The following is a 107,946-nucleotide window of genomic DNA, read 5'->3' on the forward strand; positions in this document are numbered from 1 at the left end:
GCACCGTACGCGTGCAGCAGCACACCGAGCTGGAGCTGGTTTTCAACGATCCGGCCACCGGCCACCTGCACCCGGGCGTGCGCGAAACCATCCGTAACGGCAGCAACACCTATGTGCTGTATCCGGGCTATTCCGACTACCGTCACATTCCGGTGGTTGGCCGCGGCGTGACGTTCCAGCTGCCGGGCAGCGACGACACATGGGGCATGATGTGCGAGGCCGATCTGGAGGAGGTGTACCGCAGCCGGCCGCTGAGCTACCGGCTGACCAAGCTGTATCTGCTTACCGCCATTCCCGCCGGCATGGCCGGCTGGGCACTGGACCGGACGCTGAGCGTACCGCCGGCACTCTCGCTGTTCCTGTTCTGGCTGTTGCAGGGGCTGGGCGTGCTGGCGTTTTTCTACCTTGGCGCCCGTCAGGTTACCGGCCGCGTCAGCTCGCTGATCCGCGCGGTGCGCAGCATCGCCGAAGGCGGTGGCGATCTGCGCCAGCGGCTGAACCGCAATGACACCCGCCCGGACGAGCTGACCACACTGGCCAGCTGGTTCAACAGTTTCATCGACCAGCTGGAGTGCACCCTGCGCCTGGTGCAACACTCCTCGCGCGATATCTCGGTCGCCAACCTGCAGTTGCAGCAAAGCCAGCAGGACACCACCGGCAGCGTGATGAGCGTGGTCAGCGAAATGGACAATATGATGGCGTTGCTGGCCAGCCAGCAGCACCAGATCGACCACGCCAGCCACAGCGCCAGCGACATCCGCACCCAGCTGGATCTGCTGGCAGAAGGCTCTGGCAAGCAGGTGGCGCTGATCCGCGAGCGCTCGCAAGGCATCCGCCAGTCGGTCAGCAGCTCGTCGCAAACCCTGCGCCAGCTGCAGGACAGCGCCCGCGAGATCGGCCAGATCGTGGCGGTGATCCATGACATCGCCGACCAGACCAACCTGCTGGCGCTGAATGCCGCCATCGAAGCCGCGCGCGCCGGCGAAGCCGGTCGCGGCTTTGCCGTGGTGGCCGACGAAGTGCGCAAGCTGGCCGACCGCACCGCCAGCGCCACGTTGCAGATCGGCGACATGATCGCCAGCATCCAGCAGCAGGCTACCGGTGCGGTCAACAGCATGGACAGCGGCATGCGCGAGATGGAGGACGGCTTGCAGCTGGCGGAACACACCGCCAGCGACAACGGCGACACCCAGCAGCTGATCGGCACGCTGATCGCCTCGATTGACGACATTGCCGTCGCCAGCCGCACCTATGGCGAGAAAGTGCAGCAGGTCAACACCGCCACCAGCAGCATCAGCGACGTACTGGCCCACAGCCAGTACAGTACCGAGCAGACGGCCGCTGCCAGCCAGCGCCTGGCGGCCCTGATGACGCAATTCAAGGTGGACTGATGTCCGCATCTGCGGCCAACGTGCAAGGTTGGCCGCAGTCTTGCCGACATAACCCCACCCGCCGAACAGTTGCCATTCCCCTGCTTCGCGGCTATCTTCCAGTCGCCTGTCTACTACAAACCCGAGGCGCAGCGACCCGCCCGCCCAGGAGATGAACCGCGTGAGCAAAGAAAGCCCGAAGCAACATTCAAGCGATTACCGGCTTCCGGTATCCGCCCGCATCCGCGAGCGACTGAAAGGCGCACAACGCCGTTTTCACGCCAATGACAATATTGCCGACTTCATCGAGCCGGGCGAGCTGGACGAGCTGCTGAATGAAGTCGAAGCCAAGATGCGCGACGTGCTGCAAAGCCTGGTGATCGACACCGAAAGCGATCACAACACCCAGGACACCGCCCGCCGCGTGGCCAAGATGTACCTGAACGAAGTGTTCCGTGGCCGCTATGTGCAGCAGCCACCCGTCACCGAGTTTCCCAATGCCGAACGCCTGAACGAGCTGATGATCGTCGGCCCGATCACCGTGCGCAGCGCCTGCTCCCACCACCTGTGCCCGATTCTGGGCCGCGTGTGGATCGGCGTGATGCCGAACGAGCATTCCAACCTGATCGGGCTGTCCAAGTACGCGCGCATCGCGGAATGGATCATGAACCGTCCGCAAATCCAGGAAGAAGCCGTGATCCAGCTGGCCAACACCCTGCAGGACAAGATGAGTCCGGATGGATTGGCTATCGTGATGGAAGCAGACCATTTCTGCATGCACTGGCGCGGCGTCAAAGACAATGACTCGCAAATGGTGAACAGTGTGATGCGGGGTGTGTTCCTGACCAACCCGGATCTGCGCCGCGAATTCCTGTCCCTGCTGCCGAAAAAATAAGCCAGAGAGAAATCATCATGCTCGTTCGCCTGCTCTATGCCAGCCGTAGCACCCAGCCGCACACCCAGGAACTGCTGGACGCCATTCTCACCCGCTCGCAACAGCACAACCCCGGTCACGGCATCACCGGCGTGCTGTGCTTTAGCGGCAATATTTTCATGCAGGTACTGGAAGGCGGCCGCAGCGAGGTTTCCGCCCTGTACAACCACATTGCCAGCGACCCGCGCCATCAGGGCGTGGAGCTGCTGAGCTTCGAGGAAATCGGCGAGCGCCGCTTTGCCAGCTGGACCATGGGCCAGGTCAATCTGGCCAAGGTCAACCCGTCGCTGTTGCTGCGCTACTCGGAAAAATCGCAGCTCGACCCGTTCAGCATGAGCGGTGGCAGTGCACTGGCCCTGCTGGAAGAGCTGATCGCCACTGCCTCCATCGTTGGCCGCTGTAGCCACTAAGCGCCGCAGCCTCCATCCATGTACGGCCCGACAGCCACAAGCTGTCGGGCCGTAACCATTTACGGACCCAGCATGTTGTAGTTTGCGGCATTGCTACCACACCGGGATACCAAAATGGCAACTGCATCAATGGCGGGGTGCCAGATATCAAACGACTGTAATAAAGTAGCAAAGAGTCAGGCATAGGGTGTGCTTGGTAACACCTGCATTGTCTTACCCCTACTTCTGGTCGTTGAATGGAGAAGCCTCATGCGTCGCTTTAATCCCAGCCCCGAATACCTGCAAGTACGCGCCGAAGTGCGAAGCAATGAACTGGCCGGCAAACCGATGCCGCGCACCACTCCCAAGGATGTACGCAACGCCAATGCCCGCCGCGAGATCGAGCGGCGACGGATGGAGCGCGACGCCCGCGAATAGCGGCCACAACGACCAAGGCACCCCGCGGGGTGCCTTCTGTTTTTCCGGATCACAGCAGACTACGGCGCCAGCCGCTGCGCCAGCACGACATCCAGCCCGCCCATGAACCGCTCCACGGCGCGGGTATATGCCTCGTCGGCGCCAAGCTGCTGATTGATGTCGCGATGCGACTTGGCCTGCGGCAACAGCTCTGCCCGCCCGCCCAGCTGCCGTGCCTGCGCCACAAAGTTGGCCGCATCATCGCAGGGCTTGTCAGGCCGCTGCTGCGAGCACACCGCCAGTAACGGCGGCATGGCCTGCTGCAGTTGCGCTTGCGGCGATACCAGCGCCCACGCCGCCGGATCGGTACCGAATGCCTGGTCATAGAAGCGATAGTGCGCGCGGCGCATTACCGCCGCCACATCGTAAGCAGCGCTATCCAGCGCCACCGTGCCCAGCCACGGCTGCACCCCGGCCTGCCGTTGCAACTCGCGCGACGCAGCCAGCAACGCCACCAGATGCGCGCCGGCAGAATGCCCGATCAACACCAGCTTGCGGCCATCGCCACCCCAGCGTGCCGCCTGCTGCTGTACCCAGGCCACCGCCGCCGCCACGTCCTGCACCTGCTGCAGCGGCGCGGCTTGCGGCAGCAGCCGGTAATCGACCGATACCAGCACCATGCCGCGCGGCACCCAGCGGCCTACCTTGTTCTCCACCACCGCCGCTGACTGCCGGCTGCCGGTGCGCCAGGCACCGCCATGCACCATCAGCAGCACCGGCATGCCCTGCCCGCCGTGCTGCGGCCAGTACACATCCAGCCGTTGCCGGGCGTCCGGTCCGTAAGCCAGCCCGGCGGCACTGGCAACGCCGGCCACCCGCAAGCGCCACGGCACCGCATGCTGTTCCAGCATCTGCGCCTCCAGCCGTACGGCCAACCTGTCCGCCAGCAAGCCGGCATGCGCCGTTGGCAGCACCAGCAACAATAAACAGCACAGCAAGCGAGTCGGCATCTTGTCGCTCCATGAAAAATGCCCCGTCGGCAACGGGGCATCAGTTCGGGCAATGGCGCATCAGCCTTTCAGCACTTCGGCCATCGCATCCGCTACGTATTCCACGTTGCGGCTGTTGAGACCGGCCACGCACATACGGCCGGAACGCACCAGATACACCGCGAACTCCTCGCGCAGGCGATCCACCTGCGCCGGCGTCAGACCGGTGTAGCTGAACATGCCGCGCTGCTTGATGAAGTAGCTGAAGTCGCGGCCCGGCACCTTGGCGGAAATCACCTCGTACAGTTTCTGGCGCATGGCCTTGATGCGTTCGCGCATCTCGGTCACTTCGCCCTCCCACTCGGCACGCAGCGTCGGCTCGGTCATCACCAGCACGGTGACCTGGCCGCCGTGGGTCGGCGGGCTGGAGTAGTTGCGGCGCACGGTGGCCTTCATCTGGCCCAGCACGCGCTCGGCTTCCTCGGCATCCCGGCATACCACCGACAAACCACCACAACGCTCGCCGTAGAACGACAGGTTCTTGGAGAACGAGTTGCTGACAAAGAAGCTGATGCCGGCAGCGGTCATAGCGCGGATGGCAAACGCATCGGCGTCCAGGCTGTCGCCAAAGCCCTGGTAGGCGATATCGAGGAACGGCAGCAGATCGCGCTGTTTCACTACCTCGATCACTTGCTCCCACTGCGCATTGGAGAGGTCCACACCGGTCGGGTTGTGGCAGCACGGGTGCAGCAGCACCACCGTCTTGGCCGGCAGCTGCTGGAAGCAGGCCAGCATCTCGTCGAACTTCACGCCGCCGGTGGCTGCGTCGTAGTACGGGTAGTCGTGCACCACAAAACCGGCGCCTTCGAACATCGCGCGGTGGTTGTCCCAGGTCGGGTTGCTGACCCACACTTCGCTGGCCGGGAAGTAACGCTTGAGCAGATCGGCGCCGATCTTCAGCGCGCCGGAGCCGCCGATAGTCTGGATGGTGGCGATACGGCCGGCCTTGACCGCCTCATGCCCGGCACCCCACAGCAGCGCCTGCACCGCGGCACGATAGTTGGCCGCACCTTCCATCGGCTGGTAGGAACGGGTACCGGCTACCGCTACGCGCTGCGCTTCGGCTTTCTGCACCGACGGCAGCAACGGGATGCGGCCTTCCTCGTCGTAATACAGGCCAATGCCCAGATTCACTTTCGGGCTGCGGATATCCTTGTTGAAGGTTTCAACCAGGGTCAGGATCGGGTCGCCGGCGTAGGCTTCGACATGTGCAAACATGATCTTGTGGTTTCTCTCTCGTGGAACAGTGGCCGCAGTCTGACTCAAGCTGCGACATGACGTAACAGCAGCAAACCTACCACAAAGCCCAACGCACGGCAGCCAAAACGCTCAACCCGCAGAGATTGCGCACTTAAAATTCAAGCCAATGAGAATTTACGAAAGGTAATATCAAAAAAATGTCCAAAACAACAAAGACGCCATCATTGCCAACCTACCAGGCATCATATTATTTTGCTTTAGGCATTTAATTTTAACCAAAACAAAACACCCAAACAGGGGGCACACTATTTCGTTTCTGATTTCATACCCTATTTTTGACAACACGCAATAGCCATCTCGACACCACAATAATTATCCTTCTGCCAAATAAAAAAATGCCAGCGCAAAAGCGCTGGCAACAATGTGACTGAAAGGAAAAGTAACTTAGAAAGTCACTTTCATGCCGACACCCATCCCGGTCGGGTTAGAACCGGCACCAACACCACTCAGACCAGCATTACCGAAAGTGCGGGTAGCACTGTCTTCGTTATGAATACGGGTGTAGTAAGCGTAAGTCTGGGTACGCTTGGACAGACTGTAGGTTGCACCCAAGGTCCACTGATCGGCACCATCCTTGGCACCAGAAGCAGATTCATCCAGCTTGGCATAGGCCAGATTCACACCCAGATTGCCGAATTTCTGCTCGGCACCAATAGTCCAGGCGTTCTGCTTTACGTCGCCAGAGGATTTTTCGTTCTTCTCGTGCTCGTAACCCACACCGACTTTGGTATCGCCGAAGGAGTAACCGGCAGACAGCTTCAGGAACGACTGGTCACGATCCAGACCACCTACAGCGGCGTTAGCCTGTTTGCGCAGATCGTAGCCGAGGCCGGCGACAAAATCGCCGTAGTTGTAAGTAGCGCCCAGGCTCAAGCGAGCCTTGTCGGTACGTACACCACCCACTTCGGTACGGGTTTCGTCAAAGCCGTAGGACATGCCGCCCTGCAGACCGTTATATACCGGGGAGTAGTAGCTAACCGAGTTCTGCAGACGGGAGTCCCCGCGGCAGATTACGCCTTTGTCAACACAGATGTCGCCAATAGTGTCAGCCATCGGGTTAACGATACCGGCCTTGCCCATCGACTTGTATACAGAGTCGTTATTACCCAGCAGAACCTTACCGAACTTGCCATCCAGACCAACAAAGCTGTTGCGGGTAGCAAAAGTGCCCTTGCGGGTGCCACCATCATCCATCGAGATTTCTTGCTCGATCTGCCATACGGCCTTCATGCCGTCACCCAGATCGTCCACCCCCTTGAAGCCCAGCTTGGAGGTGTTGGAGCTAACACGACCGATGGTATTGATATCGTTGGCAGCGTTGGTAGCACCAGTTGCCTTCACGCTCTCAATGGACTCGTTGATTGTGCCGTAGATGGTGACATCGGCCATGGCAAACGGGGCAATCAGCGCAGCAGAAACGGCAACAGCAAGCAGCTTTTTATTCAGCATGATACTTTCTCAACAGTGGTAGAAGATCTATCGTTTTCTTTTGAAACGATGCTGGGAATATACCCAGCCAATATGTAAAACCCGTTACACACTGATTAAATCCAGGATTATTATTGACCTGAAATGCAATAACCCCCGACCAAAAATTGGCCGGGGGTTATTAATAAGACCCTGATATTGCGGAAACTATTTTCAAATCACGGTTAAGCCGCCGCTATGCCATTCAATCCGGCGTGCCGATTTGCCACACACGCATGCGCCACTACCTCGCCCAGCACGATCACCGCCGGGCTGGCCAGACCGCTACGGGCCACGTCGGCGGCCAACGTTTGCAGGCTGGAGACGATATGGCGCTGGTCCGTACAGCCGGCGCGATGCACCACCGCTACCGGCAGGCTGGTGGCAAAGCCGGCCGTCATCAATTCATCGGCCAGGGCATCGACATTGCTCATGCCCATGTAGCACACCACGGTCAGGTTGGCTGCGGCCAGCCCCTGCCAGTCCGGACGCGTACCGTCCATGGTGTGGGCGGTCACCAGCGCCACGCCGCGCGCTACGCCACGGTGGGTCAGCGGCAGGCCCAGATCGGTGCCGGCGGCAAACGCCGCGGTGATGCCACCCACCGCCTCGACCTCGATGCCGCGTTCCGCCAGCCATGCCCATTCCTCGCCGCCACGGCCGAAGATGAACGGGTCGCCACCTTTCAGCCGCGCCACTTGCCGCCCCTGGCGGGCATAGCGCGCCATCAGCCGCAGGATAAAGTCCTGCGGCGTGGATTTGCAGCCGCCACGCTTGCCGACTTCCACGATGCGGGTACCGGGACGGGCGAACTCCAGAATATCGCGGCCAACCAAGTCATCCACCAGCCACACGTCACAGGACTGGATCACGCGCAGCGCCTTGAGCGTCAACAGTTCCGCATCACCGGGACCGGCGCCTACCAACCATACCTTGCCATTCATGCTGCTTCCTTTACGTGTGCGGGCGGCTGAGCCGACCGGCCAGGCTGCCACAATACCGAATGCAAAAAGTTCTGCCAGACCGATTTTTTATAACCAAATAGCCATATCAGCCTTATGCCATGCACAGCCGCTTCAGCTCCGGCACACAGGAGCCGCAGCCGGTGCCGCAGCGCAGCTCGCGCTTGAGGCCATCCACATCCAGCCCGCGCTGGATGCCGGCGCAGATGGCATCCTCGCGCACCCCTTCGCAGGCACACACCACCCGTGCCCGTACCGCGCCCGGTGCGCGCCCCAGCAGCAGAGCGGCCAGGCTTGCCGGCGCCTCGCCGCCATCCAGCCAGGCCGTCAGCGCCTCGTCGGCACGCACATCGCCGGCCAGCACGAAACCCAGCGGCGTCTTGCCGGCCAGCCACACCCGGCGCAGCACGCCGCGCGCCGGATCGTCGAACGCCGCCTGCATCGCCTCTGCCGGCAGCAGGCGGGCAGCCAGCTCGGCCAGTTGCTCGCCGGATGGCGCACTGGCGGCCGCCAGCCGCAGCCGCAGATGCTCGGCACCATTCAGGCTCACCGGCACCGCCACCGCATAGGCAAACTCGGCGCGCAGGGCGTCCAGCTGCGGGCGCAGCGTCGGCACGTCGCCGCGCAACAGCAGCGTCGCGCGCCACGGCAGCCTGGCCGGCTCCACGCTGACGGCGGCCAACTTCAGTTCCGGCTGTTTCGATTGCGGGTCCAGCGCGCGACTGGTCAGCGCGTTGATGCCCTGCCCGCCCAGCGCCACCGCACCCCAGTGCATGGGGATGAACGCCACGCCGGCGCGCAGGCTGTCATCGGCCTGCACCGGCAGATAAATGGCGCCACGCTTGTTGCGCACCTTCACCAGCTCGCCGGCCTGCAGCTTGTGGCGCTGCATGTCGCGCGGATGCATGGATAGCGCTGGCTCTTCCACATGCCGGGTCAGCGTCGGCACCAGCGCGGTGCGGCTCATGGTGTGCCAGTGGTCGCGCAAACGGCCGGTGGTGAGGCGGATCGGAAAATGCGCCGACACCTTGTCGGATGCCGTGCGCCAGCCCACGTCGAGGAACTGCGCGCGGCCGGAGGCGGTGGCGAACACGCCGTCTTGATACAGTCGGCTGCGGCCAACCTTGCCGTCGAACGGCCATTGCTGCGGGCCAGCGGCATCGAGAATGGCGTAGCTTAGGCGGCTGTAATCCAGATCGCGGCCGGCGGTGGTGGCGGCATGCTCGGCAAACACCGCAGCGCCATCGGCAAACACGAATTTGCTGACGTGCTGCGGTGCGATGCTGGCGGCCAACCTTTGCGCCACCGCGGCGACGATGCGCCAGTCCTCGCGCGCCTCGCCCGGCGGCGGCAGCGCGGCGCGCACGCGGCTGATGCGGCGCTCGCTATTGGTGACCGTGCCCTCTTTCTCCGGCCAGGTGGCGGCCGGCAACACGATGTCGGCGAACGCCAGCGTCTCACCGCCGGCAAAAGCTTCCTGCACGATCACGCACTCCACCTGCTGCAGCGCCTTGCGCACCAGCGCCTGGTCCGGCAACGAGTGCGCCGGGTTGGTACAGGCGATCCACAACACCTTGATCTTGCCGGCGGCGGCCGCCTCGAACATCTCGATCGCCGGCAGTCCCGGTTGCGCCGGCAGCGCCGGCACGTCCCACAGCGCCGCCACTTCTGCGCGGTGCGCGGCATTGCCCGGTTCACGATGCCCCGGCAGCACGGTGGCCAGGCCGCCCACCTCGCGCCCGCCCATGGCATTGGGCTGGCCGGTGAGCGAAAACGGGCCGGCGCCCGGCTTGCCGATGTGGCCGGTAGCCAGATGCAAATGGATCAGCGCCGCGTTCTTGTCGCTGCCGTTGCTGTACTGGTTCAGGCCCATGGTGTAACAGGACAGCGTGGCCGGACTCTGCGCGAACCAGCGTGCTGCGGTGACGATGTCGTCTTCGTGCACGCCGCACAGCTCGCTGGCGGCGCGCGGGGTGAATTCGCGCAGCCGCTGGCGCAGCGCGGCAAAGCCCTCGGTGTGCTGCGCGATGTAATCGCGGTCGATCAGCTCTTCCCAGATCATCACGTTAAGCATGGCGTGGAACAGCGCCACGTCGCTGCCCGGCAGCACCGGCAGGTACAGGTCGGCGATGCTGGCGGTGTCAGTGCAGCGCGGGTCGGCGACGATGATTTTCATCTGCGGGTTGGCCGCCTTGGCTTCTTCCAGCCGGCGGAACAGTACCGGATGGGCATGCGCCATATTGGAGCCGGCAATGAACACGCAGCCGGCGTGATCGAAGTCCTCGTAACAGGCCGGCGGCGCATCGGCGCCCAGCGTCAGCTTGTAGCCGGTTACCGCACTGGACATGCACAGCCGCGAGTTGGTGTCGATGTTGTTGCTGCCCACCAGGCCACGCGCCAGCTTGTTGAACAGGTAGTAGTCCTCGGTCAGCAGCTGGCCGGAGAGATAGAACGCTACCGAATCCGGACCGTGCTCGCGGATCGCCGCCGCCAGCTTGTCGCTGACCGCGTCCAGCGCAACATCCCAGCTCACGGCGTGCGCCGACTCGCCCTTGCCCAGCCGCAAGGTTGGCCGCAACAGCCGCGCCGACAGCCGGCCGGTGGTGGCGCCCAGGGTGCGGCCCTTGCTGCACAGGCGGCCGAAGTTGGCCGGATGCTGCTCGTCACCGGCCACCGTGACGCTGCCGTCAGCCTGCGGCGTGACGCGCACGCCGCAGCCGGTGCCGCAGTAGCAGCAGATGGAGGAGACAGTGTTGTATTGTCCCGTTGTTGCTGTCATGTCGAGTCTCCTTGCGGCCAACCTTGCCTGCCGGTTGCGAATGTCAGTCCAGCGCCAGATACACGGTGCCGGCTTCCTGCTTTAGTGCGATGTGGCCGGTGCAGCCTTCGTCCGGCGCACAGGCCTGGCCGGTGGCCAGGTCGATGTGCCAGTTGTGCAGCGGGCAGGCCACGCTGCGGCCGGAGACGATGCCCTGCGACAGCGGGCCGCCCTTGTGCGGGCAGCGGTCGTGCAGCGCGAACAGCTGGTCATCGATGGTGCGGAAGATGGCGATATCCACCTTGCCCTCGCGCTTCAGCACGCGGGCGCCCTGCGACGGGATGTCGGCCAGTTGGCAGACGGCTTTCCATTCGGACATGGTTGTTTCCTTTGCGGGATTGCGGCCTCCGGCAGTGGCCGGAGGCACGGCATTACACGGTAAGCGGCGCGAATTCGTGGCTGGCCACGCCCTTGGCGTAGCGCTCGGCCCACGGGTCCTGCTCGAAGGACAGCGCGAACTTCAGCCGCGCATACAGTTCGCTGCGGCCAACCTCGTCCTGCAGCACGCGCTGCTTGATGAAGTCCATGCCGACGCGCTGCAGGAAGTGCACGGTGCGCTCCAGGTAGAACGCCTCCTCGCGGTACAGCTGCAGGAAGGCGCCGCTGTACTCCATCACCTCCTCGCGGGTTTTCACCTTGCAGAAGAACTCGGCCACCTCGGTCTTGATGCCGCCGTTGCCGCCGATGTACAGCTCCCAACCGGAATCGACACCAATGATGCCCACGTCCTTGATGCCGGATTCGGCGCAGTTGCGCGGGCAGCCGGACACTGCCAGCTTGACCTTGGCCGGGCTCCACATGCCGAACAGGTCTTTTTCCAGGTCGATACCCATCTGGGTGGAATCCTGGGTGCCGAAGCGGCAAAACTCGCTGCCGACGCAGGTTTTCACCGTGCGCAAGGATTTGCCGTAGGCGTGGCCGGACGGCATGTCCAGCTCCTGCCATACCTTGGGCAGGTCTTCCTTCTTCACCCCCAGCAAGTCGATACGTTGGCCGCCGGTGACCTTCACCATCGGGATGTCGTACTTGTCGGCCACGTCGGCGATGCGGCGCAGCTCCGACGGGTTGGTGACGCCGCCCCACATCCGCGGCACCACCGAGTAGGTACCGTCCTTCTGGATGTTGGCGTGCACGCGCTCGTTGATGAAACGCGACTGCGGGTCGTCCTTGGCCTCGCCCGGCCAGGTGGAGATCAGGTAGTAGTTCACCGCCGGGCGGCAGCTGGCACAGCCGTCCGGGCTGCGCCACGCCAGCTCGCGGAAGGTGTCGGCCAGGCTGGTGAGGTGCTTGTCACGGATGGCCTGGCGCAGTTGGCCGTGGGTCATGTCGGAGCAGCCGCAGATGGCTTTTTCCGATTTCGGCTTCACATCGGCGGCGCCGCCGACGCAGTTGATCAAAATCTGCTCCACCAGCCCGCTGCAGGAGCCGCAGGAGCTGGCCGCCTTGGTGTGCTTCTTCACGTCGTCGACGGTAAACAGCCCTTTCTCCTGGATCGCCTTGACGATGCTGCCCTTGCACACGCCGTTGCAGCCGCACACTTCGGCCTCATCCGGCATGCCCATGGCGCGGTTCTGCCCCTGGTGGCCGGTGTCGCCGATGGCGCCCTCGCCCAGCATCAGCTGGTCACGGATTTCATGCACCGCGTGGCCTTCGCGGATCAGGCGGAAATACCAGCCGCCGTCGGCGGTATCGCCATACAGGCAGGCGCCGACCAGCTTGTCGTCTTTCACCACCAGTTTCTTGTACACGCCGCCCATCGGGTCGGACAGGGTGATCTGCTCGCAGCCGTCAGTGCCGGTGAAATCGCCGGCGGAGAACACATCGATACCGGTGACCTTGAGCTTGGTGGAGGTGGCCGCCGGCACATAGCGGGCGATGCCGAAGTTGGCCAGATGGTTGGCCGCCACCTTGGCCATGTCGAACAGCGGCGCCACCAGCCCATAGCTGACGCCACGGTGGCTGACGCACTCGCCTACCGCGTACACCCGCGGGTCGAAGGTCTGCAGCGAATCGTTGACCACCACGCCTCGGTCACAGTGCAGGCCGGACTGCTCGGCCAGCGTGTAGTTGGGGCGGATGCCCACCGCCATCACCACCAGGTCGGCCGGTACCGCGTCGCCATCCTTGAAGCGCACCGCACACACGCGGCCGCTCTCGCCCTGCACCAGCTCGGCAGTCTGCTTCTGCAGCAGGAATTTCAGCCCCTTGGCTTCCAGGCTCTGTTGCAGCAGTTGCGCCGCGGTCTTGTCCAGCTGGCGATCCAGCAGCCATTCGCCCAGGTGCACCACGGTCACGTCCATGCCGCGTGCCAGCAGGCCGTTGGCCGCTTCCAGCCCCAGCAGGCCGCCACCGATCACCACCGCGTGGCGATGACAGCCAGCAGCGTCGATCATCTGGTTGACGTCGGCGATGTCGCGGAAGGTCACCACCCCCGGCAGGTCCTTGCCCGGCACCGGCAGGATGAACGGATTGGAGCCGGTGGCCAGCAGCAGGCGGTCATACGGCACCGCGGTGCCATCGGCAGCGCGCACCACGCGGCGGCCGCGGTCGATTTCCACCACCGGCTTGCCCAGATGCAGGGTGATGCCGTTGTCGGCATACCAGTCGACATCGTTGAGCATGATTTCCGGCAGCGTCTGCTCGCCGGTCAGTACCGGCGACAGCATGATGCGGTTGTAGTTGGCGTGCGGCTCGGCGCCGAACACGGTGATGTCGTAGGCATCGGGCGCCAGCTTCAGCAGCTCTTCCAGTGTGCGCACCCCGGCCATGCCATTGCCCACCATGACCAATTTCTGTTTGTCCATCGCGTTGCATCCTTTCTTGCCGGCTGCACCACCGCGGCCTTGCTGCGGTACAGACCAAAAAAAAAGCCCGCCACCGTGGGTTACCCCACGGCAGCGGACCTCTTTGTCCCGCTCCTGTACCGCCATTGGCACAAGAGACCTTTACGTAACACTGTATTAGCAACCGCCGTGCCAGCTTGCCGCCCCTGCCGGATGGCGTTTGCGGCCACGCTTTGGCTTGCTTTGGTGCAATGCGGCACGAAAACGGTGAAAACGCACCACACCGGCACCGGCCGGCGCAAAAAACCCCGGCATGCCGGGGAAAGGGGAAACGGTTAACTAGTGCAGCAGCAGCGCGTACAGCAGCAGCAGGTTGAGCAGCAACGACACCAGCGCCACCCGCCGCCACAGCCGCATCGACAGCCGTTCGGCCCACGGCACATGCTGGCGTGCAGCCACCGGCTGGCTGTCGCCGCGCTCCAGCGCCAGACGGAACTCCTCGGCGGTCTCGAAGCGCCGCGCCGCATCCGGGTCCACTGCCTTGGCCAGCAGCCGCTCCAGCCACAGCGGCACATCCGGCCGGTAACGGCTCACCGGCTGCGGGGTACCGAAATGCGGCCGCTGGAAGGCCTCGATCTCGCCGTACGGATAGCGGCCGCACAGCAGCCAGTACAGGGTGACGCCCAGCGCGTACAGGTCACTGCCGGCATCGGCGGCGATGCCGTCAAACAATTGCGGCGCCATGAACGACGGCGTGCCGACCCGCTCGCCCTGCGCCTCGCCGCTGATGCCGGCGCACCAGGCCACGCCCAGGTCCAGCAGCCGCAGCTGGCCATCGCGGCCAAGGTGCACGTTGTCGGGTTTCACGTCGCGATGCACGATGCCCAGCCGGTGCAGCGTGGCCAGCGCGCGCGACAGCGCCAGCCCGGTCAGCACCACTTCGGCGACGCTGCTCTGGCCAGCCGCCGCGCGCTGCGTCAGGGTCTGGCCGTCGTACCAGCGCAGCAGGTAATACAGGTGGCTGCGCGCCGGCAGCGGCGCCACCTCGGCAAAATACGGCGAGCTGACGCGGCGTTGCAGCCATTCTTCCACCAGCAGCGCCTGCGCCGCCTCGCGGTCGCCCGCCAGCGTGGCCGGCAGCGTCTTCAGCACCCAGTGCCGGCCGGCGACATCGCTGACGCGGTAAGCGAGGCCGGATGGCGAGGCATGCAGCTTGTCTTCTACTTTCAAGCCTTCGAACTGCTGGCCGGCACGCAAGGGCGGCGGCGGTAGCAGCGCCTCGCCGCGCGAGAATTCGTCGCCAAGGTTGGCCGCCGGCAGTTCGTCCACCCGCACCACCAGCGCCGACAGGTTGTCCTGGCTGCCAGCCGCCAGCGCCGCCTCCACCAATACGTTGGCCGCACGCTGCGGATCGGCATGCAACCGCAGCAACTCGTCGATGCGCAGATCGCCCAGCTCGTTCCAGATGCCGTCGCACAGCAGCGCGAACACCTCGCCCGGCTGCAGGTCACCATCGCTGAAATCCGCCACCACGTGGGCATCCAGCCCCATGCCGCGCTTGAGCACATGCCGCAGCGACGGTTCTTCCCACACGTGATCGACCGTCAGGCAGCGCAGGCCATCCCTGCCGAGTCGGTAGACACGGCAGTCACCGACGTGCGCCACGGTAAAACGCCGCCCGCGCAGCACCAGCACCGACAGCGTGGCCACCAGCGAGCGACCCTGGCTGCGCAGCCAGCGGTTGTGTGCGTCCAGCAGCCGGTCCAGCGCGGCCGAGACTTCCCAGGTTTCCGGCGTGGCGTAGTAGTCGGCGCACACCGCGCGCACGCTGGAACTGGCGGCCAACTTGCCGTCGGCGCAACCGGAGACACCATCGGCCAGCGCGAACAAGGCCCCCTTGCCGGTCAACACCTCAGCGTCCGGCAGGCACCAGCCCAGCGCGTCTTCGTTGCGCTCGCGCCGGCCTGCCTCGCTACAGTGGCCGACTTGCAGTTGCAAGGCCATCGTCCCTCCTTGCATGCCCGATGGCATGCTCCGCTCAAATGCAGCGAGGGCAGCGGCGCCTTGCCGTGCCCACTGCTGCACTCCGGATTAGCGGGCGGCAGGCGCCGCCCGTTTCCTGCATTACACCCGGGCTGCCGTGACGCTGGACGAGCCCCAGGTAGTGCGCCAGCGCAGTTTCACTGCGAACAGCCCGACCCAGGCCACCAGTCCCAGCGCGGCGAACAGCCACAGCCCAACCTGGTAGTTGCCGGTGTGCTGCTTGGCCATGCCGAGGCCAGCGGCCAGCAGGAAGCCGCCGATACCGCCGGCCATGCCGATCAGGCCGGTCATCACGCCGATTTCCTTGCGGAAGCGTTGCGGCACCAGCTGGAATACCGCGCCGTTACCACAACCCAGCGCCAGCATGGCACCGACAAACAACGCCAGCGCCACGGTGGCCTGCGGCAGATTGAAGCCGACTACGGCGATCAGCGCGGCGGCCACGGTATACACCACCAGCAGGGTGCGGATGCCACCGATGCGATCGGCCAGCGCGCCCCCCAGCGGACGCATCATCGAGCCGGCGAACACGCAGGCCGCGGTGTAGTAGCCAGCGCTGACCGCGCTGAGACCATACTGGTCATGAAAGTAGCCGGGCAGCGCGCTGGCAAGGCCGGAGAAACCGCCGAAGGTCATGCAGTAGAAAAACATGAACCACCAGCTGTCCTTGTCACCCAGCACGCGCAAGTAATCGGCCATCGCCTTGGGGGCCGGACGTTGCGGTGCGTTCTTGGCAAACAGGCAGAACAGCACGAAGACGATGGATACCGGCAGCAACGCCATCAGGAATACCGACTCCCAGCCGAATGCTGCGGCCAACCCCGGCGCCAGCAAGGCGGCAAACACCGTGCCGGAGTTACCGGCACCGGCGATCCCCATCGCCGTACCCTGGTGCTCCTGCGGATACCACTGCGATGCCAGCGGCAGCGCAACGGCAAAAGAAGCGCCGGCAACACCGAGGAACAAGCCCAGTATCAAGGCCTGCTCCAGACTGTGAATGCCCAGCAGCCAGGCGCCACCCAGTGCCAGCATCACCACCACCTGCCCCAGAATGCCGGCCGTCTTGGCCGAGAAGTGATCCACCAGCAGCCCCATGCCGAAGCGCAGCACCGCGCCGGCAAGAATGGGGGTCGCCACCATCAGACCGCGTTGTTGCGCGGTCAGATGCAGGGTATCGGCGATCTGGATCGCCAATGGCCCCAGGATGTACCACACCATGAATGAGAGATCGAAATACAGAAACGCCATCAGCAGCGTCGGGGTATGCCCCGCCTTCCAGAATGCCTTGTTCATTGCATTGCTCCCTACCAGTCGTCGCCACAAAACGAAAAAAGGCCCGCGACACAGCATGGATTGCTGCGCAGCGGACCTCGTTGTCCGGTCCTGGCGCCGCCATTGGCAACCAGGTCAGTGCCGGTTACTTAGCAAGCAGCGTGCCTGCTGCAAGGCAGCATTTTTTGCGGTTTTGGGGTTATCCCTGCCAGAAACTGGTGCAGCGGCGCACCGCGGCAAGGCTTTTTGCGCGGAGATGGCGCATTTGTAACAAATCGATAGCAAGATTTATTCTCGTTGATATTTGCACTACAATTGCCGCCACAACCAACCGTACCTGACCGGAGTAAACCATGCGCAAAGTTGCCGCTGCCCTCGTTCTTGCTTCCATCGCCCTGTCTGCTGCCGCTGCCGACAATCTGGTAAAGATCACCGCCAACGAAAACGGCTTCACGCCGGCCCAGCTGGAAGTGACCGCCGGTCAGGCATTCGTGATCGAAGTGCAGAACACCGGCAAGAAGGCCGTGGAATTCGAAAGCAAGCAGCTGCACGTGGAAAAAGTGATCGCCGCCGGTAAAACCGCGCAGGTCAAGGTTCGCGCCCTGAAGGCCGGCAGCTACAAGTTCTTCGACGAATTCAACGAAGACAAAGCCAAAGGCACTGTTGTCGCCAAATAATCAGCAGGTGAATCATGGGTAACGCGCTCTTCATCGTCTGGCGGGAAACCGTCGAAGCCATGCTGGTCGTGGGCATTCTGCATAGCTGGCTGAAACAGCATGGTCACGGCACCGGCATGCGCTACCTGTGGGGTGGCGTGGCGGCGGGTGTGGCGCTGGCCATCATGCTGGCCTTCGCCATTGTCGGCATTGCCAATGTGCTGTCCGATACCGGACTGGAATACTTCCAGCTGGGCATGGTCAGCGTTGCCGCGGTGCTGATCGTGCAGATGGTGTTCTGGATGCGTGCCCATGGTCGCAAGCTCAAGCGCGAGCTGGAAAGCAGCCTGGCACAGGCGCAACAGCAAGCCAACTGGTGGGGCATGCTGGTCGTGGTGGCACTGGCGGTGGCACGCGAAAGCTCTGAAGCGGTGGTCTTCCTCTACGGGCTGGGCACCGGCGAAGGCGGCAACCCGCTGTTCTGGCTGATGCTGCCGTTGGGCGTGGCGCTGGCCTGGGCAACGTTCTGGCTGTTGCAGCAAAGCAGCCGCATCCTGACCTGGCAGCGTTTTTTCCGCATCAGCGAAGTTTTGCTGCTGTTGCTGGCCGCATCGCTGCTGGTCAACGCCTGCGAGCGCGCCATCAATCTGGACCTGCTGCCGGCGCTGCTGGACCCGGTGTGGGATAGCAGCTCGCTGCTGAACGACAACGGTAGCTTCGGCGGCTTCCTCGCCACCTTTACCGGCTACCGCGCGCAGCCGGCACTAAGCGTGGTGATGGCTTACGCCCTGTTCTGGAGCAGCGTGCTGTTCGGTCTGCGTCGCCAGTCACGCTGATACTGCTTGCCGCAATAAAAAAACCGGGCCGATGCCCGGTTTTTTTATTGCCACAGCGCTGGACTGCGACTGCCCTCCCACTCCGCCATGGTCGCCCCGCGCACCGTAAACGAAGCCGCGTAGCCCGCCGGATCGCGGCCATCCCACATCGCGCCATCGACCAGCGTGCTGCTGCGCATGCTGCTGGAAGGCATCGCCACCCCCGCCAGCGCCGCCGCCTGCTGGTACAGCGCCAGCTGGTTGATCTGGCGGGCAACGGCGAGGTAATCCGGCTCCTCGCGCAGCAAGCCCCAGCGCCGGTACTGGGTGAGGAACCACATGCCATCTGACAGATAGGGGTAATTCACCCGCCCCTCGTCGAAGCACTTCAGCCCGCCGGCCACACAGTTGCCGGACAAGCCGGCCTGCAACACCGCGGCAGAGAATGGCAAACCGGCATGCTCGGCCAGCAAGGCAACCACGGTATCGCGATTGCGCACATCGTCGACAAAGCGCGAGGCATCCAGCAAGGCGGCAGTCAGCGCCACGGCGGTGGCAGGGTTGGCCGCCACCCATTCGGCAGTGGCTCCCAGTACTTTTTCCGGATGATCCGGCCAGATGGCACCGCTGCTGGTCACGGTAAAGCCGACCCCCTCGGCCGCGGCCACGCTATGCCACGGCTCGCCGGCGCAATAGCCGTCGATTTGCCCGCCGCGCAGCGCCGCCACCATCAGCGGCGGAGGCACCACGGTGGTTTTTACCTGCGCCAGCGGATGGATGCCATGCGCCGCCAGCCAGTAGTACAGCCACATGGCATGGGTGCCGGTCGGAAAGGTCTGGGCAAAGGTGAACTGCCGTGGCTGGCGCTCGATCAGCCGCGCCAGTTCGGCGCCATCGCGCACACCCTCTGCGGCCAACTGCCCGGCCAGGGTGATGCCCTGGCCGTTCTGATTGAGCGTCATCAGTACCGCCATATCCTTCTGCAGCCCGCCCAGCCCCAGATGTACGCCATAGATCAGGCCATACAAGGCCTGCGAGGCATCCAGCTCCCCGGTCACCAGCTTGTCGCGCACCGCGGCCCAGCTCGCCTCGCGACACGGCTCGATGGTGATGCCATAGCGTTTGTCGAACCCCAGCGCGGCCGCCACGATCACTGCGACACAGTCGGTCAGCGGCAGGTAACCCACCTTGACCACGGTTTTCTCCGGTTTACCTACCGGCATGCTGTTAGCGGCAATCAATGCGTGTACTCCTTGTCTGTGCCCATGCCTATACGGCGTGGGCAAGCGGTGGCGCGCGCCAGCATGGTGCATGGCAGCACCATGACGCAGCAGGCCGCCATTGTCAGTTCTGCAGCCACTCGGCCAGGCTGATGATTTCCTGCGCCACTTCCGCCAGTTTTTTCTGCTGTTTCATGGCGCGCTCACGCAGCTGCTTGTAGGCGGTCTGCTCGTCCAGACCCTTCATCTGCATCAGCAGACCCTTGGCTTTTTCGATGACTTTGCGGTCGGCCAGCTGGCGCTGGGCATCGGCCAGTTCGGCCCGCCGCGATTGTTCTATCTGGTGACGCGCAATCGCCACCTCCAGCAGTGCCTGGATGCGGCTGGATTCCACTTCGCCCACCACATAGGCCGCCACACCGGCCTGCAGCGCGGCGCGGATGGTGTCGCGGTTATCGTTGCCGGTAAACATCACCACCGGCTGGCCATGCTGGTCACCCATCACGCAGACCTGCTCCAGCATGTCGCGCGACGGAGCATCGCTGTCGATCAGCACCACATCCGGACGTGCCGCCGCCAGCACATCGGCCAGGTGCAGGTTGGCCTCGACCTCGGCCACCACGCGCACGCCGGCTGCGGCCAACGCCTGTTTCAGCGCCGCCGCCTTGCCCGAGCCATCGTTAACCAGCATTACCGTCAGCACCGCCTGGATCCTTGTCTGCGTCTTTTGCATAGCCAGATACAGCAAGCGGCATGCCACCCTGGGTGACATGCCGCTGCAGACAGCCGGAAACCGTGCGTCAGCTCGCCAGCACTACCTGGTTACGCCCCTGATGCTTGGCGCGATACAGCGCCGAATCGGCACGCCGCAACCAGTGATCGACATCGGCATCGTCATGCCGGGCCATGGCAACTCCGATACTGATGGTCAATTGCAGCTTGCTCTCGCCCTCGCTGATCAGCGCGGCGGCAACCCGCTGGCGCACCCGCTCGGCCACTTCCAGCGCGGTTTCGCAATCACAGCCGCGCAGCAGCAGCACAAACTCCTCGCCGCCGAAGCGCCCCGCCAGATCGCTATTGCGCACCTCGCGCCGCAGCAACGCCGCCACGGCAAGAATGGCCTTGTCGCCGGCCATATGGCCATGCTGGTCGTTGATGTGCTTGAACAGATCGATATCCAGCATCAGCAAGGCGGCTTCCTCGTCACTGCGCCGGCGGCTGAGCCAGCACTCGGTCAGCGCACGATTGGTACTCTGCCGGTTGGCCAACCCCGTCAGCCCGTCGGTGCGGGCCTGCTCCGCCAACTCGGCGTTGGCCTCGCCCAGCTGTGCCAGCAGCTGGTTATTGGTGCGGTGCCAGTGCAGGAACATCTGGTAGCCGAACATGCCCATGAACACCGAGACAAAGGCAATCACCCAGAAAAACGCCCAGATCATTGCCGCCAGCCGCTCTGCGGCGAAACTCAGCTTGGCCACCGAGTTGCTGTGCATCTCGCTTTGCACGCTCTCGGTACCCAGCCAGATGGTGGCCAGCGCGTAGATCAGCACGCCGGCAATCAGGGCGCCCATCAGTTGCAGCACCAGCTTGCGCGACTCGGTAGGCTGTATCGACAGCAGCGGCCGGTGCCGGCGCAGCCACTGCTCGACCCGCGGCCAGGTTAGCGCCAGCAGCGGCAGCACGATAAACACGTTCTGCAGGAAATTGCCCAGCCACCAGCCCTGCCAGATGGCGAACAGCGCTACCGTATCGAGCTGGTTGGTATAAGACCACACCAAAGCGGCCGCCGAGCTGAACATGCAGCCCACAAAGGCCATCTGCAGGAAAAACACCAGCGAGCGCCAGGAGTACAGGGAACAGGGCATGGCAATGGCACGGTAGCCCAGCACCATCACGCCCAGTCCGATGGGGTTGCCACAGGCAAACAGCAGCGCCCAGTACCAGGGCATGCCGGCATACAGCGCCAGCGTCAGCGTGGAAAGGTAGGCCGGCACCGCACCCCAGCCCCAGCCGAAGCACAACGCCCACCAGGTACAGATCAGCAGCGGCGGATAGATGGTGACATAGAGCGGCACGCCGCCGAAGCCCACCGCCAGCCCGGACCAGGCATAGAGCACCGAGGCCATCCCCAACGCAATGCTAAGCAAAATGGATAGCAGCCAGACGGAGAAGAAAGTAAGCTTTTGCTCGCCTGTGCCATTACGCCACAAACGCCGGAAGCTGACGCTATGGTACGCGTCAGCCATATCGGCAATATCGGACAGCGGTGTTTCGGCGCTCAACGTCATGACACGATTTCTGGTGGCGGTTTGCAACAGACTGACAGCCCAGCATGCAAATTGCAATTCAAAAGCGCTGGCAAATCCAGTTTCTTTATTAAGTTAAAACACGGCCGACACAAAAACACCCCCAAAACCCGTTGCCGGAGGTAAACCAGCCGGCAACACGCTACGCCGGCGGCAAGCAATGCCTATATCATGCCGCCACCGGATCACAAGGAAAACACTGCATGACTACCCTGCAACGCTGCGGCTGGTGCGGCGACGACGCGCAATACATTGCCTATCACGACGAGGAGTGGGGACGCCCGGTGCACGACGAGCACAAGCTGTTCGAGATGCTGATACTGGAAGGCGCCCAGGCCGGACTGTCATGGATCACCATCCTGCGAAAGCGCGACAACTACCGCCGCGTATTCCACGACTTCGACCCGGTCAAGGTCGCCGCCATGACCGCTGGCGACGTGGAGCGCCTGCTGCTGGATCCGGGCATCGTACGTAACCGGCTGAAAGTGAACAGCGCCATCCGCAATGCCCGCGTATTTCTTGCCATGCAGCAGCAATACGGCAGTTTTGCCGGCTGGCTGTGGCAACACGTTGACGGCCAGCCGGTCGTCAATCACTGGGGCAGCCTGAGCGAGTGCCCGGCCAGCACACCACTGTCGGACCGCATCAGCAAGGCATTGAAAAAGCACGGCATGAATTTTGTCGGCAGCACGGTGATTTACGCTTTCCTGCAGGCCACCGGCGTGGTGAACGACCACCTTACCGGCTGCCCCTGCCATCCGCGACATCACGCGCCACAGTAACAAGGTTGGCCGCACGCCCGCAGGCTGCGGCCAACCTTCAGCCTGCCTGTTGGCGGCTTACGCCAGCTCCAGCAAGTGGACGTCCAGCGCGCCGTTGTCGTCGGCCACTTCCTGGCCGAATTCCATGATGGTGTCGTCATCCGGATCGCTGTGCCAGTTGACGGTCACATAGTTGCCCGCCACCGCGGCGGCATTCAAGCGCTCGAAGATGGCCAGGATCGCCTTGGTACTGGCGCTGTTGAAGTAGGCCAGCTGCACGTCCACGGTGATGTGGCTGCGCTGCTGCTGCGCCAGATAGTTATGCAGTGCGTTCATGATCGGCTCGAAAAACACCGCGGCGTTTTCCGGATAGCACTCGCCCTTCAGCGCCAGGCGGTGGGCGGCAAAATCGAAGTTCACTTCCGGACTGAAGCTGGTGGCAGCGAGATAAATGTTTTGCATGATCAGATAGTGGCTTTCAGATAGAACATGGTGGTCGGGCTGTGCGGGCCGTGCTCGTCGGCAAAGTCGAACTCCACCGGGCCGCTGGCGTCGCGCGCCACGGTGAGGAAGCCCAGCCCGGCGCCCTTGCTTTCGGCATCGTTGTCGGCGCGCAGCTTCTGCTTGTACAGCTGCTTGATGTCGTCGTTGCTCATGCCCAGCAGCGGTGCCAGCTTGTCGCGGATGCGGTGCGTCTGGTTGCGGTCCACCGGATTGGCACACACCACGTAGAACTGGCCGCCACGCTCCCCCACCCACAGCGCGCCGCGGCGGATTTCGTGATCGTCGCTATCGGAAGCGGTCAGGTGCTCGGCGGAGTAATGCACCACGTTCTGCGCCATCTCGATGAACACCGAGAACAGCTTGCGGCGTTGCACATTGCTGGCATCGGTCTGGTTCAGGCGCAGCCGCAAGGCATCGGCCATGGCGGTAACGATGGCCTGCGAGAAATAGCCGGTGTAGAAAAAGACCACGCTTTCATCGCGGGCCAGGTTCTGGAAACGGTAAAAGGCGTCCAGGCTCATGCGTGCTGCTCCGTGAAATGCATGCCGAACAGACTGACGTCGTCGCGGCGGCTGTTTTCGCCCTGCCAGTGGTGGAAGGCATCCAGTAGCGCCTGGCGCTGTGCCGCCATCGGCTTGTGGGCGTGTTTGAGAATCTGTTCCTTGAAGCGCTTCTTGCCAAAGCAGATGCGCTTGGGGCCGCCGATCTGGTCGATAATGCCGTCGGTGCTGATATACAGCCGGCTACCCGGCTTCAGCTTCACGCGATGGTTGTCCCACTCGTAGTCCAGCGGCGTGGACACATAGCCCACCCCCTTCTTGTTGCCATCCACCACCGTCACCTCGTCCGCGCCGCGCGGCAGCACGAAGATCGGCGTCTTGGCACCGGCAAAGGTCAGCGTATGGCTGGCGTTGTCGTACCAGCAGAAGGCGCAGTCCATGCCGTCGTCGGAGCGCACCTCGATGTTCTCGCCCGGTTTGCGCTCGTCGGCCGACAGCTGGCCCAGCGATTCCTTTACCTGGCGGTTGATGTGCGACAGCAGCGCCGCCGGGTTGTGCAGATCGTAGGTGCCCAGCACCTGTTTCAGCGCCGACGCCATGATCAGCGTCATGAACGCCCCCGGCACGCCGTGGCCGGTACAGTCGATCACCGCCACAAAGAAGCCGTCGTCGCGTTTCACGAAGTAGTAGTAGTCGCCACCGACCACATCGCGCGGCTCCCATGCCATGAAGTAGTCGCTCAGGCAGGCCGCCATGTCGCGGCGCGAGCTTTGCAAGAACGACTGCTGGATCACCGAGGCATAGTTGATGCTGTCCATCATCTGCTGGTGCTTCTGCGCCTGCTGGTCGGCCAGCGCCTGCACCAGCGACACCCCCAGCCCGACACCGGCATAGCCGCCGTCGACGGTGATCAGAAAGCCATCGGACAGCACCTTGTCGCCACGCGACAGCGCCAGATAGGACAGCTCGGTGAGCGGCAGGTGGTAGTCCACCACCAGCGGGTTGGCATCCATGAACGCGGTACACGGCTTGCGGCCGAAAATCTCGCGGTGGAACGGCCGTGCCAGCATGCTCATGAAATGGTTGCGGTTGATGATGCCCAGCGGCGCGCCATCACGCACCACCGGCAAATTGGACAACTCTGGCTGGCTGGTGAACAGCTCCAGCACCTGGTAATTGCTGCTCTCCGGTGTCACTACCGGCGGGCTTTGCAAAAGATGACCGGCTACCTGGGTTACGGCAGACAGCGCGGCACGATCGCTATGCATGGTGTGTTCCTGCGTCAACAAACAATGACGGCAGTGTAGGCAGACAGCATTACTGTCAGGTGACGGCAATTTGAAATCACTGTTAAACAGAATCCAACGAATCCACTACCATTAATAAGCTGTACCGCGGGTATTGCAGATAATCCAGTGACAAACCGGTACGCTGCCTTATAGTCGGCCCCTTACCATTCACTCGTCATCACGCCATGCGTCACTACGCCCTGCTGCCCTTGTTGCTCGCGCCCTTGTCCAGCGCCCATGCGGCCAACTGTGACGGGTTGCCCGCGCTGGCAGCCCCCGCCGCGCGCGGACTGTGCGCCGGCATTGTCGCCGACGGCCTGGTGCAGCCGCGCGGCATCGCCCTGCTGGCCGATGGCAGTGTGCTGGTCAGCGAAATGGTGCGCTGGGATGCCGCCGCCGGCCGCCTGTTGCGCTTCAGCCTGCAGGACGGTCACTGGCAGCGGCAGACACTGCTGCGCAAACTGGATCGCCCGCACAGCGTGGCGCAACTGGCTGACGGCAGCATCGTACTGGGCGAGGTTGGCCGCATCAGCCGCTTTACCCTGAACAACCCGGCCCAACGCCAGACACTGGCTACCCTGCCAGATCGCCAGCGCCACCCGCTAACCAGCTTCACCCTCGCCGGCAATACGCTGTACGTGAACATCGGCAGCAGCAGCAACAACTGCGAACAGGCCAACCCGGCCGAGCGCCGGGCCGGACAATGCCGGGAAGCGGAAGGCGACCAGGCGGCCGGCGTGGTGCGCCGCTACCGCTGGGACGGCAGCCGGCTGCAGTATCAGGGCATTTTCGCGCGAGGCCTGCGCAACAGCATGGCAATCGCGGTACACCCGTCCGGCAGCGTGCTGCAGGTAGAAAACAGCCGTGACGGCATCCAGCTGCCGCTGGGGCTGCCCGACGACAACGAACTGCCGCATGACGAACTCAACCTGCTGCGATCCGGCCGGCATTACGGCTGGCCCTACTGCTACGACAACGCCGTGGCGGCACCGGAGTTCGGCGGCTACGCTTGCCGCCAGACAGAAAAACCGCTCCGCCTGCTGCCGGCACATGCCGCGCCGCTGGGTCTGGCCTGGTGGCAAGGCAGCATGGCACCGGCGGCGTGGCGCGACTGGCTGGTGATCGGCTATCACGGTTATCGCCAGCACGGGCAGCGCGTGGTCGCCCTGCCTGCCGACGCGCAAGGGCTGCCGCGCGGTCCGGCTGTCACCCTGCTGGGGCCGTGGCGCGGCAAGCATGGCCCGGCCGGACCGGTGGAAATCAAGGCCGCCGCCGATGGCAGCCTGTGGTTTACCGACGACCGCAACGGCCAGTTGCTGCGACTGGTTGCCGCCCGCCACTAGCACATTGCCGTCGGCATATCCGGAGCAGATAATGCTCCCTCGCCCTTTCTGGAGCCCCGCATGATTGATCACACCGGCATCATCGTCAGCGACCTGACCGTCAGCAAAGCTTTCTACCGGGCGGCACTGGCCGCCATCGACTACCAGCTGCTACTGGAATTCAGTGCCGCCATCACCGGCCACAGCGATGTCGCCGGCTTCGGCGAACCACCCAAGCCGGATTTCTGGCTCAGTCATGGCACGCCGAACCAGCCACCGCTGCACGTGGCATTCCGTGCGGCCAACCGCCAGCAAGTCGATGCCTTTTACGCCGCCGCACTGGCCGCCGGCGGCCGTGACAATGGCGCCCCCGGCCTGCGTCCGCACTACCATCCGGATTACTATGCGGCCTTCGTGCTGGACCCGGACGGCCATAATATTGAAGTGGTCTGCCACACCCCGCCCGCCGCCTGACAGGAGCCGCACCATGTCCGTTACCACTGCCTGGCTGGTCGCCAGTGCCCTGCTGCTGGGCGCCGAGATGCTTACCGGCACCTTCTACCTGCTGGCCATTGCCTGCGGAACCGCACTGGGTGCCTTGCTGGCCTGGCTGGATGCCGGCTCCAGCCTGCAACTGCTGGCTGCTGCTGCCGGCGCCGCACTGGCGGTATTGCTGCTGCAGCGCTGGAAAGCGCGCCAACCCGCCGCGCCAGCGCCGCAGGATGACGACATCGGCCAGCACGTACACATCGTGCGCTGGCTGGACGGCAACCACGCGCGGGTGCAATACCGCGGCAGCGAATGGAACGCCGAGCTGGCGGCCGGCGAGAGCGCCAGCCCTGATGCCAGCTGGCAGATCGCCGGCCGCCAGGGCAGCGTGCTGCTGATCCGTGCCCGGGCACACACCGACTGATTCCCCCTTACCAACCGACTGGAGCTGTCATGGAATTCGCCTTCACCCTGCTACTGGTGGCCATCATCTTCGCCATCAAGTCGTTCAAGATCGTGCCGCAACAGAATGCCTGGATCGTGGAACGGCTGGGCAAGTTTCACGCCGTGCTCAACCCCGGCCTGAATATCGTGATCCCGTTTGTCGACCGCGTGGCCTACAAGCACAGCCTGAAGGAAGTGCCGCTGGATGTACCAAGCCAGGTGTGCATCTCGCGCGACAATACCCAGCTGGAAGTGGACGGCATCCTCTACTACCAGGTGATGGACCCGCGGCTGGCGTCCTATGGCACCTCCAATTACGAGCTGGCCATCACCCAGCTGGCGCAGACCACGCTGCGCTCGGTGATCGGCAAACTGGAACTGGACCGCACCTTCGAAGAGCGCGAGGAAATCAACCGCGCGGTGGTCAACGCGCTGGACGAGGCGGCGATCAACTGGGGGGTGAAGGTGCTGCGTTACGAAATCAAGGACCTGACGCCGCCGGAATCCATCCTGCACTCCATGCAGCAGCAGATCACCGCCGAGCGCGAGAAGCGCGCGCGCATCGCCCAGTCCGAAGGCGTGAAGCAGGAGCAGATCAACCTGGCCACCGGCCAGCGCGAAGCCGACATCCAGCGCTCCGAAGGTGAAATGCAGGCCGCCATCAATGCCTCCGAAGGCGAACGCCAGGCCCAGATCAACCGTGCCGAGGGCGAAGCCGCCTCTATCCGCCTGGTGGCCCAGGCCAATGCCGAGGCGCTGGTGCTGATCGCGCAGGCCATCGGCCAGCAAGGCGGCAGCGATGCCGTCAACCTGAAGCTGGCCGAGCAGTACATCAAGGCCTTCGGCAACATCGCCAAGACCGGCAACACCATGCTGCTGCCGGGCAATGCCGCCGATATCGGCGGCGCCGTCGCCAGCGCCATGCGCGTGATCGAGCAGGTAAAAGGCAAGGCCTGAGCCACCGCCACGTGCGGCCAACCCGTGCGCGAACGCGGCACAAGGTTGGCCGCAAGGCGCCAGGCTGTTACACTCCCGCGCCTTGAATCATCAGCAAAGCCAAGTCATTGTGAACAAAGCCAAATTCTCCAGCCTCAACCTGTCTGACGCACTGGTGTCCAACCTCGATAGCCTGGGCTATCACAGCATGACCGCGATCCAGGCCGCCAGCCTGCCCGCCATCCTGGACAACCGTGACGTGATCGCACAGGCCAAGACCGGCAGCGGCAAGACGGCGGCGTTCGGCTTGGGCCTGCTGACCAGCATCAACCCGCGCTGGTTTGCCATCCAGGCACTGGTGCTGTGCCCGACCCGCGAACTGGCCGACCAGGTGGCACAGGAAATCCGCCGCCTGGCACGCTGCATCGACAACGTGAAGGTAATCACCCTGTGCGGCGGCACGCCGATGGCACCGCAGCGCGCCTCGCTGGAGCACGGCGCGCACATCGTGGTCGGCACCCCGGGCCGGCTGCAGGATCACCTGTCGCGCGGCACGCTGGAGCTGGGCGGCGTCAAGACACTGGTGCTGGACGAGGCCGACCGCATGGTGGACATGGGCTTCATCGAGGAAATCGTCGGCATCGTGCGCGCCTGCCCGCGCCAGCGCCAGACGCTGATGTTCAGCGCCACCTACCCGGACAACATCCGCAAGCTGGCCGAGCAGTTCATGAAGCAGCCGCACATGGTGCAGGTGGAATCGCTGCACGACGCCGGCAAGATCGAACAGTGGTGCTACGAGATCGATCCGGAACAGCGTCTGGACGTGGTGGCACGCATCCTGCAAAGCGTGCGGCCAACCTCGGCGCTGGCGTTCTGCAACACCAAGCAGCGCTGCAAGGAGCTGGTGGAAGCGCTGCAACAGGCCGGCTTCTCCGCCATCGCACTGTACGGCGAACTGGAACAGCGCGACCGCGACCAGGTTCTGGCACGCTTCGCCAGCAAGAGCGCCACCGTGCTGGTGGCCACCGACGTGGCCGCGCGCGGCCTTGACATCAAGGAGCTGGATCTGGTGATCAACGTCGACGTGGCACACGATCCGGAGGTGCACATCCACCGTATCGGCCGTACCGGTCGTGGCGACAAGCACGGCCTGGCGCTGACCCTGGTCAGCCCCAGCGACGCGCGCCGCGCCTCGGCGATCGAGGAATACCAGAAGGCCGACCTGGCCTGGGAAGATGTTGCCGATCTGAAACCGGCACCGGGCGGTGCCTTGCTGCCGCCGATGGTGATGCTGGAAATCGCCGGCGGCAAACGTGACAAGCTGCGCCCGGGCGACATCCTTGGCGCGCTGACCGGCGAAGGCGGCCTCACCGCCACGCAAGTGGGCAAGATCACCGTGTTCGAGTTCAACACCTTTGTGGCACTGGACCGCCACATTGCCGAACAGGCATTCGACCGCCTGTCGCGCGGCAAGATCAAGGCCAAGCAGTACAAGATGCGCCTGCTGGACTAAGTCCGCCATCGCCACGCTGCCGCGCCGCCCTGCCTGGGTGCCGCGGCATTTTTATTGTCCGCCGTGCCGCACCTGCTGCCGGCCTCCCCCGCAAGGCACACCATGAGCATCAAGCTGGACAAGGCCCGTCGCGAGCAGGCCATCGCTTCGCTGCAACGCTATACCGCGGAAAATTTCGACGAGCCGCCGGGCCGGCTGCAAAACGAGGCGCTGCTGGATTTCCTGCTCGCCGAAATCGGCCCCGCCATCTACAACCAGGCGGTGCGCGACGTGCAGCAGCGCCTGCAACAGAGGGTCATGGAAGTGGACAGCGAAGTTTTCGCAGAAGAATTCGGCTGGTGGCCGGCGCAGCGCAAGCACTGAGCATCGCACTACTTCAAGGCAAGGTTGGCCGCAGCAAGCGCCGGCGGCCAACCTTGTTGCCTTACCCGCCGCCTGCACGCCTAACGGCAGCAGCAACAAAAACAGCCTGACATCGTCAGGCTGTTTTGTCGTACGGTTTGCTACTTACTTGCGGGCCAGCTTGGCAAACGCTGCCGCCATCGCGCCACCACCCAAGTCCTGCGGCGCCTGCTGGCGCGGTTTGCCGCCACCACGCGGTTCGCTGCGACCGGCACCGCTGCGGCTGCTGCTACCCGGCTCGTCGTCCAGACGCATGGTCAGCGCGATGCGCTTGCGTGGCACATCCACCTCCAGCACCTTGACCTTCACCACCTGGCCAGCCTTCACCACCGTGCGCGGGTCGTCGACAAACTTGGTGGACAGCGCCGAAATATGCACCAGCCCATCCTGATGCACGCCGATGTCGACGAAGGCGCCGAAGTTGGCGACGTTGGTCACCACGCCCTCCAGCACCATCCCCGGCTGCAGGTCCTTGATGTCCTCCACGCCGTCCTGGAAGGTGGCGGTTTCAAACGCCGGACGCGGGTCGCGGCCCGGTTTTTCCAGTTCCTTCAGGATGTCGATCACCGTCGGCAAGCCGAAGCGCTCGTCGGTGTAGTCACTCGGACGCACCGTCTTGATGAAGCTGATGTCGCCGATGATGTCCTTCACCGCGCGGCCGGTCTTGGCGACGATGCCTTCCACCAGCGGATAGGCTTCCGGGTGCACCGAGGAAGCATCCAGCGGGTTGCTGCCGCCCATGATGCGCAGGAAGCCTGCCGCCTGTTCGAAGGTCTTGTCACCGAGGCGGCTCACCTTCAACAGCTCGCGGCGGCTCTTGAAAGCGCCATTGGCGTCGCGGTGTGCCACGATGTTGGCCGCCAGCGTGCTGTTGAGGCCGGAGACGCGGGTGAGCAACGGCACCGAGGCCATGTTCACGTCCACACCCACCGCGTTCACGCAGTCTTCCACCACCGCGTCCAGGCTGCGTGCCAGCTGGCTCTGGTTCACGTCGTGCTGGTACTGGCCGACGCCGATGGATTTCGGATCGATCTTCACCAGTTCCGCCAGCGGGTCCTGTAGGCGACGGGCAATGGACACCGCGCCGCGCAGACTCACGTCCAGGCCCGGGAATTCCTTGGCCGCCAGCTCGGAGGCGGAATACACCGAGGCGCCGGCCTCGCTGACCACGATCTTGTTCATGCCCAGCTGCGGGAAGGCGCGGATCAGCTCCTGCGCCAGCTTGTCGGTTTCGCGGCTGGCGGTGCCGTTGCCGATGGCGATCAGTTCCACCTTGTGGCGAGTACACAGCGCGGCCAGAGTCGCCAGCGAACCGTTCCAGTCGCGGCGTGGTTCGTGCGGATAGATGGTGGCGGTATCCAGCAGCTTGCCGGTGTTGTCCACCACCGCCACTTTCACGCCGGTGCGCAGGCCCGGATCGAGGCCGAGGGTGGCGCGCGGGCCGGCCGGCGCGGCCAGCAGCAGGTCTTTCAGGTTGGCCGCAAACACCTTGATCGCCTCGGCATCGGCAGCGTCCTTGATGCGCGCCATCAGCTCCAGTTCCAGCGACAGGAAAATCTTGGCGCGCCAGGTCAGACGCACGGTGTCCAGCAACCACTTGTCGGCGGCGCGGCCGGCATCCTTGATGCCGAACTGCGCGGCGATGCGCTCTTCGTAGGCAGAGCGCTGCGTCAGCGGGGTGTCGTCCGGCTGGTACTTCAGTGCCAGGCTGAGCACGCCCTCGTTACGGCCGCGCAAGAGCGCCAGCGCGCGGTGCGACGGTGTGGTCTTCAGCAGTTCGCGATGGGCGAAGTAGTCGGCGAACTTGGCGCCTTCCTGCTCCTTGCCCTCCAGCACGCTGGCAGCCAGCTCGGCTTCGTTCCACAGCTTGTCGCGCAGCTGGCCCAGCAGCACGGCATCCTCGGCGAAGCGTTCGATCAGGATGGCACGCGCGCCGTCCAGCGCCGCCTTGGTATCGGCCACACCCTTGGCATCGTCGACGTAAGCCGCGGCCAACGTTTCCGGTACTTGCGTCGGGTCGGCCAGCAGGCTGTCGGCCAGCGGCTCCAGCCCGGCTTCGCGCGCGATCTGCGCCTTGGTGCGGCGCTTGGGTTTGTACGGCAGGTACAGGTCTTCCAGCGTGGTCTTGTTGTCGGCGCCATAGATGGCGGCCTCCAGCTGCGGCGTCAGCTTGTCCTGCTCGGCGATGCTTTTGAGAATGCTGGCGCGGCGGTCGTCCAGCTCGCGCAGATAGCCCAGGCGCTCGCCCAGGGTACGCAGCTGGGTGTCATCCAGCCCGCCGGTAACTTCCTTGCGGTAGCGGGCGATGAAGGGAATGGTGGCCCCCTCGTCGATCAGGTTGATGGTGGCGGTAACTTGCGCTTCGCGGACATTCAGCTCGGTAGCCAGGCGGCTGGCGATACTCTTCAACATGCGGCGTGGTTCTGTACGAAAAAACGGAAGCCGCTACTGTAACGGCATACGCCGGAAAAGCAAGCCGGCGGGCGCGGAAAACAAAAAAGCCCGGCTAAGCCGGGCCTGTGGCAACGCCGCCCGGGTTTACACCGCCACCGGACGCAGCAGCCACGCCTGTGCCTCTTCCACACTGTCGAAATACTCGGCATGGGTATGGGTGAGCAGGCCGGAAATATGCGCGGCGAGGTTGATCCACACATCGTTGCGCACGATGGCGAAGCGGCCGAAGGTGTTCTCGTGCGCGCGCATGAAACGCACTTCTTCCAGCGCCATGTCGAGGGTAAAGTCCTTCAGGCCGGACAGGTCCAGCAGCACGTCGGGCTTGCCGTGCTCTTCGGCACGCTTGAGCAACGCCTGTTCCAGCAGCTTGAAATCGCCGAGGGTGAACTCGTTGAACAGTGCGACATCCAGGCCATACTCCTGCTCGCGGATGGAAATCATGTCGTGCTCCTTTCTGGATAACGGCAACCAGCCCCCTTGTGAGCGGCGCCTACGGTCATTCTTACTGCATTTTAGCGCCGGCCGGCCAGAATACCGCTGAGAATAATCAAACTCATGGCCGCCAGCTCGCCGATGCTCAGCACATGGCGCCAGACCAGCACGCCGAACAGCGCGGAAAACACCACGGTGAGATAGGACAGATTGGCCACCAGCAGCTTGCGGCCAACCTTGTAGGCGCGGGTCATCGCCAGCTGCGCGATCATCGCCGTCACCCCCAGCCCCAGCACCCACGGCAGGTTGGCCGCAGTCAGCGGGTGCCAGTCCTGCCCCAGCATCAGCAGCAGGCCGCCAAGGGTGGAAATCAGCGCGAAGTAGAACACCGTGCGCCACTCGGCCTCGCCGGCCTGGCCCAGTTCGCGCACATGCAGATACGACCAACCGGCCAGAAAGCCCGACAGCAGCCCGACTACCCCCGGCCACAGCCCCACGCCCTGCAAGGTTGGCCGCAGCAGCAGCGCCACGCCGGCAAAGCCCAGCACCATCGCCAGCAATGCCGGCCGCGCCAGTTTTTCGCGCAGCAACAGCACCGACAGCAGCGACAGGAACAATGGCGAGGTGTAGTTGAGCGTGACCGCGGTAGCCAGCGGCAGATGGCTGATGCCGTAGAAGTAGCACAGCAGCGACACATAGCCCAGCAGCCCGCGCTGCAGGTGGCGCGCCAGCAACGGGGTGGCGAACGACTGCCGCCGCAGCAGCGCATTGCCGCCCAGCAGCAGCACGGCAAACGCCGTGCGCCAGAACACCAGTTCCACCGTGCCCAGTGTGGCGGCTGCCAGTTTGACGAACACCCCCATCAGGCCAAAGCTGGCGGCGGCCAGCAGCATCCATAGCGCGCCGTTCATCGGCCGCCCCGGATCGCCAGCAGGCCGCAGGTGACGATCAGCAGCATGCCGGTCAGCGCCGAGGCCGCCAGAGCCTGCCCCTGGAACAGAACGCCCAGCAAGGCGGAGAACACCACGGTGAGGTAGGACAGGCTGGACACCAGATACTTGCGGCCAACCTTGTAGGCATGGGTCATCGCCAGCTGCCCCCACAAGCCGAACAGACCGACGGCGACCAGCTGCAGCAGCGATGGCCACGCCGGCAGCGAGAAGCCGCCACGCAGCAGCACCATCCCCAGCCCGAACAGCGAAGACAACAGGAAGAACCAGAACACGATCACCGACGGCTCCTCCCCCAGTTCGCCCAGCTCGCGCACATGGAATACCGCCAGCCCGGCACACAGGCCGGACCCGAGGCCGATCAGCCCCGGCAACCACTGGCCGGCGTTGAAGCTGGGCTGCAGCACAAAGCAGATGCCGGCAAAGCCCAGCACCAGCGCCAGCAGCACCGGCGGCGACAGCCGCTCGCCGCGCAGCAGTACGAAGCACAGCGCAAACGATAGCGACGAGGTGTAGTTGAGGGTAACCGCCGTCGCCAGCGGCAGATGCGCCAGCGCGTAGAACAGCATGGCCATCGACAGATAGCCCATCAGGCTACGCTTGGCATGCGCGCCGACATGCCTGGTGAACAGCCGCTCGTGGCGACTCAGCATGGTCGGCACCAGCACCAGCAGGCCGACAAAAGTGCGGTAGAACAATACCTCGAAGGAATCGAAACGCGCGCCAAGGTTGGCCGCAAAGAAACTCATCAGCGCGAAGCACAGCGCGGCCAGCACCATCCAGCCCGAGCCCAGGCGGGCAAACCACTGTCGCATGCTCAGCCTCCCTTGCCGCCACGCACCACCGAGGCACCCAGACACAGCGCGGCAAAAGCCTTGCGGTAGCGATGGAACTCGGAAGCGTTGGCCGCACAGTCGGCCAGCACGGCACTGCGGCCATCCTGCTGCACCACCCGCAGATGGCTACGCAGGATCCACAGGCTGTTCTGCACATACTCGCCTTCGCGGTATTCCAGCACCAGCCGGCCGGTGGCTCGCTGCAGCTGCACCTTGCCGGCCATCTCGCGCTCGCCCTGCGGCTTGCGGTAGCTGTCGGCCAGCTTGGCTATCGGCTCCTTGCCCTGCAGCCGTTCGCGCCACAGCCGCACGCTGACACCGCTGCGTTCGCGGTCCTCCAGCTGCGGCGGCAAGACGCGGATACCGCCACGGTTGTCCGGGCGCACCTTCCAGCCGGCAGGCAGATCGAAACTGATACCCAGGGCGGGATTACGGTACGGCGCCGCGTAGGCGGCAGAGGCAAGCAACAGCAGGACAGGCAGCAGGCAGTAACAGCGCATGGGGGGCAGTCGGCAACGAAAAAGGCGCGGAAAGCCCGCGCCTTTTTATTGTGCCGCACAATACAGCGTCTTAGCCAGCCAGATGTTCGCCCATCAGGCGGCGATAGAACTCGTGGAAGTGCTGCATGCCGTCTTCGGTCGGCGACTGGTACGGGCCGACCTCGTTCTCGCCGCGCAGCCACAGCGCCTTGCGGCCTTCATGCATGCGCTGGCAGATTTCGTCGTCTTCCACCGCGGTTTCGAAGTAGGCAGCCTGCTCGGCCTCGATGAAGTCCGGCTCGAACCACAGGATGTCTTCCGGATAGTAGAACTCGGTAATCACCGTGCACTGCTCCGGACCCTTGGGCACAACCACGCTGACTACCAGCACGTGCGGATACCACTCCACCATGATGTTGGGGTAGTAGGTCAGCCAGATGGCGCCGAATTCCGGTTGCTTGTCGGCGTAGCGTTTGATCACTTCCTCGTGCCACTTGCCGTACACCTTGCTGCCGGAACGGGCGAGCTTGTTCTTCACCCCCACGGTCTGCACGTGGTACTGGTCACCCCACTCCCACTTCAGATCGCCACAATCGACGAAATTGCCGAGGCCCGGGTGGAACGGGTCCACGTGGTAGTCCTCGGAATACACCTCGATGAAGGTCTTCCAGTTGAAGTTGTATTCGGTGGTGAACGACTTGTGGTAGCCGTAGCCTTCGAACGTCATGTGCTTGGCAACGCCCAGCTTAGCCAGGTCGCGGCCGATGTCGCGGCGGGCATCGAACAGCAGGCCGTTCCAGCGGGTCAGCGCGGTCTGGTTCAGGTTCAGGCACGGCGTTTCCGGAAAATGCGGCGCGCCCACCAGCTGGCCGGCATTGTCGTAGGTCCAGCCGTGCAGATTGCACACGATGTGGTTGCCGTTGCCGCGCCCCTGGTAGATCAGGGCCTGACGGTGACGGCAGACATTGGAAATCAGCTTGATGTCGCCATCGACATTCTTGAGCATCTTGCCGTGGCCCATCCAGTCCAGGGTGTGATAGTCGCCGGCATTGGGCACCATCAACTCATGACCGTAGTACTGCGGGGCATCGGCAAACAGGATTTTCTGCTCCAGCTCATAAAACGCCGGATCGAAATAGGTAGAAACAGGCAACTGCGCGGCAGAGGCCCGGAGCAACTGGGACGAAGCCAGATCAGACATAATTCCCACACCCCCTGGGGAGAAGTATAAGACCAGCCGAATCTCGCTCTTAACGAGTTTACGGAGAGCTATAAAAAAGAAAACGCAATTGATAGCAAGGGTTAGACACACGCACCCCCGCAATCGAGGGCGGGATTTTGGGCCAATTCCCCCCCCGGGGCAAGCGTTTTTTGCCCCGCTTTTTGTGCCAAGTCAACAGATTGCCGCGGTAAATATGACCAACCCTGGCTGTGGAAAATTTGCCCCGTAAAACCCGTTTGCTTTCATGGCCTTGTCTTATTGCCATCTCACAATCAACCCGGGCGGCGATTGTGACCGCAGGCGGGGAAATCCCTATGGTGCAATGCACCACAAACAGGGATAATGCCCGCCTCCCGCAGTGCAGACAGCCCGGTCTGGCTACGCGCGCGGCAATAACAACAACACGCAACCACGGCACAGACGCTTGCTTAAAGTCTTACTGCTTACGGACCCGACATGATCACCCACACTCTCGTCATCAACTGCGGCAGCTCGTCGCTGAAATTCGCGCTGATCAACCCGGCCGACCAGGTCACCACGCTTACCGGCCTGGCAGAAAAACTGGGCCTGCCCGATGCCTGCATCAGCTTCAAGCAGGATGGCCGCAAGGTCGAGCTGTCACTGGCGCAGGGCGACCACGCCGGCGCCATGCGCGCCATTCTCAGCTACCTGAACGAGCGCGAACTGACCGGCAGCGTGACCGCCATCGGCCATCGCGTGGTGCATGGCGGCGAGACCTTCAAACAGTCCACCCTGATCGACGATGGCGTTATCGCCGCCATCGAGGACTGCGCACGCCTGGCGCCGCTGCACAACCCGGCCCACCTCTTGGGCATCCGCACCGCGATGGAATGCTTCCCGGACCTGCCGCAGGTGGCAGTGTTCGATACTGCCTTCCACCAGACCATGCCGCAGCATGCCTATCTGTATGCGGTGCCGATGGCGCTGTACCGCGAGCACGGCGTGCGCCGTTACGGCTTCCATGGCACCAGCTACCGCTATGTCACCGCCGAGGCGGCCAACATGCTGGGTAAAGCGCTGGCCGATACCGCCTTCGTCTGCGCCCACCTCGGCAATGGCGCGTCGGTGGCGGCGGTACTGGGCGGGCGCAGCGTGGACACCAGCATGGGGCTGACCCCGCTGGAAGGCCTGGTGATGGGCACCCGCTCCGGCGACATCGACCCGGGCATCTTCGGCTACCTGGCGGCCGAGCTGGGCACCGACATCCAGGGCGTCACCGACATCCTCAACAAGCAGTCCGGTCTGCTGGGCCTGTCCGAGCTGTCCAGCGACTGCCGCGAGCTGGAAGATGCCGCCGCCACCGGCCACACCGGCGCCATCATCGCGCTGGAAGTGTTTGCCTACCGCCTGGCCAAGCAGATCGCCGCCATGACCGTGGCGCTGGGCCGCCTCGACGCCGTGCTGTTTACCGGCGGCATCGGCGAAAACTCGCCGCTGCTGCGCGGCAAGGTCATCAAGCAGCTGGGCTTCCTCGGGCTGACCCTGGACGCTGCGGCCAACGATGCCGCCTTCCGTGGCAAATCAGGCCGCATCACCACCGCGGACAGCGTCGCCGCGCTGGTAGTCAACACCAACGAAGAACTGATGATCGCACTGGATACCGCCGCCCTCACCGGCGGGCAAGGAGCCTGAGCCATGCGCACATACCTGATTGCCCCGGTCGGCTTTGATGCCGGTCTGACTTCGGTATCGCTGGGTCTGGTGCGCGCACTGGAACAGGACGGCCTCAAGGTCGGCTTCGTCAAGCCGATCGCCCAGGGCGGCAATGGCGACGAGCCGGAACGCTCCACCCACTTTGCCCGCGAGCTGTGCCATCTCAACGCACCGGCACCGATCAGCATGGAACGCGCCGAGCACCTGCTAAGCCAGGGCCAGCTCGACCAGCTGCTGGAAGAAGTGGTTAGCCTGTACCAGCAGGCGGCGGCCAACGTGGACGTGGTGATTGTCGAAGGACTGGTGCAGGACCAGCAACACGTGTTCACCACCTACATCAACAGCAAGATCGCCCGCACCCTGCAGTGCGACGTGGTGCTGGTGAGCAGTGGCGGCAACATGCCCAGCCACGAGCTGGCCGAGAAGCTGGAAATCGCCATCCAGGCTTTCAACGGCGGCAGTGGCCAGATCGCCGGCTACATCCTTAACCGCCTGCAGCCGGAACAGCAGGCACGGACGTTGGCCGCAGAGATTTCCGCCAGCAGCCGGCTGATCCAGGCGCGACGCATTCCGTGCCTCGGCGGCATTCCGCTGGAACCGGAACTGATGGCACCGCGCACGCTGGACGTGGCCAACTATCTCAAGGCGCGGCTGCTGCACGCCGGCCAACTGACCCGCCGCCGCGTGCTGAGCATGTCGGTGATGGCGCGCTCGGTACCGCACATCGTGCACCTGCTGAAGCCGGGCGCCCTGGTGATCGCCCCGGGCGACCGCGAGGACGTGATTCTGGCCACCGCGATGGCGGCACTCAACGGTGTACCGCTGGCCGGCCTGCTGCTGACCTGCGGCGCCGAGCCGGACCCGCGTGTGGCGCAGCTGTGCCACAAGGCGTTTACCAGCGGCCTGCCGGTACTGTCGATCGACACCAATACCCTGGACAGCACCACGCTGATCGCGGCGATGAACCGCCAGGTACCGTCCGACGACCTGGAGCGCATGGAACGGGTGGTCGATTTCGTCGCCGAGCACCTGAACTGCACCACACTGCAGCAGCGCATCGGCGAAACCAGCGAAAAACGCCTGTCGCCGCCGGCTTTCCGCTACCAGCTGATGGAAAAGGCGCGCCGCGCCGCCAAGCGCATCGTGCTGCCGGAGGGTAACGAGCCGCGCACGGTGAAAGCCGCCGCCATCTGCCACGAAAAGGGCATCGCCCACTGCGTGCTGCTTGGCGACCGCAACGACATCCTGCAAGTGGCCGAGGCACAGGGCGTTGCCCTGCCGGCCGGTATCGAGATTGTCGATCCGGCCGAGGTCCGCAGCCGCTACGTGCCGTCGATGGTCGAGCTGCGCAAGAGCAAGGGCCTGAGCGCGCCGATGGCCGAGCAGCAGCTGGAAGACAATGTGGTGCTGGGCACCATGATGCTGGCGCTGAACGAAGTGGACGGCCTGGTTTCCGGCGCGGTACACACCACCGCCAACACCATCCGCCCGGCACTGCAGCTGATCAAGACCGCGCCCGGCGCCAAGCTGGTGTCCAGCGTGTTCTTCATGCTGATGCCGGACCAGGTACTGGTGTACGGTGACTGCGCGGTGAACCCGGACCCGAGCGCGGAAGAGCTGGCCGACATCGCCATCCAGAGCGCGGACTCCGCCGCCGCCTTCGGCATTCCGCCGCGCGTGGCGATGATCTCCTACTCCACCGGTTCTTCCGGTAGCGGTGACGACGTGGAGAAAGTGCGCGAAGCCACCCGCATCGCCCGCGAGAAGCGCCCGGGCCTGCTGATCGACGGCCCGATGCAGTACGACGCCGCCAGTGTGGAAAGCGTTGGCCGCCAGAAGGCGCCGGACAGCCCGGTAGCCGGCCGCGCCAACGTGTTCGTATTCCCGGACCTGAACACCGGCAACACCACCTACAAGGCGGTGCAGCGGTCGGCCAACGTGGTGTCGGTCGGTCCGATGCTGCAAGGGCTGAAGAAGCCGGTAAACGACCTGTCGCGCGGCGCGCTGGTGGACGACATCGTCTACACCATCGCCCTCACCGCGATCCAGGCCGAACAGCTGCCGGCCGAAGGCTAAACGCACGGCGCTCGCCACCGTGACATGACAAGGCCCCCGCCATGCGGGGGCCTTGTTACCTGCGGCCAACCTTGTTTCCCGTTAACTGCCGCCGAGATTGAACTCCACCCCGGGGATGGTTTCCGGCTTGCCGGCCTGCTGTATGGCCTTGAAGGCGGCCACCGCCTCGCTACGCAGCGGCTCATCCAGCTTGTCCCACAGATCGCCTACCGCCGCGGCCAGCAACTGGCCGCCAAGGCACTCGCTGCTGGCATCCAGCACCTGTGCCAACGCCTGCAACTGCAATGCCTGTTCCGCGCCCAGCGGCAACTTCTGCAGCCGCACCGACGAGCTTTTCACATCACAGCACGCCAGGCCGTGATCCCGCCGCGACAGCAAGTCGCTTACCTGTTTATCCAGCATCTGTCCCATGATCCACCCCTCCGCTTGTGTGTCCTCAGCATAGGTCAGCCGTCGGCATTTTCCAGCCTCGAGCAGTAGCCCATCCGGACGGAAGCCCATTCCTGCCCGCCAAAAAACCGTTACGTACCAGCCGCTTGTAGAATTCAAACAATTGTTTTAGCCTGTTGCTCGCAGTACAAAACAAAGCACGAGCCGCGTCCGCAAATGAGGCGCCGCCAACACAACAACGCGAGGAAACAAAATGTCTCTCAACACCATTGCAGAATGGTTCATCCCGGATGCCATCCGCCAGGATGCGGAAGGCCTGATCCGCGCCCGCACCGTGGTCAGCGTCGGCCTGCTCGCCGGGTTGATCGCCCCGCTGTTCGCGCTCTCCTATTTCAAGCTGCACCACCCGGCGATGGGCACCGGCATCCTGCTCGGCGGTATTGCCATGCTGCTCGGGCCACTACTGCTCAAGCTCAGTGGCGCACTGCGGTTGGTGGCGCAATTGATCGTGCTGGTGATGTACCTGATGGTGTGCTGGATGGTGTATGTCAACGGCGGCATCATGTCCACCAGCATCATGTGGTTTGCCGTGGTACCGTTTGCCGCCATTTTTGTCAGCGGCCGCCGTGCCGGCATTGTGTGGACACTGCTGACTTTCGTGATGATCGCGGTGATGTTCCTGCTGTCCGCCGCCGGTGACATCCCGCCCACGCCGATTGCCCACGAAGAGCTGCCCATCCTGCAGGCCAAGTCGCTGATCGGCCTCACGCTGGTGGTGCTGAGCCTGGCGCTGGCCAACGATCGCGCCAAATCGCGCAGCTTTGCCAAACTGGAGCAGGCGCGCGAAGCCGCCGAACTGGCCACCCAGGCAATGAAGCAGATGATGGAACAGGTTACCCACTCCATCTCCGCCGCCTCCAACGAGAGCCGCGACATTGCCGGCAGCACCCAGATGATTGCCCGCACCATGAACGAACAGCGCAACCGCGCCGAAGACATGGTGGTGATCGCCCAGCAGATGGCGGTAGTGACCAGCCAGAACGCTGCGCAGTCGCACTGCGCCACCAGCATGGCGGCCAATGCCGGCCACGCGGCCAACGGTGGTGGCCAGGCAATGGATCAGGCAGTCAATCAGCTCAACCAGGCCGGCGAGGTCATCATGCACGCGGTAGAACGCATGGAAGACCTGGGCGAGCGCAGCGCCGAGGTCAACGGCATTGTGCAGCTGATCCGTGACATTGCCGACCAGACCAACCTGCTGGCACTGAATGCCGCCATCGAAGCGGCACGGGCCGGCGAAATGGGTCGCGGCTTTGCCGTGGTGGCCGACGAGGTGCGCAAGCTGGCCGAGCGCACCCAACACGCCACGCTGGATATCGAGCAGAAAATCGGCCTGATCGTCAGCGGCACCAACGAGGCCATCGACGCCATCCGCAACGGCAATGCCCAGGTGCGCGCCGGGCGCGAGCATGCGGTGGATGCGCAGCAGCGCCTCGCCGGCATCATCCGCGACACCCACGCGCTGGCGCAGCTGCTGCGCGAGGTATCGCAGGCGGAAGAGAACCAGAACACCGGCTTTGCCCGCTTTGCCGGCGACATCACCGCGGTGGGCGACAGCAGCCGCACCCTGTCCGGCGAAACCGACACCATAGCCAGCGCCACCGAACGGCTGGACCGGCTGATGGCGGAACTGGGCGATAACATGCGCCAGTTCCAGCTCGCCGCCAGCTGATCCCGCGGATAAAAAAAACCGCCTGCCGGCTTGCCGACAGGCGGTTTTTTCATGCGGCCAACCCGACACTCAGGCGAAAGCCTGCTCCAGCACCCGGGCCACCGCCGATTCGGCATGGTGCCCGATCTGCCGCGCCTGCGGCACCTGCCCGCTCAATCGCGGACTGGCATTGGCCATGCGGTGCGGGTGGCCGACCAGACGCAACATCTCCACATCGTTCTGCGCATCGCCGAATGCCGCGCAGTGTTCGGCGGCGATACCCAGCTCGGCCAGCAGCAGCGATAGCGCACTGCCCTTGCTGACGCCGGGCGCCATCACCTCCAGATAACAGTCCTGCGAGTACACCAGCGCCAGCTGCCCTTCGAAGCGATGCAGGATTTCCTGCTCGATCGCCGTCAGCTTGTCCGGTGCGGCGTAGTAGATGATTTTGGCGACGCCGCTACCGTGGTAGTCCGCCAGCGACTCCACCTGCTCCGCCTTGCCGGCATACGCTTGCAGCGGCCCGTGGTAACGGCAGGCCAGCCGCTGGCTATCCAGATACAGCCCCATTTCGGCATCGCCGGCCAGTGCCGGCTGCAGCAGCTTGTTGACCAGCGCCGGCGTCAGGTTGGCCGCATGCAGCTGCCGGTCGTCCTGCGCATGCACCCGGGCACCATTGGCGCTGATGACACTGATCGACAGGTCGCTACCCGCGGCCAGTATCTCGCGCACATCACGGTGATGGCGGCCGGTGGCGACAATCAGCTGGCAACCTGCGGCGGCGGCACGGCGCAGCGCCTGCCAGCTGCGCGCGTTAACGCGGGAGTCGGCATCCAGCAAGGTACCGTCCAGATCGGTGGCAATGGCGCGAAACATGGCAGTCTCCTGAGAAATCACGCGCCAATTGTGCACCTTCATGCACAAACATGCAAACAAACATGCAAAACCATGCGCAAAATCGTGATCGAAATTGACCGACTACGTACATTGCTGCACGATTGCGCAAACTTCTCCGGCCAATCACGCATGCACACCGATACCCGCCTGCCGCGACCGGGCAACAACAGCCTGCCCAGCGACCGCCAGCTCTATATCCGCCAACTGCTACTGCAGGATGGCCGCGTGCTGGCCACCGAACTGGCGCAGACGCTGGGGGTTTCCGAAGATTCCATCCGCCGCGATCTGCGCGAGCTGGCAGCCAGCGGCGTATGCAAGCGTGTCTATGGCGGCGCCATTGCCATGACGCCCAATACCGGCAGTCTCGACGAGCGCAGCCACGAGAACGTGGCCAGCAAGGCAAGGTTGGCCGCAGCGGCGGTACAGCTGCTGCAGCCGGGGCAGTTCGTATTTCTCGATTCCGGCACCACCAACCTGGAAATCGCCCGCGCGCTGCCGGACATGCCGCTGACGGTGGCAACCAACTCGATTCTCATCGCCGCCGCCCTGCTGGGACGCCAGCAGTTCGACGTTACCGTGGTCGGCGGGCGCATGGACCACCGCATCGGCGGCACCATCGGCACCGCGGCGGCACTGGAAATACAGGCCATGCGGCCGGACATCTGCTTTCTGGGCACCTGCTCGGTGGATATCGAACTGGGCATCGGCACCACCATCGCCGAAGAGGCCGCCTTCAAGCGCCTGCTGGTACGCCAGTGCAGCCAGATCGTGCTGGCCGTCACCAACCAGAAGCTGGGCACCGCCTCGCCGTTTGCCGTTACGCCGCTGGCGGAAGTCAGCCGGCTGGTGATCGAGGCCGATGCCGAGCCGCACAAGGTAGAGCGACTGCAAGGCAGCGGCGTGCCGTTGCTGTTTGCCGCCGCCAGTTGATACAAATGCTGTCAACTGCGCCAATATGCGGCAGACAATGCCGTTGCGTTATTATAATGTCGTAGTCACAGCAGCGATGCCGCCGCCCAAGCCCGCGCGGCGTCCATTCCGGCTACTGTTGCAGGGATAATTTCATGGCACCCGATAACCAGCTTGACCCGGCATCGTTCATGCCACTGTTGCTGGATGCCGTTTGCGCGGTGGATGCGGCCGGCAACTTTGTGTTCGTCAGCGCCGCCAGCGAACAGATATTCGGCTACACGCCGGCAGAAATGGTTGGCCGCTCCATGCTGGCCTTCATCCACCCGGACGACCTCGAGCGCACACTGAGCGCCGCCGGCAAGATCATGCGCGGCCAACCCAACCCGCACTTCGAGAACCGCTACATCCGCAAGGATGGCTCGATCGCCCACATCATGTGGTCCGCCCGCTGGTCGGAATCCAAGCAGATGCGCATTGCCGTGGCGCGCGATGTCACCGAGCGCAAGCGGGCGGAGTCGATGCAGGCGGCGCTATACGCCATCTCCGAAGCCGCGCACGCGGCAGAGAACCTGCAGGCGCTGTTCCGGCAGATACATCACATCATTGCCGGACTGCTGCCGGCGCAGGACTTCGCGGTCGCCCTGTGCGACGCTGGCGCGCAGCAGTTAAGCATCTCCTACCAGGCCGACCTGTCGGCCGGCGCCCCAGACAGCACCGGCGCGGCGACGCTCTGCGCGCTGGGCAACCAGGTAGTAAGCAGCGGCCAACCGCTGTTATGGCAATGCGACAGCCAGCAGCCCCCCTCGCCCGATCCGCAGTTGCAAAGCTGGCTGGGCGTGCCGCTCAGTGCCAGCAGCGGCGTCATCGGCGTGCTGATCCTGAAAAGCCGCGATCCGGGCATGCGCTACACCGTGCAGCATCAGGAGCTGCTGCAATATGTGTCCACCCAGATCGCCACCGCCATCGAACGCAAACAGCTGCACAGCCGGCTGCAGCACCTGGCGCAGCACGACCCGCTGACCGGCCTGCCCAACCGCGCACTGCTCAACGACCGCCTGCAGTCCGCGTTGGCACGGGCAATGCGCAACGCCAGCCGCATTGCCTTGCTGTATCTGGACCTGGACAACTTCAAGCACATCAACGACAGCCTGGGACACACCACCGGCGACCGACTGCTGCAGGAAGTCGCCTCCCGGCTGAGCAGCTGCGTGCGCGAAACGGATTCGGTGGCGCGGATCGGTGGCGACGAGTTCATCGTGCTGCTCGAAGACCTGCAATTGGCCGAACACGCCGGCACGGTGGCGGAAAAAATCCAGCAGGCATTTGCCGCACCACTGGCGATCGGCGCCGACACCATCCCGGTCAATGTCAGCATCGGCGTCGCGCTCTATCCGGAAAACGGCAACAGCGGACAGCAACTGCTCGGTCACGCCGACGACATGATGTACCGCATGAAAAAACAGCGCCGCGACAAGACCACCAGCTGATTGCGGCCAACCGCAAGACCGCAAAAAGCCCCGGCAGCATAACGCTACCGGGGCTTTTGCATGACGTGATGCGTTTACAACCAGCCAGCCACGCGGCCGCCGTTGCCGGCCACCCACTTCTCGGCCGCGGCCGCCGGCTTGATGCCGTTTTCCACGTCCAGCATCACGCTGCCGACCTCCTCCGCCTTCCAGCTGAACTTCTTCAGGAAGCTGGCCACCGCCGGCGCCTTGGTCGTCAGGCCCGGGTTCATCACGGTGTCCACGTGCTCTTCTTCGCCGTAAACCTTTTTCGGGTCTTCCAGGAAGCGCAGACGCCACTTGGCAAACATCCAGTGCGGAATCCAGCCGGTCACCGCAATCGGGCGCTTGCCATTGATGGCGCGCGCCAGTTCCGATGCCATGCCCGGGCCGGAGCTGGGCATCAGTTTCAGATCCAGGTTGTAGTCCTTGATCGCCTGCTCGGTTTTCTTCATCACCCCGGCGCCGGCATCGATACCGACGATGCGGTCCTGGAACACGTCCTTGTACTTGTTGAGATCGGCAATGCTCTTGGCCGGCACGTATTCCGGCACGATCAGGCCGATCTTGGCACCCGGATAGTTGGTACCGGCGATCACCACCTTGTCCTTCAGCTTCTGGTAGTAGTCACCATGGGTGGCCGGCAGCCAGGCCGACAGCGTGACATCCAGATCGCCGCGTGCCACGCCCTGCCACATGATGCCGGCCGCTACCGGCACCAGTTCCACCGGGTAGCCCAGCTTGGTCTTGATAATGTTGGCCGCCACCTGGGTGGTGGCCACGCTATCCGCCCAGCCTTCCACGTAGCCGATCTTGATCAGCGGTTTGTCGGCGGCAAAGGCACCGCTACTACATGCCAGCGCGGTGGCCAGCAGCGTGATACGGGTGAAAGTTCTGCGATTCAAGTTCATCTCTATTCCTCAGCCTGTTATGTAGGTAATGACGAGAAGCTGCCCTTTTGCCGCGCCTGAACGGCGCGTGTTATTGAATTTCTTCCGGTTTCACCACCAGCCAGTTCTTGTCGGCGGTGACCGGCTGGCCCAGCGCCTGCTGCTGCTGCGCGGATTTCTCCCACCACGCCTGCATCGCCGGCATGTATTTGGCCTTGCGGTTTACCCACACCCGCATGCCGCCTTTCTCCACGTCGGTGGCATTCAACAGCATGTAGCCATCGGAAATCGGCGTGTCGCCGCCCACCAGCACCGGCTTCTTCCACTGGTCGATCCAGCCGACGATGCTGCCGAGCTTGCCTTCGTACCAGGTCATCGGGTTCATCAGGTAGGGAGTGAGCTCCAGATCCAGGTTGGCCTTCTGGTCATACTTGCCCTTCTTGATCTGCAACCGCGAGGTGGTCAGCTCGCCGCTCTGGCGGTTCTTCAGCAGCATGTTCACGCCGATCACGTTCTGCGGCTTGACGTTGTAGCCATACTTCGGATCGCTGGCCACCATGCGCACCAGCTCCTCGCTGGCCGCGGTCATCACATACACCTCGATGCCGTTTTCCTGCAGCTTGTTGTACAGCTCCTGCATGCCGGTATACAGCTGCGGCCGGTTCACCGTGCCGTCCACCACCTTGTCGCCGCTGTAGTACTTGATCGGAATCGGCTTGTCGTAAGCCAGCAGCTCGTCGACATAACCCTTCAGCTCCTTCAGCGTGAAGCCGGAGAACACCTGCGCCACCCACGGGTAGCACACCAGATCGTCCACTTCGCACAAGCGGTAGTAGTAGCTGTTGAGGCTTTCCTTGAAGCCGGCGCTGTCCTTGAACGGAATCAGCTTCAGCGACGGGTCCAGCTTGTCGCGGGTCAGCACGCCTTTCATTTCCAGAAACGGCAGCAACGACTCTTCCAGGTCGTAACGGTAGGTGGTGTTGTCCATGTCGAACACCGCGTACTGTCCCTTGTTGGCCTGCTTGGCAATCAGGCTGTTGAGCCTGGCAGCGGCTTCCGCCGGCCAGTGGACCAGCTCGGTAGCCTGGCTGCCGGCGGCAGCCAGCAGTAGTGACAGCGATACGGCAACGCGTTTGAATCGATTCATCAGCACACTCCATGAACGGCATGCTTCTGCCGGCAATAAAAAACCCGGCATACCGTGTATGCCGGGCAAACCGGGGTTTATCCCCCCCACACTTCTCCGAAAACCCGTAGCCAGTTCTCACCCAGCACCTTGCGCATCTTGCTTTCGCTCCAGCCGGCCTTTTCCATGGCAGCGGTCAGGTTGGGCGTTTCGCCAATGGTGCGGATGCCTTCCGGATTGAGAATGGTGCCGAAGCTGGTCAGGCGGCGATAACGGCCCTTGTCGTGGGTGATCCAGTCGAAGAAGCCCTTGTCGTAGCCCTGGGTGAAGTCGGTACCGAAGCCGACGCAATCCTCGCCCACCAGGTTGATCACGTAGTCCATCGCCTCGACGTAGTCGTCGACGGTGGCCTCGATGCCGCGCTTGAGGAACGGCGGGAACATGGTGACGCCGATAAAGCCGCCGTGGTCGGCGATGAACTTCAGCTCCTCGTCGCTCTTGTTGCGCGGGTGCTCTTTCAGGCCGGACGGCAGGCAGTGCGAGTAGCACACCGGCTTCTTGGATTCGAGGATCGCCTCCTTGGAAGTGTTGCCGCCGACGTGCGACAGATCGACCATGATGCCGGTACGGTTCATCTCGGCGATCACCTCGCGGCCGAAGCCGGACAGGCCGCCGTCGCGCTCGTAGCAACCGGTGCCGATCAGGTTCTGCGTGTTGTAGCACAGCTGCACCACGCGCACGCCCATGTCGGCAAACGCCTCGATGTAGCCGATGTTGTCCTCGAAGGCATGCGCGTTCTGGAAGCCGAGGATGATGCCGGTCTTGCCCTGCTCCTTGGCCTTGCGGATGTCGTCGGTGGTACGTACCAGCGACAGGATTTCGTCGTACTGACGGATCTTCTGCTTCATCTCGGCGATATTGCTGACGGTATCGGCAAAGCCTTCCCATACCGACACGGTGCAGTTGGCCGCCGTCAGCCCGCCCTTGCGCATATCCTCGAAAACCGAGCGCTCCCACTTGGCGATGATCAGGCCGTCAATGACGATGCTGTCTTGATGCAATGACATGATGGTGTTTCCTCCGGGCAAGAGTTGGCCGCGGCGGTGCGACTGGCGCACCGCCGGGCAGAATGGTCAGCGGCGGGTCAGGCGGTAACCGCCTTGCGTGCCGGGGCGGCGTGCTGTTTGTCCAGCAGCCGCAACAGCGGATGGCTGCCGGATTCGGCCAGCTTGGCCACCGCAAAGCGGTACGGGGTGCACACCTTGCGCAACAGCAGCCACAGGTAGTCGGCAAAGCTGCGGCGGATGATCAGGAACACGCCGTCGTCTTCCAGCCGCAGCACGGTGCCGCCGGCCTTGCCGAGCACGGTGCTCACCGCCTGGCCCACCGCCAGCGACTCGAAGTCGTACACCCCCATGTGGCGCAGCACGGTGACGTGCTCGCTGCCGGACAGCGACAGGCAGGTCAGGCCGCCGCTGTTGTCCACCGCATGGGCGAACAGGCCGGCAAAGGCCGCCTCGAATGCGGCCAACCTTTGCGCCAGTTCGGCGCGGCGGGTCACCAGCAGCAGTTCGTCCGGCGACACCCACACCAGCACACCGGCGTCGCCAGTGCTGAACTGGCCGGCGGCCGGCACGCTGGCGCCGGTCACGCTGCTCACCGCGGCGGCGATGGCGGCATCCGCCAGCTCGCCACGGATGGCGATGTAGCCCAGCAGCGGCAGCTCGTTGGCACGCACCTGCTGGCTGCTGTCGGCCGGCACGGTTTCCGCCGGCAGGTTGAAGTTGACCAGCGGGGACTGCAGATAGGGTTGGAAGTTAGGCATGTTGACGCACCCCTTCTTGATCGACGAATACGGAGGAAACCACCTTGGCCGGGTGCATCTTGCCCTGCGCCCACACATACACGGTGTCGCCGCTGCGCTGGCTGCCACCCTTCAGCACCGCCATGGCGATGGAGCGACCGAGGAAGGCGCTGTGGTAGCTGGAGGTGACATGGCCCTGCATGGCGGCCGGCGGCGTGGCGTCCGGCGTGGACAGGATCTGCGCGCCTTCGGTCAGCACCACTTTCGGGTCTTCGGTGTACAGACCCACCAGCTGCTTGCGGTCGCTGCGCACGGTGTCGGAGCGGCTCAGCGAGCGTTTGCCGAGGAAGCTGAACGGCTTCTTCATGCCCACTGCCCAGCCCATAGCCAGATCCATCGGCGTCATCGAGCCGTCGGTATCCTGACCGACGATGATGAAGCCCTTCTCGGCACGCAGTACGTGCATGGTTTCGGTGCCGTACGGGGTGATGCCGAATTCATCACCGGCCGCCATCACCTGTTCCCAGATGTAGTGGCCGTAGCAGGCATCGACGTTGATCTCGTACGCCAGTTCACCGGAGAAGGAGATACGGAACACCTTGGCCGGTACGCCGGCGACGGTGCCTTCGCGCCAGTCCATGAACTTGAAGTTCTCGGCCGACAGGTCGATGTCGCTGCACAGTTTCTGCAGCACGGCACGGCTCTTCGGCCCCACCACCGCGGTGGTGCTCCAGTGGTCGGTGGTGGAGGTGAAACGCACCTGCAGTTCCGGCCATTCGGTCTGGTGCCAGCGTTCCAGCCAGTTCAGCACGCGGGCGGCGCCGCCGGTGGTGGTGGTCATGTGGAAGTGGTCGTCGGCGATGCAGGCGGTCACGCCGTCGTCCATCACCATGCCATTCTCGTCCAACATCAGGCCGTAGCGGCACTTGCCCGGGTCCAGCTTGCTCCAGGCGTTGGAGTAGATGCGGTTGAGGAACTCGCGCGCGTCCGGGCCTTTGACATCGATCTTGCCGAGGGTGGAGGCATCCATCACGCCGACGCTGTTACGGGTGGCCAGACATTCGCGGTCCACCGCCTGGTGCATCGTTTCCTTGCCCTGGGGGAAGTACCACGGGCGCATCCACTGGCCGACGGTCTCGAACAGCGCGCCACGCTTGAGGTGCGAGGCCTGCATCGCGGTGTAGCGGCGCGGCTCGAAGGTGTCGGCCTTGTGGCTGCCGGCCAGCGCGCCGAAGGTTACCGGGGTGTAGGCCGGGCGGTAGGTGGTGGTACCCACCGCGGAGATCGGCTTGCCCAGTGCCTCGGCGGCGATGGCGAAGCCGTTGACGTTGGACAGCTTGCCCTGGTCGGTACCGAAGCCCAGCGCGGTGTAGCGCTTCACGTGTTCGATGGAGCGGTAGTTCTCGCGCACTGCCAGGTGGATGTCGGCGGCAGAGACGTCGTTCTGGAAGTCGACAAACGCCTTGGCGCCGTGGCCTTCGGCCAGGCCGTCCGGCACGCGGAACAGGCGGCGGGTGGCGGCCACCTCGTGCTCGTCACCCTGCGGGCAGTCGCCGTGGGTGCTGCGACCGAAGCCGGCCAGCATGGCGCTGGTGGCGGCGTGGGTCTGCGCCAGCGCGCTGGACAGCTCCCAGCGGCCGGTGATGGCACCGGCACAGCTGATGCCCTGGCGGCCCTCATCCGGCACCACGAAGGACAGGCTTTCCTCTTTCCAGTACGGGCGGCCGGTGTTGTGGCAGAACAGGTGCACGGTGGAAGTCAGGCCGCCGGAGGACAGGATGCTGTCGGCCGACAGGCGCGGGCCCTTGCCACGCACGGTGTTGGTGAACGGGTCAAGCTGTACCAGCTGCGCGCCGCTGACGGCGGTCTTGCCGTGTACCTGGGCAATGCCGTAGCCCAGCATCAGCTCCACGCCGGCCTGTTTGGCCTGCTGCTGGCGCCAGTCGGCGGCACCGCGCAGACGGGTGTCGATCAGCGTCACGCGGCTGCCGGCTTCGGCCAGGTCGCGGGCGGCGTCGTAGGCGGCGTCGTTGTGCGTCATCAGCAGCACGTTGCGGCCAACGGCCACGCCGTAGCGGTTGAGGTAGGTCTGGCCGGCGGCGGCGGTCATCACCCCCGGGCGGTCGTTGTTGCCGTAGACCAGCGGGCGCTCAATGGCGCCGGCGGCCAGCACCACGTGGTGGGCGCGGATCTTGTGCAGGCGCTGACGCGGCTGACCCGGGTTGCGGCTGCCGATCGGCAGGTGGTCCTGGCACAGTTCCAGTGCCTGCACCAGGTTCTGCTCGTGCAGCGCGAAGGCGGTGGTGCGGCGCAGTACCGTGACATTGCCCAGGCTATCCAGCTCGGCCAGGCGCTCGTTCACCCACTGCATCGCCGGCTTGCCGTCGATACGGGCGCTGGCATCGGACAGCATCCAGCCACCGGCTTCGTTCTGTTCGTCTACCAGCAGGGTCTTGAGACCGGCGCGGCCTGCCAGGGTAGCGGCCCACAGACCGCAGGCACCGCCGCCCACCACCAGCACGTCCACGTGGTGGTGCAGGTGGTCGTAGTATTCCGGGTCGGCTTCCACCGGGGCGCGGCCATAGCCGGCCGCCATGCGTATCATCTTCTCGTACAGCGGCCAGGCGGCCTTTACCGGACCCATGAAAGTCTTGTAGTAGAAGCCGGGTGGCATGAAACGGGCAAAAGTACCGGCCATGCCCTTCAGGTCGAAGTGCAGCGACGGGAAGCCGGTCGTGGTGGTGGCGGACAGGCCGTGATAAAGCTCCACCTGGGTGGCTTTCAGGTCCGGTACGGTGTAAGCGCCGGTTTCCAGCTGGATCAGCGCGTTCGGTTCTTCCGAACCATGACCGATGATGCCGCGCGGGCGGCCGTACTTGAAGCTGCGGCCGATCAGCTTGACGCCGTTGGCGATCAGCGCCGAGGCCAGGGTATCGCCGGCGAAACCCTGCATCTGCTTGCCGTCGAAGGTGAACTTGAGTGGCGATTGGCTATCGATGCGCTGGCTGTTGCGATGGACACGGTAGGCGCTCATGCTTCGCTCTCCTTCAGGTAATGCGCTTTGCCTTCCGCCAGCGTCCAGCTGCCGGCGATCTGATAACTGGCGGTGTGCCGCTTGACGACAAACACCTTGCGGCAGCCGGCGGTGTGCTGCCATTGCTCCCAGAACCAGCCACGGGTGTTCTTGCGCATGAACAGGTAGTCACCCCATTCCGCGTCGCTGGCCTCTTCCGGGTTGGCCGGGCGGGCGATATAGGCCTCGCCGGCATAGCTGAATTCTTCTTCTTCGCGGGTCGCCCCGCAGTGCGGACAATGAAGCTGGAACATTGGGGGCTCTCCTAGTGGGCTACGCCGGCGGCGCCGTGTTCATCGATCAGATGGCCGGTGCTGAAGCGGTCCAGCGCGAAGGCGGCGTTCAGCGGATGCGGCGCATCGTTGGCTATGGTGTGGGCGAACACATGACCCGAGCCCGGCGTGGCCTTGAAGCCACCGGTACCCCAACCGCAGTTGAAGTACAGCCCCTTCACCGGCGACTTGCCGATGATCGGACAGGCATCCGGCGCCACGTCGACGATGCCGCCCCACTGACGGTTCAGGCGCACGCGCGAGAAGCTGGGGAACAGCTCGATGATGGCGGCGGCGGTGTGTTCGATCACGTGCGGGCTGCCACGTTGGCCGTAACCCAGGTAGCTGTCGATACCGGCGCCGATCACCAGCTCGCCCTTGTCGGACTGGCTGACATAACCGTGTACCGCGTTGGACATCACCACGGTGTCGAGGCACGGCTTCATCGATTCGGACACAAAAGCCTGCAGCGGGTGGCTTTCCAGTGGCAGGCGTACACCGGCCATCTTGGCCAGGGTGGAGGTGCTACCGGCGGCCACGCAACCGACGCGATCGGCAAACACGTCACCCTGGGTGGTGTGTACACCCTTGATGCGGCCATCCTCGATGATCATGCCGGTCACTTCGCATTGCTCAATCAGATCCACGCCCAGCTCGCTGGCGCCACGGGCAAAGCCCCAGGCCACCGCATCGTGGCGGGCGACACCGCCGCGCGGCTGGTAGCTGGCGCCCATCACCGGGAAGCGGGTGCTGGCGCTGACATCCATCAGCGGCACGATGTCCTGGATTTCTTTCGGCGACAGGATCACGCCGTCGATGCCGTTGAGCACGTTGGCGTTGACGCGGCGTTCGATGTCGCGCATGTCCTGCAGGGTGTGGCCGAGGTTCATCACCCCGCGCTGGCTGAACATCACGTTGAAGTTCAGCTCCTGCGACAGCCCTTCCCACAGTTTGAGTGCGTGCTCGTACAGGTGCGCCGATTCGTCCCACAGGTAGTTGGAACGCACGATGGTGGTGTTGCGGGCGGTGTTACCACCGCCGAGATAGCCTTTCTCCAGCACCGCCACGTTCTTCACGCCGTGGTTCTTGGCCAGATAGTAGGCGGTGGCCAAACCGTGACCGCCACCGCCGATGATGATTACGTCGTAACGCGGCTTGAGCTGCGGCGTGCGCCACGCCGGCTGCCAGGTTTCGTGATGTTTGAGCCCGTGCTTGAGCAGGCTCCAGAAGGAGTAACGGTTTGCCATGGACGTATCCGTGTCTAAGTGCCAGGGTGAGGACATTCTTGGCGACTTGGGACGGAGCCGATAGCTTGCAGCAGACGAGCACTTGTTGATTTACGACAAGAAATCGGCAAGTCATCTGCAGCCTGGCCACACGCGACTGGCGCAGCCGGAAAACAGCAAAATTACGGCCATGACCACTGCCACGGCCGCGGGTTCAACTATTGGGCGGCGGCGGATTGCTGTCGGACACCTCGCCCAGCTTCATGCCTTCCGGCACCGGCCGGTGCTTGCCCTGCCCCAGCCGCTGCGCCTTGTAGATGCCGGAATGGCCGGAACACAGATAGCTGACCACGCAGGCCAGCGCGGCGTAGACGCCGATGTCGCTGCCGAACAGCTCCACCGCCATCAGCGTGGACGCCAATGGGGTGTTGGCCGCACCGGCAAACACCGCCACAAAACCGATGCCGGCCAGCAGCGGCAACGGCAACTGCAGCAGCGGCGCCAGCGCATTGCCCAGCGTGGCGCCGATGTAGAACAACGGCGTCACCTCGCCGCCCTTGAAGCCGGAACCCAGCGACAACACGGTCAGCAACAGTTTGACCAGCGCGTCGTACGGCGCCAGCGGCTGCTGGAACGCTTCGACGATGGTCGGAATACCCAGTCCCAGATAGCGGTCCAGCGGCAATGCCCAGGCCAGCACCGCCAGCAGCAGGCCGCCGACCAGCGGCCGCAGCGGCGGGTAGACAATCCACTGCTTTACCCCCGCCGTCAGCGCATGGGGGGCATCGGCAAACAGTTTGCCGGCCAGACCGAACACCGCGCCGGCGAGCAGCATCGCCGCCAGTCCCCAGGCGCTGACCGCCGGAATGTGCGGCACCAGGTAATGGGTATGCTGCACGCCCCACAGCAGGCACACCTGGTCGGCGAGAATCGCCGCCAGCATGCACGGCAGGATGGCGTCGTAGCGCAGGCGGCCGATGGCCAGCACCTCCAGCCCGAACACCGCACCGGCCAGCGGCGTGCCAAATACCGAGGCGAAACCGGCGCTGATGCCGGCCATCAGGATGATGCGGCGGTCCTCGTGCCGCAGCCGCAGCAGCTGCGTCAGCTGGTCAGCCAGCGCGCCGCCCATCTGCACCGCGGTACCCTCGCGCCCCACCGAGGCGCCGAACAGGTGCGAGATAACCGTGCTGCCCAGCACCAGCGGCGCCATGCGCAGCGGGATCACTTTCTTCGGATCGTGGATTTCGTCGATCAGCAGATTGTTGCCGGCCTCCACCTGCTGGCCGTAGCGCAGGTACAGCCAGCCGACGGCAAAGCCGGCCAGCGGCAACAGCCACAGCAGCCAGCGCGACGCCTCGCGCGTGGCGGTGGCCCACTCCAGCGCGAACAGGAACACGGCCGAGGCGCTGCCGGACAGCGCGGCCACCGCGGCGGACAGCAACAGCCACTTGCCGATATACGGCAGCAGCGGCACAGGTTCGGGATGAATGGGGTGCGTCATGGACATCCGGTAGGTAGCGCCGGCAGCAATGCCGGCGGATCAAAGCGGCAGTGTAGCCCAGCCAGACAGCATGCGGCCACGTTGGCCGCATGCTTTAGCCAGCGTGACGACCCGCCGTCAGTGCGGCCAACGTCGCCGCATCGTTGGCATTGGCAAAGGCTGCGGCATCGGCAAACGGCACCTCCACCACCCGCTGGCCGGCCAGCCAGCCGCGGATACTGCGCTGCCCGCTGGCCAGATACGGCGCCACGCTGGCCAGCACGCAGACCTTGAGCAAGAGACAAGCCGGCTGCGGGCCTTGCGCCGTCACCGGCAGCGCGATGTCGGCGGTGCCGGCCGTCAGCGCGGCGGCCAAGGTCGCAGCAAGCTCCGCCGGCAGGTCCGGCGTATCGCACGGCGCCAGCTGCAGCAGCGCGATGCCGGCGGGCAGCCGCTGTGCCGCCGTGGCCAGCGCCGCCAGCGGCCCCATGCCCTGCCAGGCGGCCGCGTCCGGCCACACCGGCAAGCCGAAGCTGGCATAGGCGTCGAGACTGCGGTTGGCGCTGATCGCCAGCCAGCCCAGCTGCGGTGCCAGTCGCGCCAGCACGTGAGCCGCCAAAGGTTGGCCGCACAACAGCTGCTGCCCCTTGTCCACCCCGCCCATGCGGCGGCCTTCGCCGCCAGCCAGCAACAGGCCGCCCAGTTGCGCCGGCCCCGTCAGTTGCATCATGTGTTGTCCTCCGGCCACGCCAGCTGGCGGCGGCTGTCGAATACCCGCTCGCTGCCGTCGAACGGGTCGGTAAAGGCGATGCGCCGCGCCAGCAGCGCCAGCGGGCGTGAGAAATCGTCCGCCGCCTTGTCGTTGTTGAAATCCGGATACCACGGATCGTTGGCGATGGCGATGCCCAGCGCCGCCAGATGCGCGCGCAGCTGGTGCTTCTTGCCACTGCCCGGCGTCAGCCGGTACTGCGCCCAGTCGCCGCGCCGCTGTATGAGCTCGATCAGGGTATCGCTGTTCGGCTCGCCGGCCACCTCGCGCATCACGAAGCCGCCCGGCAGCTCCTCCAGCCGGCTGCGATGTTGCAACGGCAATGCGAGGTCGGCACGGTACGGCGCAATCGCCTCGTAACTCTTGTAGACCGCGCGCGCCTCGAACAGCCGCTGGTAGCCACCGCGCGCCGCCGGATCGAGGCAGAACAGCATCACGCCGGCGGTTTCGCGGTCCAGGCGGTGAATCGGCGAAGCGTTTGCCAGCGCCGGATCGCGCCGCAGCCGCGTCAGCACCGTCTCGCGCAGGTGGCGGCCGCCGGGCACGCAGGCCAGGAAATGCGGTTTGTCCACCACCAGCAGCCGGTCGTCGCGGTGCAGGATGTCGATCTCGAACGGTACCGCCGTCTCGTCAGCCACTTCGCGGAAGTACCAGATGCGCTGCCCCGGCATATACGGCGCAGCCGGCGTCAAGGGTTGGCCGCAGTCATCCCACACTTCGCCCGCGGCCAACCTGTGCTGCCAGCTGTCGGCAACATGGGCAAAGCGCTGGCGCAGATAGGCCAGCAGACTGGGCCAGTGTTGCTGCGGCAGTACCACGCAGCTGGCGTGGACACCGTCACGCGGTGGCAGCGGACAATCGGCAGCGGACACATTCTCTCCATCACAAAACCCGCGGCGCGGGCGCAAGTCGGCAATTTTAGCGGATAATGCCCGCCTTACCCCCTCGCCGGATTGCCGACATGAAACACGCCCCGCTCAGCGACCAGGATTACCAGCGCCTGGAAACCACCCTGCAACGCTTTGCCGCCCAGGGGGCCATGAGCCTGGAGCGGCTGGACGGTTTCTTTGCCGCACTGCTGTCCGGCCCGGAGCCATTGCCACCGGAAGAGTGCCTGCCGCTGATCCTGGGCAGCGCCTTCGAGGATGAAGACGCCTTCAGCAGCCCCAAGGCCATCGAACAGTTTGCCCGTCTGGTCAGCGGCCACTGGCACGACATCGCCCACACCCTGCAGCGCAAGCGTGACTTTGCGCCGTGGCTGACTGCCGACGCTGACGGCGAGGTGCATGGCAACGACTGGGCGGAAGGCTTCTACGACGGCATGCAGCTGATGCACGAAGACTGGAACCTGCTGTTTGACGATGCCGAGGCCGGCCCGGCACTGGCACCGATTCTGGCGCTGGCGTTCGAACGCCATCCGGACCCGGAAATGCGCCCGTTCCTCGAGGGTGCCAGCCGCGAACAGAAAGACCTGTGGCTGGCGCAGATCTGCGAGGCCGTGCCGCAGATCTACCAGTTCTTTGCCGCCGTCCGCGCCCGTATCGCCGCCGAGATCGAAGCGGAAGAAGAGTAAGTCTCAGCCACCCCGAGGAAATGCCATGAGTGACGTTGCCACGTTCTGGAACCAGCGCTTTGCCAGCCCCGAGTACGCCTATGGCGATGCGCCCAACGACTTTCTGCGCCAGCAGGCCGGCCGCCTGCCGCCCGGCAGCAAGGTGCTGAGCCTGGGCGAAGGCGAAGGCCGCAATGCGGTGTACCTCGCCGGCCTCGGCCATCAGCTCACCGCGGTGGATGCCGCCTGGACCGGCCTTGCCAAGCTGTTGCAGCGCGCCGACGCCGCCGGCCTCGCCGTCACCGCCAGCCTCGCCGACCTGGAACAGTACGATCAGGGTGAAGCGCAGTGGGATGCCATCGTGTCGGTGTTCTGCCACCTGCCCACCCCGTTGCGCCGGCAGGTGTTGGCCGCAGCGGTTCGCGCGCTCAAGCCGGGCGGCCTGCTGATCATGGAAGGCTACACCCCGCGCCAGCTGGCTTTCGGCACCGGCGGCCCCAAGGATGTCGACATGCTGCTGGAGCCGGCCATCGTGCAGGACGAGCTGGCCGGACTCGAGCTGCTGCAGTTTGCCGAGACCGAGCGCAAAGTCATCGAGGGCAGCTTCCACACCGGCCGCTCTGCCGTGCTGCAGGTCGTTGCCCGCAAGCCCTGACCCTTCCCCCGCTCCGCCGCCACAGCCGGCGGAGCGTCTTTACCCTTGCCGGCAGCAGCAACGTGCCGCTGCCGCTGGCGATTGCCAAAAAACCACACCTGCCGGCGGTAATGCCAACATCGGCTTGCCTTGTTATTTGAATTCGTACATAATCAAATCATCAGGAGGACGCCATGACACAAGGTGGAAAACGCGAAGGGGCCGGCCGCAAGTCGCGCTTCGGCGGTGACAAGACAATCGCCATGCGGGTACCGGAGCCGCTCAAGCCGCTGCTGGAGAGCTGGCTGGACGAATACCGCACCCTGCGCAGCCTGCGCCACAACGACGCCGGTGACATCGCGCTACTGGGCGAGGCACTGCAGAACCTGTCGCTGCCGCTATTCGCCAGCCGGGTACCCGCCGGTTCGCCGGTGCCGGGCGACGACCTGAAAGAAGCCGACATCGACCTGAACCAGCATCTGGTGCGCAAACCCGCATCCACCTTTCTGGTGACGGTAAAAGGCGATTCGATGATCAACGCCGGCATTCACGATGGCGACATGCTGGTGGTAGACCGCTCGCTGGAGCCTCGCAACGGCAAGGTAGTAGTGGCGGTGATCAACGACGAGCTGACGGTAAAACGGCTGGAGCGCTCCGCCGGCCGCATCCGCCTGCTGCCGGAAAACCCGGACTTCAAACCGATCGAAGTGCCAGAAAGCGCCAGTTTCTTTATCTGGGGTGTCGTGACCAACGTGATCCACGCCGTGGACTGATGGCAAGGAGATAGACATGAGCAAGCAAGGCAACGAAGCAATCAAGATGATGTTCCGTGACTGGAAACGCCTGCCGCGCGCCTTCCGCAACGTGGTGGAAGGCCAGCCGCAAGTGCTGCTTACCCGCCCGGGGCGCAGCTACTTTGTACCGGTAGAGTTTGTCGGCTGATCCGCCACCACCTTGCGGCCAACCTTGTGCCGCCCCACCACGGCCACCTGCGGGTGGCCGTTTGCTTTTCATCATCGCGGCAGCATCAAAACTCGCCACCGCCGCTGCACGACACTCCCGCCACCTCCGGATGACAGCAGCGTGCCGCCAGGTACCACCAGCATCAAGGCCAATCCCTGCCAGACAACACCCGGCACGCTACCATGCATATCGCGTCTGACCCCACGCCACCCACGGTCAGCAAAACAAAACGGCCACCTGCCGGTGGCCGCTGTATTTCAGCCGTTAAGGATACTCAGGCCGAGGTGTGCTTGAAGCGATCGACCTGCAACACCAGGTCGCCGGAAGTGCGATTGAGCTGCTCGGACAGTTCTGCTGCCTCCAGCACGATGCTGGCATTGTCTTCCGCCAGCGCCGCAATGCGGCTGATGTTGACTGCCACCTCGCTACTGGCGGCTGTCTGCTGCTGCATCGCCACCGCGGTGTCCTGACTCTTGCCGGCGGTCTGCTCTGCCTCTTCGTGAATGGCGTCCAGCTCGCGCAGCGTATCCGCGACCAGCGTCAGGCCGTCGTCCATCTGGCCGCGCGCAATCTGCATGCGGCTGGCGGCATTCTGCGTCTCGCTGGTAATCACCTCGATCAGCTGCGCAATCTCCACCGTCTCCTTGCCGGTGCGTTCCGCCAGTTTGCGCACTTCGTCGGCCACCACGGCGAAGCCGCGGCCCATTTCGCCGGCACGCGCCGCTTCGATTGCCGCGTTCAGCGCCAGCAAGTTGGTCTGGTCAGCAATCTCGCGAATGGCGGTGATGATCTGGCGGATGTTTTGCGACTTTTCCGCCAGCGAGATGATCATGGCACCGGCCTCGTCCACGGTGTTGGCCGTGCCCTGGATCGCCTGGGTCGTGGCGTGCATGCGCTCGCGACCGCCACGCACCCCCTGCTGCATCTGGCGCGCTACCTGCAGGTTCTGCTGGGTGTTGTCGCTCACCGCGGCGATACCGGCCGACATCTGCTCTACCGCGGCGGCAATCTGCGTCGAGGAGTTGCTTTGCGCCTCGGCCGCGCCCGCCGCCCGCTCGGACACCCCCTGCAGCGCGCCGGCCGCCTGCTGCAGCTGGTGGGCATTGCTCTTGACCACTTTCAGCGTACCGGCAAAGGCATCTACCAGCGCATCCAGCGCACGGCCCATGCGGGCGATCTCGTCATTGCCTTGCAGATTGGCACGCACCCCCAGATCGAGGTTATGGCTCATCTGCGCCATCATGCCCTCCAGCTGCAGCACCGGGCGGCGGATGCTGCGGTACACCGCAAAGCCGCCGATCAGCAGCAACAGGGTAATGGCGGCAGTGCCGCCCAGGGTCAGCCCCAGATTGACGCCGGCCTGGCTGACCTGTGCGTCCACATTGTGCTGCACATCGGCCAGCAGCGCTTCCTGCGCGGCCTTCAGCTTGCCGATGCGGGCCGAGGTGCCGGCAAACCATTGCTGCGGCGTGGTTTCCACCGCGTTGCCCAGCGGCGTGCCGTAAACCGCGTCGCGCAGCGCCTGCACGGCAGTCACTTCCGGCGCGCTCAGCAGCGGCTGCAGGATTTGCAGCAGCGCCGGCGGCGCCAGCAACTGCACCTGTGTCAGGCAGGCATCCTGCTGCGCCTTCAGCGATTCGGCCTGCGCGAACTTGGCCTGATCGAAACTGCCGCCGGCCAGCACGCCATTGACGTAGCCGCGCTCGCGACCGGCCAGCTCTTTCACGCACAGCAGGTTGGACAGCGCATTTCCATAACGCAGCACGTTGGGGTCATTGCTGGCCCCCTGCAGCGCGGCGGCAATGCCGGTAAGGCGTTCGATATTGCGGGTGAAGTCGGCAAACACCTCGGCGGCCGGCACGCTGCGGCTATCGATACTGCTGCGCTTGCCCAGCAGGCTCTGAATCGAGCTGGCCGCATCGGCCGCCATGCTGCCGACGTTACCGTCGTGCTCGCCTGCCAGGGTGGTAAACGCCTGCAGCGCGGCATCGCTCTTGCCCCGTGCCGCTACCAGCGCATCCGGCACCGCACCCTGCCCGTTCATGAAGCCGTTAGTCAGCCCGCGCTCGGCCTGCAGGCTGTCGATCAGCTCCGACGAGCGCGTGGCTACGTCCACCAGCTGGCGCGCATAGCGCATCTCTTGCAGCGAGGTGTACTGTTGGAAGGAAAAGACGCCGGCAAGGACAAAGGTCATCACGGCAAACGGCAGCACCAGCAGCAGCAGCTTGGGGCCTAGGTTGAGTCGTGAAAGCATGGTGGGCTCCAATACACGGGGGGTTGTTACACGGGGTGGTTTTTTTCAGACGCCATGCAGTTGTTTTTAGATGGCATTTCTGTTTTTAGTAAAACTTAATGCAAACATCGTGCCGCAATTTTGTTGCAGCGCAAAATAAGAAAAGAAATAGCCATGCCACCAAGGCATGGCTATTGCGCAGAAACAACAACTATCAGCCGCGCGGACGCACCAGCTGCCAGGCACGGCCCAGGTAGGTGACGGCACCAAAACCGCTCCACACGTGCACCAGACGGGTGAACGGGAAGATCAGGAACAGGCTCATGCCCATGAACAGGTGCAGCTTGAAAATCGGCGAGGCGGCGACGATGAACTGGTCGGCATCACCGCGGAAGGTGATCACATGCTGTGCCCAGGTCATCAACAGCACCATTTCGTGGCCATCCAGATGCTGGGAGGACACCACGATGGTGGACAGGCCCAACAGCAAGGTGGCCAGAATCCACAGCAGTACCAGCTTGTCGCGCCAGGTGGTGTTGGCCGCCAGACGGTCGCTGCTGAAACGGCGATGCAGCAGCATCAGCACGCCGATAAGGCACAGGCCGCCCATGATGCCGCCGGCGGTCATGGCGAACACTTGCTTGAAGCTATGTGCCACGCCCAGTGCGTCCCACACCGCTACCGGAGTCAGCAGACCCACGGCGTGGCCGAAGAACAGGCCGATGATGCCGAGGTGGAACAGAATGTTGCCCACGCGCAGGCTGCCACGATGCAGCAGCTGGCTGGACTCGCTCTTCCAGCTGTATTGCTCGCGCTCGAAGCGCACCAGGCTACCCAGGATGAAAATCGCCAAGGCGATATACGGGTAGATCCCGAAAACGAATTGATGCAAGTAGTCCATGTCTTTCTCCTTGTTGCGGCCAACCCGGACGGGCGTCACAGCCTCCCGCCCCGGCAGACGTTGGCCGCAGCGGATTAATGGCAGGCGGCCGGGCCGCTACCCTTGGGATAGAAGTTGACCGGGGCGATCTGCGGCAGACCGGGCTTGAGCAACGGCTCCACGCCATCGATGCCGGGGCCGAAGGTCTCCAGCGCCTCGTCCATGTCGCGGATCGGCGGCACGGTCAGCGGCTCTGGCGCCACCGGCGACAGCCACACCAGCGCATCCAGCACGCCGGCGTAGTGGCTGCCACTGTCGGCCAGCTTCTTGGCGACATGCGCCAGCACATGCACCGCGTCGCCCAGCAGACGGTTGGCCTCCTCCGCTTCGCACAGCGACAGGAATTCCAGGAACAGCGGCACGTAGTCCGGCAGCTCCTCGCTCACCGGCTCGAAGCCGTGCGCCTTGTACTCCTCGATCAGGTCCACCATCGCCTGGCCGCGGGCGCGGTCCTCGCCGTGGATGTGCTCGAACAGGTGCAGCGAGTGCGACGGGCTGCGGTCGAACACCTGCACATAGTTCTGCTGCAGCTCGATCAGATCGGTTGCGGCCAACTGTTGCAGCAGCGGCTCGATACCGCGTGCCACGTCCTCGTCGCCGGCCAGCACTGCGCGGATTTCCGGCAGCGCGTCGATCAGCTCCTGCTGCGGGTAGCCCAGCAGGGCCCCCAGCGCGCGATAAATCATCGGGTTATGCATGATGGTCAGCCTCCGGCGTTGGCCTTGCGGTCGCGGCGCATGTCGTGGAACACAATGGGGGACGCCTTCTTCTTGCCGAACAGGCTGGAATCGGAGGTGCCGCCGGAGCAGCCGTTACCGAAGCTGAAGCCACAGCTGGCCTTGTCGTCGAAGGTGTTTTCCACCATTTCCTTGTGACTGGACGGAATCACGAAGCGGTCTTCGTAATTGGCGATCGCCATCACCTGGTACATCTCTTCCACCTGTGCGCCGGAAAGGTGGGTGCCTTTCAGCGTCGCCGGGTTCACCACCTTGTCCACGCTCTTGCTGCGCATATAGCGGCGCATCGCCACCATGGTTTCCAGCGCATGCACTACCGGTTCTTCCTTGCCGGCGGTCAGCAGGTTGGCCAGGTATTTGATCGGAATACGCAGGTCTTTTACGTCCGGGATGATGCCGTTCTCGCCGATCAGGCCATTTTCCAGCGCCGACTGGATCGGCGACAGCGGCGGGATGTACCACACCATCGGCAGCGTGCGGTATTCCGGGTGCAGCGGGAAGGCCACCTTCCACTCCATCGCCATCTTGTACACCGGCGATTTCTGCGCGGCGGTGATCCAGGCTTCCGGAATGCCCTGCTTCTTCGCTTCGGCGATGATGTCCGGCGCGTTCGGATCGAGGAACACACCCAGCTGCGCTTCGTACAGGCTCTTCGGATCTTCCACGCTGGCAGCGGCTTCGATCTTGTCGGCGTCGTACAGCAGCACGCCCAGATAGCGGATGCGGCCAACGCAGGTCTCGGAGCACACCGTCGGCTGGCCGGCCTCGATACGCGGATAGCAGAAGATGCACTTCTCGGCCTTGCCGGTGGTCCAGTTGTAGTAAATCTTCTTGTACGGGCAGCCGGACACGCACATGCGCCAGCCGCGGCACTTGTCCTGGTCGATCAGCACGATGCCGTCGTCTTCACGCTTGTAGATGGAGCCGGACGGGCAGCTGGCGACGCAGGCCGGGTTCAGGCAGTGCTCGCACAGGCGCGGCAGGTACATCATGAAGGTGTTCTCGAACGCCGAGTACATCTCCTTCTGGATGCCGTCGAACAGCGCATCCTTGGCGCGCTTGGAGAACTCGCCGCCCAGGTCATCCTCCCAGTTCGGGCCCCATTCGATCTTGTCCATCTTCTTGCCGGTCAGCACCGACACCGGCCGCGCGGTCGGCGGGGTGATCATTTCCGGCGCGTTCTGCAGATGTTCGTAGTCGTAGGTGAACGGCTCGTAGTACTCGTCGATGGACGGCAGGTTCGGGTTGGCAAAGATGTTGGCCAGAATCTTCAGGCGGCCGCCCTGGCGCGGTTCCAGCTTGCCGTCGCTGCGGCGCACCCAGCCACCCTGCCACTTGTCCTGGTTTTCCCATTCCTTGGGATAGCCGATACCCGGCTTGGTCTCGACGTTGTTGAACCAGGCGTACTCGATACCGTCGCGGCTGGTCCACACGTTCTTGCAGGTTACCGAACAGGTATGGCAACCGATGCATTTATCGAGGTTGAGCACCATACCGATTTGGGCACGGATTTTCATGTTCTTGCTCCTAATGTCTCAGAAGGCTCGAAAGAGGCGGTGCCGACGGCACCGCCGGCGCGCTTACACGCCTTCCGAGAGCGGCTTGTCCAGCCAGTCCACGTTCTTCATCTTGCGCACGATCACGAACTCGTCGCGGTTGGCGCCCACGGTGCCGTAGTAGTTGAAGCCCCAGGCCAGCTGCGCGTAGCCGCCGATCATGTGTGTGGGCTTGGTCACCGCACGGGTTACCGAGTTATGGATACCGCCGCGTTTGCCGCTGGTTTCCGCGCCCGGCACGTTCACGATCTTTTCCTGCGCGTGGTACATCAGGGTCATGCCTTCCGGCACCCGCTGCGACACCACGGCGCGGGCGGTCAGCGTGCCGTTGACGTTGAACACCTCGATCCAGTCGTTGTCGACGATGCCGGCCTTCTTGGCGTCGATCTCGGATACCCACACGTGCGGGCCGCCACGGCTCAGGGTCAGCATGCGCAGGTTGTCGGAGTAGGTACTGTGGATACCCCACTTCTGGTGCGGCGTAATGAAGTTGAGGACGATCTCGGTATTGCCGTTCGACTTCTTGCCCAGTACCGCGGCAGTGGTCTTCAGATCGACCGCCGGCTTGTACACGCACAGCCCTTCGCCGAACGAACGCATCCACAGGTGATCCTGGTAGAACTGCTGGCGGCCGGTGATGGTGCGCCAGGGGATGAACTCGTGCACGTTGGTGTAGCCGGCGTTGTAGCTGACTTCTTCGCTTTCCAGGCCGGACCAGGTCGGCGAGGAAATGATCTTGCGCGGCTGCGCCTGCACGTCGCGGAAGCGGATGCTGTCATGCTCGCGCGGCAACGCCAGGTGGGTATGGTCGCGACCGGTGATCTTGGACAGCGCATCCCAGGCCTTCACTGCTACGTGGCCATTGGTTTCCGGCGCCAGCGTCAGGATCATCTCGGCAGCGTCGATGGCGGTATCCAGTTTCGGCTGGCCGGCAGCGACACCGTCGGCCACGGTCTTGTTCAGGCCACGCAGCACGTCCACTTCGTGACCGGTCTTCCAGGCAATACCCTTGCCGCCGTTGCCCACCTTCTCCAGCAACGGGCCGATGGAGGTGAACTTGTCGTAGATCTTGCGATAGTCGCGTTCCACCACCGTCATCTTCGGCATGGTCTTGCCCGGGATCGGCTCGCACTCGCCTTTTTTCCAGTCGCGCGGGTCGAACGGCTGGCCCAGTTCTTCCGGGGTGTCGTGCATCAGCGGGGTCAGCACCAGATCCTTGCGGGTGCCCAGATAGTCGCCACCGATCTCGGACATCGCCTTGGCGAAGCCCTTGTAGATTTCCCAGTCACTCTTCGACTGCCACAGCGGCTGCACGGCCTCGGACAGCGGGTGGATGAACGGGTGCATGTCGGAGGTGTTGAGGTCGTCCTTCTCGTACCAGGTAGCGGTCGGCAGCACGATGTCACCGTACAGGCAGGTAGTGGACATGCGGAAGTCCAGCACCACCAGCAGGTCGAGCTTGCCTTCTGCCGCCGGACGCACGGTGACTTCGGTCGGCTTGATGCAGCCGTCCTCGTCGTTCATCACCGCGTTCTGGGTGCCGAGCAGGTACTTCAGGAAGTATTCATGGCCCTTGCCGGAGGAACCCAGGATGTTGGAACGCCACACGAACATATTGCGCGGGAAGTTCTTCGGGTTGTCCGGATCGTTGCAGGACATGTCCAGCTGGCCGGACTTGAGCTGCTCGACCGCGTAGGCCACCGGGTCCTTGCCCTCGGCCTCGGCATCGCGCACCACGTCCAGCGGGTTGGTGGTGAGCTGCGGCGCGGACGGCAGCCAGCCCATGCGCTCGGCCTTGGCGTTGTAGTCGATCAGCGCCATCTGGCTCATGCGGCCATCGGCGGTCGGCGCCAGAATCTCGTTGACGCCCAGTTTTTCGTGGCGCCACTGGCTGGTATGCGCATAGAAGAAGCTGGTGCCGTTCATCTGGCGGGCCGGGCGGTTCCAGTCGGAAGCAAACGCCAGCGGTGCCCAGCCGGTCTGCGGGCGCAGTTTTTCCTGGCCGACGTAGTGGCACCAGCCACCGCCGCTCTGGCCGATACAACCGCACAGCATCAGCATGTTGATGATGCCGCGGTAGGTCATATCCATGTGGTACCAGTGGTTCAGCGCGGCACCAACAATCACCATCGAGCGGCCATGGGTCTGATCGGCGTTCTGCGCGAACTCGCGCGCAACCTGGATCACCATCTCCGGCTTCACGCCGGTGTGTTTCTGCTGCCAGGCCGGGGTGTACGGCACGTCATCCATGTAGCTGGATGCCACGTTGCCGCCGCCGAGGCCACGGTCGATACCGTAGTTGGCCGCCATCAGGTCGAACACGGTGGCTACCAGCGCGCTGCTGCCGTCGGCCAGGGTGATCTGCTTCACCGGCACGTTGCGGGTCAGCAGTTCGTCGTGCTCGGCGCCGAAATACGGGAAGCCGACGCCGACCACGTCATCGCGGTTGTCGAGCAGCGACAGGCGTGCCTTGATCTCGCGGCCGCCATTATTGGCACTGCCGTCTTTCTGTTCCAGGTTCCACTTGCCGGACTGGCCCCAGCGGAAGCCGATCGAGCCATTGGGCGCCACGATGTCGCCGCTGGCTTCGTCCAGCACCAGGGTTTTCCATTCCGGGTTGTTGTCTTCACCGAGGTTGGCCGCCAGGTTGGAGGCGCGCAGGAAGTAGTCCGGAATGTAGCGACCGCCGTCTTTCTTCAGCGTCACCAGCATCGGCATATCGGTGTACTGGCGGATGTAGCCGGTGAAGTATTCGGACGGATTGTCGAGGTGGAATTCCTTGAAGATCACATGCCCCATGGCCATCGCCAGCGCGGCATCGGTGCCCTGCTTCGGCGCCAGCCAGATATCGCCGAACTTGGCCATTTCGCCGAAGTCGGACGATACCGCCACGGTCTTGGTGCCCTTGTAGCGCACTTCGGTATAGAAGTGGGCGTCCGGGGTACGGGTCATCGGGATGTTGGAACCCCACACCATCAGGTAGTTGGAGTTGTACCAGTCGGCCGATTCGGCCACGTCGGTCTGTTCGCCCCAGATCTGCGGGCTGGCCGGCGGCAAATCGCAGTACCAGTCGTAGAACGACAGCGGCACGCCACCGATCAGGCTCAGGTAGCGGCTGCCGGCGGCGTAGGACACCATCGACATCGCCGGAATCGGCGAGAAGCCGATGACGCGGTCCGGACCGTAGTTCTTGATGGTGAAGGCGTTGGCCGCGGCGATGATCTCGTTGACTTCATCCCAGCTGGCACGCACGAAGCCGCCCTGGCCGCGCTTGGACTTGTACTGCCTGGCGGTTTCCGGATTCTGGCTGATCTTTTCCCAGGCCTCGATGGCGCCCATGCTCTTGCGCGCTTCGCGCCACAGCTTCATCAGGCGGCCGCGCACCATCGGGTATTTCACGCGCTGGGCCGAGTACACATACCAGCTATAGGACGCGCCACGCGGGCAGCCGCGCGGTTCGTGGTTCGGCAGGTCCGGGCGGGTGCGCGGGTAGTCGGTCTGCTGGGTTTCCCAGGTAATCAGGCCGTTTTTGACATACACCTTCCAGCTACAGGAGCCGGTGCAGTTCACGCCGTGGGTGGAGCGCACGATCTTGTCGTGCTGCCAGCGCTGGCGATACCCGTCTTCCCACTTGCGGTCTTCTTTCACCACCGCACCGTGGCCGTCGGCGAAGGTGGATTTCACCTTGCCCAGAAAATTCAGTCTGTCGAGAAAGTGGCTCATTTTGCCTCCGAATGGTTGCCGCCAGGCGGCCCGCTAAGGTTGGCCGCATCGCACTGCGGATACCTGTGGTCACGTTCGGAAGCTTAGGCTGGCAGCGCCAGTGCGCCCATTCGCCACAGGTGGCAACACTGGCGGGCAGACGGAGGACGGAAACTCACCCGAAAGGATTAGCCGCGACTAGCCATGCGGGGGTGCATGACAGCGTCGCGGCCATGAAAAATGCCGCCCCCTGACGGGTGACGGCATGGAGTTGGCGGCTAGGTCGCTAGTGCCGGATTCAGGCCTGGCGCGGTTTGTAACCGGCGGCGCCGTAGAACAGGATGAACAGGTAGCACAGCAGCGGCACGGTGAACGATGCCAGCAGGCTCAGGTGGTCGGCGACGCCGGCCTGCAGCAGCGGCAGCAGCGCACCGCCGACAATGGCCATGCACAGCACGCCGGAGCCGGCACCGGTATCGCGCTCCAGACCGTTCAACGCCAGCGAGAAGATAGTCGGGAACATGATGGAGTTGCACAGGCCCACTGCCAGCAGGCTGTACATCGCCAGCTTGCCGCCAGCAACGATGGCCAGCGCGATTAGCAACACCGACAGCAGCGCATTGAAAGCCAGCACCTTGTTGGCGGCCACACGGCGCATTACCGCGCTGCCGACAAAGCGGCCAACCATGGCACCGCCCCAGTACAGCGCCAGCAGCTTGCCGGCGGCAGCCTGGGTCAGGCCGCCGACATCCGGCTGCTCCATCAGGCTGACCAGGAAGCTGCCGATGCCGACTTCGCCGCCGACATAGACAAAGATACCGATCGCGCCCAACACCAGATGGCGGTGACGCAGCACCTGGCGCATGCCTTGTGCGGAGCCGGTGGTGTCATGCACTTGCGGCAAGCGCAGACAGGCAAACACGATGGCGATGATGAACAGCGCGGCGGCCAGACCCAGGTACGGCAGCTGCACTGCCTTGGCGGCACTGGCACCGGCGGTAACGCCGAGAATCAGCAGCGAACCCAGCAGCGGCGCCACCGTGGTACCCAGCGAGTTGAAGGCCTGGGTCAGATTCAGGCGGCTGGAGGCGGTCTTGGCCGGCCCGAGGCGGGTGACATAGGGGTTGGCCGCCACCTGCAGGATGGTAATGCCGGCAGCCAGCACGAACAGCGCGCCGAGGAAGGCGGCATACGACAGGTTGGCCGCAGCCGGATAAAACAGCAGACAGCCGGCACCGGCGATGGACAGCCCCACCACGATGCCGCGCTGGTAACCCAGCGCCTGCACCAGGCGGCCGGCCGGCAGCGACACGATGAAATAGGCGGTAAAGAAGCTGAACTGGATCAGCGCGGCCTGCACATAGCTCAGCGAGAACACCCCTTTCAGATGCGGGATCAGGATGTCGTTGAGCGAGGTAATCAGACCCCACATGAAAAACAGCGAGGTAAGAACGGTCAAGGATTTGCCGTGGTTTTGCGTATCGACATGCGCTTGCATGTTACGAGGCTCCATGTGTTGTGGGCAAAGGAGCGCTAGTCTAAGTTCAATGCCGCTTGTACTCGATAGCTTTCACTATTCTTACGCATAACTTTCACCACAATTGCGCACGCCACAGCAGTATTGTCTTTTTTTTCAATAGCTTGACAAATGCAAACCGCGGCAAGGTTGGCCGCACCAGTTTGCAGCACGGCAAAATGTTGTAAGTTTCATGTAAGAAAATTACCATGCAAGACCGGCGACGCCTGCGGCCAACGTTGCAACCCCAAAAAAAACGCGCCCCGGTGTGGGGCGCGCTAACAGGTGCAGTAGTCAGCCTGCAACTTGGAGAAGCCTTAGCTCAGCACGGAATCTCGGCATTCTTGCGGGCGTAGAACCACCAGTTCACCAGCACGCAGCTGATGTAGAAACCGATGAAGCAGTACAGCGCGGCATCTACGCTACCGGTCAGGGTAATGGAAGTACCGTAGCTCTTCGGGATAAAGAAGGCACCATAGGCAGCAAAGGCACTGGTGAAGCCCAGCACGGCAGCGGCTTCCTTGGTGGCATCGGCCATCGCCTGTTTCTGCGCGCTTTCGCCCTTGCCAGCCAGACGCTGGTGGAAGGTCAGGAAGATCGCCGGCACCTGCATGAAGGTGGAGCCGTTACCGATACCGGTCAGCGCGAACAGGCACAGGAACATGGCGAAGAAGCCCTGGAAGTTGCCGCCCAGACCGCCATGCGGCAGGAAGTTGAGCACGCCGAACACGGCAGCCACCATCAGCACGAACACCCACTGCGTTACCCGCGCGCCGCCGATCTTGTCGGCCAGCCAGCCGCCGAACGGACGGGCCAGTGCACCGACCAAGGGGCCGAGGAAGGCGTACTTGGTCGGGTCGATACCCGGGAACTGGCCCTTGATCAGCAGCGGGAAGCCGGCGGCAAAGCCGATGAAGGAACCGAAGGTACCCAGATACAACCAGCACATCAGCCAATTGTGCTTGCGCTTGAAGATCACCGCCTGATCGGCAAACGATGCCTTGGCCGAAGCGATGTCGTTCATGCCGAACCAGGCCAGCACGGTGGACAGCAGGATGAACGGCACCCACACGAAGCCAGCGTTCTGCAGCCACAGCTGCTTGCTGACATCGCCTTTCACCCAGGTTTGGGCCTCGCCGCCGAAGGCGCCGAACAGGCCCATGGTGATGACGATAGGCACCACGAACTGCACGATGGACACGCCGAGGTTACCCAGGCCGGCGTTCATGCCCAGCGCGGTACCCTTCTCGGCCTTGGGAAAGAAGAAGCTGATGTTGGCCATCGACGAGCTGAAGTTGCCGCCGCCGAAACCGCACAGCAGCGCCAGGATCAGCATGGTGATGTAGCTGGTATTCGGGTCCTGCACTGCGTAGCCGATGCCGACCGCCGGAATCATCAGGCTGGCGGTGGAGATAGCGGTCCATTTGCGGCCACCGAAGATCGGCACCATGAAGCTGTAGAAGATGCGCAGCGTGGCGCCGGACAAGCCCGGCAGCGCCGCCAGCCAGAACAGCTGGTTCTGGCTGTAGCTGAAGCCGATATTCGGCAGGTTCAGCACCACCACGCTCCACACCTGCCAGATGACAAAGGCCAGGGTCAGCGCGGGGATGGAGATCCACAGGTTGCGACGGGCGACAGACTTGCCCTGCTCTTGCCAGAACGACCGGTTTTCCGGCTCCCAGCGGGTCAGCACGTAAGACATGATTTTGTCCTTTCAGCTCGGGCGGCGACGGCCGCCCGTAATCGTTGGAATCCTGTTGTTTCAGCGGGTGCTGGGTGCCAGTTCGACGGCTTTTTCCTGCTCGGCCGCAGCCATACCCTTGAACGAGAAGTGCATCCACACCAGCGACACGCACACGGTGCCGTACAGCAGCATGAAGGCACTGGTGCGCACGCCGGTCAGGTCAAGCAGCACACCGAACATGATCGGCAGCAGGAAGCCGCCAAGACCGCCGGCGAGGCCAACCACACCGGAAACCGCGCCGATGTTGTCCGGGAATTCGTCGGCGATGAACTTGAACACCGACGCCTTGCCGATGGCCATCGCCACACCGACCACGAACAGCATCACGGTGAACATGGTGGGGCTCAGGCCAATGTCGAAGCCCTGCGGACCATTAACGGTCTGGATGATGAAGTGGGTCTGCGGGTAGGACAGAATGAAGAACGCCACCCAGCACAGCCACATCACGCCCCAGGTCACCTTGTAGGCGCCGAACTTGTCGGACAGCCAGCCACCGACTGCGCGCAGCACACCGCCGGGCAGCGAGAAGCAGGCGGCCAGGAACGCAGCGTGCTTGATGTCGAAGCCGTATTCGCCGACGTAGTACTTGGTCATCCACAGTGCCAGCGCCACATAGCCGCCAAACACCACCGAGTAGTACTGGCAGTAGCGCAGCACCGCCGGGTTTTTCATCAGCGCCAGCTGTTCCGACAGGCTGACCTTGCTCGACACCAGGTGTTTCGGGTCGTGATAGGAGAAGAACCAGAACACGATGGCGGTCACCAGCATCACCACCGCGTAGACGGTCGGCACCAGTTGCCAGCCGCCCAGCAGGATCAGGCTCGGCGCCACCAGCTTGGTCAGCGAGGAACCGGCGTTACCGGCACCGAAGATGCCCATGGCGAAGCCCTGTTGCTCGCGACGGAACCAGCGCGCCACATACGGCGTGCCGACCGAGAACGAGCCACCGGCCAGGCCGATCACCAGCCCGATGGCAAGGAAGTGCCAGAACTGGGTAGCGAACTGCAGCACGTAGATCGGTACCACGCAGGCCAGCATCAGGCAGAACATGACGATGCGGCCGCCGTAACGGTCGGTCCAGATACCCAGCGGTACGCGGATCAGCGCACCGGACAGCACCGGCGTGGCGGCCAGCATGCCGAATTCGGTTTCGTTCAGCCCGAGCTTCTGCTTGATGGGGATGCCCAGTACCGCAAACATCATCCAGATCATGAAACAGACGGTGAACGACAGCGTGCTGGATGCCAGCACCGCATATTGTTTGTAGCTTTGCGAGGCCATGATGTTCTTATCCGCTCTATTGAGACGCTCTCACAGTACGCGCCCCGGCGTGCGGCCAACATTGGCCGGTAGTGGAGACCCTGCGCCAATTAGGGATTAGTCCTGCCGCACCGTTTGGCGGGGGAGACTAGTTCGGATGGTGTAGTCGGGATAGCGTGCTGTCGTCACGACAGGCGGCTGCGCTGCAGTGGCAGCCGTGACAGCACAGCGGCGGCAGTACACCGCTGCGGGAAGGGAAACAGCAACACGGCGCAGGCGCGCCGTGCAGGGTTGGCCGCAACGGCAGCCGGTCTCAGCCGCCCCAGCTGGCGGCGGCGGCGCTATCGCTGGCCTTGGCGTCGACCCAGCGGCTGCTGCCGTCGGCAAAGTCTTCGCGCTTCCAGAATGGCGCCTCGGTTTTGAGGTAGTCCATCAGGTATTCGGCGGCGGCAAACGCGGCCTTGCGGTGGGCGGAAGCCACCAGCACCAGCACGATCTGCTCGCCCGGGGCCAGGCTGCCGACGCGATGCACTACCCGCACCGCGCTGATCGGCCAGCGCGTGGCGGCGTCGTCGGCAATGCGGCCGATCTCGGCCTCGGTCACCCCCGGGTAGTGCTCCAGAAACAAGGCGGCCAACGGTGTGGCGGCGTCGTGGCCGCGCACCATGCCCTGGAACACCACCAGCGCGCCGGCATCGCCGGCCACGGCGCGCAGCGCGGCCTCTTCGGCCGCCAGATCGAAGCGGCCCTGCTGGACGGTAATCAGACAGTGCATATCAGCCTCCGGTAACCGGCGGCAGGATGCCGACCTCGGCGCCATCCGGAATCGGCACTTCGCCGCGCACCACCTGCTGGTTCACCACCAGGCGGAATACCTTGCCGGCGGACAGCGCCTCGGCCCAGTCGTCGCCGCGGCCGCGCAAGGCGGCCAACAGCGCGGCGCTATCGCCGCCAGCCCAGTCCAGGGTTTCCTCGCCGCGGCCCAGCGCGTCCTTCAGGCGGCCGAAATACAGAATGCGAATGCTCACGTGCTCTCCTTAAGCCAACGCACGATGAAACCGGCGATGGCGTCGTAATCGTTCAGTGCCAGTTGCGGCACGGCAATATCCAGGGCGGCATCGCTGGCCACCGCCAGCACCCGCGCGTCGTCACGGCACAGTAGCGGCTTGCCCAGCGCCGGACGATGCACCTCCAGCTTGGGCACCGGCTGCCACTTCTGCCCTTCCAGCAACACCAGGTCTACCGGCTGCAAGCGCGCCAGCTGCTCGGCCAGCGACAACTCCTGCGCCAGTTCGGCGAAGACCGCCACCCGCTGCGGCGACAGCAGCATCACCTCGGCGGCGCCGGCCCGGCGATGGCGCCAGCTATCCTTGCCCGCCGCATCCGGCTCGATGTCGTGGTGACTGTGCTTGATCACCGATACCCGCAGGCCGTGTGCGGCCAACCTTGGCAGCAGCGCCTCGATCAGCGTGGTCTTGCCACTGCCGGACCAGCCGGCAATGCCCAGTACTTTCTGCACAACCTCTCCTTTTGGTGGATTGTGGCGCCAGCGCCGTGGCGCTATGGTAGAGCTGTCAGTATTGCCAGCAAAAGCCACGCCATGTCTTCTCCTGCCCCGGTCGCGCTGCGGCCAACTCCGGATTGCCTGCCATTGTGCCGTGCCGCTCAGGCACTGCCTATCCACCGGACGACCTAACATGCTCAGCCAAACGCCGAAACTGCGCAGCCTGTCCAGCAAGCTGCTGATGCTGACCATTGCCTGGCTGCTGCTGGCGATGACCTCCATCGGCTACACCCTGGTACTGTCGTGGAAACTGGAAGGCGGCGCCGCCGCCATCAACGACGCCGGCAGCCTGCGCATGCGCAGCTACCACGCCGCCCTGCTGGTCAGCGAGAACGCCTCGCGCGAAGCCATCCAGCAGGAGGAGCAGGCGTTCAGCGACACCCTCGCCCGCCTGAAGAAAGGCGACCCGGCGCGACCGCTGTTCCTGCCGGACAATGCCGCGGTACGGCAGCAAGCCGAGGAGATCGAACAACACTGGCGCGGCGATATCTTGCCGCAGCTGCGGCGCGCCGAGCTGCAATCCGCCCGCCCCGAGCGGACGGCCAGCCCGGATGTCAGCAGCTTTGTCGACCGCATCGACCGTCTGGTCAAGCTGATCGAGGAAGACAACGCACGTAACACCACCTTGCTGCGCTTCTTCCAGATGGCGCTGATTGCCATGGCCATCGTCGGTTCGTTCACCATGATGTTCCTGCTGTTCCTGCTGGTGATCCGCCCGCTCGACACCCTGGGCGAGGCCATCACCCGCCTGCGCAACGGCGAGCTGGGCGCACGGGTGGAAGTCAGCGGCAATGACGAATTCGCGCTGCTGTCCAGCGGCTTCAACCAGATGGCGGACCACCTGCAGGAGCTGTATGCCACGCTGGAACAGAAGGTAGAAAGCAAGACCCGTTCGGTAGAAGAAAAAAACCGCCATCTCACCGCGCTGTACGGCACCACCTCGTTCCTGCACGAGTCGCACGAGCTGGAAGCCATGTGCGACGGCTTCATCAGCCGCCTGATCACGCTGACCGGCGCCGATGCCGGCAGTGTCCGGCTGGTCGATGTCAAACGCGGCCGCCTGGAACTGATCGCCCAGCACGGACTGCCGGAGGAGATGCTGGAAGACGACCACTGCGCGCCGCTGGATGGTTGCCACTGCGGCGAAGCGGTGCCGCAGCCGTTTGCCGTGATCCGCCGCTTCGACCGCATGCAGCAACAGGAAGAAAAGCACTGCCAGCGTGCCGGCTTCAAGGAAATCTCGGTGTTCCACATTCGGCACAACCAGAGCAATGTCGGCATCTTCACGCTGTATTTCCGCGAACTGACCCCGCTGTCGCCGCAGGACCAGTTCCTGCTGGAAACCCTGGGCAGCCACCTGGGACTGGCGATCGAAAACCAGCGTCTGGCCGCCCGCGACCGCCAGTTTGCCGTGTCGGAAGAGCGCAACCTGATGGCGCAGGGCCTGCATGACAGCATCGCGCAGTCGCTGTCGTTCCTCAACCTGCAGGTACAGATGCTGGAAGCGGCGCTGGGCAGCGGCGAGACCGAACAGGCGCAGGAAAACCTGGGCTTCATCCGCACCGGCGTGCAGGAATGCTACGAGGACGTGCGCGAGCTGCTGCTGAACTTCCGCACCCGCATCAACAAGGAAGACTTCAACGATGCGGTACACACCCTGCTGTCGCGCTTCGAGCAGCAGGCCCTGGTCGCCACCCAGCTGACCATGCACGGCAACGGCTTGCCGCTGGACCCGCAACAGCAGCTGCAGGTGATTTTCATCCTGCAGGAAGCGCTATCCAATGTCCGCAAGCATGCCCAGGCCGAGCATGTCAGCATCGACATCCGTAACGAGGCCGACTTCGTGATGACCATCCGTGACGACGGCTGCGGCTTCGACCAGCAGCGCTTCGAGGCACGCAAGGCACGCCACGTCGGCCTTTCTATCATGCAGGAGCGCGCGGCCCGCATCCACGGCCGCATCGCCATCCGCCCATTGCCCGGCAGCGGTACCGAGGTCTGCCTCACCCTGCCCCAGACTGAAAGACAAGCCGCATGACCCAGACCATCCGCATCCTGCTGGTAGACGACCACACCCTGTTCCGCAGCGGGCTGAAAGCACTGCTGCAACGCCAACCCGATTTCGACATCGTCGGCGAAGCCGCCGACGGACTCGAGGGCGTCAAGCTGGCCGAACAGCTGAAGCCGGACGTGGTACTGCTGGATATCGACATGCCGCAGATGAACGGCCGCGAGGCGCTGGTGCAAATCCTGGTCACCCAGCCGCAGCTGGCGGTACTGATGCTGACCGTGTCCGAGGACGGCGACGACCTGGCCGAGTGCATGAAAAGCGGCGCCCGTGGCTACCTGCTGAAGAACATCAATGCCGACTTCCTGCTGTCCAGCATCCGCCGCGCGGTGGATGGCGACAGCGTGTTGTCACCGGAAATGACCGCCAAGCTGGTTGCCCGGCTGCGCAGCCCGGCCGTGGACAACCGTAATCCGGAGCTGGAAAGCCTGACCCCGCGTGAGCGCGAAACGCTGGCCTGGCTATCGCGCGGCGCCAGCAACAAGGAAATCGCCCGCGCGCTGGACCTGGCGGAAAGCACGGTGAAAGTGCATGTACAGAACATCCTGCGCAAGCTGAACCTGTCCAGCCGGGTACAGGCGGCGGTATACGCGGTAGAGCACGGACTGGAAAAAGGCTGAGACTTCCCTGGCATGAAAAAAGGTTGGCCGCATGTTTGCGGCCAACCTTTTTTGTGACTTCGCCCGGCTCAGTCGCGGAATGTCGCCTTGCCGCCGCTGACCACGGCCATCACCGCCTGCTGGATGTCTTCCGACATCAGCATCGCCGCGTTCCAGGTCGCCACATAGTTGAGGCTGTCGGCCACGCTGTGGTCACGGCTGTAATTGAGCATTTCCTTGGTGCCGCGCACCGCCAGCGGCGACTTGGCGGCGATCTGCGCGGCAGTCGCCAGCGCATCGGTCAGCGCCGCACTGGCATCGGCGGCCACGCGGTTGACCAGATGCATGCGCTCCGCCTCGGCCGCGGTGACATCGCGCGCCGTCAGCGCCATCTCGCGGGCGTTGCCCTCGCCCACCACCCGCGCCAAGCGCTGCAGGGTGCCGACATCGGCCACCATACCGACCTCGACCTCACGCACGCTGAACACGGCATCGGCCGCCGCGATGCGGATATCAGCGGCCAACACGATGTCCAGCGCACCGCCGACGCAGGCGCCGTGAATGGCGGCGACCACCGGCTTGCGGCATTGCTCCAGGCTGTTGACGCTGGCCTGCAGCTGCAGGATCAGCCGCCGCAGTTTCTCGCGCTTGCGCGCCTCGCAGCTGTCTTCCACCGCCTGCTGCAAACCCAGCAGCATGGTCAGGTCGATACCGGCACAGAAGTGCTTGCCATTGCCGGACAGCACCACCGCGCGCACCTGCGGCTCGGCATCGCACCACTGCAGCGCGGCCTGCAACTCCTGCCACATGGTTTCATTCAGCGAGTTGGCCTTGTCAGGCCGGTTCAGCGCCACGTGCGCCACCTGCTCGCGCACCGCTACCGTTAGCGTGCTGTAGTTCACGGCTCAGCCCTCCTTGCGCTTCTTGGGCACCCAGGCCCACACCATTTCGCAGGCAATCGGCGCCTCGCCGGATTCGTCAGTCACCAGCACTTCCACCAGCACATCGCCCTTGTCTTCTACCAGCATGCGGCCAACCTGTTCCGGCGTCAGCGTGGCAACGGCTTTCATATTGCCCTGCGCGCGCTTGAAATAGCTGACCTTCATCGACTTGAGCAGCATCAGCTTGTCATCCGGCACGTTCATGCCGACCACGAAACCGGTAGCGGTTTCCGCCAGCAGCGCCATGGCCGCCGCGTGCAGGCCGTGGATATGGTTCTGCACCTTCTTGCGATTCTTGACGCTGACCACCATGCGCTCGCGACTGACTTCCTCGAACACCAGTCCGGCGGTGCCAAGAAACGGTACGAAGCGGCCGAACATCTTGGTAATCGCCCAGCTGCGCAAGCCGGCCGGCAGTGCCGCGGTTTTGTCCACCATGCGGCACATGCTGTTTTTGGGTGTGCTCATTGTTGTGACTCCTCGTGTGTTGTTGCGGTGTTATTGCTGTTATTGGTGTTGTCCGCCTCCGCTGCCAGCCCCAGCAGCTGCCGCAGCTGGCGCTTGACGCTGGCGATGGCCGCCTCGTCGAATCGGGCCAACTGCAACGCGCCCTGCATGCTGGCAAACATCAGCGCGCCCATGCCGGCGGCGCTGCCGGCATACTGCATGCTGCCATCGGCCTGGCCGCGCGCCACGATGTCCACCGCCCAGGCGCGCATCTCCGCCACGAACAACCCGCCGGCCTGCTGCATCTCCGGCGGCAGGGTTTGCAGCTCGGCAGACAGGATGCCGCTGGGGCAAATCTGCTGGCGCTGGAAATAGCTGTCGGTCAGCGTGAAGTAGCGCTCCAGCTGCTCGGCCGGCGTCAGTCCGGCCTGCGCCGCGATGAAGCGGGCAAAACGCCGGCGGTAACGCTCGATCAGCGCCACGCCCAGATCGGTCTTGCGCGCAAAATGGTAATGGATGGCGGCATTGCGCACCCCCAGCCCGGCACTGATGTGCTGGTAGCTGAAGGCATTGAAACCGCGCGACAGCAGCAGCGTTTCCGCCAGATCGAGAATCTTCCTGCGCGTGTCGCCACGCGCGTCGTGTTCGGCTTTCATGCGGCGACTCTACTTACCGGTCAGTAAGGTGTCAATCAAGCGTTTGAATTTCGGATATCGCCTCATTGACTGTGAACAATCACCGATAAACCGCTTGCCGTTTTCAGGGGTGAATTTGCATGACAGCGCGGACGAATCGGTTATGATGAAGACCATTTTTCTGCCAATCCAGAGCACCCATGAAACTCAAGTTCAGCAAGATGCACGGCCTGGGCAACGACTTTGTCGTGATCGACGGCGTACGCCAGACCGTACACCTGACCGCGGAGCGCCTGCGCCAGCTTGGCGACCGCCATACCGGCGTGGGCTTTGACCAGTTGCTGCTGGTAGAGGCCCCGCAGGCAGCAGAGAACGACTTCCGCTATCGCATCTTCAACAACGATGGCAGCGAGGTGGAACAGTGCGGCAACGGTGCCCGCTGCTTCGTCAAGTTCGTCACCGAACAGAAGCTGACCAACAAGCGTGCCATCCGCGTGGAAACCGCCAAGGGCGTGATCGTGCCGATGCTGGATGACAGCGGCCTGATCACCGTCGACATGGGCGTACCGCGCTTTGCCCCGCTGGACATCCCGTTCCATGCCGAAGGCGATGCCATCACCCACCCGCTGCAGGTCGGCGAGCATTCGGTGGATATCAGCGTGGTGTCGATGGGCAACCCGCACGCGGTGCAGGTGGTCGATAACACCGATACCGCACCGGTGGCGGAACAAGGACCGTTGATCGAGCGTCACAGCCGCTTCCCCGAGCGCGTCAACGCCGGCTTCATGCAGATCGTTGGCCGCGGCGAAATCCGCCTGCGGGTGTACGAGCGCGGCGCCGGCGAGACCCTGGCCTGCGGTACCGGCGCCTGCGCCGCCGTGGTGGCCGGCATCCGCCGCGGCCTGCTGGACAAGGTGGTACGCGTGCATACCCGTGGCGGCGACCTGACCATTTCCTGGGGCGGTCCCGGCTTGCCGGTGAAAATGACCGGCCCGGCGGTCACCGTCTTCAACGGCGAAATCGACGTCTAGCGGCCAGCGTGGCCGCCCGCAAGAAAGGAGCGATCTGTGCAAGCTGAAGAAATTCTGGCCTACCTCGACGACAATCCGGACTTCCTGGCCAGCCATGCGCCGCGTTATGGCCTGAAACCGCTGCAGGATCGGGTGGTATCGTTTGCCGATCGCCAGATGCTGGACCTGAAGGATCGCAACCGCCAGCTGGAAGCGCGGCTGACGCAACTGATCCGCCACGGCGAACAGAACGACCAGATCGTGGCACGTAGCCACAAGCTGGCGATTGCCCTGCTACGCGGCCAGACGCTGGCCGAGGTGCATCACGCCATCCAGCACACTTTTGCCGATCAGTTCGGCCTGCACAGCGTGGCGCTGCGGCTGTGGCATCCGGCGGCGGAAAACACCGAGCTGTACAACAGCCGTCAGGATATCCGTCTGCTGGCCGGCAACCTGTCCGCGCCGTACTGCGGCCCCTACGCCAACGACGAAATCATCAGCTGGTTCCCGGCAACACCGGTACTGCAGTCCTTCGCCCAGCTGGCGCTGCGCGACGGTACCGAGCCGTTCGGCATGCTGGTCATCGCCAGTGATGACGCCCAGCGCTTCACGCTGGAGATGCAGACCCACTATCTGGCACAGATGGCGGAGCTGATGTCGCAAGCGCTGCTGCGCGTGCTGGGCAAGGCATGAGTCCGGACATTTCCGGCCTGCTGCTCCTGGCCCCGCTCGTCCTGTATCTGCTGCATGCGTTGTGGCGGCTGATCGCCAGCGACAGTCTGCCGGCGGTGCTGGCCTTCATCGGCGCCTACTTCATCTGTGCCGTGCTGTTCCGGCTGACCCTGCCGACCCTGGCCATGGTGCCGGTATGGCTGCCGTTCCTGTACCCGTACGCCTGGACCGGCATTGCCGCCCTGCTGCTTGCCTGCGGTACGCTGCAGGTTGGCCGCAGCGGCATCCGGCTGCAAGGCGTACCGCCGCTGATGGCGGCCTATGCCCTGTCGCAACTGTGTCTGCATCTGGGGCTGGTCACCCTGTCAACCGTGCTGGCGGGGCGCCCGCTACAAGCCTATGCCATGCTGCCGCCGCTGGTGGCCGCTGGCGGCTACCTGCTGTACCGGCTATGCCTGCGGCTCAGCCGTCAGCAGCAAGGCTGGTTATCGTGGCCGGGGGTGATCATGACGGCGGTAGCCGCTCCGTTATTGCTGGGCTGGGCCGCAGAACTGGTGGTACCGCTGCTGTTGCGCTACGTCTGAGCAGCGCCGCAAGAAAAAACCCGCCTTCTGGCGGGTTTTACATTTCCGCAAAACTTCACGCCGGCTGTTTCAATACCGTGCCGTCGGCATCCAGCACCGTGACATGCACTGGAATGCCCTGCGCCACACTCTGCGATACGGTACAGAAGTCCTCGAAGCTGCCCAGCAGGCGCTCAAGGTTGGCCGCAGCCGCCACCGGCTGCCCGGTACGCAATACCACATCGATGCGCTGCACCCGCAGGCGGTTACGCTCATTGCGATCGACCAGCGCATTGCTCTCGCACGACAACGGCTCCAGTGCCACGCGGAATTTGCGGGCAGCAAACAGCAGGCTGGCCGACAGGCAGTTGGCGACTGCGGCAGCCAGCAACTGCGATGGCGACGGGCCGTTACCTCCACCCAGTGGCGCCGGCTCGTCGGTCTGCAATGGCTGCTCGACGTCGGCAAAGTGGTTGTCAAAGCGGTAGTCCTGCACTTGCTGCAATTTGACGATGGCGTTTTCGCTCACGCTTGCTCCTGCTTGTTGGGTAATTGTCTCGACATTACAGACTGCGGCCAACGGCTGCGGCCAGCGGTTGCAGCTGTGCCCGCAACGCCTGCAGCTGCGCCGGCGTGATTGCCTGCTCGGCATCGCACCAGGCATCCTGCGGCGAGGCATGTACCTCCAGCAGCAAGCCATCGGCGCCGGCGGCGACGGCGGCGGCGGCCAGCGGCGGCACCAGCCAGCCACGGCCACCGGCATGACTGGGGTCGACCAGTACCGGCAGATGGGTTTCCCGCTTCAACAGCGGAATGGCGGTGATGTCCAGCGCGTGACGGCTGGCCGGTTCGAAACTGCGGATACCGCGCTCGCAGAACACGATATTGTGGTTGCCGCCTATCGCAATGTACTCGGCTGCCATCAGCCATTCGCTGAGCGTGGCAGACACCCCGCGGTACAGCAGCACCGGCTTGTTGATACTGCCCAGCTCGCGCAGCAACGGTACGTTCTGCATATTGCGCGGCCCGACCTGGATGGCATCGACGTCATAGGCCAGGAAGCTGTCCAGCTGACGCACATCCAGAATCTCGCTGATCATCGGCATGCCCTGCGCGCGCGCTGCCTGTTGCAGATATTCCAGCCCTGCCTCGCCGATCCCCTGGAAGGCGTACGGACTGGTACGCGGCTTGTAGGCGCCGGCACGCAGCAACCGGATACCCTGCGCATGCAGCTCTGCGGCCAACGTGGCAAGCGATCCGGCGTCTTCAATGGCACTTGGCCCCGCGATCAGCTGTAGCTGCGGCCCGCCGATAGGCACACCACGTATCGACACCACGCTGTTATCCGGCTTCACCTCGCGCGACACCATGCGGTAGTCCTTCACCACCCGCATGGCACGCTCGACACCGGGCATGGTCTCGAACATGTCGGCACTCAGACTGCGCTCGTCTCCAACCGCGCCGATAATGGTGCGCTCGGTGCCGCGCGAAATATGCTCACTCAGCCCGGCGGCACGGATGCGGCCAACCACGGCATCGATTTGCGGCGCTGTCGCGCCTGCAGCCATCACAATAATCATGCTACAGACTCAGATACGGTCATGCGACAGCCACTTGGTCACCGGCGCGGCACGATAGCTGTTCATGCGCTCCAGCAGCTCCGGCAGCGTATCGGCCACCACGAACAGCTGCAGATTGGCTTCGCGAATGAAGCCCTCGCGCACCCCGTGCTGCACCATGGCCAGCAGCGGATCGAAGAAACCGGCGACATTGAGCAGGCCGATCGGCTTCTGGTGCACGGACAGCTGGCCCCAGGTCAGCATCTCGAACAGTTCGTCGTAGGTACCAAAGCCGCCGGGCAGCGCGATGAAGCCACCGGAAAGGTCTTCCATCAAGGCCTTACGTTCGTGCATGGTCTGGGTCACGTGCAGCTCGGACAGGCTTTCGTGGGCAACTTCCTTCTCCTTCAGGAAGCCCGGGATCACCCCGACGACACGGCCGCCGGCAGCCAGCGCAGCATCGGCCGCTACGCCCATCAGGCCGATATTGCCACCGCCATACACCAGTGTGATGGCGCGCTCGGCCAGCGTGGCCCCCAGCTCGCGCGCGGCAGCGCTGTAGGCAGGATTGCTGCCGCTACTGGAACCGCAAAACAGACAAATGGATTGAATAGTCATGATGTGCCTGTGCCCGCCGGCAGCGGGCTCTCCACAAGTGAATCTTGGGGTAGAAAATTTTTCGCCGGACAGGTGCCCGGCGAAAAGCGCAACTTACAGTACGGCCTGCGGGTAGGCGCCAAGCACCTTCACGAAGGCGGTGCGCTCGCGCAAACCAGCCAGCGCCTGCACCAGATGGGCATCCTGGGCGTGGCCTTCCATATCGATGAAGAACACGTAATCCCACAGCCCGGCACGCGACGGACGCGACTCGAACTTGGTCATCGACACACCATTGGCCGCCAGCGGCTCCAGCAGGTAATGCACCGCGCCCGGACGGTTAGGCGCGGCGACGATGATGGAGGTCTTGTCCTGACCGGTCGGGCCGACATCCTGGTTCCCCAACACCAGGAAACGCGTGGTGTTGTTAGGCTCGTCTTCGATGTTCTCGGCCAGCTTCAGCAGACAATAGCGCTCGGCCGCAGCCTGGCCGGCAATGGCGGCACAATCCGGTTCCTCTGCGGCCAACCTGGCGGCTTCGGCATTGCTGGCCACCGATACCCGCTCGACACTGGCGGGCAGATTCTTGTTCAGCCATTCGTGACACTGCGCCAGTGCCTGGGCATGCGCATAAACCCGGCGGATACCCGCCATATCGCCCTCCTTGCGCAGCAGGTGGTGGTGAATGCGCAGCACCACCTCTCCACAAATCCTCAGCGGCGAGCTGACCATCAGGTCCAGCGTGCGGCCGATGGCACCTTCGGTGGAGTTTTCCACTGGCGCCACCACGTAATCCAGCGCCCGGGATTCAACCAGACGGAAGGCCTCGTCGATCGAGCCGCAGGCTACAGTACGGGCGGCATGACCGAAATGCTTGAGCGCCGCCAACTGGGTAAAGGTACCTTCCGGCCCCAGATACGCAATCGACAGCGGCTTTTCCAGCGCCAGACATTCCGACATCACCTCGCGGAACAGCCGCGCGACCGATTCGCCCGGCAGCGGCCCCGGATTCAGATCCTTGACGCGACGCAACACCTGCGCCTCGCGCTCCGGACGGTAGATGATCCCGCCGCCCTTGATCTCGCCGATATCGCGGGCGTGCTGGGCGCGCTGATTGAGAAGGTTGAGAATTTCGACATCGATATTGTCGATGGCGTCACGATGTTGCTTGAGCAGTTCTTCCGACACGATTCAGTGATCTTTCAGGATGACAAATTGGCCTTTTCCGATGGGGTAAGTTTCCGCGAGATAGCCATGCGTCGCAAGCACTGCAGCACGGAAATCCGCACACTCTGCTGCGTGTGAAATGGCATTGTCCATCACCACGACGCCTCTCGAGGTGAGAATCCGGGCAATTTCAGGCCAGTAGCCAGCATAACGTGACCGGTCGGCATCCAGAAACAGCATATCCACCGATTCGTCGTCACAACCTGCCAGCACGCCGAAAGCATCGCCGGTCAGCAAAGATACCGTCTGCTGCAGCCCGAACGAGTCCAGCGTGGCGCTGGCCAGCGCGGTCTTGTGCGCACTGTGATCCACCGAACGCAGCCGCCCCTTGTTCGCCAGTGCGGCCAACCCCAACCAGACCGTCGAGTAGCCGTTGGAGGTACCGATTTCCAGTAATGACATCGCCTTGCGGGCGCGCACCAGCTGGTACAGGAACATACCGGTTTCCGGTGTGATATTGAGGCGCTTGTCGGCACGCGTCGGATGACGCGCATCGTGCGCTTCGCCCTCCTGCCACAATTGTTGCAGGCGGGCACGATAGGCTGCGGTCAGCATGAACTACTCCTTAAAAACAGGCTGACAGCATATTACCCAAATTGACGACAAACAGGGGCTGCAGATAGGCCCAGAAGCCCAGTGCGGTCATGGCTGCCAACAGCATCCAGGCCAGCACCCTCATGCCCGCGCCTCTGCCGGGGCGGCCAACGTTTCTTTCACCGGCAGATTGGCCAGCGCCGCCGCCACACCCAGCGCAATCGACAAACCCCACACCAGATCGTAGTTACCGGTGCGGTCGTAAATCAGCCCACCCAGCCATACCCCGAGGAAGCTGCCAACCTGGTGCGAGAAGAACACCGCGCCGGACAGCATGCCCAGGTTTTTGATGCCGAACATGCCGACAATTACCCCATTGGTGAGCGGCACGGTGGATAACGCCATACGCTCGGCATCGCCCAATTGCAGTTGCCGCTGCAGCTGGCTGCGCTCGATTTGCTCGGCCATTACGTTGAAGCTGCTCCCCAGCAGCCCAAACTCATGGCCATACAGGGGCGCCAGTCTGACGCCCCGCTCGCCGCGGCCGAGGCGCCGGCTGGCGTCCAGCAGCTTGTTGATCGGCAGCACCAGCTTGCGGGCAAACCAGAACGTGACTGCGCAGGAGAAGATGGTAGCCAGCAGCAGCATGGCGATGCGCTGGTAAAGCTGCTCCCGCAGCGGCGCCATCACGGCGGCCTCGTCGCGGGTGAGCATGATGCCGCCCCCCAGCAGCGGAAGGGCCGACCATGCCGCCAGCACCGGACGACCGCGAAAATCGATTCCGTAGCCGCTACCGACACCGCCTGCCAGCATGCCCCACATGGCTTGTCCGGCCTGCATCTGCGGGGTGATTCTGAGCCGGAATGCGGCATTGGCCGTATTGCGCAAGGGTGACACCACCAGCGCATTGCCATTGTCCTGCCTGGTGACCAGCAGGTTCTCGCCATCCGTCCCCATGCCGGCATAATTGCCGGTGATACGGCGCAGCTGCTCGTCGTTGACGCGCAACATCAGAAAGCCCTGCAGCTTGCCTTGTTGCAGGACGGGAGATAACCAGAACGCCGCAAACGCGTTGAGCGGTGCAAAACGCGCATGGGGAATGAGTCGCACCCCATCGCTCGGCATATCGATCAGCTCCTGCAACTGGCTGGCCATGCGGGATGAGGATTGCGCCGGATAGGTCAGATCGGCCCCCAGCCATGCCGGATGATCCGGGCTGTAGATCACTTTGCCGCGGGCATCCAGCAGCAACAGATCATTGTGCCCGGCCAGGATATGGGCTTGCTGCTCGAAGTCGCAGGCCGGTACGGCGCCCCTTGCCGCTGTGGTTGCGGAATGCACATGCAGCACCGGCGCCCGCAAGCAGGCAACCAGATCATTGTCTGCCGTCAGCAGCTGCAACATGGTGGTCTGGCTTTGCCACCAGTTTGCAATCTCGTTGAGCCTGACACTGAGCAGCGCCTGCAGTTGCGCCTCGGCTGACAGACGATAATGGGTGACGAAGCGCTCGTAACCGATGCCGACCACCAGCAGCAGCGGCAACAGGCTGCCCAGCACCAACCACAGCAGCAAGTGATGCTTGATACGCATGGCGGGTTGCTCAGTTGGCCGGCTGCGGCATGTCGGTCAATACCTGCTTGAGACTTTCCAGCGCCTGGAAATCACCACCATACAAGGAGAGGATGCGATCGCTGGCGCTGCGCAGCACCATGCTGAGCTTGGCTTCCTGGCTGTCGGTCAGACCAAGGTGAATGAACTCCCGCTCCAGGTCACCCAGCATGCTTTCCAGCAATGCCGTGGCCAGAAAGCGATCGTCGCGGCGCTGCTGTTCCATCGACGTCACGCAGGCCTGCACGCTGTTCAGCACCTTGCGCAGACTGGCTTCGCGCGCCACCACCTGCTGCTGCAAGGCCAGCATGGCGCCGCGCGATTCGGCCAGATCCGCCAGTGCCAGCGTGTCCAGCCTCGCGGCGGCCAACTCGGCAATGGCGGCCAGGTAGTCGCGCAAGCGGCCAAGCCGCTCTTCATCGTCCAGCGGCATATTGCGCACCATCAGGGTAACGCCGCCATAGTTGAAGGCGGCACGCTGCCCCATGGCGACAATCCGCCCGCAAGTGGCAATCAGCTGCAGTACGCCGGACTCCATGGCACTTAACTCGCCTTGCTGGTTCATTTCCAGCGCACCGCTCTGGTTACGCAACGCCACGGCGGCAGACAGGCCATAGCTGTCGGCGACTTCCAGCAGCTCTTTCGCCAGACAGGTCATATCTCCGCACAACATCACCTTGCGGGCAAATTGCACCACCTGCCCCATTTCCGCCGCATTGCTCATCGCGGTCATGGCGGTGGCCGTGGCGTAGCTGGCTTGCTGTGCCAGCGCTTCACGCTGTTGCCGGTGGCGCGACAAGGCTTCCAGCTTGGCGCCCAGCAAGGCGAACTCCAGCGGCTTGGCCATGAAGTCCTCGCCGCCGGCGTCATAGGCGGCCATGCGGTCTTCCAGCGTGGTCAGGCCGGACAGAAACATCACCGGAATGTCCTGGGTATCGAAATCCGCCTTCAGCTGGCGGCAGACTTCATAGCCATCCATTTCCGGCATGCTGATATCCAGCAGGATGAGCTGCGGCTTGAGTTCCACCACTTGCTGCAGCGCCTGCAGCGGATTCAGGCAACTGCGGACCTCGTATTGTTCGCCCAGCACATCCTCGATCATCTGTGCCGTCAGCGAATCGTCGTCAATCACATACAGCAATGGTTTGGTTTGCATAACATTTCCGGGGTGGGTAACTGCGATCAAGGCGGTAACAGTTCAGCCACAGACATGGTGCGGCCAACTTCATGGTCTTGTATTTTCGTTTGGTGGCCGGCAGTGCATTTGACGGCTATCAATAAGGCTGCACTATCAATAGTTGGCAATTAGCCGGTGCTTTTCAAACTATTTGTCAAACTTGTGCCGCCTGAGCCAAGCCCGGAAGCAGCATGCCGTAAACGGCCCGGCAAACGCCACCTCCGCAGGGCTTGCCGGCAAGCTTTCATGCCCCGCCAGTGGCGGGTAATGCGGGTGTAAGCGCAGGGTATTGTGTCTGGCCGCTAACCGCCACGAACCTGCGTGGCAGTCCAGAGTCGCTGTAGCATTCGTTTTGAACTAGCGCCTCAACCTCGCACGCCTGCTATCGCCAAATATGCCCCCCCAACAGGGAAAGGCGCTACAATAACCGCGTTGGTTGCTAGAAGTTGCCCTAGTAATCAGCCGGCACCCTCCCTGCGACATCATGAAAAAAGGCGCCCAGCTTTCGCTGAGGCGCCATTTTGATCCAACCCAACGTTGGCCGCAGGGCAGCGTCTTATACTCGCTCACCCCACAGGTCGTGCTCGCTGGCATCGACAATATCGACCTCGACAAAATCACCCACATTCAGGTCGTCGGCATCTTCGATAAATACCAAGCCGTCGATTTCCGGCGCATCGGCATAGCTACGGCAGATAGCGGTGCCCTCTTCGTCGATCTCGTCCACCAGCACGGTGTAACGGCGGCCGATACGGGCAGCCAGACGTGCAGCGGAGATTTCCGCCTGCACTTCCATGAAGCGCTCCTTGCGTGCCTCCTTGACGTCTTCCGGCACCGGGTCGGCCAGCTCGTTGGCCGCAGCGCCTTCCACCGGCGAGTAGGTGAAACAGCCGACGCGATCCAGCTGAGCTTCTCGGATGAACGTCAGCAGCTCCTCAAAGTCTTCTTCGGTTTCGCCCGGGAAACCGACGATGAAGGTGGAGCGGATCACCAGGTCCGGGCAGATTTCGCGCCACTTCTTGATGCGACCCAGCACGTTCTCGCTGTTGGCCGGGCGCTTCATCAGCCTGAGGATCTTCTGGCTGGCGTGCTGGAACGGGATGTCCAGGTACGGCAGGATCTTGCCTTCCGCCATCAGCGGAATGATCTCGTCCACGCTCGGGTACGGGTAGACGTAGTGCAGACGCACCCAGATGCCATGCTTGCCCAGTTCTTCACACAGCTCCAGCAGGCGGGTCTTTACCGGGCGACCGTTGTAGAAACCCAGCTTGTACTTCTGATCTACACCGTAGGCGGAAGTATCCTGCGAGATGATCAGCAGCTCCTTGACGCCAGCCTTGGCCAGGTTGGCCGCTTCGGCCAGTACGCTGTCGATCGGGCGGCTGTCGAGGTCGCCGCGCATGGACGGGATGATGCAGAAGGTGCAGCGATGGTTACAGCCTTCGGAAATCTTTACGTAGGCGTAGTGCTTGGGCGTCAGGCGTACGCCGATGTCCGGCACCAGGTCGACGAACGGGTCGTGCGGTTTGGGCAGGTGGGTATGAACATGCGTCATCACCTCGTCAGTAGCGTGCGGCCCGGTAATGGCCAGCACCGACGGATGCGCCTCCTTCACCACGTCGCCTTTGGCGCCCAGACAGCCGGTCACAATCACCTTGCCGTTTTCGTTCAGCGCCTCGCCGATGGCATCCAGCGATTCCTGTACCGCGGCATCGATGAAACCGCAGGTGTTAACCACCACCAGATCGGCACCATCATAGGTGCCGGAAATTTCGTAACCCTCGGCACGCAGGCGAGTGAGGATCTGCTCGGAATCGGAGGCCGCTTTGGGGCAGCCCAGACTCACAAAACCGACTTTTGGTGCAACTTGCGACATGTAAACGTCAACCCAGAAAGATCAAGAAGACAGAAAGCCGGGCCCTGCAAGCAGGGTCCGGCTGTTCTAAAGTGTTGCGGATTATAGAAAAATCCGCGCCAGAAAAAAACTGGCTAGTGCTTATTTTTTATCGTCGTCCTGGCTGGGCGGATACGCCGGAAAGCCAAAACCGGTAAACATGGTACGAGCCTGCTCCTGCATGCGGTTCTGCATGTCGAGGAACATATTGGTGCTCTGGTCCAGGTAGCTGGTCATCATGTTCTGCATCGCCGGTCCCTGAAAGTTCAGGAAGTCGGACCACAGCTTGGCACCCAGCATCGGGTTGTCACCATACATGGTCTTGGCCTGCTCCTGCATGCGCTGCTGCAACTGCGAGAACATCTGCAGGTTCTTTTCAAGGAATGGCCCCATCATGCCCTGCATGGCCTGGCCGTAATAACGGATGAACTGGGTCAGCACCTCGTAACTGAACATCGGCGAACCGCCGCTCTCTTCTTCCAGAATGATCTGCAGTAGCACACTGCGGGTAATGTCATCGTGACTCTTGGCGTCGACAACCTGGATATCCACGTTATCCAGCACCAGCTGCTTCACATCCCCCAAGGTGATATAGGAACTGGTGGCTGTATCGTACAGTCGACGGTTCGGATATTTCTTGATGACCCGCTTCTCAACACTCATCTATCACTCCCAGCATTATCATTTTGTTGTGTGCCGCCACATTACCATAATTGCAACACACTAGAGTAAAAGTCCTAGTCGCTACCGATCGGCTGCGTTAAGATCGCCGCGTCATTGTGCATTGCACAATAAACACCCCGAATATTGTGCGATGCCGCAGCAATAATAACAATGGCTGCCGTGCAGTGACCAACGTTCTACCAACAACTGCGAGTGAGGGTTTCAAATGATTACCAGCAACGAACAACTGAACAAGCTGTCCTTTGGCGCACTGGACATGGCCTTCCGCATGGCACAAATCTCTCTGGATAGCACCGAGAAATTTGCCAAGCTGAGCCTGGAACTGTCCAAGCAATCGCTGGAAGACAATGTCAAACTGGCACGCGAACTGGGCGATGTAAAAGAGCCGCAACAAGCGGTGAGCAGCCTGAACCAGCTGGCTGCCCGCAACCTGGAGCAAGCAGTAGCCAACTCCCGCAACGTTTACGACATCGTGTCGCAAACCCAGGCCGAACTGGGCAAGCTGGCCGAAGAAAACTTCAACGAACTGAACAAAAGCGTGATCGGCAACCTGGAGGCACTCACCAAGAACGCCCCGGCCGGCTCCGAAACTCTGGTAAACACCCTGAAGTCGGGCCTGGCAGCCAGCACTGCTGCACTGCACACCCTGACCAAGGCCGGCCAGCAGGTGGTCGAGTTTGCCGATAGCAGCGTGAAAGCCGCTACCAGCGCGACTGCCGATGCAGTCAAAAGCGCCGCGAAGCGTACTGCCGGCTAAGCCAGGCTACGCGTGACAAGGGCTGCCGCTAGCGACGGCCCTTTTGTTTGCCCGCAACAAAGATAAAGGCCGTCAGCTGACGGCCTTTATCTTTACCAACTCTGCGGCCAACCCCTGGTTGGCCGCAGGCATCACACCGACAGGTACGATGACTGCTTCAGGCCGCGGCAGAACTCGGCAAAATACACCGAGCGCTCTTCCGCCGATAGACCGGCAACACGCGCCTTGCCTTCGTAGCGGTTGAGAATCTCTTCCGGCGACAGGTGCACGTAGCGCAGCATATCTTCGATGGTGTCGTGCTCCTCAACCCCCTCGAAGGTAACCTTGCCGCCTTCGCGCACATAGACGTTTACCGAATCGGTATCGCCGAACAGGTTGTGCATATCGCCCAGAATTTCCTGGTAGGCACCCACCATGAATACCGCGATCAGGTATTCCTCGCCCGGCTCCACCGCATGGACCGGCATGCTGGATTCGATGCTCTGCTGGTCAACATAGTGCTTCACCTTGCCGTCGGAGTCGCAGGTCAGATCCTGCAATACCGCACGGCGGGTCGGCTGCTCGTCGAGACGATGCAACGGCATGATCGGCAACACCTGGTCGATAGCCCAGGTATCCGGCAGGCTCTGGAACACCGAGAAGTTGCAGAAGTACTTATCAGCCAACTTGTCGGCCAGTTCGTCAAAAACCTGACGCTGCGAACGCTGACTGGCGGTCAGCTGCGCTTGCAGACGACGACACAACGCGGCATGCACCTGCTCGGCCAATGCTTTTTCTTTCAGCGTGATGCGGCCCTCGGCGTACATATCCGATACTTCCGAGCTCAGATGGCTGGCACGGTAGTAGGTTTCGGTCACCATCTCGGCATCGGTCAGGTTCATCAGCTCGAACAGCTTGCGCACCGGTTTAGGCAGAGCTTGCACATCCTCGACTTGCGGCACGCTGTCCGGCAGCCGCTCCACGTCGGTTACATTCATCAGCAGCACCGCATGGTGCGCGGTCATGGCGCGACCAGACTCGGAAAACACGCGCGGATGCGGAATATCGTTCTCGTCGCAGAACTCGGACAACATCGACACGATTACGTTGGCGTACTCGTCCATGTCGTAGTTGATGGAGCTGGCATTGCGCGAGTGGGTGCCGTCGTAGTCCACGCCCAGACCACCGCCCACATCCACATGATCTACAGGCAGACCCAGCGCACGCAGCTCGCCAAAGTAACGGATTGCCTCGCGGAAACCGGCACGGTAATCGGCGATATTGGCGATCTGCGACCCCATATGAAAATGCATCAGGCGGACATTGCTGCCGTGCCCCGCCGCCACCAGCTTATCCACCGCCGAAATCAGCTGCGCCGCCGACAGGCCGAACTTACCTTTCTCGCCACCGGTATCCGCCCATTTGCTGGACGCCAGCGAAGACAGGCGCACGCGCAGGCCGATATTGGCTTTTACACCCAGCTTGGCACTTTCCTGGATCAGCAGATCGACTTCGGATTCCTTCTCGATCACGATGAACACCTCGTGACCCAGGCGCTGCCCCATCAGTGCCAGACGGATGAAATCGCGATCCTTGTAGCCATTGCAGACGATGGTGCCGCCCTTGGGCGACAGTGCCAGCACCGCCATCAGTTCAGGCTTGGAGCCGGCTTCCAGGCCGATGGACACGTCCTGGGTGGCGATGATGCTCTTCACCACCGCCTCCTGCTGATTCACCTTGATCGGGTAGATGGCGGTATAGCGGTTGCCGTAGTTCTGGCTGGCAATCGCGTTGTCGAAAGCGCGGCACAGCCGGGTAACGCGGTCTTGCAGAATATCGGGGAAGCGCACCAGCAGCGGCATGTCCAGCCCCTTGTCCGCCAGGGTATGTGCCAGTTCGTGCAGATCGATTTCGCGCTGATGGTGCACATTGGGACGCACCTTGACGCAACCGTTCTCGCCGACGTTGAAATAGCCAGCACCCCAATGCCGGATGCCATACAGGCTCCGGCTATCCGCCACAGTCCAAGCCATGAAAGGATTTCCTAATTATTCAAAAATGGAAAACTGCTCCTTAGTGCGCGGCTTTCGGGCTAAGAAAGCTTCATGTGGGCCTGGGATGTCGGAGCGCGCAATAAATTGGCGGTTGTCGCCAAAAAACGAGCGCGGATTTTAGCAATCTCACGCCCCCTGACAAGCACAATTTTGCCTTGTCCATTTTAATGAACAAGCCTGCGGCCAACCCTTGGCCACCCCAGTCAAACTACACTACATACATGACTGTTTTTTAAAAGATTGCGCCACAGCAGCGCCCAGAGAAAATCGGGCCGGTTTGTCCATGATATTCGACACCGGCCCGCGCGCATTTACAGAAAATCTTTCAGCCGGTACCAGCCCATTCCCAGCACCAGCGCCGGGGTGCGCAACAGCTTGCCGCCCGGAAATTTGCGGTGCCGCAAACGCTCGAACAACGCCAGACGGCTATCGTCGCCAGCAATGGCCTCGGCAATCACCTTGCCGGCCAGACCGGTCACCGCAACGCCATGTCCGGAGAAGCCCTGTGCATAGTAGATGTTGGCCGCAAGGCGACCAAAATCCGGCGCCCGATTCATGGTGATATCGCAGAAACCGCCCCAAGCGTACTCCACCGCAACATCGGCCAACTGCGGAAACACCCGCAACATGTCCTTGCGCATCGCCGCCGCCAGATCGGCCGGCTCCCGACCGGAATAACTGACCTTGCCGCCGAACAGCATGCGGTGATCACCAGACAGCCGGTAGTAGTCGAGCACAAAATTGGTGTCGCATACCGCCATATTGTTGGCGATCAGACCACGGGCGCGCTCCTCTCCCAGCTGTTCGGTGGCAATCACATAGGTCCCCACCGGCATGATGCGATCTTCCAGTCCCCCTGACAGCGCGCCGACATAGGCATTGCAAGCCAGCACCAGCTGGCGACAACGCACGCTACCGCCTTCAGTTTTCACCAGCGGCGCCACACCTTCTTCATAGTTCAATACCGGCGACTGCTCATAAATCACTACGCCAGCATTGCGTGCAGCCTGCGCCAGGCCCAGCAAATAGTTAAGCGGATGAATGTGCCCTGCCAGCGGATCAAACAATCCGCCCTGATAGCGGTCGGATGCCAGCAATGCGGTCAACTGCTCGCGATCCCACAGCTGATAATGCGCATAGCCGTAGAAATCCTGCGCTTCGCGCTGCCAGTTCACCAAATCCTGGAAATGTGACGGTTTGACAGCGGCCGTGCAGTAGCCACGCGTCCAGTCACAATGGATGTCGTGCTGCCGCACACGCTGCTCGATGATTTCCACCGCCTCCAGCGACATGCGCCACATCTGCCGGGCACCGGCATCGCCGAGTTGACCGCGCAGGGTGTCCATATCACAGGCAAAACCGGCAATCACTTGCCCACCATTGCGGCCGGAGGCGCCAAAGCCGATGCGCGAACCATCCAGCAACACCACCTTGAGCCCCTGCTCCGCCAGGTTAAGCGCAGTCGAAACCCCCGCCAGACCGCCTCCCACCACGCAGACATCGCACTCGACCGCCCCTTGCAACGCTTCCCCTGGCTCCCAGGGAACAGCGGTAGCAGCGTAGTAGGACGGGGCATGGGGCTGGCGAGTGCAATTAAGCATAGGTACCTCTGGTTGACGTGAAAAAACAGGAATCAGGGAAACGCAATACTGGGCAGCAAGATAAACACCTCATGACAGCGGACTGTCTGGCAGGCAAGAAAAACGGCGAAGCCATACGAGGGCTTCGCCGCAGCAACAGCTTGGTACTCAGCCGGCAACCGGCACCGGCGCAGCCTCGCGCATGGCAGCAGCAATCGCCTGCTCCCGCTTGCGCTGGGCATTGAGCATCAGATAGTTGGCGATCAGCACCACGGTACCTACCACCAGCACGGTAATCGCTGCCAGTGCATTGATCTCCGGATTGAGACCCAAACGCACCTTGGAGAAGATCACCTGCGGCAGGGTGGTCGAACCCGGGCCGGACAGGAAGGCAGTAGTCACCAGATCATCCAGCGACAGCGTGATGGACAGCAGGAAACCGGAAGCAATCGCCTGCGATACCAGCGGCAGGGTAATCACGAAGAAGATCTTCAACGGGCGAGCCCCGAGATCCATTGCCGCATCTTCCAGGTTCTGGTCGATCTCCAGCAGCCGCGAGCGCACCACCACCGAGACATAAGCCATGCACAGCGTGGTATGACCAACCCAGATGGTGAAGAAGCCACGTTCTGACGGCACGCCGATGAACTGTTCCAGCGAGATGAACAGCAGCAGCATGGACAGACCGGTAATTACTTCCGGCATTACCATCGGTGCCGTCATCATGCCGGCAAACAGCGTGCTGCCGGTATAGCGCTTGAAACGTGCCAGCACGAAACCGGCAATGGTGCCCAGCACGACCGCAGACGAGGCACTGGCGAGCGCGATCTCGATCGACAGCTTCACCGCGCTGATGATCTGGTCGTTCTGGAACAGCGAGCCATACCATTTGACCGAGAAGCCCCCCCACACCGTCACCAGCTTGGAAGCGTTAAACGAGTACGCAATCAGACTGATGATCGGGATGTACAGGAACAGGAAGCCGACAATCAGTACGCCCTTGAGGAACGGGGACAGTTTGTTACCGTTATACATTGCCCTTGCCCTCCAGCTCACGAGTCTCATAGCGGTGCAGCAAGGCGATCGGGACGATCAGCATCAGCACCATGATGATGGCCACGGACGCCGCCATCGGCCAGTTGTTGTTGTCAAAGAACTCGTTCCACAGCACCTTGCCGATCATCAGCGTATCGGTACCACCCACCAGCTCCGGAATCACGAACTCACCCACCGCCGGAATGAACACCATCATCGAGCCGGCGATGATGCCGTTTTTGGATAACGGCAAGGTAATGGCAAAGAACGCCTTGATCGGCCCGGCGCCCAGATCGGCAGCCGCCTCCAGCAAACGCACATCCATCTTTACCAGATGCGAATACAGCGGCAGGATCATGAACGGCAGGTAGGCATACAGCATCACCAGATACAGCGAAAAGTCGGTATGGAACATGTGCAGCGGTTCGCTGATCACCCCCAACGACAGCAGTAGGTTATTGATCAGCCCGTTCTCGTTAAGCAGCCCCATCCACGCATAAACCCGCAACAGGAAAGAGGTCCAGAACGGCAGCATTACCAGCATCAGCAAGATGTTGCGACGCGCCGGATCGGTACGTGCAATCGCGTAAGCGATGGGATAGCCCAGCAGCAGGCACATCAGCGTGGTAACGAGCGCCACCTTCAGCGACGACAGATAAGTTGCCGCATACAGCTCATCGGAAAAGATAAAGCTGAAGTTGCCAAAGTACAGCGACAAGCCACGGATTACACCGTCTTCCTCCTGCAGCAGGCTGGTAAACGGCGGAATCGCCAGCGCCTGCTCGGCAAAGCTGATCTTCAGCACAATGAAGAACGGCACTAGGAAAAACAGCAGCATCCAGACATAGGGAATACTGATTACCGCCGATTTCCCCAGCCTGAACTTGGCTTTCATTTTCATCAGGTTCATGACCGGCTCCTTAGCGTGTCAGCACTACCGGCATGTCCGGACGCCAGCTGATGTACACCGGGTCCCCCCAGGTCGGCGCCTTGACATTGTTTTCGTGCCAGTGGTTGGCCGAAATCATCGACTTAACCACTTTGCCGCTGCCGAGCTTGACGTGATAGATGGAGAAGCTGCCCAGATAGGCGATGTCATGTACCACGCCCTTGGCGGTATTGGCACCCGCAGCTGGCGGCACCACATGCACATGCACATCCTCCGGACGCACGCTGGCCCATACCTGCATGCCTTTCGGACCGGTAATGCCGTGATCGACCCATACCCGGCCACCCAGATCGGACGATTCGATCTCGACGCGATCCGGCTCATCAACCACCACCGGACCGGAGAACACATTGGTCTCGCCGATGAATTCGGCGGTAAAGCGGCAGTTGGGGTAGTCGTAGATTTCTGCCGGGGTACCGATCTGCAGCAGCTGGCCTTCGCTCATGATGCCGATGCGGGTCGCCATGGTCATGGCCTCTTCCTGATCGTGCGTCACCATGATGCAGGTCACGCCTACTTTTTCCAGGGTACCCACCAGTTCGAGCTGGGTTTGCTGACGCAGCTTTTTATCCAGCGCACCAAGCGGCTCGTCCAGCAGCAGCAGCTTGGGGCGTTTGGCCAGACTGCGCGCCAGCGCCACACGCTGCTGCTGCCCGCCGGACAGCTGGTAAGGCTTGCGCGATGCATACTTGCGCAACTGCACCAGGTCGAGCATCTCGGCCACGCGGGCATCGATTTCGCCCTTGCCGAGCTTGTCCTGCTTCAGGCCGAAAGCAATGTTGTCCGCCACACTCATGTGCGGAAACAGCGCGTAGCTCTGGAACATCATGTTGATCGGACGCTCGTACGGTGCCAGGCCGGTAATGTCCTCGCCATCCAGGATGATCTTGCCGGAGGTTGGCCGCTCCATCCCGGCCAGCATGCGCAGCAGGGTGGACTTGCCGCACCCCGAGCTGCCCAGCAGGGCAAAAATCTCGTTTTTACGAATTTCCAGATCCACGCCATCAACGGCGGCGGTGTCTCCGAACTTCTTCACCACGTTGCTGATACGCAGATAGGGCGTCTCAGATTGAGAAACAGCAGACTGTTTAACAGTTTCCACCATGATATTTCTTCCCGAATGGAGGCTGCGATGGCCCCCTGCAATTATTCAAACAGCTGTATAAGCGGCTAATTCCAACCCTACCCTGCGATGCAAGCGACAAGCAAGAACCAGCGGGTAGCAGGCATGTAACAACATTTCGGTATTGACAATGCAAGGATCGGACTCGCCCGGCAGCACACAGCATGCTGATCATGGTCACCAGCCATTCAGGAAGACACGGCGGCAACCTTTGAACAGGTTAATCATGCTGTTCGTTGGCACCCGCTAGCGGCATGCACAACAGCAGGCTACTCCACGTTTAATAAAATTGACAAGGAAGACGTAAAAAAATCGACAGTCGCTGTTTCCCACGACACAACAGGCACTTACGCGTTGCATTGCAGCAAACATAACGTCGGAAACAGGCGCAGCACACCACGCGTTTAATTACTCAAACACGGGCATCGCTTGCACCATTGCAGTGCAGCCGCAGGCAGGTTCGACAAACAGCACGCTACCCGCCTGTTTTTTGGCGGCTTTTTTGGCCATCGTCGCGGCCGATGCCACTTCATAGTGCGAGGCGTAGCAACCGGGCTGCACCGGCAAGACACCGATCGAGACACTGGTCAGCGGAAAGAAGCGCAAACGGCCATCGCGATCCACCACCTCAAAGCCACCAGCAGCGCGATCCGCCGGTAAAAACAGGGTGGGCACCGACAAATCGAACTGTTGCAACACCTGCTGCAAGCGCTGCCGCCAGTTGCAACTTTGCAACAGCACCACAAAATCGTCGCCGCCGATATGGCCGACAAAATCCAGCAGCGGCTCCACCGCCGCCTCCAGGATCGCCCCCAGCAGGCGGATCATGTCATCGCCGGCGCCATAGCCGTAGTGGTCGTTAAACGGCTTGAAATGATCGAGATCGACATAGGCCACCACAAAAGGTTGGCCGCAATCCAGCCGCCGCGCCACTTCATCACTGATCGGCACATTGCCGGGCAGACCGGTAAGCGGATTGGCATAGCGCGCAGCCGCCAGCTGCATCTCGCTGATCATGCGCATCAGCTCGTGTCCGGTACCCATCCCCAGGTACGCTGCATCCTCGACAATGATGAAACCGTTGACCAGATGGCGACGGTCGGCAGAAGCCAGGGCGGACAAAGTCTGGATATCGGTATCGGCCGCCACCACCAGTGGCGACATATCCGCCAGCGTCAGGCAGGGTTTCTTGCCCAGCAGTTCGCGATTGAACGGCTTGGCAAACGTCTCCAGCACCCGGTGCCGCGACAGCAAGGCCAGCGGCCGCCGGTCTCGCAATACCGGCACGGCAAACAAGGCCGGATTATCGGCAAACAGCCGGTACGCCTCATCGCAGCACGAGGCATCGGTCAAATACGGAATGTCCAGCAGCAACTCGCGGGCCACCGGCAGCTGACGGCCAACCTTGCCTGCCGTCGGCACCGGCAACAGATAGTTGCCGTGACGCGCCGGCAAAGCCAGTGGACGTGCCACCAGATAGCCCTGCCCCATCACCACCCCGAGTTCGCGCAACGCCGCCAACTCCTCCGGCTGCTCGACACCCTCCGCCACCAGCACCGCACCGGCAGCACGCGCCATATCCACCAGTGAACGCACAAACTGCAGCTTCAACGCATCCTGATGCATCTGCTGCACAAAGTATTTGTCCAGCTTCACCAGGTCCGGCCGCAGCTCGGACCACAGTCGCAGATTGGAAAAACCCTCCCCCAGATCGTCCAGCGCCAGGCGCAGCCCGCCAGCCCGCAACTCGGCAGCCACCTGACACAAGGCGCGATAACCGGCATGAGGCCGGGTTTCGGTCAACTCCAGCACCACCCGTGACGGCGCCACCGCGGCGGCATCCAGCATGGCAAGCAAGTCGCCTGGCGGCAAATGCTCGCCCAGCAAGGTATCCGGAATCACATTGACGAACAGCGTGCCCGGCAACTGCTGGCGGGCAAACTCCCGCAACACCGCACCGATACACACCCGATCCAGCTGCGCCGAGACACCAAGCAACTCAGCCTGCCCGAACAGCGCCACCGGCGAGTACAGCAGCGAATCCGACGGCCCCCGCACCAGCGCTTCGTAACCGACCAGCCCACCGGTTGCCAGATAGACAATGGGCTGAAACACCACCTGCACCAGACCATCGCGAATGATGGCATCAAGCAATTCGGCGGCATCATCCGGAACAACGCCAGCAGGCACGAGCAGGTCTTGCATAATGGACAGACACACAGATTTTTATCGAAGATGGCTACTGTACTGCGACTGTATGACAGCATCGGGACAGCACCCCGGCCGCAGCATGGCGGTTTGCATCTAGAATGAAAATGCCAGCAAGGGGAATGACATGCCATTTATGACTATCCAGCAACGCCAGGTGTACTACGAAATCAGCGGCCAGGGCAGCCAGACCCTGTTGCTATTCAATGGACTGACCATGAGCACGCTGGCGTGGGGACTGATGACCCCGCAACTGGAGCAACGCTTCCGCGTACTGCGTCTGGATTTTCAGGGCCAGGGCCAGAGCGAACAGACCGCCGCCGACTACTACCCGCTACCCCAGCAAGCCGACGATGCCGCCGCATTACTGGCGCAACTCGGCATCGACAGCGTCTACCTGGTTGGCCTCTCTTACGGCGGCATGGTGGCGCAGCACTTTGCCCGCCGCCATCCGCAACGCGTGCAGCGCCTGCTACTGGCTTCCACGCTAGCCTGGTCGGATGCCGTCAACGAACAGATCGCGGCCAGCTGGGGCAATGCCGAGCAGGCCGGCGGCGATAACCTGCGCTTCGATATCAGCCTGCCGTGGTTGTTCTCCAGCCGCTTCTTTACCACCGCCAGCGCCATGCTGCCGGACTTGCGCCGCATCTCCGCCCTGACCAGCTGGCAAACCATCCAGCGCATCATCGGCGGTGTATTGCAGCACGACGCCCGCAGCTGGCTGCACGAACTGGCCATGCCCACACACATCATCGTCGGCGATGAAGACCGTCTGACCCCCCCCTACCAGGCCAAGCTACTGCAGCAAGGCATCCCGGGCGCGACACTGGACATCCTGCCGGGCGCTGGCCACGCCATTCACCTCGAGGCTCCGCAAGCCTTCTGCCAGCAGATATTCAGATTTGCCGACCGCTAGCCTGCGGCCAACCTGTAGCGGCAGGGCCGCAACTTGCGCAGATGCGCCATCAACATTCACAGCCGTGACAGCCGGCTGGCCCGGCACCGGGGTTTGCTTAGAATGGGGCATCTCACAAAGGACCACGCATGAATCCGTTTGCCCCTGCCCGCGATTTTCTCGACCTCACCCTGCAAGGTCTCAGCCCGAACCAGACCAGCTGGCACACGCCGACACTGCAGGCACAGTGGCTGGGCCACGGCCTGCTGGAGCTGGCGCCGCATGCGGCCAACCCGCAGCAGGAACACATCCTGTTGTCCACCGGCGTGCATGGCAACGAAACCGCACCGATCGAAATCCTCAACAGCATTGTGGCCGACCTGCTTGCCGGCACCTTGCCGCTGGCCTGCCGCATCCTGGTCGTGCTGGGCAATATCCCGGCGATGCAAAGCGGCAAGCGCTTCGTCGACTACGACATGAACCGCCTGTTCGACGGCGCTCACCAGAAACAGCCGACGGCACAGGAAGCACACCGTGCCGCTGAACTGGAGCAGGCTGCATCGCGCTTTTTCGCCACCACGCCGGCTACCGCGCCGCGCCGTCACTACGACCTGCACACCGCCATTCGCGGCTCGGTATTCGAACGTTTCGCCATCTACCCCTTCATCCACGACCGCGCCCACAATCGGGAACAACTGGCCTGGCTACTGGGCGCCGATGTCGATACCGTGCTGCTGCACAGCAAACCGGCTGCTACCTACAGCTACTACACCAGCGAACGCTGCGGCGCCGATTCCTTCACCCTGGAACTGGGCAAGGCTCGCCCGTTCGGCCAGAACGATCTGTCACGTTTTGCCGGCATCGACCGCGCACTGCGCGAGCTGCTCGCCGGCCGGCGCATCGCTGCGGCCAACCCGGACATCTCGGCGGTACGGCTGTTCAAGGCCAAGTACGACATCGTGAAGCACAGCGGTGACTTTGTGCTGCATCTGGCCGACGACGTGGAGAATTTCACCGCCCTGCCGCACGGCATGACAATTGCAGAAGATGTCGATACCCGTTACGTCGCCGACGGTGGCGAGGAGCGCATCCTGTTCCCCAATCCCAAGGTGGGCATCGGCCTGCGCGCCGGCATCGTGATCGAACCTGCCACCCTGGACTAGCCACATATCCACAGGCAAACAGGGAAAAAGCTGTGGATATCCTGTGAGCGAGCGCAAAAAAATGCGCGGCGTCAGCAATTTGCCGACGCCGCGCATTTTTCATGCAATTTTTCAGATCACGGCAGCAACTTGCCCGGGTTCATGATGCCATCAGGGTCAAATACATTTTTGATGCCCTGCATCAACAGGATTTCCTGTTCGCTGCGACTTACTGACAGGTAGTCGCGCTTCAGCAGGCCGACACCGTGCTCGGCCGACATGCTGCCACCGAAGTCGCGCACCAGCGCAAATACCTGTTCGTTTACCTGCTCGCAGGCCTCGCGGAATGCCTCCAGCGGCAGCGCCGGCGGTTTCAGCACGTTGATATGCAGGTTGCCGTCGCCGATGTGGCCATACCAGATCACTTCGAAATCCGGATAGTTGGCCGCCAGCAACGCATCCAGCGAGGCAATGAATGCCGGCACCCGGCTGATGGTGACGGCAATGTCGTTCTTGTACGGCGTGTACGGCGTAATGCTCTCGCTGATGCTCTCGCGATAGCGCCACAGCTGCTGCGCCTGCTGGGCCGATTGCGACAACACACCATCTAGCACCCAGCCCTGCTCCAGGCAGCGCTCGAACAGTTTCAGCGCGGTGTCGTCACCGGAGTGTGTCGGGTCATCCAGCTCCAGCAGCACGTAGAACGGCGCCCGCACGTCAAACGGCGCCGGCTGTTGGCCGCGCGCCAACACATACCCCAGCGCCTGATCGGAGAAAAACTCGTACGCCGACAGCGCCACCCCCTCGCGGAACACCTCGAACACCCGCATCACATCGGCCAGCGCCGGCAGCGCCAGCAGCAGCACTGCCTGCGGTGGCGGCGGCAGCGCCAGCTTCATGCAGGCCCCCACCACAAAGCCCAGCGTGCCCTCGGAGCCGACAAACAGGTGACGGAAATCGTAGCCGGTATTGTTCTTGGCCAGCCCGCGGTTCAGTTCCAGCAGCTCGCCGGTACCGGTGACCACCGTCAGGCCGGCCACCCATTCGCGGGTCATGCCATAGCGGATCACTTTGATACCGCCGGCGTTGGTAGCGATATTGCCACCCAGCTGGCTGCTGCCACTGGAGGCAAAGTCCACCGGATAACACAGCCCCTTGCCGGCGGCAAACTGCTGCAATGCCGCCGTCACCACGCCGGGCTCGCACTGCACGGTGCGCGCCACGCGGTCGAACTCGCCGATACGGTTCATGCGCTCGAACGACACCACCAGTTCGCCACTGGCCGCCACCGCTCCGCCGGACAAACCGGTGCGGCCGCCGGAGGGCACCAGCGCCACCTTGTGCTCGCGCGCCCAGCGCACGATACCCTGCACCTCGGCAACAGTGCCTGGCAGGGCAATCGCCAGTGGTGCCGGCTGGTAATAGCGCGTCCAGTCCAGTCCGTAGTGCTGACGACTGTCGTCATCGCTACGCAGTACCAGCTGCGGTAATTGTTGATGCAATCGGGTGAGAGGCTGGGACACAGATTTCTCCGTTCAGGTTGGCCGCACCCCGGTGGCGACCCGACACGATGCTAACACGCGGCCATTGCCGCTTCAGGCGGCCGCAGCAAGAAACCCTTACGTCATTTGCCGGCCGGCCATGACGGAGAAAACTACGGAGAAATACCGCAATCGGGTTACAATCGCGCGTTAATCCCAATACTGACTTCTTTCAATCCGATGTCCGCAGAAAACAACGCACCGGTTATCAGCAACTTCATCCGCGCCATCATCGACGAGGATCTGGCCTCCGGCAAACACCACAGTATCGTGACCCGCTTCCCGCCGGAGCCGAATGGCTACCTGCACGTGGGCCATGCCAAATCGATCTGCCTGAACTTCGGCCTGGCCGAGGACTACCAGGGCAAGTGCAATCTGCGCATGGACGATACCAATCCGGAGAAGGAATCCGACGAGTACGTGCAGTCGATCAAGGACAGCGTAGCCTGGCTGGGCTTCCAGTGGGACGGCAACGTGCGCTACGCCTCCGACTACTTCCAGCAGCTGTACGACTACGCGGTGGAACTGATCCAGACCGGCCACGCCTTTGTCTGCGACCTCAGCGCCGAAGAAATGCGCGAATATCGCGGCAGCCTGACCGAACCGGGTCGCGAAAGCCCGTATCGCACCCGCAGCGTCGAGGAAAACCTCGACCTGTTCACCCGCATGAAAAACGGTGAGTTCCCGGATGGCAGCAAGACCCTGCGCCTGAAGATCGACATGAGCTCCGGCAACGTCAACATGCGCGACCCTGTGATCTACCGTATCCGCCGTGCCCACCACCACCGTACCGGCGATACCTGGTGCATCTACCCGATGTACGACTACACCCACTGCATCTCGGACGCGATCGAGGGCATCACCCACAGCCTGTGTACGCTGGAATTCGAAGACCATCGTCCGCTGTACGACTGGGTGCTGGACAACATCAGCATCGCCTGCCACCCGCGCCAGTACGAATTTTCGCGCCTGGAGCTGCTGTATGCGCTGACTTCCAAGCGCAAGCTGAATGCGCTGGTGACCGAAGGCAAGGTAGGCGGCTGGGACGACCCGCGCATGCCCACCATCGAAGGCATGCGCCGCCGCGGCTACAGCCCGGCCGGCATCCGCCTGTTCTCGCAGCGCATCGGCGTGTCCAAGGGCGAGAACATCATCGACATCAGCGTGCTGGAAGGTGCAGTGCGCGAGACGCTGGAAAGCGAAGCGCCACGCGTAATGGCGGTGCTGGACCCGATCAAGGTCACGCTGACCAACTTTGAGGCAGGCGTCACCGCCAGCCGCAGCGCCCCGTACCACCCACACCATCCGGAATTCGGCGAACGCGAAGTGCCGATCGCCCGCGAGATCTACATCGAGCGCGACGACTTTGCCGAAGTGCCGCCGCCGAAATGGCAGCGCCTGACCGCCGGCGGCGAAGTACGCCTGCGTTACAGCTATGTGATCAAGTGCGACGAGGTGATCAAGGACGCCGACGGCAAGGTCGTGGAGCTGAAATGTTCCATCGACCACGACACCCTGGGGCAGAACCCGGTTGGCCGCAAGGTGAAAGGCGTGATCCACTGGATCGCCGCCAGCCACGCGGTGGAAGCCGAAGTACGCCTCTACGACCGTCTGTTCACCGAGCCGCGCCCGGATGCGGTACGCGGCGAGGATGGCGAGTACGTCGACTTCATGCAGTTCCTGAATCCGGACTCGCTGACTACCATCACCGGCTACGTGGAACCGGTAGTCCGCGATGCGGCGCCGGAGACCCGCTACCAGTTCGAGCGTATCGGCTATTTCGTAACCGATCGCAAGGATCACCAGGCCGGCAGCAAGCCGGTATTCAACCGTACCGTTGGCCTGAAAGACTCCTGGAGCAAGTAATACGCGGTTCCGGACGGCGGCAGTTTCGGCCAGCTCCGTTATCACGCTATCATGAAGGCGGCATGCCCCCGTAGGGGCTGCCGCTTTTTTCATGCCAGAGCTGTGCTGCCGGTTTATTGCATATAAGGGGCTTACATGACGACACGCCAAACCGCCATCAACCTGACCATTCTGGGCGCACTGGCCTACCTGCCCGCCATGACGCAGGCGGCGCCTCAGAAAGACCAGACCTACCGCATTACCATCATCCACACCAATGACCATCATGGCCGCTTCTGGCAAAACAGCGATGGCGAATACGGCATGGCGGCACGCAAGAGCGTGATCGACCAGATTCGTGCCGACGTCCGCATTCATGGCGGCTACAGCCTGTTGCTGGACGGTGGTGATGTGAACACCGGGGTGCCGGAATCCGACATGCAGGACGCGGAACCGGACTTCAAGGGCATGAACCTGCTGGGCTACGACGCCATGGCGGTGGGCAATCACGAATTCGACAAACCGCCGGCGGTACTGGCCAAGCAGCGGCAATGGGCACAGTTCCCGATGCTGGCGGCCAATATCTACCGGCACGGCAAGCGCATGTTCGCGCCGTACAAGGTATTCGACCTCGGCGGGGTGCGTGTGGCGGTGATGGGCCTGACCACCGACGACACCAAGAAGCTGACCAATCCGGAAAACACCCAGGGTATCGAGTTCCGCACACCGGCAAAAGAAGCCGCGCGCCTGATGCCGGAATTGCAGCGCAAGGCCGATGTCATCATCGGCGCCACCCACATGGGGCACTACACTGACGGCGAACACGGCGTTAACGCGCCGGGCGACGTGGAAATGGCGCGCCAGGTGAAAGGTTTCAACCTGATCGTCGGTGGCCACAGCCAGAATCCGGTATGCATGAAGGCGGAAAATGTCCGTAACGACGCCTACGTGCCGGGCAGCGACTGCGCGCCGGACCGCCAGAACGGCGCCTGGATCGTGCAGGCCCACGAATGGGGCAAATACGTTGGCCGCGCCGACTTCGAATACCGCAATGGCGAGTTCAAGCTGGTGCAATACCTGCTGATCCCGGTAAACCTGAAGCACAAGGTCAAGGGTGAGGACGGCAAGGAACGCAAAGTCACCTACACCCGCGAGATTCCGCAAAGCCGCGAAATGCTGACCCTGCTACAACCGTATCAGGCCAAAGGCGACACCGTACTGAGCGAACAGCTAGGCAGCAGCGACGGCAAACTGGAAGGCGACCGCGCCCTGGTCCGCAAGCAGCCGACCAACCTCGGGGTCTTCATCGCCAGCGTGATGAAGAACAAGGCCCATGCCGACTTTGCCATCATGAACGCCGGCGGCATCCGCGACTCGCTGCCGGAAGGCAAGATCAGCTACAAGGACATCCTCAAGGTCCAGCCATTCGGCAATACCCTGGTCTACATCGACATGAGCGGGCAGGAAGCGCTGGATTATCTGAAAGCCGCCGCCAGAATGAGCGCCGGCTCCGGCGCCTTTGCCCAGTTCTCCGGCGTGCAGTTGCGTATCGCGGGAGGCGAGTTGCAGCAGGCGCTGATCGGCGGCAAACCGATTGATCCGGCACGCAGCTACCGGCTGGCGTTGAACAACTTCACTGCCGCCGGCGGTGATGGCTATCCGCGCCTGACCACCCACAAAGGCTATGTCAACACCGGCTATGTCGATGCCGACCTGATGCGCGCCTACTTCAGCAGCCACGGCAGCATCAAGACTGCCGACTTCGAGCCGGGCGACAGCGTCGTACGGCAGTAAGCGGCAAAAACCGATGCCCGGAGACGCGGCCAACGCGTTTCCGGGCATTGTCGTTACAAATCAGCGCACAGCGCTCTGCCCTGCGCCGCGGTTTGCCTGTAAAATCACCCGGTTCATTCTGGCGGACCGACAGCATGTTGGCCGCAGCTAATTCTGTAGAAAGTTGAGCAACGTGAAAGACGCGTTCCTGAAAAAGATTGCGGACAAATCCGCGGTCATCGGCATCGTCGGTCTGGGCTATGTCGGCCTGCCGCTGATGCTGCGTTTCAATGAAGTGGGCTTCAAGGTCCTGGGCTTCGACATCGACCAGAGCAAGGTTGATGCCCTGA

At 63.1% G+C, this 107,946-nt stretch carries 96 protein-coding genes (1 of these 96 only partly in view); 33 read left to right on the forward strand and 63 right to left on the reverse strand.

Annotated features, from left to right (window positions below; all coding sequences use genetic code 11):
* From HU218_RS07130 to HU218_RS07145, 4 genes are all read left to right on the forward strand, one after another.
* On the forward strand, positions 1-1,391 hold the 3' portion of the coding sequence (locus HU218_RS07130; protein WP_246210792.1) for a methyl-accepting chemotaxis protein. 712 nt of this gene lie to the left of the window's left edge; only the last 1,391 of its 2,103 coding nucleotides appear in the window; its start codon lies off the left edge, out of view; it ends in the stop codon at positions 1,389-1,391.
* 160 nt (positions 1,392-1,551) lie between these two features.
* Positions 1,552-2,265: a GTP cyclohydrolase I gene (gene folE / locus HU218_RS07135; RefSeq protein ID WP_425509246.1), complete on the forward strand. Its 714-nt coding sequence runs from the start codon at positions 1,552-1,554 to the stop codon at positions 2,263-2,265.
* 17 nt (positions 2,266-2,282) lie between these two features.
* Positions 2,283-2,714, forward strand: a complete 432-nt coding sequence (locus tag HU218_RS07140) for a BLUF domain-containing protein (protein WP_174874249.1) — start codon at positions 2,283-2,285, stop codon at positions 2,712-2,714.
* A 249-nt stretch (positions 2,715-2,963) separates the two neighbouring features.
* Positions 2,964-3,131: a hypothetical protein gene (locus tag HU218_RS07145; protein ID WP_174874250.1), complete on the forward strand. Its 168-nt coding sequence runs from the start codon at positions 2,964-2,966 to the stop codon at positions 3,129-3,131.
* Between the two features lie 59 nt (positions 3,132-3,190).
* Here HU218_RS07145 and HU218_RS07150 read toward each other — a convergent pair whose 3' ends face one another.
* From HU218_RS07150 to HU218_RS07190, 9 genes are all read right to left on the reverse strand, one after another.
* The gene (locus HU218_RS07150; protein WP_174874251.1) at positions 3,191-4,120 is read right to left on the reverse strand and encodes an alpha/beta hydrolase; all 930 of its coding nucleotides are present in this window, start codon (positions 4,118-4,120) and stop codon (positions 3,191-3,193) included.
* Between the two features lie 60 nt (positions 4,121-4,180).
* Positions 4,181-5,377: an amino acid aminotransferase gene (locus tag HU218_RS07155; protein ID WP_174874252.1), complete on the reverse strand. Its 1,197-nt coding sequence runs from the start codon at positions 5,375-5,377 to the stop codon at positions 4,181-4,183.
* Between the two features lie 426 nt (positions 5,378-5,803).
* Positions 5,804-6,868: a porin gene (locus tag HU218_RS07160; protein WP_246210794.1), complete on the reverse strand. Its 1,065-nt coding sequence runs from the start codon at positions 6,866-6,868 to the stop codon at positions 5,804-5,806.
* A gap of 203 nt (positions 6,869-7,071) precedes the next feature.
* Positions 7,072-7,830, reverse strand: coding sequence for a uroporphyrinogen-III C-methyltransferase (gene cobA, locus HU218_RS07165; protein ID WP_174874253.1), 759 nt, complete (start codon positions 7,828-7,830; stop codon positions 7,072-7,074).
* Between the two features lie 112 nt (positions 7,831-7,942).
* Positions 7,943-10,627, reverse strand: a complete 2,685-nt coding sequence (locus tag HU218_RS07170; RefSeq protein ID WP_174874254.1) for a nitrate reductase — start codon at positions 10,625-10,627, stop codon at positions 7,943-7,945.
* A 43-nt stretch (positions 10,628-10,670) separates the two neighbouring features.
* The gene (nirD, locus tag HU218_RS07175; RefSeq protein WP_174874255.1) at positions 10,671-10,985 is read right to left on the reverse strand and encodes a nitrite reductase small subunit NirD; all 315 of its coding nucleotides are present in this window, start codon (positions 10,983-10,985) and stop codon (positions 10,671-10,673) included.
* Positions 10,986-11,037: 52 nt separating this feature from the next.
* On the reverse strand, positions 11,038-13,470 hold the full coding sequence (gene nirB / locus HU218_RS07180) for a nitrite reductase large subunit NirB (RefSeq protein WP_174874256.1): 2,433 nt from the start codon (positions 13,468-13,470) through the stop codon (positions 11,038-11,040).
* Positions 13,471-13,788: 318 nt separating this feature from the next.
* Entirely contained in the window at positions 13,789-15,453 is a 1,665-nt protein-coding gene (locus HU218_RS07185) for a bifunctional protein-serine/threonine kinase/phosphatase (RefSeq protein WP_174874257.1), read from the reverse strand.
* Between the two features lie 120 nt (positions 15,454-15,573).
* Positions 15,574-16,785 carry a nitrate/nitrite transporter gene (locus HU218_RS07190; RefSeq protein WP_174874258.1) on the reverse strand — a complete coding sequence of 404 codons (1,212 nt, stop codon included), beginning with the start codon at positions 16,783-16,785 and terminating at the stop codon, positions 15,574-15,576.
* A gap of 332 nt (positions 16,786-17,117) precedes the next feature.
* On the opposite strand from HU218_RS07190, the gene HU218_RS07195 reads away from it, so the two are divergent.
* Together HU218_RS07195 and HU218_RS07200 are read left to right on the forward strand one after the other, a co-directional pair.
* Positions 17,118-17,441, forward strand: a complete 324-nt coding sequence (locus tag HU218_RS07195; RefSeq protein WP_174874259.1) for a cupredoxin domain-containing protein — start codon at positions 17,118-17,120, stop codon at positions 17,439-17,441.
* A 14-nt stretch (positions 17,442-17,455) separates the two neighbouring features.
* Positions 17,456-18,256 carry an FTR1 family iron permease gene (locus HU218_RS07200; protein WP_174874260.1) on the forward strand — a complete coding sequence of 267 codons (801 nt, stop codon included), beginning with the start codon at positions 17,456-17,458 and terminating at the stop codon, positions 18,254-18,256.
* A gap of 44 nt (positions 18,257-18,300) precedes the next feature.
* Here HU218_RS07200 and HU218_RS07205 read toward each other — a convergent pair whose 3' ends face one another.
* The 3 genes from HU218_RS07205 to HU218_RS07215 form a co-directional block, all read right to left on the reverse strand.
* Positions 18,301-19,476, reverse strand: a complete 1,176-nt coding sequence (locus HU218_RS07205) for a CmpA/NrtA family ABC transporter substrate-binding protein (RefSeq protein WP_246210796.1) — start codon at positions 19,474-19,476, stop codon at positions 18,301-18,303.
* 103 nt (positions 19,477-19,579) lie between these two features.
* Complete coding sequence (locus HU218_RS07210) at positions 19,580-20,188, reverse strand: ANTAR domain-containing response regulator (protein WP_217450748.1); 609 nt, start codon at positions 20,186-20,188, stop codon at positions 19,580-19,582.
* 67 nt (positions 20,189-20,255) lie between these two features.
* The gene (locus HU218_RS07215) at positions 20,256-21,740 is read right to left on the reverse strand and encodes a GGDEF domain-containing protein (RefSeq protein WP_174874262.1); all 1,485 of its coding nucleotides are present in this window, start codon (positions 21,738-21,740) and stop codon (positions 20,256-20,258) included.
* 221 nt (positions 21,741-21,961) lie between these two features.
* On the opposite strand from HU218_RS07215, the gene HU218_RS07220 reads away from it, so the two are divergent.
* Positions 21,962-22,540 carry a DNA-3-methyladenine glycosylase I gene (locus tag HU218_RS07220; RefSeq protein WP_174874263.1) on the forward strand — a complete coding sequence of 193 codons (579 nt, stop codon included), beginning with the start codon at positions 21,962-21,964 and terminating at the stop codon, positions 22,538-22,540.
* 57 nt (positions 22,541-22,597) lie between these two features.
* On the opposite strand, the gene HU218_RS07225 is transcribed toward HU218_RS07220, so the two are convergent.
* The 3 genes from HU218_RS07225 to HU218_RS07235 are packed head-to-tail and all read right to left on the reverse strand — an operon-like array spanning position 22,598 to position 24,791.
* On the reverse strand, positions 22,598-22,981 hold the full coding sequence (locus HU218_RS07225; RefSeq protein WP_174874264.1) for a DUF1987 domain-containing protein: 384 nt from the start codon (positions 22,979-22,981) through the stop codon (positions 22,598-22,600).
* A gap of 2 nt (positions 22,982-22,983) precedes the next feature.
* Positions 22,984-23,544 (reverse strand): SiaB family protein kinase, encoded by a 561-nt coding sequence (locus HU218_RS07230; protein WP_174874265.1) that lies wholly within the window; start codon positions 23,542-23,544, stop codon positions 22,984-22,986.
* Positions 23,541-24,791 carry a SpoIIE family protein phosphatase gene (locus tag HU218_RS07235; protein WP_174874266.1) on the reverse strand — a complete coding sequence of 417 codons (1,251 nt, stop codon included), beginning with the start codon at positions 24,789-24,791 and terminating at the stop codon, positions 23,541-23,543. The genes HU218_RS07230 and HU218_RS07235 overlap by 4 nt, the downstream gene beginning before the upstream one ends.
* Before the next feature lie 206 nt (positions 24,792-24,997).
* On the opposite strand from HU218_RS07235, the gene HU218_RS07240 reads away from it, so the two are divergent.
* The 6 genes from HU218_RS07240 (at position 24,998) to HU218_RS07265 (ending at position 29,879) form a co-directional block, all read left to right on the forward strand.
* On the forward strand, positions 24,998-26,155 hold the full coding sequence (locus tag HU218_RS07240) for a PQQ-dependent sugar dehydrogenase (RefSeq protein WP_174874267.1): 1,158 nt from the start codon (positions 24,998-25,000) through the stop codon (positions 26,153-26,155).
* A 60-nt stretch (positions 26,156-26,215) separates the two neighbouring features.
* Positions 26,216-26,608 (forward strand): VOC family protein, encoded by a 393-nt coding sequence (locus HU218_RS07245; protein ID WP_174874268.1) that lies wholly within the window; start codon positions 26,216-26,218, stop codon positions 26,606-26,608.
* 13 nt (positions 26,609-26,621) lie between these two features.
* The gene (locus tag HU218_RS07250) at positions 26,622-27,047 is read left to right on the forward strand and encodes an NfeD family protein (RefSeq protein ID WP_174874269.1); all 426 of its coding nucleotides are present in this window, start codon (positions 26,622-26,624) and stop codon (positions 27,045-27,047) included.
* A 29-nt stretch (positions 27,048-27,076) separates the two neighbouring features.
* Positions 27,077-28,024 carry an SPFH domain-containing protein gene (locus HU218_RS07255; RefSeq protein WP_174874270.1) on the forward strand — a complete coding sequence of 316 codons (948 nt, stop codon included), beginning with the start codon at positions 27,077-27,079 and terminating at the stop codon, positions 28,022-28,024.
* A gap of 109 nt (positions 28,025-28,133) precedes the next feature.
* The gene (gene dbpA, locus HU218_RS07260) at positions 28,134-29,516 is read left to right on the forward strand and encodes an ATP-dependent RNA helicase DbpA (RefSeq protein WP_174874271.1); all 1,383 of its coding nucleotides are present in this window, start codon (positions 28,134-28,136) and stop codon (positions 29,514-29,516) included.
* 102 nt (positions 29,517-29,618) lie between these two features.
* A complete protein-coding gene (locus HU218_RS07265) occupies positions 29,619-29,879 on the forward strand; it encodes a DUF2164 domain-containing protein (protein ID WP_174874272.1) in 261 nt (86 codons plus the stop codon).
* Between the two features lie 144 nt (positions 29,880-30,023).
* On the opposite strand, the gene HU218_RS07270 is transcribed toward HU218_RS07265, so the two are convergent.
* The 6 genes from HU218_RS07270 to HU218_RS07295 all read right to left on the reverse strand — a co-directional run bounded on the left by HU218_RS07270 (position 30,024) and on the right by HU218_RS07295 (position 36,270).
* Positions 30,024-32,330: a Tex family protein gene (locus HU218_RS07270; RefSeq protein WP_174874274.1), complete on the reverse strand. Its 2,307-nt coding sequence runs from the start codon at positions 32,328-32,330 to the stop codon at positions 30,024-30,026.
* A gap of 126 nt (positions 32,331-32,456) precedes the next feature.
* Positions 32,457-32,813 carry a SpoIIAA family protein gene (locus HU218_RS07275; RefSeq protein ID WP_174874275.1) on the reverse strand — a complete coding sequence of 119 codons (357 nt, stop codon included), beginning with the start codon at positions 32,811-32,813 and terminating at the stop codon, positions 32,457-32,459.
* A gap of 71 nt (positions 32,814-32,884) precedes the next feature.
* A complete protein-coding gene (locus HU218_RS07280; protein WP_246210798.1) occupies positions 32,885-33,715 on the reverse strand; it encodes a DMT family transporter in 831 nt (276 codons plus the stop codon).
* Positions 33,712-34,569, reverse strand: coding sequence for a DMT family transporter (locus HU218_RS07285; protein ID WP_174874276.1), 858 nt, complete (start codon positions 34,567-34,569; stop codon positions 33,712-33,714). The genes HU218_RS07280 and HU218_RS07285 overlap by 4 nt, the downstream gene beginning before the upstream one ends.
* Positions 34,570-34,571: 2 nt before the next feature.
* A complete protein-coding gene (locus HU218_RS07290) occupies positions 34,572-35,090 on the reverse strand; it encodes a hypothetical protein (RefSeq protein ID WP_174874277.1) in 519 nt (172 codons plus the stop codon).
* A 70-nt stretch (positions 35,091-35,160) separates the two neighbouring features.
* Positions 35,161-36,270 (reverse strand): aromatic ring-hydroxylating oxygenase subunit alpha, encoded by a 1,110-nt coding sequence (locus HU218_RS07295; RefSeq protein ID WP_174874279.1) that lies wholly within the window; start codon positions 36,268-36,270, stop codon positions 35,161-35,163.
* Between the two features lie 477 nt (positions 36,271-36,747).
* Here HU218_RS07295 and HU218_RS07300 point away from each other — a divergent pair, with 477 nt between their 5' ends.
* Together HU218_RS07300 and pta are read left to right on the forward strand one after the other, a co-directional pair.
* Entirely contained in the window at positions 36,748-37,944 is a 1,197-nt protein-coding gene (locus HU218_RS07300) for an acetate kinase (RefSeq protein ID WP_174874281.1), read from the forward strand.
* A gap of 3 nt (positions 37,945-37,947) precedes the next feature.
* Entirely contained in the window at positions 37,948-40,041 is a 2,094-nt protein-coding gene (pta, locus tag HU218_RS07305; RefSeq protein WP_174874283.1) for a phosphate acetyltransferase, read from the forward strand.
* 81 nt (positions 40,042-40,122) lie between these two features.
* Here the strand turns inward: pta and HU218_RS07310 are convergent, their stop codons facing one another.
* A complete protein-coding gene (locus HU218_RS07310) occupies positions 40,123-40,452 on the reverse strand; it encodes a hypothetical protein (protein ID WP_174874284.1) in 330 nt (109 codons plus the stop codon).
* A 232-nt stretch (positions 40,453-40,684) separates the two neighbouring features.
* Here HU218_RS07310 and HU218_RS07315 point away from each other — a divergent pair, with 232 nt between their 5' ends.
* Complete coding sequence (locus HU218_RS07315; RefSeq protein WP_174874285.1) at positions 40,685-42,163, forward strand: methyl-accepting chemotaxis protein; 1,479 nt, start codon at positions 40,685-40,687, stop codon at positions 42,161-42,163.
* A gap of 69 nt (positions 42,164-42,232) precedes the next feature.
* Here the strand turns inward: HU218_RS07315 and HU218_RS07320 are convergent, their stop codons facing one another.
* Positions 42,233-43,018 carry an HAD family hydrolase gene (locus tag HU218_RS07320; protein WP_174874286.1) on the reverse strand — a complete coding sequence of 262 codons (786 nt, stop codon included), beginning with the start codon at positions 43,016-43,018 and terminating at the stop codon, positions 42,233-42,235.
* A 150-nt stretch (positions 43,019-43,168) separates the two neighbouring features.
* On the opposite strand from HU218_RS07320, the gene HU218_RS07325 reads away from it, so the two are divergent.
* Positions 43,169-43,969, forward strand: coding sequence for a DeoR/GlpR family DNA-binding transcription regulator (locus tag HU218_RS07325; protein ID WP_174874287.1), 801 nt, complete (start codon positions 43,169-43,171; stop codon positions 43,967-43,969).
* A gap of 134 nt (positions 43,970-44,103) precedes the next feature.
* A complete protein-coding gene (locus HU218_RS07330; protein ID WP_174874288.1) occupies positions 44,104-45,438 on the forward strand; it encodes a GGDEF domain-containing protein in 1,335 nt (444 codons plus the stop codon).
* A 74-nt stretch (positions 45,439-45,512) separates the two neighbouring features.
* Here HU218_RS07330 and HU218_RS07335 read toward each other — a convergent pair whose 3' ends face one another.
* The 10 genes from HU218_RS07335 to HU218_RS07380 form a co-directional block, all read right to left on the reverse strand.
* Complete coding sequence (locus tag HU218_RS07335) at positions 45,513-46,367, reverse strand: glycine betaine ABC transporter substrate-binding protein (RefSeq protein ID WP_174874289.1); 855 nt, start codon at positions 46,365-46,367, stop codon at positions 45,513-45,515.
* A 70-nt stretch (positions 46,368-46,437) separates the two neighbouring features.
* On the reverse strand, positions 46,438-47,493 hold the full coding sequence (locus HU218_RS07340) for an HAD family hydrolase (RefSeq protein WP_174874290.1): 1,056 nt from the start codon (positions 47,491-47,493) through the stop codon (positions 46,438-46,440).
* Between the two features lie 77 nt (positions 47,494-47,570).
* Positions 47,571-48,539, reverse strand: a complete 969-nt coding sequence (locus tag HU218_RS07345; RefSeq protein ID WP_217450749.1) for a dipeptidase — start codon at positions 48,537-48,539, stop codon at positions 47,571-47,573.
* Positions 48,540-48,616: 77 nt separating this feature from the next.
* Entirely contained in the window at positions 48,617-49,297 is a 681-nt protein-coding gene (locus tag HU218_RS07350; protein WP_174874291.1) for a sarcosine oxidase subunit gamma, read from the reverse strand.
* Positions 49,290-52,310, reverse strand: a complete 3,021-nt coding sequence (locus HU218_RS07355) for a sarcosine oxidase subunit alpha family protein (RefSeq protein WP_174874292.1) — start codon at positions 52,308-52,310, stop codon at positions 49,290-49,292. Before HU218_RS07355 ends, HU218_RS07350 begins: the two co-directional genes overlap by 8 nt.
* Positions 52,307-52,603, reverse strand: coding sequence for a sarcosine oxidase subunit delta (locus HU218_RS07360; protein WP_174874293.1), 297 nt, complete (start codon positions 52,601-52,603; stop codon positions 52,307-52,309). Before HU218_RS07360 ends, HU218_RS07355 begins: the two co-directional genes overlap by 4 nt.
* 11 nt (positions 52,604-52,614) lie before the next feature.
* A complete protein-coding gene (locus HU218_RS07365) occupies positions 52,615-53,868 on the reverse strand; it encodes a sarcosine oxidase subunit beta family protein (protein ID WP_174874294.1) in 1,254 nt (417 codons plus the stop codon).
* Positions 53,869-54,061: 193 nt separating this feature from the next.
* Positions 54,062-55,351 carry a voltage-gated chloride channel family protein gene (locus HU218_RS07370; RefSeq protein WP_174874295.1) on the reverse strand — a complete coding sequence of 430 codons (1,290 nt, stop codon included), beginning with the start codon at positions 55,349-55,351 and terminating at the stop codon, positions 54,062-54,064.
* Positions 55,352-55,445: 94 nt separating this feature from the next.
* Entirely contained in the window at positions 55,446-56,060 is a 615-nt protein-coding gene (gene mobA, locus HU218_RS07375) for a molybdenum cofactor guanylyltransferase MobA (RefSeq protein ID WP_174874296.1), read from the reverse strand.
* Complete coding sequence (locus tag HU218_RS07380) at positions 56,057-56,971, reverse strand: pseudouridine synthase (protein WP_246210802.1); 915 nt, start codon at positions 56,969-56,971, stop codon at positions 56,057-56,059. Before HU218_RS07380 ends, mobA begins: the two co-directional genes overlap by 4 nt.
* 89 nt (positions 56,972-57,060) lie before the next feature.
* Here HU218_RS07380 and HU218_RS07385 point away from each other — a divergent pair, with 89 nt between their 5' ends.
* The 4 genes from HU218_RS07385 (at position 57,061) to HU218_RS07400 (ending at position 59,227) form a co-directional block, all read left to right on the forward strand.
* Positions 57,061-57,672 (forward strand): YecA/YgfB family protein, encoded by a 612-nt coding sequence (locus HU218_RS07385; RefSeq protein WP_174874297.1) that lies wholly within the window; start codon positions 57,061-57,063, stop codon positions 57,670-57,672.
* A gap of 25 nt (positions 57,673-57,697) precedes the next feature.
* Positions 57,698-58,306 (forward strand): class I SAM-dependent methyltransferase, encoded by a 609-nt coding sequence (locus tag HU218_RS07390; protein WP_174874298.1) that lies wholly within the window; start codon positions 57,698-57,700, stop codon positions 58,304-58,306.
* A 173-nt stretch (positions 58,307-58,479) separates the two neighbouring features.
* Positions 58,480-59,058 (forward strand): LexA family protein, encoded by a 579-nt coding sequence (locus tag HU218_RS07395; RefSeq protein WP_174874299.1) that lies wholly within the window; start codon positions 58,480-58,482, stop codon positions 59,056-59,058.
* A 16-nt stretch (positions 59,059-59,074) separates the two neighbouring features.
* On the forward strand, positions 59,075-59,227 hold the full coding sequence (locus tag HU218_RS07400; protein WP_174874300.1) for a hypothetical protein: 153 nt from the start codon (positions 59,075-59,077) through the stop codon (positions 59,225-59,227).
* Positions 59,228-59,522: 295 nt separating this feature from the next.
* Here the strand turns inward: HU218_RS07400 and HU218_RS07405 are convergent, their stop codons facing one another.
* From HU218_RS07405 to mobB, 11 genes are all read right to left on the reverse strand, one after another.
* The gene (locus tag HU218_RS07405) at positions 59,523-61,502 is read right to left on the reverse strand and encodes a methyl-accepting chemotaxis protein (protein ID WP_174874301.1); all 1,980 of its coding nucleotides are present in this window, start codon (positions 61,500-61,502) and stop codon (positions 59,523-59,525) included.
* Between the two features lie 193 nt (positions 61,503-61,695).
* The gene (gene narI / locus HU218_RS07410; protein WP_174874302.1) at positions 61,696-62,382 is read right to left on the reverse strand and encodes a respiratory nitrate reductase subunit gamma; all 687 of its coding nucleotides are present in this window, start codon (positions 62,380-62,382) and stop codon (positions 61,696-61,698) included.
* Between the two features lie 74 nt (positions 62,383-62,456).
* Positions 62,457-63,119 (reverse strand): nitrate reductase molybdenum cofactor assembly chaperone, encoded by a 663-nt coding sequence (narJ, locus tag HU218_RS07415; RefSeq protein WP_174874303.1) that lies wholly within the window; start codon positions 63,117-63,119, stop codon positions 62,457-62,459.
* A 5-nt stretch (positions 63,120-63,124) separates the two neighbouring features.
* Complete coding sequence (narH, locus tag HU218_RS07420; RefSeq protein ID WP_174874304.1) at positions 63,125-64,675, reverse strand: nitrate reductase subunit beta; 1,551 nt, start codon at positions 64,673-64,675, stop codon at positions 63,125-63,127.
* Between the two features lie 63 nt (positions 64,676-64,738).
* On the reverse strand, positions 64,739-68,437 hold the full coding sequence (locus HU218_RS07425; RefSeq protein WP_174874305.1) for a nitrate reductase subunit alpha: 3,699 nt from the start codon (positions 68,435-68,437) through the stop codon (positions 64,739-64,741).
* Positions 68,438-68,714: 277 nt separating this feature from the next.
* Complete coding sequence (locus tag HU218_RS07430; protein WP_174874306.1) at positions 68,715-69,914, reverse strand: sugar MFS transporter; 1,200 nt, start codon at positions 69,912-69,914, stop codon at positions 68,715-68,717.
* Positions 69,915-70,254: 340 nt separating this feature from the next.
* Entirely contained in the window at positions 70,255-71,634 is a 1,380-nt protein-coding gene (locus HU218_RS07435; protein ID WP_174874307.1) for a NarK family nitrate/nitrite MFS transporter, read from the reverse strand.
* Positions 71,635-71,694: 60 nt separating this feature from the next.
* Positions 71,695-72,957: an MFS transporter gene (locus HU218_RS07440; RefSeq protein ID WP_174874308.1), complete on the reverse strand. Its 1,263-nt coding sequence runs from the start codon at positions 72,955-72,957 to the stop codon at positions 71,695-71,697.
* Between the two features lie 292 nt (positions 72,958-73,249).
* On the reverse strand, positions 73,250-73,711 hold the full coding sequence (locus tag HU218_RS07445; protein ID WP_174874309.1) for a molybdenum cofactor biosynthesis protein MoaE: 462 nt from the start codon (positions 73,709-73,711) through the stop codon (positions 73,250-73,252).
* 1 nt (position 73,712) lies between these two features.
* The gene (locus tag HU218_RS07450) at positions 73,713-73,964 is read right to left on the reverse strand and encodes a MoaD/ThiS family protein (protein WP_174874310.1); all 252 of its coding nucleotides are present in this window, start codon (positions 73,962-73,964) and stop codon (positions 73,713-73,715) included.
* Positions 73,961-74,455: a molybdopterin-guanine dinucleotide biosynthesis protein B gene (gene mobB, locus HU218_RS07455; RefSeq protein ID WP_246210804.1), complete on the reverse strand. Its 495-nt coding sequence runs from the start codon at positions 74,453-74,455 to the stop codon at positions 73,961-73,963. Before mobB ends, HU218_RS07450 begins: the two co-directional genes overlap by 4 nt.
* A 178-nt stretch (positions 74,456-74,633) precedes the next feature.
* Here mobB and HU218_RS07460 point away from each other — a divergent pair, with 178 nt between their 5' ends.
* Positions 74,634-76,538, forward strand: a complete 1,905-nt coding sequence (locus tag HU218_RS07460) for a type IV pili methyl-accepting chemotaxis transducer N-terminal domain-containing protein (RefSeq protein ID WP_174874312.1) — start codon at positions 74,634-74,636, stop codon at positions 76,536-76,538.
* The gene (locus HU218_RS07465; RefSeq protein ID WP_174874313.1) at positions 76,535-77,188 is read left to right on the forward strand and encodes a response regulator; all 654 of its coding nucleotides are present in this window, start codon (positions 76,535-76,537) and stop codon (positions 77,186-77,188) included. The genes HU218_RS07460 and HU218_RS07465 overlap by 4 nt, the downstream gene beginning before the upstream one ends.
* A gap of 68 nt (positions 77,189-77,256) precedes the next feature.
* Here the strand turns inward: HU218_RS07465 and HU218_RS07470 are convergent, their stop codons facing one another.
* The 3 genes from HU218_RS07470 to HU218_RS07480 are packed head-to-tail and all read right to left on the reverse strand — an operon-like array spanning position 77,257 to position 79,211.
* Positions 77,257-78,069, reverse strand: coding sequence for a crotonase/enoyl-CoA hydratase family protein (locus tag HU218_RS07470; protein ID WP_174874314.1), 813 nt, complete (start codon positions 78,067-78,069; stop codon positions 77,257-77,259).
* A 3-nt stretch (positions 78,070-78,072) separates the two neighbouring features.
* Positions 78,073-78,576, reverse strand: a complete 504-nt coding sequence (locus tag HU218_RS07475) for a DUF4442 domain-containing protein (protein WP_174874315.1) — start codon at positions 78,574-78,576, stop codon at positions 78,073-78,075.
* Complete coding sequence (locus HU218_RS07480; RefSeq protein WP_174874316.1) at positions 78,573-79,211, reverse strand: TetR/AcrR family transcriptional regulator; 639 nt, start codon at positions 79,209-79,211, stop codon at positions 78,573-78,575. The genes HU218_RS07475 and HU218_RS07480 overlap by 4 nt, the downstream gene beginning before the upstream one ends.
* Before the next feature lie 179 nt (positions 79,212-79,390).
* On the opposite strand from HU218_RS07480, the gene dapF reads away from it, so the two are divergent.
* The 3 genes from dapF to HU218_RS07495 are packed head-to-tail and all read left to right on the forward strand — an operon-like array spanning position 79,391 to position 81,456.
* Positions 79,391-80,221 (forward strand): diaminopimelate epimerase, encoded by an 831-nt coding sequence (gene dapF, locus HU218_RS07485; protein WP_174874317.1) that lies wholly within the window; start codon positions 79,391-79,393, stop codon positions 80,219-80,221.
* Positions 80,222-80,257: 36 nt separating this feature from the next.
* Entirely contained in the window at positions 80,258-80,893 is a 636-nt protein-coding gene (locus HU218_RS07490; protein WP_174874318.1) for a DUF484 family protein, read from the forward strand.
* Positions 80,890-81,456 (forward strand): hypothetical protein, encoded by a 567-nt coding sequence (locus HU218_RS07495; RefSeq protein ID WP_174874319.1) that lies wholly within the window; start codon positions 80,890-80,892, stop codon positions 81,454-81,456. Before HU218_RS07490 ends, HU218_RS07495 begins: the two co-directional genes overlap by 4 nt.
* Positions 81,457-81,511: 55 nt before the next feature.
* Here the strand turns inward: HU218_RS07495 and HU218_RS07500 are convergent, their stop codons facing one another.
* The 9 genes from HU218_RS07500 to phaR form a co-directional block, all read right to left on the reverse strand.
* Positions 81,512-81,964, reverse strand: coding sequence for an OsmC family protein (locus tag HU218_RS07500; RefSeq protein ID WP_174874320.1), 453 nt, complete (start codon positions 81,962-81,964; stop codon positions 81,512-81,514).
* Between the two features lie 34 nt (positions 81,965-81,998).
* Positions 81,999-83,015, reverse strand: a complete 1,017-nt coding sequence (aroF, locus tag HU218_RS07505) for a 3-deoxy-7-phosphoheptulonate synthase (protein WP_174874321.1) — start codon at positions 83,013-83,015, stop codon at positions 81,999-82,001.
* 9 nt (positions 83,016-83,024) lie between these two features.
* Complete coding sequence (locus HU218_RS07510; RefSeq protein WP_174874322.1) at positions 83,025-83,612, reverse strand: LOG family protein; 588 nt, start codon at positions 83,610-83,612, stop codon at positions 83,025-83,027.
* A 93-nt stretch (positions 83,613-83,705) separates the two neighbouring features.
* Positions 83,706-84,779 carry a prephenate dehydratase gene (pheA, locus tag HU218_RS07515; protein WP_174874323.1) on the reverse strand — a complete coding sequence of 358 codons (1,074 nt, stop codon included), beginning with the start codon at positions 84,777-84,779 and terminating at the stop codon, positions 83,706-83,708.
* 3 nt (positions 84,780-84,782) lie between these two features.
* Positions 84,783-85,373: an O-methyltransferase gene (locus HU218_RS07520; RefSeq protein WP_174874324.1), complete on the reverse strand. Its 591-nt coding sequence runs from the start codon at positions 85,371-85,373 to the stop codon at positions 84,783-84,785.
* A gap of 120 nt (positions 85,374-85,493) precedes the next feature.
* On the reverse strand, positions 85,494-86,942 hold the full coding sequence (locus HU218_RS07525; RefSeq protein WP_174874325.1) for a HAMP domain-containing protein: 1,449 nt from the start codon (positions 86,940-86,942) through the stop codon (positions 85,494-85,496).
* Between the two features lie 10 nt (positions 86,943-86,952).
* On the reverse strand, positions 86,953-88,116 hold the full coding sequence (locus HU218_RS07530) for a response regulator (RefSeq protein WP_174874326.1): 1,164 nt from the start codon (positions 88,114-88,116) through the stop codon (positions 86,953-86,955).
* 577 nt (positions 88,117-88,693) lie between these two features.
* Positions 88,694-90,013: a 30S ribosomal protein S12 methylthiotransferase RimO gene (gene rimO, locus HU218_RS07535; protein WP_174874327.1), complete on the reverse strand. Its 1,320-nt coding sequence runs from the start codon at positions 90,011-90,013 to the stop codon at positions 88,694-88,696.
* Between the two features lie 120 nt (positions 90,014-90,133).
* Entirely contained in the window at positions 90,134-90,694 is a 561-nt protein-coding gene (phaR, locus tag HU218_RS07540; RefSeq protein WP_174874328.1) for a polyhydroxyalkanoate synthesis repressor PhaR, read from the reverse strand.
* Positions 90,695-90,920: 226 nt separating this feature from the next.
* On the opposite strand from phaR, the gene HU218_RS07545 reads away from it, so the two are divergent.
* Entirely contained in the window at positions 90,921-91,472 is a 552-nt protein-coding gene (locus HU218_RS07545) for a phasin family protein (RefSeq protein ID WP_174874329.1), read from the forward strand.
* Positions 91,473-91,603: 131 nt separating this feature from the next.
* Here the strand turns inward: HU218_RS07545 and speA are convergent, their stop codons facing one another.
* The 6 genes from speA to HU218_RS07575 all read right to left on the reverse strand — a co-directional run bounded on the left by speA (position 91,604) and on the right by HU218_RS07575 (position 100,397).
* Positions 91,604-93,484 (reverse strand): arginine decarboxylase, encoded by a 1,881-nt coding sequence (gene speA / locus HU218_RS07550; protein ID WP_174874330.1) that lies wholly within the window; start codon positions 93,482-93,484, stop codon positions 91,604-91,606.
* 332 nt (positions 93,485-93,816) lie between these two features.
* Entirely contained in the window at positions 93,817-95,106 is a 1,290-nt protein-coding gene (locus HU218_RS07555) for an NAD(P)/FAD-dependent oxidoreductase (RefSeq protein WP_174874331.1), read from the reverse strand.
* A gap of 147 nt (positions 95,107-95,253) precedes the next feature.
* Positions 95,254-96,120: an ABC transporter permease subunit gene (locus tag HU218_RS07560; protein WP_174874332.1), complete on the reverse strand. Its 867-nt coding sequence runs from the start codon at positions 96,118-96,120 to the stop codon at positions 95,254-95,256.
* The gene (locus HU218_RS07565) at positions 96,113-97,030 is read right to left on the reverse strand and encodes an ABC transporter permease subunit (RefSeq protein WP_174874333.1); all 918 of its coding nucleotides are present in this window, start codon (positions 97,028-97,030) and stop codon (positions 96,113-96,115) included. The genes HU218_RS07560 and HU218_RS07565 overlap by 8 nt, the downstream gene beginning before the upstream one ends.
* A gap of 10 nt (positions 97,031-97,040) precedes the next feature.
* A complete protein-coding gene (locus HU218_RS07570; protein ID WP_174874334.1) occupies positions 97,041-98,174 on the reverse strand; it encodes an ABC transporter ATP-binding protein in 1,134 nt (377 codons plus the stop codon).
* A gap of 426 nt (positions 98,175-98,600) precedes the next feature.
* Complete coding sequence (locus tag HU218_RS07575) at positions 98,601-100,397, reverse strand: GGDEF domain-containing protein (RefSeq protein ID WP_174874335.1); 1,797 nt, start codon at positions 100,395-100,397, stop codon at positions 98,601-98,603.
* Positions 100,398-100,527: 130 nt separating this feature from the next.
* Here HU218_RS07575 and HU218_RS07580 point away from each other — a divergent pair, with 130 nt between their 5' ends.
* Together HU218_RS07580 and astE are read left to right on the forward strand one after the other, a co-directional pair.
* Complete coding sequence (locus tag HU218_RS07580; protein ID WP_174874336.1) at positions 100,528-101,316, forward strand: alpha/beta fold hydrolase; 789 nt, start codon at positions 100,528-100,530, stop codon at positions 101,314-101,316.
* Between the two features lie 128 nt (positions 101,317-101,444).
* A complete protein-coding gene (astE, locus tag HU218_RS07585; protein ID WP_174874337.1) occupies positions 101,445-102,458 on the forward strand; it encodes a succinylglutamate desuccinylase in 1,014 nt (337 codons plus the stop codon).
* A 116-nt stretch (positions 102,459-102,574) separates the two neighbouring features.
* On the opposite strand, the gene HU218_RS07590 is transcribed toward astE, so the two are convergent.
* Positions 102,575-103,960 (reverse strand): FAD-binding oxidoreductase, encoded by a 1,386-nt coding sequence (locus HU218_RS07590; RefSeq protein ID WP_174874338.1) that lies wholly within the window; start codon positions 103,958-103,960, stop codon positions 102,575-102,577.
* Positions 103,961-104,158: 198 nt separating this feature from the next.
* Between HU218_RS07590 and HU218_RS07595 the strand changes: the two genes are divergently transcribed.
* The 3 genes from HU218_RS07595 to HU218_RS07605 all read left to right on the forward strand — a co-directional run.
* Positions 104,159-105,844, forward strand: a complete 1,686-nt coding sequence (locus tag HU218_RS07595; RefSeq protein WP_174874339.1) for a glutamine--tRNA ligase/YqeY domain fusion protein — start codon at positions 104,159-104,161, stop codon at positions 105,842-105,844.
* Between the two features lie 135 nt (positions 105,845-105,979).
* Entirely contained in the window at positions 105,980-107,617 is a 1,638-nt protein-coding gene (gene ushA, locus HU218_RS07600; RefSeq protein WP_174874340.1) for a bifunctional UDP-sugar hydrolase/5'-nucleotidase UshA, read from the forward strand.
* Between the two features lie 172 nt (positions 107,618-107,789).
* The coding region (locus tag HU218_RS07605; protein WP_281357132.1) for an NAD(P)-binding domain-containing protein at positions 107,790-107,946 on the forward strand (157 nt) is incomplete at its 3' end.

The organism is Vogesella oryzae (assembly GCF_902829295.1).
Classification (GTDB): Bacteria; Pseudomonadota; Gammaproteobacteria; order Burkholderiales; family Chromobacteriaceae; genus Vogesella; species Vogesella oryzae.

Coding starts and splice junctions, on each gene's coding strand:
- HU218_RS07140 (WP_174874249.1), top strand. CDS start 2,283: ATGCTCGTTCGCCTGCTCTATGCCAGCCGTAGCACCCAGCCGCACACC.
- HU218_RS07145 (WP_174874250.1), top strand. CDS start 2,964: ATGCGTCGCTTTAATCCCAGCCCCGAATACCTGCAAGTACGCGCCGAA.
- HU218_RS07150 (WP_174874251.1), bottom strand. CDS start 4,120: ATGCCGACTCGCTTGCTGTGCTGTTTATTGTTGCTGGTGCTGCCAACG.
- HU218_RS07155 (WP_174874252.1), bottom strand. CDS start 5,377: ATGTTTGCACATGTCGAAGCCTACGCCGGCGACCCGATCCTGACCCTG.
- HU218_RS07160 (WP_246210794.1), bottom strand. CDS start 6,868: ATGCTGAATAAAAAGCTGCTTGCTGTTGCCGTTTCTGCTGCGCTGATT.
- cobA (WP_174874253.1), bottom strand. CDS start 7,830: ATGAATGGCAAGGTATGGTTGGTAGGCGCCGGTCCCGGTGATGCGGAA.
- HU218_RS07170 (WP_174874254.1), bottom strand. CDS start 10,627: ATGACAGCAACAACGGGACAATACAACACTGTCTCCTCCATCTGCTGC.
- nirD (WP_174874255.1), bottom strand. CDS start 10,985: ATGTCCGAATGGAAAGCCGTCTGCCAACTGGCCGACATCCCGTCGCAG.
- nirB (WP_174874256.1), bottom strand. CDS start 13,470: ATGGACAAACAGAAATTGGTCATGGTGGGCAATGGCATGGCCGGGGTG.
- HU218_RS07185 (WP_174874257.1), bottom strand. CDS start 15,453: ATGGCCTTGCAACTGCAAGTCGGCCACTGTAGCGAGGCAGGCCGGCGC.
- HU218_RS07190 (WP_174874258.1), bottom strand. CDS start 16,785: ATGAACAAGGCATTCTGGAAGGCGGGGCATACCCCGACGCTGCTGATG.
- HU218_RS07195 (WP_174874259.1), top strand. CDS start 17,118: ATGCGCAAAGTTGCCGCTGCCCTCGTTCTTGCTTCCATCGCCCTGTCT.
- HU218_RS07200 (WP_174874260.1), top strand. CDS start 17,456: ATGGGTAACGCGCTCTTCATCGTCTGGCGGGAAACCGTCGAAGCCATG.
- HU218_RS07210 (WP_217450748.1), bottom strand. CDS start 20,188: ATGCAAAAGACGCAGACAAGGATCCAGGCGGTGCTGACGGTAATGCTG.
- HU218_RS07215 (WP_174874262.1), bottom strand. CDS start 21,740: ATGACGTTGAGCGCCGAAACACCGCTGTCCGATATTGCCGATATGGCT.
- HU218_RS07220 (WP_174874263.1), top strand. CDS start 21,962: ATGACTACCCTGCAACGCTGCGGCTGGTGCGGCGACGACGCGCAATAC.
- HU218_RS07225 (WP_174874264.1), bottom strand. CDS start 22,981: ATGCAAAACATTTATCTCGCTGCCACCAGCTTCAGTCCGGAAGTGAAC.
- HU218_RS07230 (WP_174874265.1), bottom strand. CDS start 23,544: ATGAGCCTGGACGCCTTTTACCGTTTCCAGAACCTGGCCCGCGATGAA.
- HU218_RS07235 (WP_174874266.1), bottom strand. CDS start 24,791: ATGCATAGCGATCGTGCCGCGCTGTCTGCCGTAACCCAGGTAGCCGGT.
- HU218_RS07240 (WP_174874267.1), top strand. CDS start 24,998: ATGCGTCACTACGCCCTGCTGCCCTTGTTGCTCGCGCCCTTGTCCAGC.
- HU218_RS07245 (WP_174874268.1), top strand. CDS start 26,216: ATGATTGATCACACCGGCATCATCGTCAGCGACCTGACCGTCAGCAAA.
- HU218_RS07250 (WP_174874269.1), top strand. CDS start 26,622: ATGTCCGTTACCACTGCCTGGCTGGTCGCCAGTGCCCTGCTGCTGGGC.
- HU218_RS07255 (WP_174874270.1), top strand. CDS start 27,077: ATGGAATTCGCCTTCACCCTGCTACTGGTGGCCATCATCTTCGCCATC.
- HU218_RS07265 (WP_174874272.1), top strand. CDS start 29,619: ATGAGCATCAAGCTGGACAAGGCCCGTCGCGAGCAGGCCATCGCTTCG.
- HU218_RS07270 (WP_174874274.1), bottom strand. CDS start 32,330: ATGTTGAAGAGTATCGCCAGCCGCCTGGCTACCGAGCTGAATGTCCGC.
- HU218_RS07275 (WP_174874275.1), bottom strand. CDS start 32,813: ATGATTTCCATCCGCGAGCAGGAGTATGGCCTGGATGTCGCACTGTTC.
- HU218_RS07280 (WP_246210798.1), bottom strand. CDS start 33,715: ATGAACGGCGCGCTATGGATGCTGCTGGCCGCCGCCAGCTTTGGCCTG.
- HU218_RS07285 (WP_174874276.1), bottom strand. CDS start 34,569: ATGCGACAGTGGTTTGCCCGCCTGGGCTCGGGCTGGATGGTGCTGGCC.
- HU218_RS07290 (WP_174874277.1), bottom strand. CDS start 35,090: ATGCGCTGTTACTGCCTGCTGCCTGTCCTGCTGTTGCTTGCCTCTGCC.
- HU218_RS07295 (WP_174874279.1), bottom strand. CDS start 36,270: ATGTCTGATCTGGCTTCGTCCCAGTTGCTCCGGGCCTCTGCCGCGCAG.
- HU218_RS07300 (WP_174874281.1), top strand. CDS start 36,748: ATGATCACCCACACTCTCGTCATCAACTGCGGCAGCTCGTCGCTGAAA.
- pta (WP_174874283.1), top strand. CDS start 37,948: ATGCGCACATACCTGATTGCCCCGGTCGGCTTTGATGCCGGTCTGACT.
- HU218_RS07310 (WP_174874284.1), bottom strand. CDS start 40,452: ATGGGACAGATGCTGGATAAACAGGTAAGCGACTTGCTGTCGCGGCGG.
- HU218_RS07315 (WP_174874285.1), top strand. CDS start 40,685: ATGTCTCTCAACACCATTGCAGAATGGTTCATCCCGGATGCCATCCGC.
- HU218_RS07320 (WP_174874286.1), bottom strand. CDS start 43,018: ATGTTTCGCGCCATTGCCACCGATCTGGACGGTACCTTGCTGGATGCC.
- HU218_RS07325 (WP_174874287.1), top strand. CDS start 43,169: ATGCACACCGATACCCGCCTGCCGCGACCGGGCAACAACAGCCTGCCC.
- HU218_RS07330 (WP_174874288.1), top strand. CDS start 44,104: ATGGCACCCGATAACCAGCTTGACCCGGCATCGTTCATGCCACTGTTG.
- HU218_RS07335 (WP_174874289.1), bottom strand. CDS start 46,367: ATGAACTTGAATCGCAGAACTTTCACCCGTATCACGCTGCTGGCCACC.
- HU218_RS07340 (WP_174874290.1), bottom strand. CDS start 47,493: ATGAATCGATTCAAACGCGTTGCCGTATCGCTGTCACTACTGCTGGCT.
- HU218_RS07345 (WP_217450749.1), bottom strand. CDS start 48,539: ATGTCATTGCATCAAGACAGCATCGTCATTGACGGCCTGATCATCGCC.
- HU218_RS07350 (WP_174874291.1), bottom strand. CDS start 49,297: ATGCCTAACTTCCAACCCTATCTGCAGTCCCCGCTGGTCAACTTCAAC.
- HU218_RS07355 (WP_174874292.1), bottom strand. CDS start 52,310: ATGAGCGCCTACCGTGTCCATCGCAACAGCCAGCGCATCGATAGCCAA.
- HU218_RS07360 (WP_174874293.1), bottom strand. CDS start 52,603: ATGTTCCAGCTTCATTGTCCGCACTGCGGGGCGACCCGCGAAGAAGAA.
- HU218_RS07365 (WP_174874294.1), bottom strand. CDS start 53,868: ATGGCAAACCGTTACTCCTTCTGGAGCCTGCTCAAGCACGGGCTCAAA.
- HU218_RS07370 (WP_174874295.1), bottom strand. CDS start 55,351: ATGACGCACCCCATTCATCCCGAACCTGTGCCGCTGCTGCCGTATATC.
- mobA (WP_174874296.1), bottom strand. CDS start 56,060: ATGATGCAACTGACGGGGCCGGCGCAACTGGGCGGCCTGTTGCTGGCT.
- HU218_RS07385 (WP_174874297.1), top strand. CDS start 57,061: ATGAAACACGCCCCGCTCAGCGACCAGGATTACCAGCGCCTGGAAACC.
- HU218_RS07390 (WP_174874298.1), top strand. CDS start 57,698: ATGAGTGACGTTGCCACGTTCTGGAACCAGCGCTTTGCCAGCCCCGAG.
- HU218_RS07395 (WP_174874299.1), top strand. CDS start 58,480: ATGACACAAGGTGGAAAACGCGAAGGGGCCGGCCGCAAGTCGCGCTTC.
- HU218_RS07400 (WP_174874300.1), top strand. CDS start 59,075: ATGAGCAAGCAAGGCAACGAAGCAATCAAGATGATGTTCCGTGACTGG.
- HU218_RS07405 (WP_174874301.1), bottom strand. CDS start 61,502: ATGCTTTCACGACTCAACCTAGGCCCCAAGCTGCTGCTGCTGGTGCTG.
- narI (WP_174874302.1), bottom strand. CDS start 62,382: ATGGACTACTTGCATCAATTCGTTTTCGGGATCTACCCGTATATCGCC.
- narJ (WP_174874303.1), bottom strand. CDS start 63,119: ATGCATAACCCGATGATTTATCGCGCGCTGGGGGCCCTGCTGGGCTAC.
- narH (WP_174874304.1), bottom strand. CDS start 64,675: ATGAAAATCCGTGCCCAAATCGGTATGGTGCTCAACCTCGATAAATGC.
- HU218_RS07425 (WP_174874305.1), bottom strand. CDS start 68,437: ATGAGCCACTTTCTCGACAGACTGAATTTTCTGGGCAAGGTGAAATCC.
- HU218_RS07430 (WP_174874306.1), bottom strand. CDS start 69,914: ATGCAAGCGCATGTCGATACGCAAAACCACGGCAAATCCTTGACCGTT.
- HU218_RS07435 (WP_174874307.1), bottom strand. CDS start 71,634: ATGTCTTACGTGCTGACCCGCTGGGAGCCGGAAAACCGGTCGTTCTGG.
- HU218_RS07440 (WP_174874308.1), bottom strand. CDS start 72,957: ATGGCCTCGCAAAGCTACAAACAATATGCGGTGCTGGCATCCAGCACG.
- HU218_RS07445 (WP_174874309.1), bottom strand. CDS start 73,711: ATGCACTGTCTGATTACCGTCCAGCAGGGCCGCTTCGATCTGGCGGCC.
- HU218_RS07460 (WP_174874312.1), top strand. CDS start 74,634: ATGCTCAGCCAAACGCCGAAACTGCGCAGCCTGTCCAGCAAGCTGCTG.
- HU218_RS07465 (WP_174874313.1), top strand. CDS start 76,535: ATGACCCAGACCATCCGCATCCTGCTGGTAGACGACCACACCCTGTTC.
- HU218_RS07475 (WP_174874315.1), bottom strand. CDS start 78,576: ATGAGCACACCCAAAAACAGCATGTGCCGCATGGTGGACAAAACCGCG.
- HU218_RS07480 (WP_174874316.1), bottom strand. CDS start 79,211: ATGAAAGCCGAACACGACGCGCGTGGCGACACGCGCAGGAAGATTCTC.
- dapF (WP_174874317.1), top strand. CDS start 79,391: ATGAAACTCAAGTTCAGCAAGATGCACGGCCTGGGCAACGACTTTGTC.
- HU218_RS07495 (WP_174874319.1), top strand. CDS start 80,890: ATGAGTCCGGACATTTCCGGCCTGCTGCTCCTGGCCCCGCTCGTCCTG.
- aroF (WP_174874321.1), bottom strand. CDS start 83,015: ATGATTATTGTGATGGCTGCAGGCGCGACAGCGCCGCAAATCGATGCC.
- HU218_RS07510 (WP_174874322.1), bottom strand. CDS start 83,612: ATGACTATTCAATCCATTTGTCTGTTTTGCGGTTCCAGTAGCGGCAGC.
- HU218_RS07520 (WP_174874324.1), bottom strand. CDS start 85,373: ATGCTGACCGCAGCCTATCGTGCCCGCCTGCAACAATTGTGGCAGGAG.
- HU218_RS07525 (WP_174874325.1), bottom strand. CDS start 86,942: ATGCGTATCAAGCATCACTTGCTGCTGTGGTTGGTGCTGGGCAGCCTG.
- HU218_RS07530 (WP_174874326.1), bottom strand. CDS start 88,116: ATGCAAACCAAACCATTGCTGTATGTGATTGACGACGATTCGCTGACG.
- rimO (WP_174874327.1), bottom strand. CDS start 90,013: ATGTCGCAAGTTGCACCAAAAGTCGGTTTTGTGAGTCTGGGCTGCCCC.
- phaR (WP_174874328.1), bottom strand. CDS start 90,694: ATGAGTGTTGAGAAGCGGGTCATCAAGAAATATCCGAACCGTCGACTG.
- HU218_RS07545 (WP_174874329.1), top strand. CDS start 90,921: ATGATTACCAGCAACGAACAACTGAACAAGCTGTCCTTTGGCGCACTG.
- speA (WP_174874330.1), bottom strand. CDS start 93,484: ATGGCTTGGACTGTGGCGGATAGCCGGAGCCTGTATGGCATCCGGCAT.
- HU218_RS07555 (WP_174874331.1), bottom strand. CDS start 95,106: ATGCTTAATTGCACTCGCCAGCCCCATGCCCCGTCCTACTACGCTGCT.
- HU218_RS07560 (WP_174874332.1), bottom strand. CDS start 96,120: ATGTATAACGGTAACAAACTGTCCCCGTTCCTCAAGGGCGTACTGATT.
- HU218_RS07565 (WP_174874333.1), bottom strand. CDS start 97,030: ATGAACCTGATGAAAATGAAAGCCAAGTTCAGGCTGGGGAAATCGGCG.
- HU218_RS07570 (WP_174874334.1), bottom strand. CDS start 98,174: ATGGTGGAAACTGTTAAACAGTCTGCTGTTTCTCAATCTGAGACGCCC.
- HU218_RS07575 (WP_174874335.1), bottom strand. CDS start 100,397: ATGCAAGACCTGCTCGTGCCTGCTGGCGTTGTTCCGGATGATGCCGCC.
- HU218_RS07580 (WP_174874336.1), top strand. CDS start 100,528: ATGCCATTTATGACTATCCAGCAACGCCAGGTGTACTACGAAATCAGC.
- astE (WP_174874337.1), top strand. CDS start 101,445: ATGAATCCGTTTGCCCCTGCCCGCGATTTTCTCGACCTCACCCTGCAA.
- HU218_RS07595 (WP_174874339.1), top strand. CDS start 104,159: ATGTCCGCAGAAAACAACGCACCGGTTATCAGCAACTTCATCCGCGCC.
- ushA (WP_174874340.1), top strand. CDS start 105,980: ATGACGACACGCCAAACCGCCATCAACCTGACCATTCTGGGCGCACTG.